The sequence below is a fragment of the Chryseobacterium soli genome (genome assembly GCF_000737705.1).
GTDB classification, from domain to species: domain Bacteria; phylum Bacteroidota; class Bacteroidia; order Flavobacteriales; family Weeksellaceae; genus Chryseobacterium; species Chryseobacterium soli.
The window spans coordinates 346,027-461,369 of sequence record NZ_JPRH01000001.1 but is presented as its reverse complement, the minus strand read 5'-3'; the positions used below and the strand labels follow the sequence as shown (position 1 = coordinate 461,369).

The following is a 115,343-nucleotide window of genomic DNA, read 5'->3' as shown; positions in this document are numbered from 1 at the left end:
TGGGATGGATGAGTTTGGGATGAAGAAAATCTCTGCCATTACTTCAAAGGATAATTTTTCCTCTCAAAATTTAATTGAAAAACTGGGCTTACAGTTCAAAAAATATGTTACAATTCCGAATGATGAGGAAGAGCTTATGTATTATGAATTAGGCTAGCTAATATACTATTTGTCATTCTGAACTTAAAGAATCATTTAAACATTCAGAATGACAAATGATTTTTTTTACCCCTCTAAAATCTGTTCTGCCGCTGTTTTAGAAGTCACTTTTTCTATCACTCTGGTGCAGATTCCGTTTTCGTCAAAAATAAAGGTTGTCCTTACAATTCCCATATAGGTTTTTCCAAACGTTTTTTTCTCCTGCCAAACCCCGAACTTTTCAATGATATCATGGTTCTCATCTGCAATCAAATCATACGGAAAAGCAAATTTGTTGTGAAAATTTTTCTGTTTTTTTACAGAATCCCCGCTGATCCCCAATAACTGAAATCCCGCTTTCTCCAATTGAGAATAATTATCACTCAGATTACAAGCCTCTACTGTACACGTAGGAGTATTTGCTTGTGGATAAAAGAATATAATTAATTTTTTTCCTGCTAATGTTGATGAGGTTATAGTCTCACCATCCTGATTAACTCCTTCAAAATTTGGTAATTTGTCTCCTGCTTGCAGCATAATGTTTATTTTTGTTCAAATTTAGTGGTTAAATGACAAAAAAACAAAGAGCAGAACTCGTTCAGCTTGAATTAGAAAAATTATATCCGGAAGTTCCCATTCCGTTGGCTCATACCGATAATTTCACCCTTATGGTTGCGGTAGCACTTTCTGCACAGACAACTGATAAAAAAGTGAATGAAGTTACCCCCAATCTTTTCAGAGTGGCCGGGACGCCGGAAAAAATGGCTAAACTAGAGGTTTCTGAAATTAAAGAATTGATTAAAGAAATCGGACTCTCTAATACCAAAGCTAAAAACCTTAAGAGAATGGCTGAGCTTTTATTGGAAAAACATAATGGAGTAGTGCCGCAAACGTATGAAGAACTAGAGGCGCTTCCTGGAGTTGGCCACAAAACAGCATCTGTGGTGATGAGTCAGGGCTTCGGTTTTCCTGCTTTTCCGGTCGATACACACATCCAAAGACTGATGACGCAATGGAAGCTTACTTCAGGAAAAAGCGTCGTAGAAACGGAAAGAGATGCAAAAAACATTTGGAAGGAAGAAGTATGGAATAAGCTCCATCTTCAGATTATTTTCTACGGCAGAGAATATTCTCCTGCAAGAGGAAAAGGGGAGAAGGACTTCATTACGAAAATGATGTTTGAAAAATAAAAAACAACCTCGGAAAGGTTGTTTTTACTATTGAAAATTTGTTTTTAGTTGTCCAGCAGTCTTCTGTGATAATTGATCTGCCCTAAGTGATAACTCAAATGCCCAAACAGATGAATCAGAAAATATTCAGTTGTCATTTTGTATCCTAAAGCTTCAAGAGGGTATTCTTTTTCCAGATCATTTGCATTAAGCTGCCCGAGTGTTTTGATAACAATATCTAATGTTCCTTCAATTTTTTCAATGAGCTCAGTACGTGGAATATTTTTTAATGAAAACTCCAGTTCTCTGTTTCTCACATAACCCGAGTTTCCCAATATTGCTCCGACAAAATGATTAAGATTTCCAACCAAATGGAGACAAAGATTTCCTGCAGAATTAGTGATGCTTTTATCTATTTTCCACATTGAATCTTCGTTCTGGTAAGATTCGATTTCGATTTTTAATTTATGTAAATCTCTTTCGTAAAGTGATTGTAGACTTTCTGTGATCATTGTTTGTTATTTTAAAAGATCTTATTGTAAAATTAGGAGAACATTTCTGGTGAATTAAAAACGGGATATTCTAATAAATTATAATAGAAAAATCCCGTTATATGTATAGTTATTGCCTTTAAAGACGAATATTGCTAAGTGTTACTTCTGCTTTTTCGCCCAAAGATCCATTTTTCTGTTTAAAACATCCAATGGTAAACATCCCTGGCTTAATACTTCATCGTGGAAGCTTGCCAGACTGAATTTTTTGCCCAGTTCTTTTTGGTATTTATCTCTTAGCTCACGGATTCTCAATGACCCTATTTTGTACCCTAATGCTTGGCCCGGCATTGCCATATAGCGTTCCACTTCCGCAGTTGCTCCAGCTTCATCATATGAGATGTTGCTTAAAAAGTATTTGATAGCTTCTTCTCTTGTCATTCTTCCGGTGTGAAGACCAGTATCTACTACCAATCTCACAGCTCTCAGCATTTGATCGCTTAAATATCCCATTTTTTGATAAGGATCAGTGTATAATCCGAATTCAGGGCCTAGCGTTTCACAATAATGTGCCCAGCCTTCTCCATAAGCTCCGAACCATCCGAATCTCATAAACTTAGGAAGTTTGGTGTTTTCCTGCTGTAAAGAAACCTGATAATGGTGCCCTGGAATTGCTTCATGCAGGAATAAAGATTCCATGCCGGAAGTAACGTTGAATTTTGCAGGATCAGGAAGCGGAACATAGAAAATACCAGGTCTCTTGCCGTCAGGAGTTCCCTGAATATACTCAGCACTCGCACTGGCTTCCCTGAATTTTTCAGTCTGTCTGATCTCAAATTTTGTTTTTGGAGTCACGCTGAACATCGTTTTCAGCTTCGGAGTAATTTTAGCTAAAATTCCGTTAAATCCGGCCAAAACTTCTTTTGAGGTTTTGTAAGGCATGGCTTTAGGATCTGTTTTCACAAAATTGATAAACTCTTCCAGGGTTCCTGTGAAACCAACCTGTTGTTTTACTTTTTCCATTTCTGCACGGAGCATAGCCACCTGCTGTAGTCCTATTTTGTTGATCTCTTCAGGGGATTTGTTGGTCGTAGTCCAGCTTTTTGCATAATATCTGTAGATTTCATTACCATTAGGCAGGCTGTTGTATCCATCGGTTTCTCTTGCCTTTGGAAGGTATTCTTTTTCTAGGAAGCTTCCCATTTTGACATAAGCAGGAATGATTTTTTTAGAGATAGCCTCTTTATAAAGCGCTGAAAATTTATCCTTTTGAGCCTGTGTAAAATCTTTCGGGAAATTTTTTATCGGTCCGTAGAATATATTTTTATCAAAATCAGCAGTGGTGATTTCCTCAGCTTTCATTTGAGGAATCATCTTAATAACCAGTTTCTTAGGTAGAACAATTTTATTATTGATTCCCTGTCTGAAATTTTCTGTTGCGGCATCCATCCATTCCGGGAATTTATCCATTCTCATTAACCAGTCGCTGTAGTCTTTTTCAGTTTTAAAAGGTTGGCTTCCCTGTCCGCTTCCATATAATGGGAAACTTAACGGAAGTCCGCCAAACTGTGTAAAAGGAATGTATTCCGGATGGTAAGCATAGCCTTCAATTCTGTCTTTTAATGTATAATCCAGTACATCATATACCACTTTGTCGTCATCAGTAAGGGCTTTATAATCTACCTGGTCCAATTGTTTTTGGACGGAGTTGTAAAAAGCAACTTCTCCGGAAATAAAGTCTTTATCAATATTTATCGGAAGCTGGTCGTTATATCGTAAATCTCCCTGAGAAGTTGCCTCCAAAGGATAAATCTTTAAGTACTGCTCATAATAATTGGAAGCAATGGAATCTAAATTGGTAGGAGTAACTTTCGTTAAAGGTGAATCGGATTTTTTACAGGAAGCAAGACCAATAAGCAAGCCTATCCCCAAAATACTTTTCGAAACAATGTTTTTCATTTTCAGAATCTTTATTAACACAAAAGTAAGTAATATTGATCAACGAACTTATCAAACAGGAGGATTTTAAAAAAATAGTTTTCAAAATATTTTTACCTTTCAATCTATTTTTTATCTTTGCTGAAAACGTTTAACAATCATATTATTACAGCTCTTTTTTAAGAAATAATGAAAGGGATTTTAAAAATTTACCATCCGGACGAAACGCTAAAATACAATATTAGAAATACTTATTGTAAAGCAGTTTACAGCAATGAACAACATTTTCTAGAAGTAGAAATCATTACGGATGACAGTTTGGATCACGTTGACGATGATTCTTTACAGTATAATTTTCCACAACTTTCGCTTGAAGTCGTCGACTTTCCTATTGAAACAGCGGAAATAGAAGGAAAAACTATTCAGATCGATGATTCTGATGAGGAAACATATACAGAAGTCGATTTATTCGATGATGAAGATGCCTTTGTCTATGATAATGAGCTTCAGTTCGAGAATAATGAAGAAGGAATACTTCAGTTGATCTGGAAAGGAACCATTGATGATTTCTATACGGGATCAGAAACACCTATTCCTTTTAGGCTGAAATGCGAATTCAAACAAGATGAGATTGTAATAGACGAAGACTTATAGTCGTCTCTCCCGATATTTTTGAAGCAGATTTCTTTTCAGATTTTTTTTGGAAAGAAATTTGCTGTTGGTATTTAATAACAAACTTTAAGTTGTTTTTAAGCAATTTTTAAGAGAGCTATTCATAATATTCCACTACATTTGTCGTTAAAATTTTATAAAAAAATTCATATTAAATGCTGTTAACGGAACTTACTCAGATTTTATTTGCACAAATTGCTGCCCCTGCAGTTGCTACAGACGATTTAGAATTTTCATTTTGGAAGATTATGTTCCATGGAGGAGCTTTCGCTAAAATAGTGATGGGAGTGGTATTGCTGCTAGGTATCTTTTCTGTATATCTGTTTTTTGAAAGGTTTTTCTTTATCAGAAGAGTGACTTCAAAAACAGATGCTAACTTTATGAATAATATTGAAGATTTTATCAAAGAAGGGAAAATAGAATCTGCTGCTGATTACTGCAAGAGACAAAACTCTCCTGAAGGAAGGATTTTAGAAAAAGGAATTTCAAGATTAGGACGCCCGGTTTCAGATATTGTAAGTGCCATGGAGTCCCAGGCTCAGATAGAAGTGGCGAATATGGAAAAAAACCTGAACCTGTTAGCAGTTGTTCCAAGTATAGCTCCAATGCTGGGGCTTTTGGGTACGGTAATCGGGATGATCATTGCTTTCTTTAATTTATCACATGCAACGGGATCTTTCTCTCCAAAAACGCTTTCCGAGGGTATTTATACAGCCCTAGGACAAACGGCGGTAGGTTTGGCAGTAGCGATTCCGGCTAACTTCTTCTATAATATTCTTTTAACCAGAATTGATAAATTTGTATTGAAAGCTCAGGATCTTTCCGGAGAATTTTTAGACCTTATCAATAAACCTTTATAAATCTTTCTTATGAAACCGAAAGGTTCCATCTGACCATTAGCAAAACAATAAAAGTAAACAGATGAAAATTCAGAGAAGAAATAAAGCGAACCCCGAGTTCAGTTTGGCAGCGATGACCGATGTTATCTTGCTGATGCTGATATTCTTTATGATTACTTCTTCAGCGGCCAACCAGAGTGCAATTGATGTAAAATTGCCTAAAGCAGGAGCCGTAGACGATAATATTCCAAATCCATTAACGGTAAGCATTAAGCCGGATGGTTCTTATTTCGTGGACGATAATCCTGTGACGAGAGAACAACTTGAGCAGACGATTGTCAGTAAACTTGCCAACCAGGCGAATAAGTCTTTCACGATCAGAGCAGACGAAAATACAATGCATAAAGATGTTGTGTTTGCCATGGAAATTGCTGAGAAAAATAAATTCAACATTGCCATTGCAACAGTTAAAGATAAATAACAAATCCGGAGCACCGGGAAGGAAGTTAAAATGAAAACGAATACGGTAGACAAGAGTGGAGAAAACAGAGATAAGATAAAAAGTGCTATACTTTCTATCCTTATTTGGTCTGCCATTCTGCTTTTTGTTTTTATATATAAATTAAAACCTGAGATTGACCAGCAACCGGAAGTTATTACTACAATGCTTGTCAACTTTGGGGACAACAGAAACGGAAACGGGGTGGAAGAACCAGCTGATCAGGAAGGAAGCCTTGCTGCAAAAGCAGAGGAAGTTACTCCTGAACCTGTTGAGGCAGTTGTTCCCGAAACAAAAACCGTTGTAAAACCGGATCCTCAGCCTGAAACTAAAAAGACTGAGGCCAAAGAAAAAGTGATTACAGGAACCAATTCAAAAACAACCGTTCCTAAAAAGGAGGAATCTAAGTCAAATAAAAAAGAAACATCAAGCACCACCGCTACTAAAAATAATAAAAAGACATCTGCCGCAGCCGGAAACTCCAAAACAGGATCCGGAGACGGAAAAGGAAATGCCGCTATCGGAAACCTGATCAAAGGAAGAGGAACTAAGGCCGGAAGCCAGGGAACCGGTGAAGGAATAGGAAATGCAGGTGATCCTCTGGGCGGTGACGGAAATGGAGACAGCAAAGTAGGAATTGACAGGAAACTGATAGGCTACATCCCCGGAACAATGGGAAGAGGAGGTGCACAACCAGCAAACAGCTGTACTGCGAGCGGTACCATTACCATCGCTTACACGGTTGATAAAGCAGGAAATGTAGTTTCCGCAAGAAGATCAGGCGGAACATCTGATCCCTGTATCAGTTCAAATGCTATTTCATGGGTGAAAAAGTATGTAAAAGCCGAGAAGGCAAGTACATCTTCCACCGGATCGTATAAAATTACTTTCTAAAATACAAAAGCACTTTATTCAAGTGCTTTTTTTATTTCATTGATTCTGTTGATGATCGGTAGGGCGAAAATCCCGCTGGTTTGAAGATAGAGTTCGTAGAACGTTTTTGCTTTATCTAAAGACTCATTGTTCTTTTCTCCTCTGCCTGTAAAATAGAAAAGATTCCCCAGCATTTCGTAATAATCTTTGTGGTCTCTTTCCTGTCTTTCGTTGACGATGTCTATAATTTCTTCTTTTGATTTTGCTGAAAGGGTAGTAAAGTCAAACTTAAAAATATCTTGCATTAAAGTCTCAAAATCTAATTCTTTCTGCATTAAACTTTCCTCGGGTTTGTCTAAGATCAGTTTTTCCAAAGCCTGTGTCAGCTGTCGGATTAGCCGTAATGTGAATTCTTTATCTGTAATCATATGTAGAGTTGTTGATTGATTGTTGTTCGTTGATGGTTTTTAGTGTAAATAAAGGTTTTATTTATGCAAAAAACAGATATGCCAACGCAATAGAGGTGATGACGCCTACCAGATCCGCCAAAAGCATGGCAATAACCGCATATCTTGTATTCTTTACAGCTACGGCTCCAAAGTAAACTGCGATCACGTAAAATGTCGTATCCGAGCTTCCCTGAAGTACGGCTGCCAATTTACCCTGAAAACTGTCTGCTCCAAAAGTCGACATCGTGTCCACCATCATTCCACGGGCCCCGGAACCGGAAAGCGGTTTGATTAAAGCAGTAGGAAGACCATCAACAAAGCGGGTGTCCATATTGGTCATCATTGCAACCCATTTCATACCGTCGATAATGACGTCAAAAACTCCTGAAGTCCTTAAAAGTGAAATGGCAATCAGCATTCCTACCAGATAGGGGATGATTTTCACACAGGTGGTAAAACCTTCTTTAGCTCCATCAATAAAAGCATCAAATACATTGATCTTTTTATACACTGCACCAAGAATAATGGACAGGAAAATAAAGAGAATCAGTCCGTTACTTAAAACTTTACTGAACGTATCCAGCTCATCTTTGCTCAATTGTACCAAATAAAGCACCAACAGAGCAATCACCGCCGAAATTCCTCCTACGTAGGCAATTACCACCGGACGCAACAGGTTGATCTTCTGATATAAAGAAACAATAATCATGGCGGCAAGCGTTGCTGTAAAAGTAGCAATCATACAAGGAAGAAATATGTCCGTTGGGGTTTTAGATCCCATAGATGCTCTTATTGCAATAATAGAAACTGGGATCAGTGTCATTCCTCCTGCATGAAGGCAGAGAAACATAATCTGAGAATTACTTGCGGTATCTTTATTGGGATTTAAAGTCTGTAAACTTTCCATGGCTTTCAATCCAAATGGAGTGGCTGCATTATCAAGCCCAAGAAGGTTGGCGCTGAAATTCATCAGCATATGTCCAAATGCGGGATGGTTTTTAGGAATATCAGGGAACAGCTTGGAAAAGAAAGGCTGGATCAGCCGGCTGAGGAGATTGATTCCTCCGGCTTTTTCTGCAATACTCATAAATCCCATAAACAAGGTCATGATCCCTATCAATCCGATACAGATTTTGACCGCTGTTTCAGAAGTACCGATCACACCGTCTGATTCCTGAACGCGGTACACTTTCACATTCTGCTGTAAAGCATCTGCTTTATAATGAATTCTGCTTTCTGCAAAATCAGACTTTTTCATCAGGCTGTCTCTTACCACAGGAGAGAGTGTGTTCATTTTCTGAGTGGCAATCTGTACCGTATCACCGCCTTTTCCAACGACCATATCGTTAAAAATAGTTTGGTAATGGCTTGATGAAATGTATTTTATACTTGCAATAGCAATGGCAACGATGATAAAAGCTGACCAAATTCTGCTGAGAACCATTTGTTTAAATTAAAATTTGAGAAAAGATAATAAATTTAATGTAAAACTATTACACTTTTATTTTTTTTGGACGATTAAGATGATTCTAGAATATTCCTGAACACTTATTTTTCATCAAGATATACTAAATATCCTTCAAAATCATCATCCAGATTCCTCAGAATTTTTGCCTCCTCCATTTTTTTTATTAAGGCGTCTATAAAGAATCCTTTTTCAAAAAACTGACGGTGGATTCCCGGAAGAAGTTCCAGGAAATAATCCATCCCGATTTTATTGTTGTGGAGGTCCATTTTGGTTTCCAGAGGTTGATTGGGAAACAGTTCTTCATGTAAATCAGTGATTTTTTTACAGAAGTCAACGGCTTTCTCCGGGGAAGATATTTTACTGCAGTACATGATGATGAAACAGCACCAAAGAGCGTGTCTGAATGCATTTCCTATACCATTTGTAGAAGCCGTTTTAGGAAAGCGTTTCTGTGCGATAGTGAAAGCCTGAATGGTGGCATAAAAGCTTAACAATGAAAAAAGAGGATGGGGAAGCACTAAGGATAAAAGACGCATAATCTTTTTAAAACTCATGCTCCGAATGGTATTGAAAAATATTTTAAAAGTCCTCATAAATAAAAATCTCTCCCTAATTAGAGAGAGATTGTATCGTTTTTGTTACAAATGTTATGCTTTTACTGCTAATAAATTTACTGTTTTAGCCACAGTATCTCTAATTTCAGTTCTTTTAACGATGAAATCCACGAATCCTTTTTCCTGTAGGAATTCTGAGGTCTGGAATCCTTCCGGTAGATCTCTACCAATGGTTTCACGGATAACTCTTGGGCCTGCAAAACCGATTAAGGCTTTAGGTTCAGCCATGATGATATCAGCTGTCATGGCGAAAGAAGCAGTAATGCCTCCAAAAGTAGGGTCGCATAAGTAAGCAATATATAAAAGACCCGCTTCTGAAAGCTGAGCTAATTTTGCCTGTACTTTTGCCAGCTGCATCAAAGAATAGGTTGCTTCCTGCATTCTTGCTCCTCCGGACTGACAGATGATCATGTACGGAAGTTTTTTCGCAATACAGTAATCAACTGCTCTTCTTATTTTTTCGCCCATTACAGAGCCTAAAGATCCACCGATAAAAGCAAAATCCATACAAGACACTACCATTTCGGTTCCTTTTACGGTTCCTACTGCATTTCTGATAGAATCTGTCAGTTTTGTTTTTGCTTTTACTTCTTTTAAACGGTCAGCATAAGGCTTTGTATCTTTGAAGTTGAGGATGTCTATACTTTCAACATTAGCATCCAGTTCAGTGAACTTGCCTTCATCAAAAAGGATATCAAAAAACTCTGCACTTCCTATTCTTACATGAAATCCATCTTCAGGAGAAACATAGTTGTTTTTCTTCAGTTCTTCATGCTCCACAACCTTTCCTGAAGGAGTTTGGTGCCAAAGACCTTTGGGAACATCCTTTTTTTCATCAGTAGAAGTGGTAATGTTTTTTGCTTTTCTTTTAAACCAGTCGAATGCCATTTTGTATGTATTATTGTATAGTGTAGAATGTAAAATGTATAAAGATTAAAGCGTTGGAATTACTTTTTACTTTATACATTTTACTTTTTACAAATTTTATTTTAAAGTATTTACGTTATTTAAATCTTCAAACGCTTTAACCAATCTCGTAGAGAAAGTTTCTTCACCTTTTCTTACCCAGTTTCTTGGGTCATAGAATTTTTTGTTAGGTTTTTCTTCACCTTCAGGGTTTCCGATTTGAGATCTTAAATAATCGATATTGTTCACCATATAGTCTCTGATTCCTTCTGTATAAGCGAACTGAAGGTCTGTATCGATGTTCATTTTGATAACACCGTAATCAATCGCCTCTCTGATTTCTTCCAGGGTAGAACCAGAACCTCCGTGGAATACGAAGTTGATAGGTTTTGCAGCCGTTCCGAATTTCTCCTGAACAAATTTCTGAGAGTTATCTAATATTTTTGGAGTAAGAACTACGTTTCCTGGCTTGTAAACACCGTGTACATTACCGAAAGCTGCTGCAATCGTAAAGTTATCAGAAATAGCTTTTAACTTTTCGTAAGTATACGCTACATCTTCAGGTTGTGTATATAATTTAGAATTGTCAACATCAGAATTGTCAACACCATCTTCTTCACCTCCTGTTACACCGATCTCAACTTCCAAAGTCATTTGCATTTTAGCCATTCTTTCGAAATATTCAGCAGAAACCTCAAGGTTTTCTTCTAAAGATTCCTCAGAAAGGTCAAGCATATGAGAAGAATAAAGAGATTTTCCTGTCTGCTTGAAGAATTCTTCGTTAGCATCCATCAATCCGTCGATCCAAGGCAATAATTTCTTTGCACAGTGGTCTGTATGTAAAATTACAGTTGCTCCGTAAGCTTCTGCAAGAGTATGAATATGTTTTGCACCTGCAATTGCTCCTAAAATAGCAGATTTCTGACCGTCGTTACTCAGTCCTTTTCCTGCGTTGAAAGAAGCTCCACCGTTAGAAAACTGGATAATAACAGGAGAATTCAATTTCGCTGCAGTTTCCATAACAGCATTTACATTGCTTGAACCAATTACGTTTACTGCAGGCAATGCAAATTTATTTTCTTTAGCATATTGGAAAATATCCGTAACTAACTGACCTGTGGCAACTCCTGCCGGAAAAATTCTGCTCATGTTTTACTTTTTAGTATATATTATTAGGCGTTTTTAAAATTCGTGTAAAGGTATGAAATTTTGCTCAATTGCTAATTTCTTTTGTCTCTCCCCCAAAGTAGTTTCTGGCGGATGGTTTCATAGAAACTCAGGTGGTTGGGCTGTACCAGAAGAATCTGGAAACTGGCTTTTTTAACGATGATCTCTTTGTCTGTTTCTATATGTATTAACCTTGAATCTAAAGAAAGGGAATATTGTGGTACTCTGCTTTCTACTTTAAATTTTATTTCCACTCTGTCGTTCACCACCAAAGGTCTTACGTTCAAATTGTGAGGAGCAATTGGAGTGATGACAAAATTTTCGTTGTTCGGAGAAATGATAGGTCCGCCGCAGCTTAAAGAATATGCTGTAGATCCTGTAGGGGTAGAGACGATAACACCATCTCCCCAGAATACATTAAGGAATTCATCATTAATATAAGAGTCTACCGTGATCATCGAGGTGGTTTCCTTTCTTGAAACGGTCACATCATTTAAGGCATAAGGGAAAAACTCATCCGATCTAGGGGATACGACTTCAATAACAGCACGGCGACTGGTTTTTACATCTCCCTTTAAAATAGCATCCAGTTCTTTAAATGCTTCTTCTTTGGTGAAACTCGCCAAAAATCCTAATCTCCCGGTATTAACACCAACAATAGGAATTTCAAGATCTTCGATGAAGGTTAAAGAGTTCACAATCGTTCCGTCTCCTCCAAAAGTGAAGAAAAGATCCACTTCTTTATCTATAAGATCCTGTTTACAATTGAAAGTCTCAAAAATTTTTGAAAACTGCAGGGCTTCAGCCATCTCATCATACAAAACAGATTTTACGCCCCGGCTTTCCAGCTCTGAAACAAATTTGCTTAAATATAAAAAAGTATCGAGATCTTTTTTCTGAGAATATATAGCTGCCTTCATTGTTTATATTTCTATGAATTTTTGGAAAAAACCGAACCGGTCCTTAAAGAGATCCGTTTTCTCATCAGAATAGTATTTTTCAACAATTCTATAATCGTATCTGTCAAATGTTTCATCAATAGAACCCAGATTTTCATTGCTTATTTTTATCGTCACATGAATGACTTCATCAGACATAAAACTGATAAAAGCGCCATAAAATTTAGAATTATTACTCTCCACAATATTGGCAATTTCGGTCATTGAATATTTTTTCACCGGAGTTTCCACCGTAAGCATAGCACCTGTTTCGGAAAACAGGGGATAGCGGGACAGGTCCTGAAAAACATCTTCACATCCGATATATCCCAAATACTTTTCACTCTTGTTGATTACCGGAATAATATTGGAATTGAAGGTATAAAAAAGGCGAATGCTGTCCATGATATTATTATCTTCAAGAATAGCAAACCGCTCGATCTGGTGTTCCAGATTCTTTAAAGTTCCTTCAGCTTCATCCAGAAATTCCTTGGCAATAGCTCCGTAAAAGTGGTGGGATTTTTTAATGAAAATATGAGAATATCCAAAGTCTTCTAAGGTATCCCTTGCTGATTCTATTGAGTCAGTCAAGCTAAAACACGGGAAATCTTTTGAGATATAGTCCTTGATAAACATTGTGCTAATTTATAAAAAATTAAATGAAACTTTTTCTGAAAACATACTTTTTTTTTGGAAAAAAAGAAAAAAATGATTTTAAAATTTGTTCGTGACAAAAAATAAAGTATCTTTGTCGCCTTTCATTTTTACTTTTTATTAGATTTATTTCAAACTGCACTGTCTATTAGACATATGCAGTTTTTTTATTTTAGGGCTTTCGCAAATTCCCACATCACAATTCCACCGCATACACTCACATTTAAAGAATGCTTGGTTCCTAACTGTGGAATTTCCAGAAATACATCGATGTTTGGCAGTGCCTCATCACTGATTCCTTCCACTTCATTTCCTAAAATCAAAGCATATTTTTTCTCTTTGTCAATCGTAAAATCAGTAATCAATTGGCTGTTGGTCGTCTGTTCTACGCCTACAATTTCATAGCCCTGACTTTTTAAATCGCTGATGGCTGTGTTAATGTCACTTTCATGCACCCAGTCTACACTTTCTGTAGCTCCAAGTGCTGCTTTGTGGATTTCTCTGTGCGGAGGTACCGGGGTAATTCCGCAGAGGATTATTTTTTCAATCAGAAAAGCGTCTGCTGTTCTGAAAGTAGCACCCACATTGTGCATGCTTCTTATATTGTCTAAAATGATGACTAACGGAACCTTCTCAGTTTTCTTAAATGTTTCTACATCTATTCTGTTCAGTTCTTCCAATTTTAGTTTGTGTACCAATGTATTATTTTGTTGAGATTAATTTTCCGTCTTTATAAACTTCTGTCTTTTCAATGCTTCCATCTTCGCGGTAGTGTACACGGGTTCCGTCTCTTTTATCATTTACGAATTCCGTTTCTCTCTGGATTTTCCCTGATGGATAAAGGACTTTCCATTTCCCTGTGGCAAGGCCATTTTGATAATATCCAACCTGTTTTACCGATTTTCCGTCTTCATGAAAAAGTTTACTTTCGCCCTCCAATTTACCGAATTTATAATTAGAAACCTCGGTTATTGCACCGGAAGGTGTGTAAAATGTTGCCGTAGAACTGTTATCGTAGATGTCTTTCTGCCCATTTCTATAGACTTCTTTAGACTGTAATACTCCGTTATTATCGTAATAAGCCCATTCCTTTAATTTATATCCATTTTTGTATTCTCCTTTCGCCTGAACTTTTCCATTTTCATAATAAAAAATGGCATCGCCCTCCAGCTTGCCTTTTTTCCAGTCGGCAATTTCTTTTACCTGTCCGTTGTCAAAGAAGTGTTTACAGTTTCCCTCTTGTAGCCCGTCTTTAAAACCACAGGGTTTTTGTGCGGATGCCCATGCTGATGCTGAGAAGAGCATCAAAAAAATGTATTTCATAGGTTTTTTTTATTCAAAAATAGCAAAATACTTATATTTGGCTAAAATATATACCATGAAAAAAATATCCATTGTCATGATGTTGGTATTTGCCTTTATTTTTTCAAAGGCCCAGAATACATACTATCCACAAGCTTTTTTCGATAAAAAGTTGGCCCAGCAGATGATCGGTTTTGGAAACTCTACGATTGAAGGAGTCGCTTCTACAAAACAGAAAAACAATTGGGGGGTGAAACCTCTTCTTGGCGAAAAACATTATGCACCGAAAGGAACCGTAGTGATGCTTTTTCCGGTAACGCCTTATTTTGAAGAGTTTTATGATATGAGAAGAAAGTATGAAAATAAAAAAACAACTGTTTATATGTCTGAAGAGGCTTTTAAATACAGAATAGAAGCATTAACAGATGATCATGGACGGTTCAAGTTTGAAAAACTGAAGCCCGGAAGATATTATCTGGAAACTATTGTGAATTTTACAGCGACAGCCAGTTATCAAAAACAAACGGGACAGTCGGATGCCTACAATGCCTATGGAGGGTATCTGTATTCTACCCCGATATACCAGACTTTCTTCTACGGATATTCTTCCGGAAACAGAGAGAGTAAATTTGTCGAAATAAAACAGGACGGCGAACTCAAAGAAATCAAGCTTTAAGCTTGATTTTTATTTTTTAAGCCCATGATCTGGTGTACATTTTTTTCAATATTTTGAGCCAGAGCCTCCATCGGAATATCATTTTCATCGTTGTTAAAGGGATCTTCAATCTCTTCAGCGATCAGCTCCAGACTCATTAAAACATAATAAACAAAAACCGTCAGGGGAATCATAAAAAGCCCGATGTTGATGACGTAGGCAATAGGAAGGGCAAAAACATACAGGATAATAAACTTCTTGATGAACGAGGAATAAGAATAGGGGATAGGCGTGTTTTTAATCCTCTCGCAGCCTCCGCATACATCCAGAAAACCGGAAAGCTGGGTGTCTAAATACACCATTTCAATATCTGAAATCTTACCTTCTTTCTTTAATTGATTCAGTTTGTGGGTTAAAAGAATAATAATTTCAGTAGGACCATGATGTTTCAGCGATTTTTCAATTTCAGAATAATCTTCATCTAATGCCAGTCTGGTGGATTCTTTCGATAAATGCTTTGCCAAAAAGTGAGGATAGAACTTCAGATATCTTGCAATCTGCTCAGCATGCTGGCGGTCGTCGATTAATATATTATTGATTTTTACTGCAAAATTTCGGGTATCATTCACCAGTTTACCCCAAAGCTTTCTTCCTTCCCACCACCGGTCGTACGCTGTATTGGTTCTGAAAACCAATAACAAAGAAAGCACAAACCCCAATAAAGAGTGAATCATTCCTACATTGCTTATTCCTGATTTTGACGTGAGGTGAAGATATTCTACTTCTAGATACTGGATGCCCCAGGAATATAGCCCCACAAGAATCATGCTTGGAAAAAGGATTTTCAAAGTATCACTTTTATGTAAGCTGAAAAGGATTTTTAGGAAATGTTTGGTGTTATAGGCTCTCATAAATTTTGTTCGTCCTACAAAGATAATTTTTTCGTTTTATCCCTGCTTTATGGGAACCCGTAAAATTTTTACCCATGATACTATTTATTTTGCCATAAAATTGATACAATGGGTTATTATAGAAAAGGACATTTTAAGAAAAACGGAACCTGGGTGAGCGGGCATTATGTAAGTACTTTTGGAGGAAGGAAAAATTCTAAAAAGAGCCCGCCGGGATGTATGGTTATTATGTTGGGAGGAATGATTTCACTGTTATTTTATTTTTTGCATTAAAATAAGGTAATGTACTGATGTGTAATTTTAAATTAATTTTCCAAGTCTATATCAACGGTGGAAAATAATTTGATGTTGAAATTTTTATAACTTTTGAAAAAAAGCTATTTTTATTTCGCATTAAATCAAAAAAGATGATTCTCAAAAAGGTAGATGTTGTCAGTGATATCAGTAAAGAAGACTTTCAGAAAAATTATTTTAAGAAAAAGAGACCCCTGCTGATCAAGAATTTTGCGGCCCGCTGGGATGCTTTTGACAAATGGAATCTTGCCTATATCCGTGAAAAAGCTGGCGAACAGGAAGTGCCTTTATACGATAATAAACCGGCCAGCGCGTCAAAAAGTTCAGATGAGCCCGTGACGCGTATGAAGATGAAAGAGTATATAGACACCATTAAGAGCAAGCCGTCCGATCTTCGTATTTTCTTTTACATCATTACAGACCGTCTTCCCGAGCTGCTGAAAAACTTTACCTATCCTGATCTGGGCATCCGATTTTTTAAACGTCTTCCTACCTTGTTTTTCGGAGGAAGTGAGGCGCATGTTTTGATGCATTATGATGTGGATCTGGGTGATTTTCTTCATATTCATTTCGAAGGGAAGAAGAGGATTTTGCTGTTTGATCAGAAACAGTCAGCATTTTTATATAAAGTACCGCTTTCAGTTCATACCGTTTACGATGTGGATTATGAAAATCCTGATTACGAAAAGTTCCCGGCGTTACAATACGCTGAAGGCTATGAAATTTTCATGGAACATGGAGATGCTCTTTTTATTCCGGGAGCATTTTGGCATTTCAACCGGTACCTGGAGCCGGGTTTTTCTCTTTCTCTCCGTGCACTGCCCAATAAGCCGAAAGTTTTCGTCAATATGCTGTACCATGTTTTCATTATGAGATATACCGATAAAATTTTACGTAAACTGGGTAAAGAGAGCTGGGTGAACTATAAACAGAAATGGGCTTACGAAAAAAGCAACGAAGCTTTAGAAAAACACCTACAGACTAAAAAGTGATCCTATTTTATTCATTAATAAGTCCGAAAATTTTAGCGTCTACGAATTTCCCTTTTTCAAAAAAATAATCACGCATAGTCCCTTCTTCTTTAAAGTGTAGTGATTGCAATAATTTTTCTGAGGAAATATTGGCGGGATCGATAAATGCTTCCACACGGTGCAGGCCCATTCTTTCAAAACCGAAGGTTAAAATAGGAAGAACGGCCTCTTTCATGTATGATTGATGCCAGAATGCAGGATTAAGCTCATAACCGATCTCTGCTTTAAAGTGCTCCTGATGCCAGTTATGATATCCGCAGGTTCCAATTACTTTCTTTTCAGATTTTAGCTCCAGTGCCCAACGGAATCCTTTTCCTTTTTCAAATTCATTATTAAAGTGAAGAATGATATTGTTAGCATCTTCCAGGGTTTTAAAAGTTTCCAGATCATAATATTGCATTACCTGATCCTGAGAAAAATATTCAAACAGATCTTCAGCATCATGATGGGTAAGCTGTCTTAAAATAAGCCTTTCGGTTTCTAAGATGGGATAAGTCATCGTTTCTATTTTACTGAAAAGTACGATAATTATTTTGTCGGTGAAATAAAAAGGGCTGGAAAATCCTGATTTGCAGCGAGAAGATAAATTTCTAAACAATTTTTTAACCCTGATTTTATTTTCTAAATTTGGGGTTCATTTTTTATTATGGCAAAAGCAGCGAAGAAAGAAACCCCGTTAATGACACAGTACAATACCATCAAGGCGAAATATCCTGATGCGCTGCTATTATTCAGGGTTGGGGATTTTTATGAAACTTTTGGGCAGGATGCCGTCAGAACTTCTCAGATTCTGGGTATTGTGCTTACCAAAAGAGCCAATGGTGACGGGCATATAGAGCTTGCTGGATTTCCGCATCACTCCGTAGATTCTTACCTTCCAAAATTGGTAAGGGCAGGGATGAGGGTGGCGATCTGTGATCAGCTGGAAGATCCAAAAACGGTGAAAGGAATTGTGAAAAGGGGAGTTACGGAATTGGTAACACCTGGAGTAACATTCAATGACCAGGTATTAAATTCCAAAAAGAACAACTTCCTGCTTTCTCTGCACAAAGAAAAAGAGAAATTCGGAATGGCTCTGGTGGATATTTCCACCGGAGAATTTTTAGTAAGTGAAGGAAATCTGGATAAACTATTGCATATTGTCCATACGTTTGATCCCAGTGAGATCATTTATCAGAGAAGTGTTCAGATTCCGGAGCAACTTAAGAACAAAAGTGCTTTTAAGCTTGAAGACTGGGCGTTTCAGTACAATTTTGCCTATGAAAAACTGACGGGACATTTCAAGACAAATTCTTTAAAAGGCTTTGGAATTGAAAATCTTTCGCAGGCGATAACCGCAGCAGGGGCTATTTTTGCTTATCTGGTGGAAGATACCCATCATAATCTACTGGCACACATTACCAAACTTCAGATTATTCCGCAGGAAGATTACCTGATGATGGATAATTTCACGTTACGCAATTTAGAGATTGTGTACCCAAGCAATCCACAGGGAAAATCGCTGCTTGATATTATCGATAAAACCTCGACTCCGATGGGAGGAAGGTTATTGAGAAGGAGAATTATTCTTCCCTTAAAATCTGTTACCGAAATTGGCAGAAGACTCTCATTAATTGATTTCCTGAATGAAAATGACAGCCTGAAATATGAAATTTCCCAGCTGTTAAAATCTATTTCCGACCTGGATCGTTTAATGGGAAAACTGGCTGCAGAAAAGATCTCACCTAAAGAATTGGGGTATTTACGCCAAAGTTTGATTAATATCAGTAAAATTAAGGCTTTACTGCATCCGCATGCCGATGTGCTGGCTTGGCTCGAACCTTTATATGATCTGGAAGAACTGATCAAACAGTTAGAGACTTGTCTTAATGATGAGCTTCCCGTAAATATTTCAAAAGGGAATGTCATTAAAGAAGGGATTTCCGAAGAACTAGACAGGCTCAGAGGTCTTCAAAGCAAAGGGCGCGGCTTCCTGGATGAGATGTGCCAGAGAGAAATAGAAAGAACGGGGATTTCCAGCCTTAAAATTGATTTTAACAATGTTTTTGGGTATTATATCGAAGTCCGGAATACCCATAAAGATAAAGTTCCGAGTGACTGGCTGAGAAAGCAAACCCTTGTGAATGCCGAACGCTACATTACCGAAGAATTAAAAGAATACGAAAGTCAGATTCTGGGTGCCGAAGAGAAAATTGGAGTACTGGAAAACCAGCTTTACAGAAATGTATGTGCTGAAACGCTGGTGTACATGGATCAGATCCAGGAAAACTCCAGTATCATCGCACAGCTTGATGTGGCGGCGGGATTCTCTGATCTGGCGGTTTCTGAAAGCTATACCAGACCGGTTTTAAATGACGGCTATGCAATTGATCTGAAAGAAGCCAGACACCCGATCATTGAAAATGCACTTCCGTTAGGAGAAAAATATATTCCGAATGATATCTTTTTAGATAAAGATACCCAGCAGATCATCATGGTTACGGGACCCAACATGGCCGGTAAATCGGCAATTCTGCGTCAGACGGCTATTGTATGTCTCTTAGCGCAGATCGGAAGTTTCGTGCCTGCAAAACATGCTGAAATAGGCATGCTTGATAAGATCTTTACCAGAGTAGGAGCTACCGATAATATTTCTGCAGGAGAATCTACTTTTATGGTGGAAATGAATGAGGCCGCGAATATTTTGAACAATATTTCAGGGCGAAGCTTAATTCTGTTGGATGAAATCGGTCGTGGAACGTCAACGTATGACGGGGTTTCTATAGCATGGGCCATTGCAGAATACCTGCACCAGCATCCTACACAGTCCAAAACATTGTTTGCTACCCATTATCACGAACTGAATGAGATGACGGTAAATTTTGAGAGGGTGAAAAACTTCCATGTTTCTATTCAGGAAAATAAAGGAAATATTATTTTCATGAGAAAGCTGATTCCCGGGGGAAGTGAGCACAGTTTCGGTATTCATGTTGCGAAGCTTGCGGGAATGCCGGCGAAAGTGATCAACAGAGCGAATGAAATCCTTAAAACCCTTGAAGCAAGCCGTACACAGGGAACAAGTTCTTCAGAAACCATCAAAAGAGTGACCGAAGAAAACATGCAGCTTTCTTTCTTTCAGCTTGATGATCCTGTATTGGAGAACATCCGGGAAGAACTGACCAAAATAGATATCAATACTCTGACTCCGATAGAAGCTTTAATGAAGCTTAATTCGATTAAAAAGATGATCGGAAAATAAATAATAAAGAGAGCTGAAAAGCTCTCTTTTTGTATCGTTAAATCGTATTTAGTAGCAACAGGTACCGTCAGAAGTACAGATTCCTACATGTCCTTCACCGCCGGGAGTCATGCAGATACATTCCATAACGCAGTCGCGTGCGGAACCACCATTAATTGCTTTTAATTCTTTTTTCGTTAATTTCTTTTTCTGAATGATTAATTTTTTCATAATAAAAATATTAGTTTAGTCAGACTAAAGTATACATTTATCTCAATAATTCCAGTATTTGTGAGTAAAAATATTGCTCTATTTTATTAGGACGGATGATTTAGAAAAAACAAAAACGAAAGTGAAAAGCTTTCGTTTAGTATTGTGAAGATTGTATTTCCGGTTAGTTATTTAGCAGCAAACCCCTTTTGGATTGCACGTTCCGATATAAGGTTCACCGGGACCGGTAGAAAAACAAAGACATTCCATAAGGCAGTCTGTATCGTTTCCTCCGTTAATTTCCTTTAATTCTTTTTTGGTTAATTTTTTTCTCTGGATGTTTAACTTTTTCATAATGAATTGTTTTAATTAATTTGGAGTTAATCCGGTTTCGTTAACAGCAATACCCGTCCTGTTCACCAGGAACTCCGGATCTTTCTTCTCCTGTTTCCCGAACAAAACAGCTTACTACTCTTGGGCAAAAAGGTTTTTTACCGCCACTAATTTCTTTCAATTCGTTCTTTGTTAATTTTCTCTTTCGAAGAGTTGATGTTTTCATGATTAAAATTTTTAATTTGGTCATACTAAAGTACGTTTTTATTTCAATATTTCAACTGAATGTGATTAGTTTTGAAAATAAATCAACATAAACCGTATTAAACTAAATAAATCGACTCCGGGTAAAAGCTTTTTACTAATTTTGAGTATGAAGAATTTCTTTAATTTATTATTTGTGCTTGTGTGCTTCAGTATTGTTAAAGCGCAGCAGGCTGCAGTTGTTTCTGTAAAATACGAAGAGCTGGAAAAGCGTATTCAGCAGGAAAAAGATAAGTTTCTTGTGGTCAACTTCTGGTCGACAACCTGTGGACCCTGTGTGAAAGAACTTCCTCATTTTATGGAGGTGAATAATAAATATGCAGGCAATCCTAAATTTAAAATGATCTTAGTATCACTGGACAGACTGGCGGATATGGAAAAAGTGGTTAAATTCATTAAAAACAAGAACCTGACAGCTGAGGTTATTTTACTGGATGATATCAAAAGAATGAATACCTGGATCCCAAGGTTTAATAAAGACTGGGACGGAAATATTCCGGTAACGATCTTCTACAAAAACGGACAGAAAGTTTATTTCAACGATGGTGAGATGAGCAAGGAAGATCTTGAAAAATTAGTAGAACAAAATTTATAATAAATATCTTATGAAAAACCTGAAAATATTGCTGGCCGCTTTTATCTTCGCCTTAGGCCTGTTGAGTTTTACCACAGTAGGTCATGGTAAAAACGTTTCTCATGGCAACACCAATACAGCAAAAGGCTATGAAATAGGAGATGTGGCAACAGATTTTAAACTGAAAAATGTGGATGGAAAAATGGTTTCCCTCAGCGATTTTAAGACGGCTAAAGGTTTTATTGTGATATTCACGTGCAACCACTGTCCGTATGCTAAAAAGTATGAAGACAGGATTATGGAGCTTGATAAAAAGTATAAAGAGCAGGGCTATCCGGTGATTGCCATTAACCCGAATGATCCAAACATACAGGCAGAAGATGGCTATCAGGAGATGATCGAAAGAGCTGCACAAAGAGGATTTACTTTCCCATACTTAGTAGATGAAGGACAAAAGGTTTATCCACAATATGGAGCTACAAAAACACCGCATGTATTTGTGCTGCAGAAAGAAAATGGTAAGAATATCGTGAAGTATATTGGGGCTATCGACAACAATTATGAAAATCCGAATGATGTTTCAGAATATTACGTTCAGGATGCAGTGAATGCTTTGATAGAAGGGAAACCCGTGAAAATGACAAAAACTGTTGCAATCGGATGCACGGTGAAAGTAAAGAAATAATATCTTTGTATCATAACTTATAGATCAGCATTCATTGAATGCTGATTTTTTATGCCAGATCTATGAAATTACAATTCAGCTTACAATATCTTCTTCTAACGGTTCTGATTTTCCTTGTCGAAGTCTTAATTGCCACAGTGCTAAAGGATATTTTCTTTGTAAGGGCTTATCTTGGAGATGTCATCGTGGTAATGCTCCTGTACACTTTTGTGAAGAGCTTTGTTTCTGTAAATAATCAAAAACTTATTCTGGGAATTCTTGTTTTTTCCTGCCTGGTAGAGTTTGCACAGTATTTTAATATCGCAGAAAAATTAGGCTTCCGTCCGGGAAGCCTAATGTATATTGTGATTGGAAATTCTTTTTCCTGGATCGATATTCTGTGCTATGCAGCCGGATGTTTTATCCTTTATCTTTGGGTAAAATACAGTGAATCAATACAATTTAAAAAGCTTACTAAAGAGTAACTAGGGGTTGACACATTGCATTCTTACTTAGTTACCTTCCGAAACTGTCATACTTATCTTGCGCATATTGTATAAAACGGTTCAGCAGGACTACATTTTCCTTTTCCATGGGAGTAAGGTCTTTATCTACATTGTTAGAAACCGGAATATACCAATCCGTACGTTCAAAGAAATTTCTGAATGTTTCTTTTTTAAAGGAATATCCATGTCTTGCAAATACTGCATTTTTAATGATCTCCAGATCCAGTTTTCTTAAATTTTTCAGTTCTTTTTCGGTGAGTTTCTGTTTAGAAGCATTGATCTTAAAAATAGCATCAGACGCAAATCTGTTCTTAGAAGCTTTGTAGGTTTCTGTTTTTCCGGTTTCTTCATCAGTGTATTTTTCTGTAACGCTTTTAGGATTCGTCCAGTCTACCAAGTCTGAATTTTCATCCAGCATGAAGTTGGGATTGTATACAAATTCTTTCTTTATCAGTTTTAAAGTTTTCAAAGGTAATTTTACAGCTGATTTATTGAAGGCGTTCCAGTTTCCGGTTAGGCTGTCATTATTTAATTTAACCTCAAATCTTCCGTCAGTTTTATTATTTCCAGGCTCATCCAGGACAAAAGATTTTGAAGTTTCATTAAAAACACCTCGAAACGGACGCTGATTGCCGCTTACAATACTTTGACCGTAAACGCTGTCTTTCGTAATTCTGTTAATTTTTAAAGAAATTTTCTTGTAGATTTCGCCTTCATATTCTTCTCCATCTTCAGAGGTAACCATACCTTTTCCTGCAAAATCTCCCATGTAAATTCCATAATATTCTTTATAGATTTCAGGAACAATAACCGAATCTTTTTTTGCAGTAAGAGAATCCTTCCCGATGTTACTGATTTTTCCATCTTTTTTACAGCTGATCAAAGCAGCAGCCAATAAAGAAATGAGCGTGTAATTTAAAATTTTCATATATGTTTTTTTGTAATTAGATATTCAATGAGAAGAAGGTTAGGAATCCAGCCCAGCCATGCGATGATTTGGTAGACATCCATAGGATTGGGATGGAATAAATATACAATAATTACTTTCCACATCCTTAAAGTGATGGCAGAAAGCGTTAATGCAAAACTCCGCCACATCCAATGTTTATGTTGTATAAATTTTTTCTGCCGTGCCAGTTGGTAAGCCTTATAGGTAGAAAACCACCATAAGCAGCCTAACATGACAAATGAAATCTTTGATAAAATTCCACCATTGGCAAGAATACCCATATAAACTCCTGAAGGAGCTGCCAATATTAAAATTAAGAAAATATATAATTTGCCCAAGTTTTTATGGAAGTTTTTTAACCCAAAATCCTTTTTCAGAATGGCTAAAAATCCAAAAAGCAGAACAAAAATACTGGTATATATATGGGTGTAGAAAAAATAAAGATATTCCGGCCTGTGTTCCACTTCGGTCTGCTTGATCATCAGAAAGCTTACATTGGGATTGAAAGGAATATATTCCAGGGTAATGGAAAGCATCAGCCAAAAGAAATATCCGAATCCCAGAATAAAAAGGATTTTCAAGAAAACAGCAATATTTCTTCTGACTGAAAGCATTTTAATTATCAAAATTAACAATGAAAGGAAGGGTATACCAGGTCTCTACAGGACTTCCTTTGTATTCTCCTGGAGTCCATTTGGTTTTCATAGACTTCATCACTCTTTCTACCTCTTTATTCATGGTTTCGTTGCTCCCTGTAATAGAAATTTTTTCTATTTCACCTTGAGCATTAACAGAGAACTTTGCGTTAGCTCGTACCTGCCCAGTACCTCTGATTCGTTTGATATCTATTTTTTGAGACACTTCCCTCATAAATACATTGATCCCTCTGGGATATTCTGCTTGTTTGGGTTCTTCAGAAGGATGGGTGTCTGTAGAATGACTCTCAAAAGGTGGACTTTCTGTTTCCTTTACCTGAGAGAAGACAAGTACAGATCCAAGACATAAAATGAATGCTAATAGTTTTTTCATGGTTTTAATTTATAAGCTGTTAGGGTCCGCATTTTAAATATTTAAATTCATGGGAATGTGGTACGTTGCTTTTACTGCTTGCCCATTTTTAGTAGCAGGTTTCCATTTGGTCTTTAAAGCTTTTATAACGCGATCCATCTCTTTATTCAGGGCAGGATTATTTCCCGTTGTTGAAACAGAACTTATACTCCCATCGGGATTGATATCAAAGGTTGTTACTGATTTGAATTGTCCGGACTTCGTGAATGTAGAAGACTTTATTTCTTTACTTATATACATTCTGATGGCAGGTATTCCGCCAGGAAATTCTGCAGGAGTATATATTGTATCATTTACTTTAGATTCCGATAATAATTGAGCTGGTTTCTGCTGTTCTTCTTGTTGTACTGTTTGAGAAAAAATAAGTTGTGATCCTAAGAGAAAAATAACTAGCGATATTGTTTTCATAGCTGTTTTTTAATAATATTATAAACTATTCAGATCCTGTGCAATCAGCCAGGCTTCACTCCAGCAAGCCTGGAAATTAAACCCTCCGGTTACAGCATCAATATTCAAAACTTCACCTGCAATATAAAAATTAGGAAGAACTTTTGAAGACATGTTTTTAAAGTTAATCTCCTTTAAATCAATGCCTCCGGCGGTAACGAATTCATCTTTAAAGGTAGATTTCCCTGTTACTTTAAGCTTCTTTTTACATAAGTTTTCCAGAATGGTCTGCGTTTCTTTTCCGGAAACATTAGCGATCTGTTTGTTGAGGTCTACTTTTGAAATTTCAAGAACTTTATGCCAGAACCGGTTGGTAATGTCAAACATTTTAGATTGACCTATGGTTTTCTTGGGGTGACTTAATTTGGCATTCTGAAATAATTCTTCGGCCTCATCCATCGTTTTTACAATGAAATTGACTTCAATTTCAACCTGATATTTCAGTTGTGCTAAGCTTATCGCTTCCCAGGCCGAAATTTTCAACACTGCAGGCCCGGAAAGGCCCCAATGAGTAATCAGAAGCGGCCCACTTTCTTCCGTTTTTAATGATGGAATAGAAACTTCAGCATTTTCAAAACTTGTTCCCGGTAATTCTTTTAATAAATCATCTTTGATATTAAAAGTAAAAAGCGAGGGAACAAGAGGCACAATAGTATGGCCTAAATTTTCCGCAATTTTCAACGATTTTGGAGAACTTCCGGTTGTATAAACAACATAATCAGCTGAAAAATCACCTAAACTGGTTACAACAAGATATTTTTCATCCTGTTTTTTAATTTCTTTAACTGAACATTTCGTTTTTACCTCTACATCTTTATGCTGGATCTCTTTCTGAAAAGTATTGATAATCGTCTGTGAAGAATTGCTTTCCGGAAAAGTCCTGTTATCGCCTTCTATTTTTAGCGGAACATTGCGCTGATCAAACCATTCCATGGTATCACCAGGCTGGAATTTTGTGAAAACACTCAGGAGTTCTTTGTTGCCACGCGGATAAAACTGAACCAGTTCTTTTGGATCGAAGCAGGCGTGGGTTACATTGCATCGTCCGCCTCCGGAAATTTTCACTTTCTGCAGAACATCCGAGTTCTGTTCAAGGATGGTAATTTTATATTTCTTTTCGTCAAGGTTTGATGCACAGAAAAATCCTGCCGCACCGCCTCCAATAATGATAATTTGCTTCATACGTACGGTAATCTTATGCTGAAGATTATTTTTCCAAAAGTACAATTTTTATAAACCATCTTATTTGAGTATTTTTGAAGAATATAATTTAATTATTCTAAAAACGATTTTTAAATGACTTTCTACCATACCTTCGAAGTGCGTTGGAGCGATCTTGACGCCAACAAACACCTAGCCAATTCATCATATGTCCAGTACTGCGCTCAGGCCAGGATGGCGTTCATGACTAAAGAAAAAATGGGCGTTACCCAGCTCAGCAGATGGGGAATCGGGCCGGTGATGCTGCACGAAAGATATTCTTTTTTCAAAGAAATCTATGCCGACCAGACCGTTATTGTAAGTGTAGAAATAGACGGATGTTCAGAAGATTCTTCGATCTACCGTTTCCTGCATAAATTTTACACTCCGGATGGCGTACACTGTGCAACATCAGAAGCAACAGGAGTGTGGATCGATATGATGCTGAGAAAAATGACAACTCCGCCGGATGATGTTGTGGAAGCGATGAATAAGTATAAAACTCCTGAAACTGTAGTTTTATCTAGAGAGGATTTCAAGAAATTCCCTTTCCATCCTCATAATATCGATCCCGAAGCGTTCACAAAATAGTTAAAGACTTAAAGTTCAGTATATAATGTTATGAGTACATTTTACGCTGGGCATTTTACCCAAAAAGAAATTATATGTTTGAAGATAAATCTCAGGAATTAACACCCATCTCTAAATTAGGAGAATTTGGACTGATTAAACATTTAACAGAACATTTTCCTCTCTCTAATGAATCTTCGGAGCTTGGAGTGGGAGATGATGCGGCGGTTATTAATCCGGGAAATAAAAAAGTAGTCCTTACCACCGATATGCTGGCAGAAGGAGTTCACTTTAATCTGGGCTATGTTCCGTTAAAACATTTAGGCTATAAAGCCGTTGTTGTCAACCTAAGTGATATTGCCGCAATGAATGCTACACCAACGCAGATATTGGTTTCATTGGCTGTTTCAAACCGTTTTCCGGTAGAAGCGCTGGAAGAAATTTATGCAGGAATTCAGGCGGCCTGTACCCGTTATAAAGTGGATTTGATAGGTGGAGACACCACAAGTTCCAATGCAGGATTGGTAATGAGTATTACCGCAATAGGAATTGAAAATGAAGAAAATATCGTCAAAAGAAGCAGCGCCAGATCTAATGATCTTTTAGTGGTTTCCGGAGATCTTGGCGGAGCTTATATGGGACTTCAGATCCTGGAAAGAGAACATGCCGTGTACCTTGCTGATCCTAATATGCAGCCTGAAATGGAAGGCTATGATTACATTTTAGAAAGACAGCTTAAACCGGAAGCCAGAACGGATGTGAAGGCAACTCTGGAGCAGCTGGATATTAAACCGACTTCCATGATTGATATTTCTGACGGTCTTGCCTCGGAAATCCTTCATCTTTCTGATCAGTCGGAAGTAGGCTTCAGATTATATGAAGATAAAGTTCCAATGGATAATCTTACCATTACAACCGCTGATGAATTTAATTTAAATCCTGTGATGGCTGCTTTAAGTGGTGGTGAAGATTATGAACTGCTGTTCACAATTGCTCCGGAAGATTTTGAAAAAATTAGAAACCATCCGGATTTTACTATTATCGGGCACGCTGTAGAAAAAGAAGAAGGAAACTTTATGGTAGCAAGAGGTTCCAACCAGTTAGTTGCTCTTACGGCACAAGGGTGGGATGCTTTCTTGGGTAACCAACAAAACGGATAAATTATTTTAATTTTGAATATTGTAAAAAACCGGCGCATATAATGCGGCGGTTTTTGTTTTTTGTATTTAACGTTATTAACATAATAAAATTTCAGGAGCAATTTATTATGTGTTGAATATTAATTTTTCAAATAATTTTTCATTGGTATGGGAAGTTTTATATATTTGCAAATCTAAAAAACACAAACACACAACAAAAACGATGAAAAAAAATATACTATCTATTTAGAAACCATTCTCCTCTTTTTCCTATTCTGGAATTACATCAATAACTATTATTCGACAATCATCAGCTTTTAGTATTGCTAAAAAGTTATGGCCTGTTATTTATAATATTCAAAAATGCCAATCTGCCTCAGAATGAGTGTGTATTGTTATGGGTATTTTCAATGAATTTGGAATGTATAATTAGGAAATAACATAGAACAGGCAAAATAATATTGCTGGTTTTAGGCTACAAAGAGGCTTCTTTTTAATAAATCTTTATTCGATTAAATAATAAACACATACATACTTATGAAAAAAACTCTACTACTTACTCTAGTATCGCTTTCTCATTTTTATTTTTCTCAATCTTGGAATACAACGGGTAATTCAGGGACCAATCCTGCTACAGACTTTGTTGGGACAAGGGATAATCAACCCTTAATTTTTAAAATTAATGGATCTGAAAAGATGAGGTTATCACCTAGTGGAAGACTCGCATTTTATAATATAAATTCACAAACTTGGGCTTACAACTTATATATAGGAGGGGGAAATGAAGTTCCATCAGATAATCCGACAGGTAACTACGCCAATGTTGCAGTAGGATTAGGTTCTATGAGCTCTAATACAACCGGAAGCTCGAATACGGCATTAGGGTATAATACAATGACTAACAGTACTATCGGAATTGGAAATTTAGCTCTAGGAATTAATGCAATGCAATTTTCAGTCGATGCTAGCAATAATGTAGCAGTCGGGCTCAATAACCTAAGCGGTATGGTTAGTGGTGAGTTTAACACTGCAGTAGGCTTTCAGGCATTACGGGCCACGGGAAGTACAGCTTCAATTCCTCTGATAGGAAATACGGCTGTGGGGAAAACAGCTTTGCTCAGGTTGATTGATGGAAACTATAATACAGTACTGGGTCAAAATTCATTTATACAAAAAAAGGTAACTATAATATTGCTATAGGATCAAATAATGTTCCAGATGCAGAAAATGCGGCCGGGAATATTTATATAGGGAACAATCTTCTTCCGGTAAACCCCCAGCCTTCTAATGAATTGAATATTGGAAACTGGATTATAGGTAACAATGGAACCATTGGTATTGGTCAATTTACCACTCCGCTTACTGCTGATGGGAGTACTCCAGATGGAACAAAATATAAACTTTTTGTAAAAGATGGAATAAGAACCGAAAAGGTTAAAGTAGATGTTGCTTCTGCAAACGGTTGGGCAGATTATGTTTTCAATAAAAACTATAAGCTTCTTACCCTGTCTGATGTTGAAAAGCATATTGACGAAAAAGGGCATTTGCCTAATATTCCATCAGCAGAAGATGTTGTGAAAAATGGGGTCAATCTGGGTGAGATGGATGCAAAACTTCTTGAGAAAATAGAAGAGCTGACTCTATATGTTATCCAGCTTAATAAAGATGTAAAACATTTAGGAGAAGAGAATAAAGAACTCAAGAAAAAAATAGAATTACTTAAAAAATAGGATTTTAGGAATTTAACGGCCTTAGCTTTTAAGAGCAAGGTCGATTTCTTTATGTTCTATATTCTCATACAAAACACAAATTAAATTTATCCGGATGCAGAAAATTTACCATAAATCTATATTAGGGATTGCCGTTTTTTTCTTTTTTTCATCATATGGACAAACCAAAGGTGAGTTAAAAGAAAATCCAGAGGAGAGAGAAATTCAGGCTTTTCAAAGTAAAATAAAAGACTATGGCCAAAAGCAAAAAAATGAAGTTCAAAGGCTTAAAGGCTTGGGTCATAAAGAATTTATTTCTGAAAAAGGAAATGAAAAACAACTTATAGGATCAGACGAGAACGGGAAACCGATGTATTATACAACCCTTAATGCCGGAGCTGCAAAAATGACAAAAGCCGATAATTTATATACCGGAGGAGGGCTTGGGCTTAACATCACCGGAAATAATATGGTGATCGGGCAATGGGATTACTCGAAACCAAGAACGACGCATGAATTATTGAGTGGTAAAATAACTTATAACAGCGCACAGAACCAAACGATTTCACGCCATAGCACCAATATAGCCGGAACATTGGCGGGTAATAATGGAGAAGCAGAAGCGAGAGGAATTGCATATGAAGCAAAAATCAATGCATATGACTGGGTGGATGATGTTAGTGAAATGCTTTCAGAGGCATATAATGGGACAAACGGAATACTGGTGGCTAATAACAGCTATGGTTTTGATCCTATGTATCTTCAGCCCTACCAATTTGGGAAATATAATGTAACGGCGCAGTCGTGGGATAATCTGATGTATCTGAAGCCGTACCTACAGATCGTAAAAGCGGCAGGAAATGCAAGGGAAATAGATCCTTCTATTGTTCCTCAAGTCACTGCTAAAAATGGATATGACCTTCTTGAAGGAGCCGGAATGTCCAAAAATGTTTTGGTGGTAGCCTCTGCAAAGAAAAATGCTAATATGAATTCAGATGAAGCGTTTGATGTTTCAACATTCAGCAGCTACGGACCAACCGATGACGGCAGGATAAAACCGGATATTTGTGCACCGGGAGAAGATATATATTCATCCATAGAAACTTATGCTGCTGCGTATGGCACTTATCGAGGAACATCCTCTGCCGCGGCTGTTGTTTCAGGAATTGTTACTTTGCTTCAGCAGTATTACAAATCTGTAAGTCCTTCACAAAAATATATGCTTTCTTCTACGGTACGTGCCTTGCTTGCCCATACCGCAAACGATAAAGGAACAGAAGGTCCGGATTATATATATGGATGGGGATTGGCAGACACGAAAAGAGCAGCAAGTGCCATTCATGATAATATAGAAGGAATTATTGACGGAGATAAAAAATCAACATTAATAAAAGAAGTTACTTTAAATCAGGGAAATAAATACACTCTGTATGTAGTTCCTTATGAAAGTACCCAGCCTTTGTCCGCTACTATCTCATGGACGGATCCTCAGGGAAATCTGGTAAGTAATGTGGTAGACCTCAACAGTCCCAATCTTATTAATGATTTAGATTTAAAAATTGTAAAAATCAATTCTAACGGAACCGAAAGTACTTACTACCCGTGGAAATTGGGAGGTATGAGTAATGTAACCGGAGCCGCAACCAATACCTCAACAAATGATGTAGACACTATAGAAAGGGTAGACATTAAAAATCCTGAAAAAGTAACCTATAAAATCATTGTTTCTCCAAAAACCAATACAACTCCTTTATTACCAGGGGGAAATCAGGTGTTTTCAATCGTGGTTTCTAATGTTGACTTTTGTTATAAAGATGATTTAACAACATTGGTAAGTCCTGGAAACGATATTACAACAAGCCAGACCATTTTAGCGAAACAAATCGTAGCAAGCAACAAAGTGATTGCCCCTGTACAAAATGTTGAATATATCGCATCCAGAGACATCGTTCTGCTTCCTGGATTTGAAGCCCAAATGGGAACAGGATTCCATGCTTTTATAACTCCTTGTTTTGATATGATTTCTGCTTTCAAATATAAAGCGCAGGAAAGAACAAGCGAAGAATCAGGCATTTCCACTATATCTAACGGATCGGCACTTGGGCACTTTACCCTCTTCCCGAATCCTGCTAAAGAAGAAGTAAATGTAAGATTTTTCCTGCAGGCTGAGTCTGCTATAAAAATTTCGGTGTATGATGCCTCAGGTAAACTCGTATTAACAGATCAGAGTTCAAGTAAATTTCCAAAAGGTGAGTTTATAAAAACGATAGATACAAGATCTTATGCTCAGGGAATATATATGATTTCCATAGAGACTTCGGAGTATAAAGAAACAAGAAAACTCATCATAAAATAAAACGCGCATCCATGAAAAAAATATTTACAATCCTCAGCGTTTTGCTTGCCAGCATTTCTTATGCCCAGTCACCCGGAGGTGTGGGTGGTGTAAGTGTTTGGTATAAAACCAATTCGCTTCAAACACCGGCATTACTATATCAGGATTATAGTGGTAACCAACATCAGATACAGGCGTTAGCAAGTGCCAATAAACCGGCATATTCACTGCTGAACTATAATGAATGTCTGAATTTTGATGGGACAGATGATTTTCTGAAGTTTCCTTTTGTGATGGAAACGATTGATAAAATAAACTTTTTTACGGCTTACCAGAATAAAAATGCTGTACAGGAATCAGCTCTATTTACCACTGATAATACAGATGAGAAAGAATTGTTTTACAGCACTAAAAATGTTTTCAGATACAATAATGACCAGATCAATTACATTAATACAAGTTCAATTGATACACTGGCTTCTTTCAGTTTGTATTCTAAATTTGGAACTCCTTCATCCAAAATCACCAAAGTAATTGGTAAGACCGGTCTTTCCTCAATGTATGTTGGGAAAGATGGAGGGAGTCATCAGTGGAATAGTTTTAAAGGGAAGCTTCCAGAGTTTTTTGTATACAGGAAAATCCTTACCCTTAATGAAAGAAACAGGGTAAATTCTTATCTGGCTGTTAAGTATGCCATTACAATGCCTTACACCGAATACCTGAGTTCTAAAAATAAAAGGATTTGGAGACAAGAGGATTTTTCAGACTATCCGGCTAATATTACCGGTATAGCTAGGGATGGATACTCGGACTTATATCAAAAACAAGCCACCAGTTCTTCAGAGCAAAAAAGGCTTGTGATCGCTGCAAAGAATTTCGCGGTTGACAATAAATCAAATAATGCACAATTTGCAGATCAGAGCTTTCTGATCTGGGGAGATAACAAAAAACTCCTTGAGTTGGATAATGAGACTTTTGGATATAGGCTGTTAAAGAGAAAATGGAAGGCTAGATTCACGACAGAAACCTCACAGACTATTCCTACAGAAGTTGTTTTTTCTATCAAAGATATTATTCAGCAGATTCCGGCAGATAAAAAACTTTGGCTTCTTGTAGACAGAACAGGACAGGGGAATTTTAATTCTTCCAATATTGAGGCCGATGGATCATGTAGATAATGATCAGGGCGTTCATTTTAAAGATGTAGTTTTTGATCAGGATTTATCCGGAACAGATGTGTTCTCGTTTGCATTAGGAAACAAAATTTTATCTATTTATCAGATTACCCAACCTACATGTACGGTAACAAACGGAACACTGAAATTAGATATTAAAGGAGGAAAAGCACCATTTAATGTTACGCTTACAGGTAACGGAACGTCACAGAATATAACCGTTCAAACCTCACAAATCTCATTCCCGAATCTGGCAATAGGAAATTATCACCTGAATATTACGGACGCTAATAATAACGTGACGGGCTATGATTTTTCGGTTGATGATTTCAGCACGATTAGTTTAGATCTTGGTACCGATGTCGCAATTTCTTCAGGAAATGCAGCTCATTTTAATGCATCTGCGCAAATCACAGATCCGCATGCAACCTACAACTGGACTTCTGACAACGGATTTACAAGTACGTCTCCGGATATCAATGTTTATGAGCCGGGAGAATACACTGTAACGGTAACAACATCGGACGGCTGTATTAAAAAAGATACGGTAAAAGTTACCAGAAAAAGAGAAAACGGAATTGTAATTTATCCTAATCCGGTACCTAAAGGACAGCCGTTTACGATTAGAATTATTTCAGACAAGAAGGAAACGGTAGATATAAAAATACATGATGCTGCTGGAAGACTGGTAAAAACCATCCAGGACAAAGACAAGGATTACTATGAAATAAAAGATACCCTTCCGGTTGAAGGTCTGTATTTAATTATTGTAAAAACATCGTCTGAGATAAAAGTATTCAAACTTATTGTAAAAAATTAATACCCTCACTAAGGCAGTCTAAAGATAAAAACGGACTGTCTTAGAGGTAAAAAACACATATAAACGAATGAAAAGATCTTTATTAAGCGTCTTAAGAACTCACACAAAACTTCTTAATTCAATTATATTTTTCACGTGCTGGTCTCAAGTTCATGCCTATGCTAATTCATCCTATCTGAATAGGCACGAAAACGTGGCGCCGATCATGAAAATTGATTATGCTTTAAAAAATAAGACCCATAAAGAAGTGGCAGATAATGGTGTTGCTAAAGAAAATCAGGATACTTCCAATATTTCCAACGAAGATATTTCGGGCAGCCGTTTTGGTGGGAATAAAGAAACGGGAAATAACAAAATTCTTGTTTCAACTCCCATCCATCAATCGGCAGGACCTAAGCTAATGTCGTTAAACAATGTCAGATATTACATTTCTGATATCAAAGAAGGAATCATAGGAACAAATTCTGAACACCCGATTGATCAGGTGTATGATAATATTTTCAATATTTCGGTTGATGAAAAAATAAATCCTGTCTATCAATATACATTAGAATATGATTTGTATGGAGTTGACAGTTATAAAGAAGTCAGTAAAGTCATCAATGATGATCTGGCTGTTGGAGGAAAGAATGTTCAGAAGAACAATACCTGGACCCATCAGTCAGAACCCATTGCTGTAAAATCTGTTCAGCAGGGAAAAAACACAATCATTTTTACAATACCTTATCTTTCGGGATACAGCTATAAAGTAAAAAATCTGCGAATAGGGATCGCTGATAAAAAAAACAAGTTTGAAAATACTGCCGAAGCAGGATATAATGCTTTGTCTGTCTCAAAATTTGTTGCAAGTATCGGTAATTCTGAAAAACTGACTCTAAGCTCAGCTGAGTTAAATATTCCAAAAGGAACACTTAAAAGTGCAGAAAATTTTTCAATTACTGCTCTTAGAGATATTGACATGCCCGCAATTAGCCCGGAAATGATCAACGTTACCTCTGAAAATGCAGGATATCGTTTCCTTTCTCATGGAGAGCATTTTTCAGCCCCTGCAAAAGTATCTTTAGGATATGATAAAAGTAAAATCCCGACAGGATATACTGAACAGGATATCAAAACTTTTTACTTCGACAGAACAGAAAAAAAGTGGATTGCTTTAGACAAAGACAGCGTTAATCTGAAGCAAAATGTGTTGGTATCAAAAACCACTCACTTTACCGATATGGTCAATGGAGTGTTAAAAGTTCCTGAATCTCCGGAAACAGGAAGTTATGCACCAAATTCCATTAAAGATATCAAAGCAGCAAATCCATCCGAAGGAATTGTAAGCATTGCACCGCCATCTCCTAACAGCATGGGAAGTGTGACGACCAGCTTTCCTATTAAACTTCCCGCCGGTAGAGCCGGGATGCAGCCTTCTTTGAATGTAGGCTATAGCAGTGAAGGAGGAAACGGCTGGATGGGATTGGGCTGGGATATGTCTGTTCCCGCGATAACCATCGACACAAGATGGGGCGTACCTACCTATGATGGTGGAAAGGAAACCGAACTATACACATTAGGAGGTGAACAACTGACATTTGAAGTAAGTGCTGGTGTATTTGCATTGCCCAATAGAAATGAGGGTTTTGATAAAGGAAGACAGGCAGACAGACAGTTTTATCCGAGAATAGAAGGAGCCTATAACAGAATAATAAGAAAAGGCGCGGATCCTAAAAACTATGTATGGATTGTAGCTTCTAAAGATGGGACAAGATCCTATTTTGGAGGTGATGAAACAGGAATAAATGAAAATGCCGTACTTAAAGACGCTAATGGAAACATTGGTTATTGGGGATTATATAAAACCGTTGATACCAATGGAAACTATGTAAAATATCAGTATGATAGATCTGTGTACAGTTCTTCCAGTGCTCTTGGTAACGGTGGAAAAGAAATGTATCCTGCTAAAATAGAATATACGCTTAATGATTCAGGTCCTTCTTTAAAAAAATATACTGTAAATTTTGGATATGATACAGCTCAAAGAGAGGATGTTCAGGTAAATGCACGACTTGGGTTTGTACAGGTAACTTCAAAAAGGTTAGGAAATGTTCAGGTACTCTATGACGGAGCCAAAGTGAGAAGCTATGAATTTAAGTATAAAACCGGAGCCTTTTCTAAATCTCTTTTAGAAACTATTACTGAAAAAGATGCTGATGATCAGATTTTCTATACCAATAGGATAGAATATTTTAATAATATAGAAACCTCCCAGTATGCTCCTGAGACAACTATTGATGCCGTTACCAATGATGCGGGCATTAACAGCTCATCTTTATTAGGACACGGGGATTCTGAAAATACAACGGTAGGAGGAGCTCTTACATTCGGAGTTGCTCTGGCAGCAGATACAAAAGCAAATAATCCCCTAATTAAAAGCGCTACTCTCGGTGGAGACTATCAATATACTGAGGGACAAGGGGGAGGAGGGCTCTCTATGACAGATATTGATGGAGACGGCTTGCCGGATAAAATTTTAAAGAATGACTGGAATTCACCTGATACAGTTTTCAAGTATAGAAAGAAAGGACCGGATGTCAGTCCTTTTGGAGGCAGCTTAATAACCCCTGAAAACTCGAAGGCATTTTCTTATTCAAAAAACTATACGAATGCTTTTGGATTCCAGGCTACAGCAGGTGATTTGTTTACTGCATCAGCGTCATCCGGAACATCTAAAACCAAAGACTTTACCTATAATTATTTTACGGATGCCAATAGTGACGGCATACAGGATATCGTTAGTAACGGACAGGTATATTTTGGAAGGGTAGACAATGGAGTTTTAAAATATACGACAGATGTATCACTTACTCCAAATCCTATTGTTAAAGGAGCTGCTGTAAGTACTCCAAGTGTGGATTGTAATGATATCATGGAAGATTATAAAAACTCACCGCTTCATGATGTGGTGAAGGCATGGAAAGCACCTTTTGACGGAACAGTTTACTTAAGCGGGCTTATTAAATTAAAGAATCCATCATCCAGCCCGGACGGAGTGAAAATAAGTATACAGCAGTATAAATCTCAAACCAATACTTCCGCTATTCTGGTTCCGTATACAACACTTAATGGAGCAAATAGTACTTATACACTTTCCCAGCCGACAGTAGCGGTGAAGCAGGGGGATTATCTTTACTTTAGAGTAAATTCAATAGATAATGGTGTTGGAGATTTGGTAGAGCTGCCAATCAACATTAGTTATACCTATATTGATGCATTCTATCCATATCCGGGTGGCACCCAATGGTATAGAGACTCATCAGATGCGTCGTTAGGCGAATATAAGAATGTAAGCCTGGTAAGCAGCAAGGCCGGAACAGGAATTCCTGTCGGAGTAAATTCAGGGACGATTACGGGAACATTCATTAAGCCGGTAACAGTAAGAGACATTCAGGTTAATGTTGTAAGAAAACAATCAAATGGTACCATAACCACGATAGCCAGCCAGCTATATGCGGCTGCTAATACGGGAAACCTACCTGTTGTTTTTAATACAGGAGTTTTGGGCGAAGGAGATATTCTGTATTTCCGGGTAAAATCGGATGTCAATGAAAAATGGGAGAATTTAAAATTTAATAATTTAAAACTCACCATGAATTATAATGGAAGTGATATAGAACTGCCTGTCATCCCTGATTTTCAGTTTTTCAATTTAAGAACAAATACAGCCTCAACATTTAAGGGCTATTACTTTTGGGGGAATTATGGCAGTCCTTATGGCATTTATGCAAAGCTTACGGGCAAGCCGGCAGGAAAGTATACCTATGTGGTAAGGAAAAGTGTAAGACAGCAGGGGGTCTTTTTTGATATGACAATTACCACGATAAATTGGACGGGAAGTGCTAACTCTATTCAAGACCTTTCTATTTATCAGAATATGGGTTCCTACATGGATTATTATGTAGAATGCTACTCGGATCTTGCTTCTGATGAAGGATTGGATGGGCCTATCCCGGGTATGCAGGTAGAAGTTCGTGAGTCTGCAGCGTCAAATCCTTCTGCTCCTGACGTATTTAGTACTTTTGGTATCAATGTCTATGGGAGAGACAAAGATAATATATATCAGGAAGGGTCTACCGCTGATCTTTCCAAAGATGATGCTAGATTTGGAACAATGTATAGAAACTGGGGGCAGTTTGTCTATCATGGAGGATATGGAACCTTACCCACTACCTGCAGTCAGTTACAAAGTCAGTTGACAGATTATGGAAGTCTGGCAATAGACCAAAGCAAATTAGTACCTCCGAATGATCCGAATGATTCCACTCCTTTAAATGAAAGAGTGTTTATCATGATGAACGCTTACAATGGAAAAGATTTTAATGCTCAAACCAATCCTGATTACGTACAGAGATTGATTGGCATCAGTAAATCCACTTACGCGGAAGGGCAGGATGTTTCTGCTTCGCGAATGGGAATGACTGATATGGGGGTTCTTTCACAAAGTACTCCGGCAAGCAGCCCAGGAGTTTTTAATGCACCTGTTAAACAGTCAAAAACCACGAATAATAATACAGGAACTTCGGGAGGACCCTTCATTTTTTCATTGAACAAAACAACATCTACAGGTGAAACAATCAATACATTGGATTATTTTGATATGAATGGAGATGGATATCCGGATGTATTGAACGGGAACATGGTTCAGTTTACCAATATGATGGGGATGCTTTCTGGCAGTACACTCCCTGGAGCTAATGATAATCCACATAAAACGAAACATCCCGACAATTCCGGATTCGGAATGGGACAAAACTATCCATTGTCGGGTAAATCTAATAAATCAAGCAATGAAAAAGCAGAACAGGCAGCCGAGGCAGGTATCAATTTTTCTGCAGGTACGTCCGATGGCTCAGATTATTCCAATTATAGTTATATAGATATTAATGGAGATGGCTTGCTGGATAGAGTTGCAGAGAACGGACAGGTTCAGCTCAACTTAGGATATTCTTATGCTGCTCCTGAAACCCTTTCATATGGTAAATTCAGAGAAGGAAAAACTACTTCTTCTAACCTTGGAATAGGGGCTTCTATCGGAGGAACGATAACAGATAATTTACCTAAAGGACTTAGCATGTTTAATGCAAGTATATCTTTTGGGGCTGGAAAATCTGAAACCCTTTCTGATCAGAAAACATCACTGGTAGACATCAATAATGATGGATTAGCAGATTTAGTAAGCAACTCCGGAGGAAACCTGAGTGTACAGCTGAATACCGGGAACAGATTTGTTGCTACACCGTGGAATGCTTCTTCAGCAATCCAGCAGGATGTTTCCAGAGGGTACAATATGAATATGGGGGTTACGGCATCCATCCTTATCCCTATTGGAGCAACAGGAAATTCTTTTAAAATTTCCATCAATCCAAGTGCGAGTTTTGGAGAAGGAGACAGCAATGTTCAGCAGCAGATTGTAGACTTGAACGGAGATGGATTTCCGGATCTAGTAAAATCACAGGTAGACAGTAACGGAAACTTTATTAATAATACTGCATTAGTAAAATATTCTACTATAGGCACCACCAACCTTCTTAAAAAAGTAACCACACCAATGGGTGGATCATGGGAAGTTGATTATGAAAGAGTAGGAAACACTTATGATATGCCTCAAAGTAAATATGTATTAAAAAGTATTATTACCAATGATGGATTTACAGGAGATAATGCATACAGTCCGGATGTGTCTAAAGTTACAGCAGAGTATCAGAACCCTTATCACAGCCGAAGAGAAAGGACTTTTTATGGCTTTGAAAATGTAACGATCAATCAGATTGATACTAAGCAGGGAGGGGCTTCTTCAGCTGTAATTTATCGAAAAACAATTCAAAAGTTTAATAACAGTAATTATTACCTAAAAGGAGCATTGCTTACTGAGAGACTGATGGATGGTAATAATAAGGCATGGACTATTAAAGTCAATAACTATTCATTAAGAAAGATACAAAGTACGAACGATGTATTTGTATATAAAGAAAAAGAAGATGAAAAAACATATGAAAACTATGCTTGTTTTGTAGCGTTAGATAATACCGCCTCTCAGTTTACAGAAGGAGAGACTGGTTTGAAAACCACTATTACGAAGATGAAAACCTATGACCAATGGGGGAATGCTGTAGAAGTAGAAGATGCAGGAGATCCAGATATAGGATCATCAGAAATCGTAACGAGTAAAGTTACTTATACATTACTTAATCCATCTCTATACATTGTGATGCCTACATCAGTGAAAAATACTGCGCAAGGGGTTACCAGAGAGAAAAAAGCAGACTATACTGCTGAGGGGAATCTTTCAAAAATGACGATCCTTAACCAAGGGGTTAATTATTCGGTGTACGATTTTGAGTATGACATTTATGGAAATATCACAAAATCAACAGGACCTGCGAATGTGCAGAATCAAAGATTTTTCCATCAGTATACTTATGATGATAATGTAAAAACGTATCCGGTAAAAGTTCAGGATGCCTTTGGTTACAGCAGTAAAACCAAGTATGACTTCCGTTTCGGAATACCAACCTATACTGAAGATATGAACCTGCAGCCTATGAAGTATGTGTATGATGCGAAGGCAAGAACTACAGAAATTACAAGACCATATGAATTGTTCAATAGTATTCCGTGGACGATTAAATTTGAGTACAACCCAATTACCAATGCACCGCTTAATGCGACCAATGCACAGTCTTTTGCAACGACCAAACATTATGATCCGGAATATACGGATAGCACCATCAATACCATTACCGTTGCAGATGGTTTCGGAGGAGCCATTCAGGTGAAGAAAACCGGAGACATTCATAATCAGGGATTAAAATATATTGTAGCAGGTAAAGTTGAAGAAGACGCTTTCGGAAGAGCTTTAAAAACATATTATCCGACAATAGAAGATGTGAGTTCTTCTAATACCCAGTATAATGCAGCAGTAGATAATATTGAACCTACAACGAATCAGTATGATGTATTAGATAGAGTCATTTACACAAAACTTCCGGGAGAAAATCTTTTCTCAACCGTTACTTACGGTTTTGGAACAGATGTTCAGGGAAGAAATATGTTTGAAACCATTTTCAAAGATGAACTGGGAAGTATTAAGAAAACCTATACCGATAGTAAAGGAAGAATAACTTCAGTTCATGAGGTATCCAATACGGGTGATATTAAAACTCAGTTTACCCATGATGCTATTGGAGAAATCCTTCAGGTAAAAGATGTAAACAATAATATTACTACTTCTGTTTATGATGATTTGGGAAGAAGAACTTCTTATACGCATCCGGACAGTGGAGTTACTACTTACAAATATGACCCGGCAAGTAATATGACTTCCAAAACCAATGCGGCTAATGAAACGGTAGAATATAACTATGATTATTCAAGATTGAAGGAAGTTAAGTATCCTTTATATCCTGAAAACAACGTAAAATATTACTACGGAAATGCATTGGATGCTTCAGCAATGGATAACAACGCAGTAGGAAGATTATGGTATCAAACCGATGCTACAGGAACACAGTACCTGAAATACGGAAGGCTGGGTGAGCTTACTTACCAGAGACGTTCAGTGGCAGTTCCGGGAGCGGGAGTATACTGGTTCGGGACGCAATGGGAATATGACACCTGGAACCGTGTAAAGACAATTACTTATCCTGATGGAGAAAAATTAACGTACAAATACGATAAGGGTGGTAATCTGAATAATGTTGCCTCTGTAAAAGATGGAAATTCTTATCCGATGATCAATCTTATAGGGTATGATAAATTTGAACAAAGAGTTTACCTTAAAAATGGAAATGGTACAGAAACAACATACGAGTACGAGACCAACCGCAGAAGGCTGTTGAAGATGTATGCTAAGAATGCCAGCAGATCTTTCATGGAGAATGTGTATCAGTATGATGTGTTGTCTAATGTAATGCAGGTTCATAACAATGCTCCTGTTGTCAATGGCCTTTTAGGCGGCGGAACCAATTATGCCTTTGGATATGATGACCTTTACCGTCTGACTTCTGCTTCAGGAAACTGGAGAGGGATCAATACGCAGGCTCAGGAAGAGCGTCACCGCTATACCGTTGCCATGTCTTATGATAATATGCACAATGTCATGAGTAAAACTCAGAAGCACGAATGGACTACCGGAGCGACCAACAACAACTGGACAGCCATGGAACCAACATCATACAGACTGAACTATAAATATGAAAACCCGGCACATCCACACGCACCAACTACCATTGTAGATGAACCTAATTTAGTGCCGTCATCCACCTGTTGTAATCCGGCTGATCCGGGCGTGAAGTTCCAGCATTATCAATATGATGCTAAAGGAAATCCTACTTCTATTGCGCAGGAGACCTGTACCGTTACCGAAAATAAAACAGTGTATCAGTGGGATGAGGAAAACCGTCTTCGTTTTGTAGATACCAACCCTTCTACACCGGAAGTTGATGGTGCAGCCATCTATACCTATGATGCAGGAGGAGAAAGAATTATTAAAGATGTATTATCTTCCGGAGTATTATTTAGGACGGCAGGGGAACAAACGAATTCTTCGCCACAGGCTGTACAGACATCGCACTCTGCGACGATCTATCCGAATGGGTTAATAACGCTAAGCCTCTTATTTGAGAGTACTGGAGCAATTTCAATACCGCGCTATACCAAGCATTACTATGCAGGAAGCCAAAGAATTGTAACTAAAAATGGGACAAGTCCTAATATAGGAATGTTTGATTGTAATTGGCTGATTATTCCGTTTGGAGGAAGCACACCACCTATCAATCCTGTGAATGTATCGAATACTATTTTACAGGCAGCGACCCAAAGCAACCTGACAGTAATGCAGCAGTACAATATCACACCACCGCCAAATTATGGACAGAATGCAGGTTATAATGGAAACTGTGTCAATAATTATACAGGAGATAAAGAAAAGGAAATCTATTGGTTCCATCCGGATCATTTAGGCTCTAGCAGCTATATCACAGGTTTAGACGGAGAGGTAACCCAAAATATAGAATACTTCCCAAGTGGTGAGGTGTTTGTAGAAAACCATAACAAAGCAAGTAATAACAGTCCCTATAAGTTTAATGGCAAGGAACTTGATGCAGAAACAGGGTATTACTATTATGGAGCGAGATATTATAATCCAAGAGTTTCTCTTTGGTTGAATGTTGATCCACTAGCGGACTTCAATCCTTTCTATAACCCAGAGCATTATATTGATGGACAGCATAATGGTGGAGTGTACAACTCCGGTAACTTAAATCCTTATATTTATTGTTACCAGAGTCCTATCGTATATTACGATCCAAATGGAAAACAATCTAAATTCTGGACAAGAACTTGGGGAGGAGTTCAAATGGTAGGTGGTGCTGCAGAAGCAGTTATTGGAGGTGTTGGAGGTGTTGTTACTGCAGAAACAGGAGTTGGGGCGGTTGTTGGTTACGCAGTGTTAATAAACGGTATCGATAACACAGTAGCAGGAGCAACACAATTATGGACGGGTGAGTCTACTCAAACAGCATTGCATCAGGGTACAAAATATGTAGCAAAGAAAGCGGGCGTAGGCGAGAAAAATGCTGAGCTATTAGCAAGTGGTATTGATTTGTCTACAATGTTTTTGGGGAATGCTAATGCTTTCAAATCCATTAAGCTTTTTAATAGTACTACAAAAAATCTTTCTATGGAAAGTAAAATTGCAACTTTTGCACAAAAAGCGAATATTTATAGTGGACAGTTAGGATTAGATAAAAAAAATGGGAAAGCAATAATTGAAGCTTATTATCAGGAAATGAAGACCGGGAAATTTAATAAACAAGGTGCTGGTTTTGTTACTAAAGATGGAAAAATAGTTTTGACAGAAGGAAACCATAGCATGAATGCTGCTATTAGATATGCACTCGAAACAGGAGATGTTAAATACATAAAACGGATTCTGAGTGGCAACTTTACACGTAATGTTGATTTGAAAACATATAATATTAAAATAAAAGACTTTCATACAAAATAAAAAATGTAAAGATGAAAATATCAGTGATGTATGTAGATGACAATTATCAACAACTTCTTGAAAGGAAGGATATAGTAGCGGTAAATTTTCCTATAAAAAAGTCAATGAAGATTTTTTCAGACTATGATAAAATTAAGAATAAAGAAAAATTAAAACTAAAATCGGAAATAGAAGATATTGTAGGTTTTTCAGATCCAAATTTAGATTCTAAAGAGGCAATAGAAAATTTTTTAGTATTTACTTATTATTTATTGAAAATGAAAGATAAATTAATAATATTTACAGCTGGACTTTCATATAGTTCTATTGATCATTATATCGAAGTAATGGAAGTTATTTTAAATAGTTTTAGTAATAAAGCACTTTATATAGTAAAAAACTATCCCGCTACACAAAAATTATATGACTTTGAGCTATAATAAATCAAAGCCATCGCAATTGCGGTGGCTTTTTTACATTAAAAAATGTTCTCAAAAAAGTATATTCATGCTACCAGAGAGTCATAAATAAAAAGAAGACATGCCTTAATATAGGAACCTTCGATTGTAATTGGCTGATTATTCCATTTGCAGGAGGCACACCACCAATCAATCCTGTGAATGTATCGAATGCCATTCTGCAGACAGCTACACAGAGCGGTCTGACGGTAATGCAGCAGTACAATATCACACCACCGCCAAATTACGGACAGAATGCAGGGTATAACGGAAACTGTGTGAATAATTATACAGGAGATAAAGAAAAGGAAATCTATTGGTTCCATCCGGATCATTTAGGTTCCAGCAGTTATATTACAGGTTTAGACGGTGAAGTAACCCAAAATATAGAATACTTCCATATAATGAGTGTTGCAGGAGATACTTTTGGTGCATATGGGACAGGAGAAGTTTTAGGCGGAGTTAGTGAACTTTCAGTTAAAAAGCTTAGATCTGGAGAACCTGCATTTAGAACAGTTTTTAATGGCGGAGGAATGTCTGCTCAAGAAGCGGCTTCAAATATAGGCATTGCATTAGGGAGTAAGGGACTAGGAAAATTAAATGGAGCTACGGCAGCGGGGGCTAAGGGATCAGACAAAACAGTAGTTGGAGTAAATAACTTTCTTATAAGTACTGGGATGTATGGTGCAGCAGCAGCAAATGCAACAGAAATTCAAAAGAAACAAAAATGATGAAAAATTCTCTAAAAAAGGATTATATTATAATCCTTATTATTTTTATTATAGGAATGTTTTTCTACGATCATTTGTTTTTAAAAGAATTTAAGAACTCCTATAAACAAAATGGACTTTATACTACAGGTAAAATTAAAGAAATTAAAGGTTATGGTAGAGGAACAGGTTGTGATTACATCTATACATTTAATTTAAATGGGGACAAGTATAAGTCGGTTTGTGACATAGGGGATTTATCCTATTCTGATGCAAAAAAAAATATATCCAAAAATTATTTAGTTGTATATCTGAGTAACGATGTACATAATAATAGACTTTATTCAAGTATTCCTATAAATGATTCTTTAAATAATGATAGTAAATTACGAAAATGGATTAACAATAATTCTAAAATAAAATCTAAGATAGATTCTATTCCTGCCTCTGGCTTCTTTTGGGAAAATTATTTTTAGAAGATTATAAAAAAGAGAAATGATCTTTTAAGATTGCTTCTCTTTTATTTAGGGGATTGAATCAATATTGAAGGCTGTGAAAAATAAATTTAAAATAATTATTTATGTCGTTATTTGGTATAGCTGGATTATTGTTCGCAGAACTGATTATTTTATTTTTAAAATATTTTCCATTAGGAGAAAAAAGAAATATGGATTTATTTTTGATTGTATTGGCAATATTATCCATATATTATATTGTAAAGTCAGTTATAAAATTTTTTAGAAAGAAAAAATAGAGTACCATATATGAGAATTTATAAAGACATTTCGTAATTATTATTTATCTAAATTTCTTAGTGATGAATTAAATGAAAAATGTATTAATTCTTCCATAACCATTCTTTTTTTGTGTATCGATATTTCAGGACTAGACAATCCATTAATAAAAAAGAACCGCCACAATATTGTAGCGGTTCTTTTCATAAAGAAAATAAATTTTCTACATTTATAAAAAACAATAAAACAGCTAATCAGCAGACATCCCAGTATCTCTTTGCTGAGGTTTTTGTTTACCCCTAAAAAACTGGCCGATGAATCCATCAGAAAAAAATATCCCTGTCCATCACCTCACCTCTGAACAGTTTCAGCTGATGACACTTGATACTGGACATCCGGAAAATTTTAATGATGTTCATAGGCATAATTTCTTTGAGATCATTTGGTTCAGTCATGTCAGGGAAAACAGCAGTTTAGAACTGGATTTTGAACATCATACCCTCAAAAATAATCAGATCTGTATCATTGCACCAGGACAAGTGTTTAATATGAAACTCAGAGGCGAAAAAGGATATGTACTGGCCATAAGCCGGGAGATATTTAAAGAAGCTTGTGATATCGAAACAATTCTTGCCGGGGGAACGTGTCCCTTTTCTTTAGATTCTCAAAGTGCAGAAACCTGCAATACTATTATCTCGCTTATGGAACAGGAATATACTGGTGGATCAAGGATCGATTTATTAAAAACTTACCTCAGAGCATTTTGTATCATTAGTACGGAGCAGATCAATCTGCAGGATCCTTCAATCAATGACAGGCAGCGCATCCAAAAGTTGGTAAGCTTAATTGAAGAACATTATACCATTCAGAAAGAGACTCGTTTCTATGCAGATCAGATAAAAGTAAGCACTCATCACCTCAACGATATTGTCCGTTTCTCAAGAGGAACAACAGTGAAAAAGATGATCGCCCAACGGCTTTTGCTTGAAGCAAAAAGAGAACTTAGTTTCGGTGCTCTAACCGTTAAAGAAATTGCTTTTAAATTAGGATTCAGTGACGCTTCTTATTTCTCCCGTTTTTTCAAAAAACATACCGGTCAAAATCCTGATGGCTTTAAGATTGGAAAAGGCTAATCTTCAGAAAATGATTGTGTGTTCATTTTAAAATAAAGGATATTTCAAGAGAGGACAAAATATAATCCTCAGTTTGTGCTGGTGTTCCTTCACTTATTATATTGAAAGGTATTGCATTTTAAAGGAATTTTGCAGACAGAAAAACCGCTTTTGCGGATACCTTGTTTTATGAGAAATTTAAGTATTGTAGTGTTTATTCTGGCACTACTCAACACCCTGGAATCATTAAGTATAGACCTTTATCTGCCGGCTTTTCCAAGTATGGCCCAGATTTTTCAGACCGATATAGGGCATATCCAGATCTCAATTTCTGTTTTTTTTGCAGGATTTGCTTTTGGACAGTTGCTTTGGGGCCCTTTGTCAGATAAGACAGGGCGTAAGCCAATGCTGTATTGCGGACTTTTACTTTTTATTCTGGGCGCTACAGCGATATTTTTTACAGAAAATATTTATATGCTTTGGGCTATGCGTTTTCTGCAGGCCTTCGGTGGAAGTGCCGGGATTGTCATTGGGCGTGCTATTGTGATCGATCTTTATGACAAACAAAAATCCGTCACTATTTTTTCACAGCAGTCGCAGATAAGCGGCATTGCTCCGATTGTGGCTCCGTTGCTGGGAAGTGTATTTCTCAAGTTCTGGGGATGGAACAGTTCATTTGCTTTTTTGAGTATAATGGGTCTTTTAACCTTGTTAATGGTATACAAATACGTTCCCGAAACCAATTCAAGAATGAAGCTTTCTGATCATACAGAAGAGGAGAAAGGGCTAAAACATCATCTGAAAATCATACTTTCCAATAAAGAATTTATCAACAGCACGATGATAGGAAGTATTGCCTTTGCCTCTTTGATCATTTATATTTCTAATGCGCCGTTTTTATTTATGAAGATTCATGGGTTTTCCAGTGGTACTTTCAGCTTGATATTTGGTTTCAATTCACTGGCATTAATAACAGCCGCCTATCTTACTCCTAGATTAATAAAGAGAATAAGCGATACAAAACTTTTACTGACAGCTACAATTGTATTGCTGTTGGTATGCAGTCTTCACATTCTGATAGCAGCTTCAGATATTTCCGTTGTGCTGGAAATTATGATGCTGTACCTGTCATTGTTTGCGATAGGAGTTTTGTTTCCCATTACATCAGCTCATGCTTTATCACCTTTTAAAGAGGGGCGTGGGACTGCAGCGGCGGTGATGGGATTTATGCAGCTTATGGTTACTTTTTTACTTTCAGGGCTGGCTGGTTTCCTGGAGGCAGATTCTATAATGCCGATGGTTATTATACGTGCCGGGATTGCATTAATTGCAGTCTGGTTTGCGTACCGTTCATTTAAAAACAAAAAAATAATTGTATAGATAAGGAGCTACTATTGTCAATATATAACATCAATAATAAAATCTGAGGATGATGTTATCCTGCCACTATTCCTTCTCATCATAGCATTCCGGCACTTAATCAAGTAATTTTTGTAAAAAAATACTAAAGACCTCTCTTTGTGAAAATTTTTACAACATGAAGAGAAGCCTTTTGGCCGCTTTTTGCTTACTGGGAGCAGCAGGCAGCAGGTTAGATGCCCAATCCGGAATTTCCGGAGAACTGAAAACGGAATATATTCCCCATTCAAGTTATATACGTCCCGAAGACAGTGTAAAGACAGATTCTAAAAGCGATTTTAAAAGAGTTGACTTAAGTCTCAGCATTCCATTGTCAGTGAAGAAAAATGAAGCAGGTAAAGTAAAAGCGTGGTCTTTACTGCTCAATAGTTCTTATGCTAAAATGTCCCACAGAAATTATGAAACCCAGCTGTTTCCCAATCAGATGCTTAATGCGCAAGTGGGTCTTCAGCATATGAGGCCGTTGGGAGAAAAATGGAGTATGATGATGACAGCCTCCGTTGGAGTATATACCGATATGGAAAACATAGATTTTAACGATGTTCTGGGACAGGGTGGTATCCTTTTTATAAAGCATTTCAGTCCTAATCTTGCGCTCGGAGGTGGCCCTGTCCTGACAACAGCATTTGGGGTTCCCATGATTATGCCATGGATCTATTTTGACTGGAAAACGGGAAGTAAAATTAAATTTAATATTAATTTTCCTGAAGGAATGGAAGCAGGATATCAGTTCTCAGACAAATTTGCTTTAAAAGCAGCGGTAGGCTTAAACGGGATGACAGTGGAAAGAAATAAAGGCGGAAAATCTACTTTATTGGGATACCAGCAGATTACGGTGGGATTAAGACCAGAACTGAAGCTCAGTGAATCACTAAGCCTTAGGGTCACCGGTGGAACCGCACTGCTGAGAAGTTTTAATGAAAACGACCGCAAGATAAAAAGTATTTTCAAAGCCAAGAAAATGGAAGATCCCCGGTTTGCAAGTACATTTTACGTTGCAGTAGCACTGCGGTGGAATCTTCCGTAATTTATTTGCTGATGAGCTTCTTATACACCACCTGATTCAGCAATTCCTCCTTGCGGGTCCTGGAAATAGGAAGCTCAATTTTATTGATGTATAACCGTCCTCCGGAAATCATATCAATGTGCGTGATATTAATTAAAAATGATTTATGAATTCTGAAAAAATGCTCCGTCGAAAGAGATTCTTCAATTGCTTTCATCGTTTGATGAATGACGATAGATTTATCCTTAAAATGCAGTTTGGTATAATTCTGCATACTTTCAATAAATAAAATATCTACCCAGGACACCTTGATAAAGGTATCGGATTGCCGAACATATAAAAAAGGATCATCCAGCAGGGTGTTCCTTTTTATTTTTTCAGTCAGGATAAATTGTTGCTGTGCTTTATTCACCGCCTGATAAAACCGGTTGAAAGCAATCGGTTTCAGAAGATAATCTACCACTTGCAGCCTATAGCCATCCAACGCATACTCGGAATATGCCGTAGCAAGAATACATAAAGGAGGATTCTCCAGCTGCTCCAGAAACTCCAGCCCGGTCAGATAAGGCATATTGATATCCAGAAAAATAAGATCAATGTGTTGCTCCTGAACTTTAGCCTTCGCTTCCAGAGCAGTTGCACAGGTGTCTACAACCTCTAGAAAGTCGATCTGGCCGGCCATTTCTTTGAGGTGAAACCTTGCAAGCGGTTCGTCGTCTATAATGAGACACTTCATTTTTGGAAGATTATTATTGGTCATTTTCTTGAGATAAAAATAAAATTAAAGATACTTTGTAAACATTTTCATCAGATTCAATCTTTAGCGTATGTGAATCCGGATATTGAAGATTAAGGCGTTTTTTTACGTTCTGAAGTCCTATTCCATGAGCACTGTCTTTCTTTTGATAAGAAGTGATACTGGAATAAGAATTTTCCACATAAAAGGAAAGACAATGATCTTCTTCTTTACAAGAGATAGTGATATAACCCCTGTGTCCCGGTAAACGGCACACATATTTAAATGCATTCTCTATAAAAGGAACCAGGAGAAGCGGCATTATATACACTTTTTTATTGCTAATTTCCCAGGTTGCCCGTACATCCAGTTCATTTCCCCATCTTAGTTTTTCCACTTCTACCAGATCCTGCAGATATTGAATTTCTTTATTAAGGATGACGTGGCTTTGATTACAGTCATACAATTGATACCTCAGGATATCAGAAAACTTAAGCAGAAGAAAAGACGCCAGTTCCGTGTTGGTTTTCATTAAAATATGAATATGATTCAGGATATTGAATACCACATGTGGGTTAATCTGGTCCTGCAACATTTTCAGCTGGTTTTCTAAATGCGCTTGCTGTAGAAGAATATGGTCCCGCTCTATTTTTCCGTGCTCCTGGTAAAAACGAAATCCACAGGCGGTTCCGTTAATAAGAAGTGATGCCGGAACAGATAAATAGAACCCCTTCCACAATACGGCCAGATGCTCTGAAAAATTTGGAGGTAAAGGAGTTTTAGGATCAACATTAATATAGGCAAATACAAAAGAAAAGATAAAACTCAATAAGAAAATTACAATAATAGCTTCTATTAGGAATTGATTCATCTTCTTGGACGCCAGTGCTTTGGGTAGCAGCCTGTCAGTTAGGAAATGAGCTAAAATAAAAGAGCTTATCAGAATCATAGAAGTCTGAATAAAGGCATTATACATTCCCGCATCTACCTGGATTTGTATCCAGATCGTTATTCCGAAAACAAGCCAGAAAATAATAAAAAGAGTGTGTTTTTTTAGAACAAAAGGAGTTGCCATAGATGAGCTAAATTGATGATAAAAAAGTTAGAAACTACAGAAATGCAGTTTCTAACGGGTAAAGGTAATTTAAGTTTTTAAAAAAGAAAGTATCCGATTCCAAGTGAAATGCTGTGGGGTTTGGATTTAAATTCTTTACTGATGCTGGAAAGTCCTGTTTCATATCTAAGATCCATCGTGAAATTTTTATAATCCATTCCGACCCCTCCTGTAATTCCGATATTGGACTTATCGAATTTTTTAAAACCTTCCCGAAGTGCCTGTGAATTTGACAGATTATCTTTGAAGGTATAACTGTATACACCGCCGGCGAATAGTCTAACGTTGAAATCTTTGGCATTAATGAATTTATAACCCGCTACAATAGGAATATCGATGGAATTCCATTGAAGTTTTGCGGCATTTCCGTCTTTGAAATCATAAGACGTTTTTCTTTTATTAAATAGAGCCTCTCCCTGCACATACATCCTCCCAAAATCAACTCTTGTCATGATGCCAGCCTGATAGCCAAGCCCATATTTCCCTTTGAGATCTGAAGATCCTGCATCTGTCTTTGTAAAGTTGGTGCCAGCCTTGATTCCGATATGGAAAGCTGGGGTTTGCTGTGCCCTGGTCTCTACAGAACAGGTAATACATACTAATAAAGAGCTTGCTGCTAAAAATCGTTGTTTCATAAGATATTTTTAAAATCTGATGCAAAACAACACATCGGACAAACGAATTAAAATTTTATTTGATGAATGGTAAATAAGGTTTGACCAAAAACAGCGTGTATCTGAAAAAATAAACCCTGCCACAGGATGCAGCAGGGTTTATGATATATATTAATGTAGTCTCTAAGGTTTAAAGTCAACAGGGAAATTAACAACAGAAGGTACGGGCTTGCCATTGCTTTCTGCCGGTTTCCATTTACCCTGATCTTTAATACGGTAAAACGCGGCAAGGATAAAGAGATTGATGTCTTCATTTTTTCCATTAACCTTAGCTCCGTATAGATTGCCTTTGGAATCCACGACAAATGATAATACTGCCTTATAGGGCTCCGAAGCGAAATTCGCAAGGGAAAGAGCAAGGGTCTCATTAAAAAGCTTTCTGAAAGAGGCTATTCCCGTTTCATATACTGCTTCTTTAGAGATTTTGGGCATTACCGAAGTATCCTTTGTTGTCTTTTTTTGTTCTTCCTCAATTTTTTCCAGAGCGTTTCTGTACGTTGCTATTCTTTCTTCCGTAAGATGCCACTCCCGCTTAGTTCTTTCATCATTAGCCTTAGGGTATTTTGTATATAATGCCTTAATTTTTCTGTCATAGCGTACATCCGCCTTCTGAAATTCAGATACCTGTGCATAGCTGATGGAGAAAACAAGAATACCGGCTAAAGCTAATAATTTTTTCATGACTAGGCTTTTACAATATTGATGATCACTTCAACAGCTTTTTCCATACTTTCCAGTGCTACATACTCATAAGGTCCGTGGAAGTTAAGCCCGCCCGCAAAAATATTAGGACAAGGAAGGCCCATATAAGATAACTGGGCACCATCTGTTCCGCCTCTGATCGCTTTTATTTTAGGCTCAATATTGGCCTCTTTCATTGCTTTGGCAGCAAGGTCTACAATGTGCATTTTACCTTCAAACTGCTGCTTCATATTGCGGTATTGTTCCTTAATCTCAACTTCTGCGGTTCCGGCACCGTGTTTCTGATTAAACTCAGCCACTTTTTCCTCCATGAACTTCTTTCTGGCCTCGAATTTTTCTTCATTATGATCACGGATGATGTACTGAAGTTTAGCCTCAGAAATGTCAGCGGTAATATCCATTAAATGATAAAACCCGTCAAAACCTTTAGTCGTGGAAGGTGTTTCATTAGCAGGAAGTGACTGTACAAACTCAGCAGCCAAAAGACCTGCGTTGATCATTTTTCCAAATGCATATCCGGGATGTACACTTAGTCCATGGATTTTTACCACAGCTCCTGCAGCGTTAAAGTTCTCATATTCCAATTCACCAACTTCTCCGCCATCCATGGTATAGGCCCATTCAGCACCGAATTTGGCAACATCAAATTTATGAGCACCTCTTCCGATTTCTTCGTCAGGAGTAAAACCGATAGCGATTCTTCCGTGCTTGATTTCCGGATGAGCGATCAGATATTCCGCTGCAGTTACAATCTCTGCACAACCGGCTTTATCATCAGCTCCAAGAAGCGTATTCCCGTCTGTAGTGATCAGTGTCTGACCGATATATTTTTTTAAACTTTCAAATTTTAAAGGCGATAAAGTGAATCCTGTTGTTTGATTTAAAACCAGATCACTTCCATCGTAATTTTCCCATATCTGAGGGTTTACATGTTCTCCGTTGAAATCAGGAGAAGTGTCATAATGAGAAATAAATCCAATCGTTGGTGTGTTGTCATTTTCAAGATTAGAAGGTACATATCCCATAATATAACCATTATCATCAATAGAAACATTTTCTAAGCCAATTGTCCTTAATTCTTCAACAATGTATTTCGCAATGTCCCACTGTTGCGGAGTAGACGGAGTAGCTTCGCTCTCAGCATCACTGGTTGAATATATTTTTACATAGCTAAGAAAACGGTTCAGTAGCTTTTCTTTCCACAATGGGTTGAATTCTATAGTACTCATTTGATATCAAAAATTTTAACAAAGTTAGCAAATTTGGTGCTCAGAACAGGTTATTTGCGCATGAATATCAAGTATCGAAATTTTAAATCATATATAAATCATTGAAAATCAAAATAATGTTAGCTTTGTAGAACGCTGACAAGAAATTGTTTAGTTTTATTATATTTGATAAAATCAAAATGTGCCAATGTTTCTAACTGAATGCCCGAGAGATGCCATGCAGGGCTGGGGAGAATTTATCCCAACTCAAAAAAAAATAGACTATATCAACTCTCTGATGGAAGTTGGTTTTGATGTCTTAGACAGTCTGAGTTTTGTTTCTCCTAAAGCAATTCCTCAGATGGCCGATTCTGATGAGGTTGCTGAAAATATTGATAAATCATTATCCAATACAAAAATTTCTGCCATTATTGGAAATTACAGAGGAGCTGAAAAAGCGTTAAAACACCAGACTGTAGATATTCTGGGTTTTCCTTTCTCTATTTCTGAAACGTTTCAGCACAGAAATACCAATAAAAACCAGGAAGAAGCCTTTAATGAAGTACTTAGAATTCTTGAGCTCACTCAAAGCGAAAACAGAGAACTGAACATCTATTTCTCAATGGCATTTGGAAATCCTTACGGAGAAATGTGGAAATGGGAAGAAGTAGATCACTGGGCACAAAGATTTTCAGAAATCGGAATTAAAAATATCTTATTGTCTGATACAACAGGAGTTGCGACGCCGGAAACAATCTCTCTTTTATTTGATAAGATCCCTTCGAAATATCCTGATATCCATTTTGGAGGACATTTTCATAACCGATATGAAGATTCTTATTCAAAATTAAAAGCAGCGTATGATAAAGGGTGCAGAAGATTTGACAGTGCTATTAAAGGAATTGGGGGCTGTCCAATGGCTAAAGATGATTTGGTAGGAAATATGCCTACGGAACAGGTGATCAACTTTATGAGCGTAGAAAAAGTAGATCACAATCTGAATTTGTTAAATTTCGAAAGCTCATATAATCGGGCTAAGGATATTTTTCATTTTTAAATCAATAAACATCAATAGAGGCGGGCTTTAGCCCGCCTTAAAAATAGACCAAACCATAAAACAGAATACCATGTCTCCAATTATTTCAGTTTCCGAATTAAAAGAAAATTTTCATCAAGAAAATCTTGTTATTCTTGATGCAAGAGTTGGAAAAGATATTGCTCAAACTTACCTTCAAAACTATATTAAGGGAGCAAAATTCATAGACCTTGATAAAGATCTTGCAGAAATAGGAAAAGATGCTGCTTTTGGAGGAAGGCACCCGCTCCCGGATATTCAAAAGTTTGCAGAAACACTTTCAAATATTGGGATTTCTGAAAATTCTCATATCGTTATTTATGATGATAAAAATGGAGGTAACGCAGCTGCAAGAGCCTGGTGGATGCTGAAATCTTTTGGAATTGAGAATGTTCAGGTTTTAAATGGTGGAATTCAGGCTGCAGAAAAAGCAGGAGTGGAATTTTCATCCGGAAATGAACATTTTGAGAAAACTTCATTGCTTAAGAGAGATCAGTGGCTTCTTCCTGTCTCAAACTTGGAAGAGGTTGAACGTGAACTTCAAAAACGTTCTTCAACAGTGATTGACGTAAGAGATGCTTACCGTTATAAAGGAGAATCTGAGCCCATTGATTTAGTGGCAGGACATATTCCAGGGGCTATTAATATTCCTTTTTCTGAAAACCTTGATGAAGCCGGGAACTTTTTGTCACCCGAAATTTTAAAAGAAAAATACTCAAAATTGCTGGAAAATACTTCTAAGGATTTGATCATTCACTGTGGATCAGGAGTTACGGCGTGTCATACCATATTAGCCTTATATTATGCTGGATTTGAGATTCCTAAGTTATATGTAGGTTCCTGGAGTGAATGGAGCAGAAGGGAAGGTAAAGAAATTGCAAAAGAAATATAATCCATCTGTTTTGATGGTGTGAAAATAAAAAGGCTGTCATTTTTGACAGCCTTTTTGTATGGTATTCGGAAATTAAAGCATTCCCAGTTCAAACTTCGCTTCCTCACTCATCATATCCTTATTCCAGCTAGGTTCAAAAGTAAGCTCTAAATCAACGCTTTTTACACCCTCTACTTCTGCAGCCTTATCCTTAACTTCCTGAGGCAGTGTTTCAGCAACAGGGCAGTTTGGAGTGGTAAGCGTCATGATAATTTTTACATCACCCTCATCGGAGATCTGTACATCGTATATCAGTCCGAGTTCGTAAATATCCACGGGAATTTCCGGGTCGTAAACGGTTTTAAGTACACTTATAATCTCTTCTCCGATATCAGCAATTTGATCGTCTGTAAATTTCATTTTTTAATCTAGATTGATATTCCTTTTCAACAAATCTTCCTGACGCATGCGCCGGAAAACATTTGCCAAAGTTAAGACATCTTTTTCACAATAGTCAACTATTCGCTGCAAGTCTTTTTCTATGTAGTAGATTGATGAAACCATTGAGCCGTCTATATCATCTTTAGGAGTGGGAATTCCGAAAACATGGGCGAGTAATTCCAGAGAAACAAAGCTTTTATAATCCCCGAATTTCCAAAGTTCCATCGTATCAATATGAGGAATTTCCCAGGGCTTCTTTCCAAACATTTGAAAAGGAACGGGGGGTTGCATTCCATTGATCAAAAACCTCCTTGCAATCCATGGAAAGTCAAACTCCTTCCCATTATGAGCACAGAGAATGATGTCCCTAAGTCTTGGACTGTTAAAAATTTCACCGAATTCCTGAAGCATCTTTTTTTCATCATGCCCCGAAAAGCTTTTGATTTTCAATGTTTCATTTTTTTCAAGCATTCCGATGGTGATGCAGATGATTTTACCGAATTCCGCCATTATGCCGGCGCGGTCATAAAATTCTGCTGCAGAAATATCATCTTTTCGCTGGAATTTTGTCTTTTTATCCCATAATTTTTGATCCGTTTCGGGAAGCTCTTCCCATGATTCCGACTGCGGAACGGTTTCAATATCAATGAATAAAACTTTTTCTAAAGGAATATTTTGTATCATGTGTGTTTGTTTTTATTATCCGACTTGCATTCCATTAGTCACAGGTAATGAAGCTGTTAAAAGGGTGACATCACTTTTATTTTCTCCATATACGCCCAAGACTAAGCACTCACTGAAAAAATTAGCGATCTGTTTTTTAGGGAAATTCACCACTGCTAAAATTTGTTTTCCCACCAATTCTTCTTTGGTGTATAATGAAGTGATCTGTGCAGATGATTTTTTGATGCCCAGATCTCCAAAATCTATTTCCAGCTGATAAGAAGGATTTCTGGCTTTTTCAAAATCATTGACAGAGACTATGGTTCCACATCGCATATCTATTTTTTCAAAATCTGTCCAGGATATTTCTGGTTTTATCGTCATGGTAATGAGTTTGTTAAGTGTTCTATTTCTATTTTTTGTTCCACATATTTTTGCTGTAAGGCAGAACCTTCGCCCATTCTTCTGTAATATTCCAGCGCTTTGTTTCCGAAGAATTTTTTATGAAAATCTGTGACTTCAGGAATCTGAGGGAAAATTTTATGGAAAAGCATTTCAGAATACGCCTGAAATTCTCTTTCATTCTTATCTTCAATAACTTGTCCCGGCGCCTTTTGGCGTACATGGAGCATTTCGTGGGCAATCATATTCAGGACGAGGCTCAGATCAAAATCAAACAGATTTTTGGGTATCATCACTTTTTGAGGTTTTCCCAACTCTCCTTCTGCCGTCAGCAGCATTGAATTCGGGGAAAGCTCTTCCCGGAAGCCAAAGCCTCCAAAATTTTCATGCTCTAATCCAAAAGAATGAATTAAAAACTGTGCGGCATCTATAATCTGGTCATGTTCCTTGTAAGCATCAAGGTGCAGATTGATCTGTTCGAAATTCATTCAGAATATGTTTTTAACAAATGTATTAAAATATTGAAAACTAGAGTGAATTTGAAAAGAGTAAAATTGTTTTTGCTCCGTAAACTACCATTTTTAAAAATAAAATCAATTGAATTTCAAGTAGGTAAACTAAATTTTACACTCTTTAAATCAGTTATTTGCGAAATTTTTCATTTTTTTTAATCATTTCGATGCAAGATTTTTCTAAAGCCGGGTTTATATAGATGAGTACTCAAAAAATAATAATGTTTAATGTAAAAAATAATGTAATGAAGAAATTGACAGTGCTTAAGGCTTTAACAGCCATTTTAATCTTATTGGTAAGTTTTTCTATAATCTCCTGCAAAGATGATGATGTTGAAATTGTGCCCGTAAAATTAGAAGATATTAATGGCAACTACAAAGGAAGACTCATAACCACTCAGGGAATGATGAAGACTGAGAAAATAATTGATTTTAAAGTAAAAAAAGATACCATCGCATTTGCTGAATTTCCGATTGGGGAAATTGTAAAATCGGTGGTGAAAGATCCTGTAAAAGCAGAATCAGCTATAAAAGCTATAGGGAAAGTAAAATACAATCTAAAGTTTGCTTCAAAAATAAACACAGATAAAAATGTCGTAGAACTAAGTTTTGCACCAAACACGCTGGAAATTCAGATTCCTGTAGATGGGGTCAATAAAAAAACAGTAGTTACCATTGCTGCTAAGCAGAAAGGGTTTTATGTAGGGCAGGACAGATCTTTACGATATGGATTGCTGGCAGAAAAAATAACGGTTGATGGAACACCACTCAGTACATATGAGGTTATTAATTACGATTTTCCTTACTGTATTAAGAACTAAATAATAGATGCTGTGAAAATAGATTGTGTTTTTATAAGATGCAATCTATTTTTGCTTTACAATTTTAATCAGTCGTTCAAGAGGACGCGACGATAGTACATGGAAGAAAACAAGGAGCAGATTTTGGTACAACACCTTCTATTGAAGGAAGAAACCGCGTGGAAAGAGCTTTTCGGAGCATATTCCCGGAATCTTACCTATGTGTGTTCCCGTTATATCATTGGAAAGGAAGATGTACATGATGTTCTTCAAAACAGTTTTATTAAAATGTTCCGTTCGATAGAGTCTTTTGAATACCGCGGAAATGGTTCCCTGAAAGCATGGATGACCAGAATTGTTGTCAACGAATCGTTGAAATATCTTAAGCAAAATACGGAATTAAAGTATGTTAACCATGAATTTGAATTTCCTGATATTCCTAATGAAGAGGAACCCAATCTTGAAGAAATCCCGCAGACTGTGATTATGAAAATGATCCGGCTGCTTCCTGATGGATACAGAACTGTTTTCAATCTGTATGTATTTGAGGAAAAAAGTCATAAAGAAATCGCAATGCTTTTAGGAATAGCAGAAAACTCTTCCGCTTCCCAGTTTCATAGGGCTAAAGCAATGCTTGCTCAGAAAATTAAAGAATATAAAATGTCAAAAAAAGCGCAATATGAGTAATCAATGGTTAAATGATCTGCGCAAAAAAATGGAAGATCATGAACAGGATGTTCCGGATGGACTGTGGGAAGATATTGGAAATGAATTATTCTCTGATGAAGATGAAAATATGTTCCCAGGTATCATTCTGGATGATGATATTCAGGAAAGGAAGAAAATTTCAGGGATCAGGAATCCATCATTACTTTATCGTATTGGTGGTGTGGCGGCCGCTATAGTAGTGATCTTTTTTGTCAGCAAAAAAATTTGGAATTCAGACCCTGGAACAGGATCTATAAAGAAAGTTGCAACGTCTCAAACTAAGAATGAAAAAGCAGAAAATAATAATCCGTTAAATAATACACAGAATTCAAATGCAGAAGGATATTCAGGTTTAGGTATCGATTTAAAAAATAATAATTTAAGCCATCCCATAGAAAGCTCAACTTTAAATGATGTTGCTTATGAAAATATTGAAAATAAGGCCATAAACAGCAGTGCAGATATCTTTGGAGATGCAAAAAATGACGTTCAGAATACAGAAAACGTATTCAGTAAACATAATCCGATAATAGAGAACCATTCTCCTGTCAATGAGAATAAGCAGACTGATAGCGAAGAGCTTATAATTCAACTGAAAAGTAAATTACCGGAAAAATATGCTGCTGTTGAACAAATGAAATTGGGAAAAAAACATGATAAAAAAGCATGGATGCTGAGTCTGCTGACCGGAAATGCATCCTCCAACGCTGCTGAACAGCAATTTCCCGGATATGCCACCATGAGCGGAAGCCCGATGAGCGTTGATCAGGTATGGAGCAGCGCCAATTATGACGATGATCCTCTGATGGAAATATTACTGGCCAATCAAAATCAGCAGGTTGAAGCAAAGCTCAGACATAAAATTCCCATTACACTGGGAGTTTCTCTCTATTATAATTTAGGAAAAAAGTGGGGGATAGGAACAGGGATTAATTACACCAAGCTTTCATCCGAACTGCATTCTGGAAGTGCTTCCAATTATATAAAAGGTGATCAGTCTGTTCATTATCTGGGCGTACCGGTCCAGGTCAATTATACGGTCATTAAAAAAGGACCATTTACGGGATATGCTACTGCGGGGGCTCTTGTTGAAAAAGCTGTAGCAGGAACGCTTAAAACAAAATATGTTGTCAATGACGAGATAAAAGAAATTTCAGACGAAAAACTGAATATAAAACCTATACAGTTTTCCGTCAATACCGGAGTTGGGGTACAGCTTAAAGTCATCGATAAGTTTGGTATTTATGCAGAGCCTGGTATCGGCTACCATTTTAAAGACAATAGTGCCCTTAATACCATCTATAAAGAAAAACCTCTGAATTTCAATGTGAAATTCGGTATCCGACTGATGATCGACTGATGAAGCATACTGGATAAAAACATCACCCAATAAATATTTTAATATGAAAACAAAACTAATTCTTTTCGCTTTTTTATTCTTTAGTATATTGAATATTAAAGCACAATGTGTTCCCGTTATTACCAGCCCGAGGCTTGGAGCCCAGTTTGCAGATAAAATTGTGTTCTGCGGTACAGAGACTGAAACCATTTCAACCACCCAACCATTTGCCACCTATCAATGGTATAAGCAGCAATGGGCCTGGCAATTACCCAATGCCAATCCGTGGGTGGCGTTACCTTCAGCAACTTCTCAAAGCTTAACGATCAATGGAAATGATGATATGCTTTATAATTTTAAAGTGGTGGTTACCCAGAATGATTGTATGGCAGAAAGTACACCCGTTATGGCCGACGGATTTGCCTATTCTCTTCCTGCAATGCTAACCACCTTTACGCCAGGAACCTTTCAGCAGGTTGATGCTGGAGAGTATAACGTTTGTAAAGGTGCTTCTGTGACGTTTGAAAATGTATTTCCTGTTTTATATGGTACTCATACATGGTATAAGTGTACACCAGGGGCAATTCCTCCCGTTGCAGGTGATCCCTGTATTGTAAATGGAGTTTCCGGAAGTTCTTATACGGCCACAGAATCTGGAAGCTATGGATTTTATGCCTGTACCGCTTACTGTCCGGATCAGTGTGAATTTTTAGGATTAGGAGGGTTTGTACAGCTGAATTACGGCAACTGGGGCTTTTGCAGTTTAGGAATGGGAGAAACAAAACAGAAACAGAATAGTTTACAGGTATATCCCAATCCTACAGCGCAATTTATTTACATAGGGAAAGAATCCGATAAGGTGTATAAAGAAATCTCAATAATTGATGTGTCCGGAAAACTTGTTCTGCAGAAAAATGATCATCAATTCAGCCAGGCAATAGATGTTAGCAAGTTGGTGCCTGGAAACTATATCATTGTTTCTAAAGATTCCGTAGGAAATATATATAAAAATAAATTTATAAAGAAATAAGAAGATCATACTCCTTAGTAGTTAGTTTTTTAATAATTGGTGAGCCGGTGCAGTATTGTATCGGCTTATTTTTAATAAATAAATTTAAAAATATTGAAAAGAGTATTAATTTTTTCAGGTGAAACAGGAATTTTCCTAAATAAAATATGGATTATTTTTACCTAAAAACACAATCATGCTGATCAAAATTTATGGCAGTGCAATTCATGGTGTTGCTGCACAAACCATTACTATCGAAGTAAATGTAGACAATGGAATAGGCTACCACCTGGTTGGCCTTGCCGATAATGCAATCAAAGAAAGCAGTTACAGGATTTCAGCTGCTTTAAAAAATGTAGGCTATAAAATTCCGGGAAAGAAAATCACCATCAATATGGCACCTGCAGATCTGAGGAAAGAAGGAGCGGCTTATGACCTGAGCATTGCTGTTGGAATCTTAGCGGCTTCAGATCAGATTATGGCAGAAAACATTCAGGACTATGTGATTATGGGAGAGCTTTCACTGGATGGAAGTTTACAGCCTGTCAGAGGAGTTCTTCCCATCGCTATCCAGGCTAGAGAAGAAGGATTTAAAGGAATTATTCTTCCTATGCAAAATACCCGAGAAGCAGCAATAGTGAACAATATCCACGTATATGGAGCCGAAAACATCAAAGAAGTTATTGATTTTTTCAATGAAGGAAAAGCATTGCAGAAAGTAACGCTGGATACAAAAAAAGAGTTTCAGGAAAGAATAAATAACTTCCCGTTTGACTTTTCTGAAGTTAAAGGACAGGAAACAGCCAAAAGAGCAATGGAAGTCGCTGCTGCAGGTGGGCATAATATTATTCTGATTGGTCCTCCCGGAAGTGGTAAAACAATGCTAGCTAAACGGGTTCCCAGTATCCTGCCTCCTTTGACATTAAAAGAAGCGTTGGAAACCACAAAAATCCATTCCGTAGCCGGAAAGATGGGAGCAGAAACCTCTTTGATGACTGTACGCCCCTTCAGATCTCCACATCACACCATTTCAGATGTGGCTTTGGTTGGTGGTGGGAGCTATCCTCAGCCAGGAGAGATTTCCCTTGCCCATAACGGTGTTTTGTTCCTTGATGAAATGCCGGAATTTAAAAGAACCGTTCTTGAAGTGATGCGTCAGCCTCTTGAAGACCGGGAAGTTACCATTTCAAGAGCGCGTTTTACAGTAAATTATCCTGCGAGTTTTATGCTTGTAGCCTCAATGAACCCAAGCCCCAGTGGATTTTTCCCCGACGATCCCAATAATACCTCATCGATATATGAAATGCAGCGTTATATGAACAAACTTTCAGGTCCGTTGCTAGACCGCATCGATATTCATATTGAAGTTCAGAAAGTAGAGTTTGAAAAGCTGTCTGAAAAAAGAAAAGGGGAAAAGAGCACCGATATCAGAACTCGGGTACTATTGGCCCGTGATATGCAGAACGAACGCTATAAAGATCTTAATATCAGTTATAATGCCCAGATGGGTCCGAAGGAAATTGAAGCGTTTTGTGATTTGGATGACACCTCTTTCAGTCTTATCAAATTAGCCATGGAAAAATTAAACCTTTCTGCAAGAGCTTATGACAGAATTCTGAAAGTATCAAGAACGATCGCTGATCTGGAGGGATCCGATTCGATTTTATCGCATCATGTTTCAGAAGCCATACAATACCGGAGTTTAGATAGGGAGTTTTGGAATGTGTAATTATTACAGCTTCTGCTTATTTTCAGAAAGAGGATTACCGAAAATATTCTGACTTTAGAGAATTGTTTTGTGTTATTACTTGAAATTTGAATAAAATGCTGTGTAAATGTTAAATTAATTTAAATTGTAATAGGGAATTGACATTTGTGTTCTATTTATTTCTATATTTAGAGATATAAAGCGGAACCTGAAAAGCTAACAGAGTAAGGACCAAAACATTAATAACTATCTATGAAAAATCTGAAAAAATTAACAAGAGAAAACATGAAATCTGTACAGGGAGGATTTGCCTGCTACTGTAATGGAAAATACATGGGAGAATATTCTTCTGTAACTGCATGTGCGGGAGCTTGCGGGGTAAGTACTGAGCCTACTACACCAACTACTCCTGTATTGACAGCTTAGTCAAATACATTTATTTTTTTATTACGCTGTCCTTAGCTTCTTTGGGCAGCTTTTTTATAATATAGAATCACAGTAATAATTACAGACCAGATAGCCTTGCTGTCTGGTTTTCTGTTCCCCTTTTTTCAAAAAAGATATTAGCTGATTGTAATACGTCGAGTTTTGACGTAGCGCAGGGTGATATTTGTTGTAGTAATCAAATAACAAATAGTATGTGTACACAAAGTGATCAATTTTTAAACCTTGCATGTGACTGTTTTGCCCAAACTGAAGTTTGGTATGACAACAAGCCAATGGACAGTGGGAAAGTAGATGGAGTAATTTATATAGAGTTGCAAGGCAAATTTTATAGGAGAAAGCTGAATGGATTTGTCAATATTCAATGGTATGGTGATGATTTTCAAAAGGCTTTTGATTATCCTGAAAAAATTCCTGTTTATTTCCCAGCGGGAACATATAAAATTAAATCAGGTATCCGGAACAAAGGTAAGGATATCTATGGAGATGGTGCTGAGGCTACTATTTTGCAGGTATATGAAGATATGGAGTATGTTCTTAAATTATCGGGACAGAACGCGTCGTTTAGAAGTTTTTCAATTAATGGTAAGTTGTCCTTAGAACAACCCGATCCTTTACCTGAAATCATTAAACAGACTGATCATTGTATCATTGTTGAAAACGGTAATAGCAGCCGCCTGGTTTCCATAATAGCACAACAATCTAAATATGATAATATTGTTATTTCTAATCTGGGGAATAATTCAAATTTTTTAATTGTTAATTCATTACTGCGAAATTGTGGATCAGTTCTTAAAGGTAATGGCAGCGGTACCACTCTTCCTAATGGAGGAAGCTTAATTACAACGAATATTTCATCTTATGCAGATCTTAGAAAGAATATAGATTTTATTAAAGTAGGAAATGAGATTAGGAATATTTGTGACATTATCGGAAATAATCTTGTGGTGTATCCTGCATTTGAGCCATTTTCCAATGAAAATGTTGAAATTCTGATGGGAAGCAATGTTTTAATTAAGAGAAATCCGGATAATTCAAGAATTAAAATTGAAAGTTCTACTTTACAAAGTTCAGCACTGGCAGGAATTGATGATCATGCTTTATATGGAGCTATTTCTGAGAACAATATTTTTGAACTCCAGACCTGTGGACGAATTGTTGGACGAAAAGACATCAATGGAAATCACGAAATGGTTTTTGCTCCTGCGGATAGATCAAATTATTATGAAGATACTCCTTTTGGTGCAGTGAGGCTGGAACTTGCCTCAGATACTGAAATAGATTCTTCTATGTTTTATCAGGGGCTTAAAGATATAAAGCTTATTGAGGAATATAATACTAAAATTATTTATGGTAGCTATCAGTCCGGATATAAACAGGAGTTTTGTGTCAATTACAGCAATTTTAACCTTGAAATTCTGAGAAATTATATTTTTGAGCAAAGTGCCGCCACGCAAAATGTGGTACTTAACCTACCACTAGAAGCTAATTTTCCTGATATTTTTGATAAATATGGATATAGTTTCGAAATATTAACGGCAAATATTGGTGGAAAAAACATCACGATTAACGCTGAAAACGGCAGTATGATTAATGGACAGCAATCATTTGTGATCGCAGATAATTACAAAAGTTTCAGGCTAATCTGGAATAAAGAATCTAAATGGATAATAGGATAGTACTCACATCTATTTAAAAATAAACAATCATAAACCAGATAGCCTTGCTGTCTGGTTTTTAGCATTAACTAAATGTTTAATTAAAAACTAATATAAAAATGAGGGAGTTTGGATTTCTAAACTCCCTTTTTTCCGTCTAAAATCATTTCAATCATTTTCACTTTTCTCTTCTCCCGGGTTTCTGGTTTTTTTGCATCGTTAATCCAGCGGATATATTCTTTTCTGTGAGTATAGCTCATCCTGTCAAAAATTTCTTTTGCCTTTGGGTTTTCATCAAATACGACAGCAATATCTTCCGCGATTTCAACAATTCTTTCTTCCTGATCTTCAATAAGAGAGACAGAAACCTCATCACCGAACGTTTTTCCCAGTTGTTTTCTGATGTCCTGGGTAAGTCCAAGAATATGACAGTCAGATTTCATTTTTGCAAGGCTGCCGCGGTATTCAACAGCGTTATCAAAAGTAGCTTTAATTCTTACCTGACCTTTTTTACCAAATAGCTTCTCTGTGGAAAATGGAAATTCTACAAAGGCTGCATTCATTTCTCCATTTTGTTTTATAATTGCGGTAAATTGTATTTCCTGGGTTTTCATCATGAATATTTTAATAGATTAAAAATAAAAAAAACCGTGAAATAATATTTCACGGTTTTAAAAATAGATCTGAACAGATTATTTTTTCTTTAATTTTTTAGGCATTGCAGTGGTGCCTGAGTTTTTAGTTTTTGTATCAGCAGGAGTGTTTTCTCCTCTTACAAGTTTCAACTCGTCGATTAGTCTTCTTGCACCGGCGTATTTGTCGATAGTCCAAAGAACGAAACGAACATCCACGTTGATTGTTTTTTGCCATTCCTGTTCAAAAACAATGTCTCCGCTTAATGCTTCACTGTTTCCATCGAATGCAATACCGATAAGGTTTCCGTCTCCGTCAATTACAGGAGAACCAGAGTTACCACCGGTAATATCATTGTTAGAAAGGAAGTTTACCGGCATGTATCCAGCCGCATCAGCATATTGTCCGAAATCTCCAAGATTATAAAGATCGATCACTCTTTGTGGAAGATCGAATTCTTCATCTCCTTTTTTGTATTTACCGACAAGACCTGCCATATCAGTATAATAATTGTCAGTAACTCCGAAGTAGTTTCTGTCATCTCTGATAGGTAATTTATCTACTGTTCCATATGTTAATCTCATGGTAGAGTTAGCATCCGGATAGAATTTTTTCTCTGGCATTGCTTTCATTAAACCAGCTAAGAATAAACGGTTGTTTTTCGCAAAATTGTCGTCTACTTTAGAGAATTTTTCAGTGCTCATTTTCTGATCAGTTACAATACCGTTTGCAATTTTCCAAAGTGGATCTGCATCAAGCTTTAAAGCATCCGGGTTCAACACAAAGTTGGTAGCCGATGTTTTGTTCGCGAAAATTGAAGCATATGCCGTATTGGAAAGCGTCTGAGAGTTTAATCCTAAAATAGTAGGAGAAGCAATGTCTTTATTAGTTACTCTCATTTGATATAAGTTCACCATTGATGCAAGCATTTCTCCTTCTAAAGATGGGTTGAAGTTTTCATAAGCTGCTTTAATAGCTGCTTCAGTTTTAGGCTTCATTGCCAATCTTCCCTGCATATCTTGTGCAGCGTAGGCCTTAAGAACAGACCCTACCTGTAAAGCAAGGCTGATATATTTTGCATTTCTTGAGAATTGAGAAGCGTAATTTCTTTCCACATTTCTTTCAGAAACCTGCTTGTAATAAGTTTCAATGTCTTCTAAGACACCATCATAGATGTCATTTCCTGGCATTACAGACCAGGTTCTGTAGGCTTCTTCGATCTTCTTTTTGTCAGAAATCGTTCCATTTTTATCAACGGCATCAATTGTTCCTTGTCTGTTTTTCCAATAGTTCGCTACAGAAGCATATTGAGAAGCATAATTAAGCTGAGTCGCTTTGTCTTTATCCATATACTTCTTCATCACATCCATTGCCAGTTTAGAAGCCTCTACCCAAGCTGGATAGTCTTTATTTACCATCTGCTGAATACCATAAGAAGTCAGATAACGGTTCGTTCTTCCAGGATATCCCAAGATCATTGAGAAATCACCAGGTTTAACACCTTTAAGAGAAACCGGAAGGAAATGCTTAGGTTTCAAAGGAGTATTGCTAGGAGAATATTCTGCAGGATTTCCTGCTGCATCAGCATACACTCTGAAAACTGTAAAGTCAGCGGTGTGTCTTGGCCATTCCCAGTTATCCGTGTCGCCACCGAATTTACCTAATGAAGAAGGAGGTGCTCCTACCAATCTGATGTCTTTATAATCCTGGTATACAAAATAGTAGAATTCATTTCCGTTGAAGAAATCTCTTACCACTACGGTATATTTTCCATTTTCAGAATTTTCAGTCTGGATCGCTTTAGTTTCAGCATCAATAACAGCTTTTCTCTGCTCTCCGGTCATATTGTTGTTTAGCTTAGAATTGATTCGCTGGGTAGCGTCATCCATTCTCACTAAAAATCGTACATAAAGATCCTTTGCATTAAATTCATCTTTCTGCTTCATTGCCCAGAAACCATTCTTCAAATAGTCTTTTTCCGGTGTAGAAGCTGCCGCAACAGCACCATAACCACAGTGGTGATTGGTGAAAATAAGTCCCTTATCAGAAACAATCTCACCAGTACAGAAGCCACCGAAACTTACGATAGCATCCTTCATGCTGGAATTGTTAACTGAATAAATTTCTTCTGGAGTCAAATGCAAGCCTTCTTTTTGCATATCGACACCATTAAGTCTTTTGATGAGCATTAACAGCCACATCCCCTCATCCGCCCTCATTTGAGCAAAGCCCAATAAGAAAGTGAACAGTAGAAATAGTCTTTTCATTTTATATAATAATTTTTGTGTCGCTAATTTACTAATTTTTACGATATTCTGTTTTGGATTGGTACGAAAATGGGAGGATAAAAGGCATGAAAAAAATAATAGTTGCCCTTTTCTCGGTTTTGTTTTTAGGAATGATGATAAACTGCTCATCAACGCAGGTTAAAAATCCTCATATTCAAAGACAGTGGATGCTTGTTTCTCTTGAAGGGTTTTCTAAAGATGACCTCATTAAAAATAAAGCAGAAATCAACCTGACTGCCAAAAGTGAAAATGGTAAAATCCGGGGATCGGCTTATATGGGTTGCAATAGAATGTTTTTTACCTCAGAATTTAAAAATAACGGGAAAATGAAGATCTCAGGGCTTGGCAGTACCATGATGGCCTGTCAAAATATGAATCTGGAAAATTCTTTTCAGAAAAAATTTGAAAAAATGAACAACTATTCCGTGGAAGGTCATTTTTTAACAATGTCTGATGATAATGGTAATGCTATGAAGTTTGTAGCCGCAGATTGGGATTAATCGACGATTTACATTACATATATAAGATAGAGGTCCGCAATTTGCGGACTTCTTTGTGTTGAAAAATCTCGAAAGTATTTACAGCTAATTAAGGATGGGAATTAAAAAATGAGAGCAGAGGTTTTATGAGGTAACTAGCTGATTTTCATTTTTCTAATTTCTTTAAGCGGAGGCTCGATGATCGAAAGATAAGCCTGTCCAGTTCGGCATTATCTATAACCATACATCTGATATTAGGAATCATCATCTTTTCATAAAAGAATAATATGATGAACTTAAATTAATATTAAAATATAAGGTTAAGTAAAAATGATTTTGTTTTTTCTGCTGAAAATGGTAACTTGTAAAAATCACAAACATAGACAGAATTTAATGTTAGATAAGAAAGAACATAATTACGAGAAAGCCATTTTGGTGGGTGTTATAACACAAAATCAGGATGAAGATAAGCTTACGGAATATATGGATGAATTGGAGTTTTTGGCTTTCACAGCAGGAGCAACGGTACAAAAACGTTTTACACAAAAACTAACTCAGCCTGATTCCAAAACATTTATTGGAAGTGGAAAAGCTCAGGAAATAAAAGAATACGTAAAGGAAAATGAAATAGGGACCGTCATTTTTGATGATGAATTGTCTCCTTCCCAACTTAAAAATCTTGAAAAAGAAATAGAAGTTAAAATTCTGGACAGAACCAATCTTATCCTTGATATTTTTGCCCAAAGAGCACAAACCTCTTACGCGAGAACTCAGGTAGAACTGGCGCAGTATCAATATCTTTTACCCCGATTGACAAGAATGTGGACCCACTTGGAGCGTCAAAAAGGAGGAATCGGGATGAGAGGTCCCGGTGAAACGGAAATTGAGACTGACCGTCGTATCATTCGTGACCGGATTTCCCTGTTAAAAGATAAACTGAAAACGATTGATAAGCAGATGGCTACTCAACGGAATAACCGTGGGAAAGTGGTGCGCGCTGCTTTGGTAGGATATACCAACGTTGGAAAGTCTACTTTGATGAATGCACTTTCCAAATCTGATGTTTTTGCAGAAAATAAATTATTTGCAACATTGGATACCACGGTAAGAAAAGTAGTGATCGGAAACCTTCCGTTTTTGCTGACCGATACGGTAGGATTTATAAGAAAACTTCCGACACAGCTGGTAGAATCTTTTAAATCTACACTGGATGAGGTTCGTGAAGCAGATCTTTTAATCCATGTGGTGGATATTTCTCATGAAAGCTTTGAAGATCACATCGAATCTGTAAATAATACCCTGATGGAGATCAATGCCCATCAGAAACCGATGATCATGGTCTTTAACAAGATTGATGATTTCAGCTATGATAAAAAAGATGAAGATGATCTTACGCCATCTACCAAAAAGAATATATCTCTGGAGGAATGGCAGAATACCTGGATGGGAAAATCTAAATATCCAACGGTTTTCATTTCAGCATTAACGAAAGAAAATTTCCCGGAGATGAAAAGGATGATTTACGATGAGGTAATGAAAATTCATATTTCGAGATTTCCTTACAATGATTTTCTTTTCGAATATTTCGATAATGATGAAGAAGAAGCACAGGAAGAGGAAAAGAACGATTAATGAAATATCATTTTTTTCTTTTATTGATCTTTTTTTCCATTTTTGGATTCAGCCAGAAATCAAAAATTGACATAAAGGGGATTGAGAAAGACCTTACTAATTCTCGGTCCCCTTACTATTATGAAAGGCTTATTTTTAAATATAAGGCTTATCCAAAATCCTTAGACAGTATCGAATCACGCTATTTGTACTATGGGCGAAATTTCAGAAAAGACACAATTTCTACCTCAGATGAACGTTTCAAAAGTCTTGCTGAGGCTTTCAAACAGAATAATTTTGCCGACTGCATAACCCAGGGAAAAATTCTATACGAAAAAGACCCAACCAATCTGGACATTCTATTGATTTTGCTTCGGGCTTATGATGATCAAAAAGACGGAGAGAATTTAATCTATCACCTTAGCCAGTTCCGGGCACTTACAGACGGTATTAAAAGTTCCGGAGACGGACTTTCTGAGAAAACAGCTTATCAGGTTAATTCTGTAGGGGATGAATACATTCTTCTGAATATTCTCAATATAGGAGAAGAGTATACAAGAAGCTCCAAAGCTTCTAAAAAGGGGATGCTTGACATCTGGGAAAAAGACGACAAAAAAATATATATTAAAATACTTTATACAGACTTATAAATTAAAAAAAAGAAAACTTAGTGGAGTTATATTATTCATTTTCAGCGTTAATCGTATTAGCATCAATATTCGCATACCTTAATCATAGATTTCTTAAGCTTCCGAATACCATCGGGATCATGGTGATTGCCATCATCGTTTCTATTTTTCTGGTTCTATTTGGAGAAGCGGTACTGCCAAGAACTTTCGGACATCTTAATCAATTAATGAACAGCATCGACTTTACAGAAGTTCTGATGGGTGCTATGCTGAATTTCCTGTTGTTTGCAGGAGGGATTCACATTAATATTGATGATCTTAAAGAACAGTTCCGGCCTGTGCTTATATTTTCCACTGCAGGAGTAGTGATCTCTACCTTTATCGTGGGATTTGGAATGTTTTATTTATTACCGCTGGTGGGAGTTCACCTTCCTTTCATTTACTGTTTGGTTTTTGGAGCCTTAATTTCACCTACGGATCCTGTGGCTGTTTTAAGTATCCTGAAGCAGGCAAAAGTATCCAAATCACTAGAAACAAAAGTAGCCGGAGAATCTCTTTTTAATGACGGTATGGCGGTAGTGGTTTTCACCGTAGTATTGCAGCTAGCAGTCGGAAAAGAAGTGGATCTGGGCGTTGAAAGTATTGGACTGTTATTAATGAAAGAAGCCGGAGGCGGTTTGCTGTTAGGTGTTTTATTAGGATGGGTTACTTCAAGGTTGATGCGTGAGGTAGATGATTATATTATTTCGGTATTGGTAACACTCTCTGTCGTAATGGGAGGATATCTTATTGCAAGGCAGATGCATATTTCAGGACCTTTAACGATGGTCGCTGCCGGATTATTTATGGGTAATTTCAATGTAAGATTTAAAATGAAATCTATCACACAGGATTATCTGATTAAATTCTGGGAACTGATTGATGAAATTCTGAATGCCGTATTATTCCTGTTCATCGGTTTTGAATTGTTGATGATCAAAGATTTAAACCATTTCATCATTCCTGGGCTTATAGCGATTCTTGTCGTGCTGGCTGCCCGTTTTATTTCCATTTGGGGGCCTTCAAAATTCATGTCATTCAGGACGAGGTTCAGCCCTCAGACGATAAAAGTTCTTTTCTGGGGCGGTATCAGGGGAGGAGTTTCCATCGCTTTGGCCATGTCTATCCCTAAAAGCGAATACAGCAATATCATTTTAAGTATTACCTACTGTGTGGTTGTTTTCTCTATTATTGTTCAGGGACTTACGATTGCCAAAGTAGCCAATCCGAATAAAATTGCTGAGGAAGAAGGGGAGTTGGAAAGTGTTGCTTTAGAAGATCATAAATAATTAATTGAAAATTAGACAGTCAGTATTTTGAAAAGTCTGAGTTTTTCAACGTATACTGAATCTATGCTATAGTAAAAACCATTGATCATAAAAACTTGTATCCGTATGACAAATACCATCGTAAAAGAAATACAAGAATCGCTCGCTGTTTTATCAATTCCTGAAAAAGCAGCATTCTTTCCCAGGTTCTTCAAAACCGGTAAAGGTGAATATGGTGAAGGCGACCTGTTTTTAGGGGTGAAAGTCCCGGATCAGCGTGCTGTTGCTAAAGAATATTATGCAAAAATCTCTTTATCCGATCTGGGTATCCTCCTTTCTTCAAAATACCATGAACATCGGTTAACGGCTTTATTTATGCTGATATCAAAGTTTGAAAAAACTAAAGAGAAATCGGTAAAAGAAAAAATCATTGAATTCTATCTTAATCATCTTCCATATGTCAACAATTGGGATCTTGTAGATTCCAGCTGTTATAAAATTCTTGGCAGGTACGCATATGAGAACAAGAAAGAAGAGCTTTTGAGAAACCTTTCTGCCTCTGAAGAAATGTGGCATAAAAGAATTGCCGTCGTAGGGACCATGCATTACATAAAAAAAGGATCTTTTGAGCTGACGAAGGAATTTGTGACCGCCAATTTAAAACACACCCATGATCTGATGCATAAGGCTAACGGCTGGCTATTGCGTGAAATGGGAAATAAAAATGAAACCGAACTGATTACTTATCTCAATCAATACTATAAAGAGATGCCCAGAACCTGTCTGAGGTATGCCATTGAAAAATTAGATGAAGACCTAAGACAAGATTATCTTAAAGGAAGAGTGTAGTTCTCCTTATGCTGGATGCAATTCAAAAAATAATTCATGACTCAGGCATTTTAAAGCTGGAATTAAGTAATTTTGTCATTTTAAAACCCAAATTATGAAAACTTTTCTCAGGCAGTTTGCAATGCTTTTTCTCTTACTGCTATTAACGAGTTGTTTTGATATTGTAGACAAAGTAAGTGTTAAAGCTGACGGAACCGGCGAATATACCGTAATTCTGAACGCCAGCAAAAGCAAAACAAGACTCGCTTCAATCTCTAAAATGGAGACCGTTAACGGAAAAAAAGTTCCCAAGAAATCAGAAATTGAAAGTAAGATTAATGAAGCAGCCAGGATTTTCAAAGCAACTCCCGGAATCAGTAATGTGAAAACAACGATGGATTTTGACAATTACATCATCAAACTAAGCTGCAACTTCAAAAAAATTGAAAACATCAACGCCGGATTAGAGCAGCTGAAAGCTAAAAACATTGTTGGGAAAATGATTCCTACGCAGATTTACAGTCAAAATATTGCAAAAAAATCATTCACCAGAAACAAAATAAATACTTTCAAAAGCGATTACGATAAGATGAGTACGGCCGACCGGGAAATCTTTACGAACGCCAAATATACTTCTATCCTTCAGTTTGAAAATATGATAAGCTCTCAAAGCAACAGTTCCTATTCACTTTCGCCCAATAAAAAAGCGCTGAAGCTGGATGCCAATGTTTTAGACCTTATCCTTCAGAAAAAACAAATACAAAATAATATCCTATTCCAATAATCCTACACCATGAAATCTGTTATATTAAAAACACAACAAATTGCATTTCTGCTTTTAGGTTTTGTGCTTATTTCTGCACAGCAAAAGATGAAAATTCCTGCCGATGCTCCTTTCTATATGGAAATCAACGGCAAGCAGCTCAATAAAAAAGTTAATTGGGAAAAACTGAATCCTTTTATACAGGAGATCACCAAAAAAGACAAAAAAAGCAAAGAAAAATTTTCATGGAATGACTATTCCAAAACGGGAATTAAATATGACGCGACTCAATATCATTATGCGACCTTTAATGATTCCATACAAACGTATACCACCCATTTTATTTTAGATAATAAAGAAAAATTTCTGGAATTCATTAATTCTACCAAGAAGAAAGGACTGGAAATTTCAAAGAAAAGCAAATATTCCTACGTAGACATAGGAGATAATACTTTTGTGGCATGGAATGATAACCGTGCCGTTTTAAGTGTAGTAAACTATAGCAAACCATACAAAGATCTTTGGAAGGATGATGTAGTGGTAGACAGTGTTGCTGCGGTTGTAGACAGTGCTGCTGCTGTAGTGGATACCGCATATGCCGATGAGCCGGAATTGCCTTTTAATTACAAAGATGAGATCAAAAATCTGAAAGACGATATTAAATATTTAAAAGACAATATCAAAGATAATAACACTGAAATTGCCAGAATCCAGAAAGACATCAAGTACCTGGAAAAGCACCATGAGTATCCAAAAGAGGAGAAAGAAACAACCGATAAGGAATATTCTGAAAATGATGCCGAGGTTGCGCCTCCTGCTGTTAAAGAAGGAGAGCCGGAAAATGAAGATTTTCCTGTAGACACCGCGTACCAGAAAGAAATGGATTCTTTGCGGATAGAAGAGTTTAAAATCGTGAAAAAATTTGCAGAAGACTGCTTTGAAACGTATTTCAATTCAAATTTAGAACTGGATGTTCCTCAGGGAATGCTCAATTTCCGGGATCCCAATTCAGATGTTTTCGTATACACCGATTACGGTAAAATCGTTAAAGACGGAATTTACGGAAGAATGATGAAGCGTTACGATTTCAATCAGTTTTTCGACAAAGTATACAATTCAAACACATCATACAATTTATATTTTGACAAAGACAAAGTAAAATTGGTCAACACCTATCAGCATAAAAACACGGAAATTCAGAAAAATATTTCTTCCATATACAAAGGAAAGAAAAACAAAAAACTGATGGCACTTATTAATGATAAGAGCATTGGATATTATGCAATGAATGTGAATGGCAGCAAGTGTTTTGATATGATGTACAGCCTGTTGGATAACACCGGAGAAGGAGAATATGAAAAAGAAATGCAGCTGATGATGGAGACGATGAAGATTGTGCTGGATGAAGAAGCCATTGCTAAAATAGCACCGGGAAATGGAATTTTTGTTTTAAACGAGTTGAAATCCAAAAAAGTAGAATATACAGATTATGATTACGACGCTGATTATAATGAAAAAGAAGTGAAGAAAACCAAGGACGTTATGGTGCCTAATTTCACTTTTGCTTTTGCTACAGAAAATGAAAAATACTGGAATCGTATTTTCAATGTATTGGCTACCAATAAAAAATTAGCAAAAACATTCTCAAAAAGAGGAGATTTTTACATTTTTAAAGAGGAAAAAAGCGCAGGATATATTGATGAGCTGTTTTTTACGGTAAAAGACGGAATTGTATACTTTACTACCTCAACGGATAACATTCTTCCTAAACCTCAGTCTGCAATCTCTAAAGAATGGGCTAAAGATTCAGGGAAATATCCGTTAACCGGAAGATTTGATATTCAGAAACTTTTAATCGGTTTGGAAAAAGAATTCAAAAGTACCTCAGAAAGAAAGACATTGGATGTTCTGAGAAAACATATCGGTGAAGTATATTATAAAACAGAGGCAAAAGGAGACCGGATAGAGACCGAAATCGACTATAATATCAAAGACTCTTCAGAAAACAGTTTGATGTATTTCTTTGATGTGTTTGACGAGATCTATAAAATTATGGAAGACCCTAAAAAAGAGCTGAAAACATTGTAAAAAATGAACAGAAAAAAAATTATTGTCCCGTTAGTTCTTCTAGTTGCAATTGCCTGCTACTTTGTATTTTTTCATAAAGATAAAACGTTACAATTTATCCCTGAAAATGCAGATGCAGTGGCTTTGGTAGATGTGAAAAAGCTAACGAGACAATATATTTCCAGCTTTATCAACCATCCTTCCCAATGGTTTGATGGAAAAAAAACAGATAAAGAGGGGAGTTCTGTATGGGATGCCGGGGTGAAAATACCGGATTTTCTGCAGATTTTCCACCTCAAAAATACCGGTTTCTACCATTGGTATACGGTCATAGAACTTGATGATCATCAGAAATTCTTATCATTTTTAAAGAAACAGAAATTCATAAACAAAGGCGAAAACCTGTTTCAAAAAGATCATATTTCTCTTAGCATACAAGGTGATCATTGCATTGTAGGAACTTCTGAGCAGGATCTAGCTAGCGTACATCATCTGCTTTTACAGTCTTCTGCAAAAAAGAAGTATAATGCCGATCAGTTTATCGAAGGGACCACAGGAAGTATTTCCTTCATTTCGGGACAAAAGATTCAGAATTTTTCAGTTGAGCTAAAAGATGATGAAGTTGAAATAAAAAACATCTCAAAAACAGAAACTTTCAATGCTCTTCTTACTAAAGTACAGCAGAAAGCCCGGTTTTTAGAAATAGAACTGGATGCTGAAAATGTGAAAAAATTGACTTTCTTTTTCAATAAAAGTACGGGTGATATACCTGAAGTTGCTCATTATAAAGCAAGTGCTGAACTGGAGCAGGTGAATGATACCATTGTAACCTACGGATACGATGATAATTTCAATGAAATTGAAAAAAAGACTTTTCAGAAAATTACCCAGCCTAAATATATGATCAGCCTTCAGAGTCCAAACCTTGAAAAGACCTGGGAATATTTCCAAAATAAAAAGTGGATCAATTCACAGAATCAGTTCACTATCATTCCTTTCCAGCCCAATTCGATCTATAAAAATAAAGAGGGAATTGTCATAGAATCTACAGAAAATCCGATACAACTATCTCCAGACTTACGGGAGAACTATATTTTCATTAAAAATGATGCTTTGCTGTCATCATCTGCCAGCTTTATCAATAAAGGAATTCTCTCTACTATTGACTATATTTTTTATGGTAATAAAGCAGAAGATTATTATATCAGATTACAAGGAAAGAAAGGAAAATTACCCTTAATTTTACGGTGGTAAATAAAGTATTTTATTCCTAAATAATTAATTATTGATGAGCTTTTCAGAAATCGCATTACTCAGACAATGCACTCATTACTTCCTGCATTTGGTATTTCCTGTTTTTATTGCATTGGTTTTTTATCGTAAAAACTGGGTAAAAGTATATCTTATGTTGCTGGCAACGATGCTGGTAGATCTTGATCATTTATGGGCAAATCCTGTTTTCGATCCGAACAGAGCAAGTGTGGGTTTTCATTTTTTACATTCATATTATGCCATTGCGGTGTATTTTTTGATGTTGTTTTTTAAAGGAAATAGTAGAATTATTGGCATCGGACTTTTACTTCATATGCTGACCGATTTTCAAGACTATAATTTCTGGTACCATTAAAATATTATTAATATTTTCTTTTGATATTTCAAAACCCATAGATTTTTTGTATTTTACAGTCACTTATGAGATTAAAAGAATTTTTGCATTATACGTATATTTTCCCCGTTCTGGCAGTAGTGTATTACTTTTCCGGATTAATAGGAAATGGAGTTGTTTATGATATTATTGCAGGCCTTTTGCTCACAGGGAGTGTTTTATCCGCAGTGCACCATGCAGAGGTGGTGGCACACAAAGTAGGAGAGCCTTTCGGAACAATTATTCTGGCCCTGTGTATTACCATCATTGAAGTGGCATTAATTATCTCACTCATGGTTGCTGGAGGCGATCAGGCCATTACGCTGGCCAGAGACACTGTTTTTGCTGCGGTAATGATCATTCTTAACGGAATTATAGGAATCTGTATTTTAATTGGAGGAGTGAAATATTATGAGCAATTCTTCGCAAGAACTTCCGCAACAACCTATCTCGTAAGTATCGTTTCTATTTTAATACTCACTCTGGTACTTCCCAATTTTACCTCAAGTGTTAACGGACCTTTTTATAATACAGCACAGCTTATTTTTGTTTCCATCGCGTGCCTTGTCATTTACGGAGTCTTTCTGATGGTTCAGACGGTAAGGCACAGAAACTACTTTATCATTACAGACGAGGATTCTGATTCCCATTATATTCCTACAAAGATGGCGACGATTATCAGTTTTATTTTTCTGGTCATCTGTCTTGTTATTGTAGTATTAATGGCAAAAGGGCTTTCCGGCACGATTGAAGATATGGTACGAAGCGTTGGTGCTCCAAAATCTTTGGTAGGAGTTATTATTGCAGCGGTGGTGCTGCTTCCGGAAGGGGTAGCGGCGATAAGAGCAGCAAGAAGCAATCAGATACAATCGAGTTTAAATCTGGCCTTGGGATCTGCTTTAGCAAGTATTGGACTTACGATTCCGGCGGTATCTATCGTTTGTATTATGTATGATATTCCTTTTGTGCTTGGATTGGATAAAAAAGATATCATCCTTCTTTCTTTATCTGTATTTATCGTAATGCTTTCCTTAAGCCGTGGCAAGACCAATATTCTTTACGGAACAGTGCTTCTGGTGAATCTCGCAGCGTATATTTTTACAGTAATTGTTCCTTAGGATTTTCTAGCCATTTCCATTTTGAAAGCCATTAATTTGGCGATATTTTCGGATTTATAAATTGCGGTGTCTGCATTTTCACCTGTGAAATGCTCTTCTATTGTTTTTCGCCACAGCTCAAGCCATTTGTCAAAGTGTCTTTTTTCCATAGCCTGAATTTCATTGATGGGAAAGTGGACGGCCATAGGATTTCCCTTGTAGCTCATCTGCCCAAAAAGAATAGACTCCCAAAACGAATACATTTTCGGAAGATGTTTATCCCAGTCAACCTTGGCGATATCACTGAAGAAAAAGCCAATAGTTTCATCCTGAGTTACTTTTGTATAAAATGAATTAACGAGATGTTCAATATCTTCTCTTGATTCCAGTTTTTTCATATTTCAAATGTAGTGTAAAATCAATTTATAAATTCAATCGCAGAGTTGATAAATTTCATGAATACAATATTTTATCTTTGCAGGATTGAAGACGAATAAAAAGGCAGTTCCTCCATTCGTTTTTTTTCAAAGCAATACCAACAAATGATTTAAAAATGGCAAAAGGATTCAGACAAAAAATTCGTCTAAAAAATACAGAAAACAGCGGTTTTGGCAGCAATGCATCCGGCAGATTTATCAATAAAGACGGTCTTCCCAACGTTCAGAGAAGGGGTGTGAATGTTTTTAACAGATTAAGCTGGTACCATACGATGCTGAACCTCTCTACATTCCGTTTTCTTTCCTATCTGGTGATTGCTTATATTCTCATCAATATTGTTTTTGCCATGATCTATTACCTGATCGGGGTAGAGCACCTTACCGGAATAGATAAAAGTGATCCTTTAAATGAATTTATTGATGTTTTTTTCTTCAGCTCACAAACCTTTACGACGGTAGGATACGGACGAATTGCTCCGGTAGGTTTTACGGCAAGTCTTGTCGCTACTTTTGAGGCTTTTTTAGGATTGCTTACCTTTGCCATTGCAACCGGACTTTTCTATGGAAGATTTTCCAGACCGAGAGCGTATTTAAGGTTTTCGGATATTGCAGTGGTAGCTCCTTTTCAGGAGGGGACCGCTTTAATGTTCAGGCTGGCTCCTTATAAGAATAATGCACTTACAGATGCTGATGTGATTCTTTCAACCGCTATTGAAGTAGTTGAAGATGGGGTTGCCAAGAATAATTTTTACAGGCTGGAGACTCATCTCAGTAAGATCAATACACTGGCGCTCAACTGGACGGTAGTTCATAAAATAGACGAGAATTCACCCTTTTACGGCTTTTCTGAAGATGATTTTAAAAATATAAATATTGAGATGATTGTTCAGATACGGGCATTTGATGAAGTTTTTTCGAATACGGTGGTGCAGCGATCTTCCTATGTTTCCCGTGAAATTATCTATGGAGCAAAATTTACTCCGATGTATTATCCAGCTAAAGAGCACCTTACAACCGTCCTGGATTTAGATAAAATAAATGAATATCAAAAAGCAGATCTTCCCGTCAGAGAGGAAGAACAAATATAAATGGATTTAAACTTTTACAAAAAACAGGCTTTATTAAAACAGAAAGAGTACAAAAAATTTCTGGACGGATTAAAGAAAAAACCGCCTAAAAATCTCGATTATATAGTACAGGAAACCCATGACGAGGTTTTTGAGAAAATAGACTGTCTGCAGTGTGCCAATTGCTGTAAAACAACCGGTCCTCTTTGTACAGAGAAAGATATAGAGCGTATTTCCAAGCATCTTCGCATGAAACCTGCCGATTTTGAAGCGAAGTTCCTGCGGGTAGATGAAGATGATGATAAAGTATTACAGAATCTTCCGTGTTTTTTCCTGCTTGACGACAATACCTGCTCCATCTATGAGGTCAGACCGAAAGCCTGCCGCGAATATCCTCATACCGACCGTAAAAAGATCTACCAGATCAACGATCTGATGATGAAGAATACGGTGATATGTCCTGCCGCTTTTGAATTTGTTGAAAAAATGATGAAAAATATAGCAAAATAGAAGATTCTCTAAAATCCTCTTAAATGATTATAAAGTAAGTTAAAGTGCTGATTTCAAGATACTATTTATAAATGATGGGCGTTTAAATTAAACAACCATTTAAAATAGTATAATATGAAAAAGTTAATCTTAACAGCTGCTTTTACATTCGTAGGAATCATTGCGGTATCAGCACAGGCACAGACTCAAAAACCGGCCGAAGGTTCTAAAACAGAAACAATACCAGCCCAGCCAGCAAGCACACCGGCAACGGCAGGTTCAGCAACGCCCGCCACGACAACGACGACTCAAGTTGAACCCGTAACAGCAGAACCTGTTGCAACTCCAGTGACTACTGCGGAAGAAACTAAGACAAAAACAAAATCTAAAGATGTTCCAAAAGAAGAACGGAAGTCAAAACGTAAAGAAAAGTCGAAATAAATAGAGTACAAAGTAGAAAGGAAATCCTGAGACATATGTTTCGGGATTTTTATTTCTATGAAAATCCATGAGCTATATTAGTTCTTTTAGCTCCTGTTATGCTGTATTTACAACCAAAAAAAAGCATTGAATATATCAATGCTTTCTCCTTTCACTTTTTACTTTTTCCCATTTATAATCCCGGGAACAGGCTGTATCAAAAAAGGTCGGGAAAATTCCCGACCTGTATTTATTTTTTAGACAACTCCCTGAGCTAACATTGCTTCAGCAACTTTCACGAAGCCGGCGATATTTGCGCCTTTTACGTAGTTTACATAGCCGTCTTCCTCTTTTCCGTAGTCTCTGCAAGCTTTGTGGATCCCAATCATGATCTCTTTCAGTCTTGCTTCCACCTCTTCAGAAGTCCAGTTCAAACGAATTGAGTTTTGAGTCATTTCTAATCCTGAAGTGGCTACACCACCGGCATTAGAAGCCTTACCAGGAGAGAATAATACTTTGCTGTCTAGGAAATAGTTGATCGCATCTAAAGTTGAAGGCATGTTGGCCGCTTCAGTTACACATAAACATCCGTTTTCAACAAGTAATTTAGCATCCTGTAAGTCAAGTTCATTTTGAGTAGCAGATGGAATCGCTACGTCACACTTTACTTCCCAAGGACGTTTTCCAGCATGGAATACTGCAGATGGATACTTTTTAGCATAATCTTCAGCTCTGTTGTTTCCTGAAGATCTAAGTTCTAATAAGTAATCTACTTTATCACCATCGATACCGTCTTTATCATACACGTATCCGTCTGGTCCGGAAATGGTAACTACTTTGCCTCCCAGTTCAGTTATTTTTTTGATAACTCCCCAGGCTACGTTACCGAAACCTGAAACCGTTACCGTTTTATCTTTGAATGTCTGTCCGATTGTTTTAAGCATTTGCTCAGCAAAGTAAACAACACCATATCCTGTAGCTTCAGGACGGATTAATGAACCTCCGTAAGCAAGACCTTTACCGGTAAGAACTCCTGTAAATTCGTTTCTGATTTTTTTGTACTGTCCGAAAAGGTACCCGATCTCTCTTGCACCTACACCGATATCCCCAGCAGGAACATCCGTTTCAGGACCAATGTGCTTGCACAGTTCTGTCATGAAAGCCTGGCAGAAACGCATTACTTCCATATCAGATTTTCCTTGCGGATCAAAATCTGAACCTCCTTTACCACCACCCATTGGAAGAGTCGTCAGAGAGTTTTTAAACACTTGCTCAAAAGCCAAAAACTTAAGAACAGAAAGGTTTACCGTAGGATGGAAACGAATTCCTCCTTTGTAAGGTCCGATCGCAGAGTTCATCTGAATTCTGAAACCTCTATTTACCTGGATCTCTCCTTTGTCATCAACCCATGGAACTCTGAAGATAATGATTCTTTCAGCTTCAGCCATTCTTTCAAGCAGCTTCATTCCTGTATATTCCTTTTTGGTCATAATAAACGGAATTACAGTGACAGCAACTTCTTTTACAGCTTGTAAAAATTCTGGCTCATTAGGATTTTTTGCTTCAATCTTTGCAATAAACTCCTGGATCTTCTGGTCAATATTATATTGTTCCATATAGTAAGGTTGAATATTATTGTCAACAAATTTAATTTTTTTTTCAAGATTCACAATACCTTATTTAAAGATTGTTAAAAATTTAATAATAATGTTTCGAATTTTTATTAAATTGATAATTTGTGTGTAATTTTTGTTAAAAATTAAATGTTATGTCTGAAATAATGTAATATTAAGAAATCGTTAAATATCAAATTGCCAAAAATTGTCTCCCGGAAAGCGATTTCACTTTCCCCAAAAGCTCCAATTCTAAAATTACAGGTAAAATTTTATATGAAGCGAGTGAAATTTTTTCCGCCAAATCGTCTAAAGAAATTTGTGGATTGTCTCTTATGGATTGATGTATTAGTTTTTGATTTTCAGAGAGTTGTATGGTTGTTTCGTGATAAGGAAACAGCTCTTCTATTTTCTCTTTAGGTTTATGAAATCCCAAAGAATCGATTAGGTTTTTTACAGACGAAATGGCCGCCGCTTTGTTCTGAAAAATCAGGTGATTACATCCCTGGCTGTAAGAATCTGTTATCTTTCCAGGGAGGGCAAAAACGTCCCGGTTGTAGTGATTGGCAAAAGCTGCCGTGCTTATTGATCCACCTCCAAAAGCTGTTTCTACAACAATCGTCGCAGGAGAAATTCCCGCCACAATTCTATTTCTTTGAATGAAATTTTCTCTGTCCGGTTTTCTTGCTGAATTGAATTCCGTGAGTAAAGCACCTCCTTCCTGTAGTATTTTTTCAGATAATTTTCTGTTTTTTGCCGGGTACAGCGTATGAAAGCCGTGGGCTAAAACAGCAACTGTAGGAACTTTATAATGAAGAGATTGTTCATGGGCTTCTTTGTCAATGCCTAAAGCTAGTCCGCTGACTGATAAATAATTAAAGGATTGAGTTTCCTCAAAGAAATCATGGATAAACTGTTTACCGTAAGGCGTTATATTCCTGGTTCCTACAATACTTATTTTTTGACGATGGTCATCAAAGGAACCTTTTTGATACAGAATAGCGGGAGCATCATCGCATTCATTAAGCAGTTGAGGAATTTCGCCAAGATGTCTGAGTTTAATTTGGATGCTATTCTTTTCACAGAACTGAAGTTCTTTTTCTGCAAATTTCAGGTGTTCTGTATTACCAATCTCAGAAACGGTTTTTCTACCTATTCCATCCAGTCTGCTGTATTCTTTTTTTGCTTTTTCCCAGGTTTCTTTTGCGCTTCCAAAAGTCTGCACAAGTTTATGGAAATTGATGTCGCCGATAAAGCTGCATTCGCGCAGTGCAATTGCATAGAGATATTCTTCGGAAATCATGTGTGTTTTTTTCAAATGTAGTAAAATAAGTTTATTTCCGCCTTAATTCTTCCAAATGATCCCAGATATCGTCACGCTTTTTATAAGGCAGCTCCAGGAAGTCATCGGGATGATTTTCTTTGTATTCCTGCCACAGCTTGTCATCTTTTTCGTTATAATAATTAGGAAATTCCCAGATGTATTTTTTCTTTTTCTCTCCTACATTTTTAAACGCAAAAGCTATAATACTCCCTACTACAGCACCTGAAAGATGCGCTTGCCATGAGATTTTGCTGGGCTCCTGAAGATTGTAAAACAATTCTTCCGGGAACATTCCCCAGATCAAACTTCCATAATAGAGGACGACAAGCAGAGATATCGTTAAAAGTTTTGTATTCCACTTGAATACGCCACTGAAAAAAAGGAAAAACGCCAGAACATAAACAACTCCACTTGCACCGATTGTGCAGGTGTACATGTATTCGCCAGTAACAATGTCTATAGGTGGCAAAAGCCAAACTAGTAAACCTGTAGCCAGCCAGCCACTGATAAATACCTTATTGGCCACTAAAGGATAAAATTGGTAGAGGAGGAACATCAATACAGCGATCGGAATTGAATTCCCTATAATATGGTCCAGATTTCCATGTAAAAGGGGAGAAGTTATAATTCCAAGCAGGCCTTCCGGAAGTAAGGGAATGATGGCGCCAAAACAGCTGATGAAAAATCCCTGCGTTTGCAAAAAGTAGCCAAACCACATGGCGGCAAGCATTACCAGTGGGTATATAATAGCTCTGTTGGAAATTACATTTTTAAACATGAAGGTTTTACGTCAAATCAAAAGCCAATGATAAATTTCGGAAATTTTGGCGATGATTTATACAATTCGGATGGATTTTAAGACAAAAGGTAAGGTTTTAGGCCATTGGCTATGCAATATAATCTGTTCAAAGTGACTGTTTATAAATGGTTTATTATCAGTTTTTTATAATGGTAGCCATGCTTTTTTAAAGTTCTTTATCTGTGAAATTTTCGCTCAACAAAAAATATATTAATACTTTTGTAGTGAAAATCATTTAAAATAATGAAAAAGTTTTTATTGATTCTTTCCTTTTCTATAGGAATTTATGCAAATGCTCAAGAAGAAGTTAAGAATGATTCTGTAAAAATAGATACGATCAGGTACTGGTCAGTTTTAGGCAAAAATACGTTAATGATCAATCAGGCTGCTTTCTCCAATTGGGTAGGAGGCGGAGCCAATAATATAGGTTGGCTTGCAGGAGCAAACTATAATATTACCTATGAAAAAGATAAAGATCTTTGGGAAAATATTATTATTTTAAATTACGGACAAAACAATACACAAGGTATTGGAACTAGGAAAACTCAGGATGTTCTTAATGTTTCTACCAATTATGGAAGGCAGTTTTCAAAAAGCTGGTATTTATCTGGAGGCGCAAGTTTACTGACCCAGTTTGCTGCAGGATATGAGGATGGAAACAATCCGGGGGCAAAGAAAATTTCTAACTTTATGGCACCTGGTTATCTTAACTTTGGTTTGGGTATTACTTACAGGCCCAATGATGATCTTACAGTTACTTTACGTCCTGCCAATGCCAGATGGACTCTGGTTCTTGACCCGGATCTTCAGTTTGCAGGAAGTTATGGTTTAAAACAGGATGGTGATTCTTCGTTATTGCAATTCGGTTTTCTCGGCACAGCATTGTATAAGGTGAAGCTGATGCAAGATATTTATTTAACCAATACCGCTTCTGTATTTTCAAATTATCTGGATCATCCGGACAGGCTTGTATTAGCCTACGGTGCACTTTTGAATATGAAAGTAAATAAATTTATTTCTACCAATATTACTTTAGATGTGCTGTATGATCACAACCAGATTCAAAAAACTCAGCTGAAGCAAACTTTAGGAGTTGGTTTTGCCTACACCCTTAGTAATGGGGTAAAACGTTCCGAGAGAAAAGACAGTCAATGGTGGATTAAAAAATAAAAAAATACACTTTACAAATGGGCGGGCTTTCAAATTTGAAAGCCCGCCCATTTTATTGCTTTAGATAATGTGCAGAGATAAGTTGTTTACGTTTCTATATTTAATTTTTATAATCTTAATGCATTAAATAATAGTTTCATATTTCAGTTTTGTGTGATTTGTTTTTCGTGAGGAATTATATTTATACATTTGTAATGAAAATCGTTAAATATGAAAAAACTTTTATTAGCCGCTTCCTTTTCTCTAGGGGTAAGTGCTGTTGCTCAAGAAGCTAAAACCGATGCCCCTGTGGCGGATACCGTAAAGGCATGGTCGATCCAGGGACAAAACACATTAATGCTTAATCAGGCTGCTTTTTCAAACTGGGTTGGCGGGGGAGCCAATAATGTTGGGTGGCTCGCAGGAGTCAATTACAATATGACGTACGAGAAAGGTAAAGATCTCTGGGAAAACATCGTTATTCTGGGCTACGGACAAAATAATACAAAAGGTACAGGAACAAGAAAAACACAGGATGTAATTAATCTTTCTACAAACTATGGAAGAGAATTTGCACAGCACTGGTATCTTTCCGGAGGTGCAAGCCTGCAGACTCAGTTTGCAGCCGGATATGAAGACGGGAATAATCCTGATGCCCGTAAAATTTCAAATTTTATGGCTCCCGGGTACGTTAATGTTGGGGTAGGGGTGACTTACCGTCCCAATGACAATTTTACAATGACCCTGCGTCCTGCTAACGCAAGAATAACTTTTGTATCAGATAAAGACCTGCAATATGCCGGAAGCTACGGGCTGAAGAAAGATGGCGATACTTCATTGTTTCAGTTTGGTTTCTTAGGAACGGCAATGTATAAAGTGAAGCTTATGGAGAATATTAACTTGACGAATACGGGTTCTGTATTTTCAAATTATTTGGATCATCCTGACAGATTAGTACTTGCTTATGGTGCTGTTTTAAATATGAAGATCAATAAATATATTTCTTCCAATATTACTTTGGATCTGATGTATGATCATAATCAAATTCAGAAAACACAGCTTAAACAGACTTTAGGAGTGGGATTTGGATATAATTTTGATAACGGAAGAAAACGTTCCGACAAAAAAGACAATCAATCCTGGATGAAATAATCCAACAGGTATAAAAGTAAAAAAGCACCTCCGTCGAGGTGCTTTTTATGTATCAATTTATTGTTAGAACTCTATGTCTACTTCCAGTTTTTCTGCTAAAAGCTTTGATATTTTCTCTTTCAAAGGTTCAATGTCGATATTCTGCATGGCATCATTCGCAAATGCATATAACAGTAAAGCCTGAGCTTCTTTTTTAGAAATACCTCTTGCTCTTAAATAGAACAGGGCGTCTTTATTCAACTGACCTACCGTACAGCCGTGAGAACACTTCACATCATCTGCAAAGATCTCTAACTGAGGTTTGGTATCAATCGTTGCTCCTTCGCTTAATAAAACGTTGTTATTTTGCTGATACGCATTTGTTTTCTGTGCGATTCTGTCAACGAAGACTTTTCCGTTGAATACACCATGTGCATTATCTTTAAAGATCCCTTTATAATTCTGGTAACTTTCACAGTGAGGCTGGTTGTGGTGAACCGCCGTATGATGGTCTACCAGCTGGTCTTTTCCAATAATGGTAATTCCATTCATGAATGAATTGATATTCTGTCCATTATGAATAAAATCCAGATTATTTCTTACCAGCTTACCTCCGAAGGTGAACGTATTCACAGTGGTTAAACTGTCTTTTTCCTGTCTTGCAAAAGTACTGTCTATCAGATAAGAAGTGTCATTATCATTCTGAACTTTATGCCAGTCTGCTTTAGCATTAGGATATGTGAAGATCTCTGTTACTGAATTGGTCAGTACAAAAGTATCATCAAAATTATGATGACTTTCAATGATTTCCACTTTTGCTCCTTCTTCTACGATCAATAAGTTTCTAGTGTTGTAGAACGTATTTTCCTCCTGATTTTGAGAAATATAAAAAACGTGGATTGGTTTTTCAATCACTACATTTTTTGGGACTTTCAAAAAGAACCCATACTTGCAGTACGCAAGGTTTAGATTAGTAAAAGCAGTGTCTTTGGAAGCAATTGTATTAAAATACTTATCAAAAACCTCTTTGTGCTTCTCATCATTCAACGCATAATTGAAAGAAAGAAACTCTACATTTTCAATAGAAACTTTTGATAATTCTTTATGAAGCTTACCATTTACAAAAACGATCCAGTCAAAATTCTCTTCTCCCAAATGAAGAAGATCCAATTGCTCTTTCGTAATATTATGACTTTCTTTCGGGAAAAAGTTGTAGCTTTTTTCCGTGATTTCCTTTAGGTTGGTATATTTATATTCTTCGTCTTTTTTTGTAGGAAAACCAAGGTTTTCAAATGTATGAAGAGCAGCCTGTCTGTCCTCGTCTAAAAATCTGTGACGAAGGCTCTCCAGAAATTTACTATGGTTGTCTGTAATTTGTTCGTATAACGCCATTACTGATATTTCGGCCATCACCTTTTTTAATATATTTAAAATAAAACTGTTGTCAATATGTTACGGTTTTCCCGTTTCATTCGTTGTCATCCCGGAAAACATACAATAGGTTGTTCCCAAAATGCTCTAGCGTTCAATATTAGTTAAGAAGCCAGTCGTAGCCTTTGCTTTCCAATTCCAAAGCAAGCGATTTGTCACCAGTTTTAATTATTTTACCGTTGGCTAAAACGTGAACAAAATCCGGCTGGATATAATTAAGAAGTCTTTGATAGTGAGTAATCAAAAGAACTGCATTTCCTTCATTCTTAAATTGGTTTACCCCGTCAGCCACAATTCTTAAAGCATCGATATCTAATCCTGAATCTGTTTCATCAAGAATCGCCAATTTAGGATTAAGCATCATCATCTGGAAAATTTCATTTCTCTTCTTTTCACCTCCGGAAAATCCCTCGTTTAGAGATCTTGAAAGGAAATCTTTCTTGATGCCAAGCTTTTCAGACTTTTCACGGATCATAGCAAGCATTTCTTTTGCCGGCATTTCAGAAAGTCCGTTTGCTTTTCTGTTTTCGTTTAAAGCAGCTTTTATAAAGTTCGTTACAGAAACACCGGGAATTTCTACCGGATATTGGAAAGAAAGGAAAATTCCTTTGTGTGCTCTATCTTCAGGAGCATCTTCAATGATGTTTTCTCCCTGGAAAATAATTTCTCCGTCTGTAACTTCGTAGTCTTCCTTTCCTGCAATTACAGAAGAAAGAGTAGATTTACCAGCACCGTTAGGTCCCATGATCGCATGAACTTCACCTGGCTTTATTTCTAGATTAATACCTTTTAATATTTCTGCGCCGTCTTCAATTTTGGCGTGTAGATTTTTTATATTTAACATAAGTTTTAATATGACATTTGGTAATAGGTAATTGAATAATCACTTCTTACCGCTTATTCTTGATTTATTTTTATTATCCAACAGAACCTTCCAGAGAAATTTCCAGTAATTTTTGGGCTTCAATTGCGAATTCCATTGGTAGTTTGTTCAGAACTTCTTTGCTGAAACCATTCACAATCAGTGCAATTGCTCTTTCCGTATCAATTCCTCTCTGGTTACAGTAGAAGATTTGATCTTCTCCGATTTTTGAAGTGGTTGCTTCGTGTTCTAATTGCGCTGTTGGATCTTTAATTTCAATATAAGGGAATGTATGGGCACCACACTCATTACCCATCAGTAAAGAGTCACATTGAGAAAAGTTTCTGGCTCCTTTTGCTGAAGGCATTACTTTTACCAATCCTCTGTATGAGTTTTGTGATTTTCCTGCTGAAATACCTTTTGAAATAATGGTTGATCTCGTATTTTTTCCAATATGGATCATTTTCGTTCCGGTATCTGCATATTGGTGATTATTCGTCACAGCAATAGAGTAGAACTCTCCGATAGAATTGTCCCCTTTCAATATACAAGACGGATATTTCCAGGTTACTGCAGAACCGGTTTCAACCTGGGTCCAGGATATTTTTGCATTTCTTTCGCAAATTCCTCTTTTGGTTACAAAGTTGAAAACACCTCCTTTTCCTTCTTCATTTCCGGGATACCAGTTTTGAACGGTAGAATATTTGATTTCAGCATCATCTAAAGCAATAAGCTCTACAACAGCAGCATGAAGCTGGTTTTCATCTCTTGATGGAGCTGTACAGCCCTCAAGATAAGATACGTAACTTCCCTCATCAGCAATAACCAGAGTTCTTTCAAACTGACCTGTTCCGGCTTGGTTAATACGGAAATAAGTAGATAATTCCATTGGGCATCTTACTCCTTTAGGAATATAGCAGAAACTTCCGTCAGAAAATACTGCGGAATTTAGTGCGGCGTAAAAATTATCACCTCTTGGAACTACTTTTCCAAGATATTTCTTCACCAGGTCAGGGTGATTTTTAATGGCTTCTGAAATGGAACAGAAAATAATTCCTTTTTCCATCAAAGTATCCTGGAACGTTGTTTTCACAGAAACAGAATCGATAACGATATCTACTGCTACCCCTGAAAGTCTTTTTTGTTCCTCGATATTGATACCAAGTTTTGCAAACGTTTTTAGTAATTCCGGATCTACCTCATCCAGACTTGCCAGTTCAGGATTTGATTTCGGTGCTGCATAATAACGGATTCCCTGAAAATTCGGTTTTTCATACTTGATATTTGCCCAAGTAGGTTCTTCCATTTTCAGCCAGATCTTGAAAGATTCCAAACGCCAGTCTGTCATCCATTGCGGCTCTTCTTTTTTAGCAGAAATAGCACGAATAACATCTTCATTTAATCCAATGGGGAAATCTTCATAATCGATCTTCGTTTCCCAACCGAATTCGTATTTTTTATTTTCTAGATCAACTCTTAAGTCGTCTTCAGTATATTTACTCATTGTTTTTTTTTAGATTTCAGAACATAGTCTGAGTCTGATATTATCTACTGTCTTTCCTTATAAAGAAAAACTCTCTCCACAACCACATGTTCTGGATGCATTAGGATTGTTGAATACAAATCCTTTTCCGTTTAAACCTCCTGAATATTCAAGAGTGGTACCCGCTAAATAGAGGATCGACTTTTTATCTATAATAATTTTGATATTATTGTCTTCAAAAACTTGATCTGTATCTGTTTTCTGGTTGTCAAACTTTAAAACATATTCTAATCCAGAACATCCTCCGCTTTTTACCCCAACTCTTATATAATCTTCAGTAGGGTTGAAGCCATCCTCTGTCATCAATTGGATCGCTTTTTCCTTTGCGTAATCTGAAACTTTTATCATTGTATTTATTTAGAATGATTTAATCATGCAAAAATACGAACTAATTTCCGCAATCTCAAATTGAAGATATCTATTTTAATGATTCCGTTCTTATTAAGATCATTATAAATATGATTGGTACTGTTAAAATTATATAAATTTTCTATTGTCAATCTGAAGAATCTGTTTTTGATTTAACTTTGAACCGGATTTTATATCTATAAAAGAAATAATTATGAAAAAGAAACTCCTCGTTTTTTTTGGGTTGTTTTTATTAACGATGTCCTATGGACAGACGGTAAGATACATTTATGAAACTTTAGTCAATCCGGATTCAATCAATCTGGTAAGCATGAAAAGTGAAAGAACATTTTTGGATGTTAAAGAAAACCGCTCTTTATTTATCAGTGAACACAAGCTGATTAAAGATTCTTTATTCACCACAATGAAAATGGATGAAAAAGAAGAGAACAAAAAAGAAAAAAAAGATTTTTCCAAGCTTGGCATAGGAAAACATGCTGAGCCTACTTTTTTTGACTATTACATTACCAAAAATATTCCTGATCATAAGGTATATTATTATGATAGAGTAGCCGGGAAGCAAATTTATTATCAGGAAGACAGGCCTATACAATGGGATATTCTGAATGATACGGGGCAGCAAAACGGATATCCTGCTCAGAAAGCGGTTGCCAATTTTGGAGGAAGAGTCTGGACGGCATGGTTTACCAAACAGATTGCTGTTTCGGACGGACCCTATAAATTTTCCGGATTACCGGGTCTGATCGTGAAATTAGAAGACGATAAAGGAGATTATAAATTCGATCTTGTTAAAAAAGTGATGTTGAAAAATGCTTTTGAAGAGCCTGTTTCTTCTGATGCAAGACAAAGTACAAGAGTTAATTTCCACAGTGATAAAGCTGCAATGGAACTGGAATTTTTGAAAAATAAAAGACTTCAGGCAGGAGGTGGTGATGGACGGACGCAGAACTTTGCAGGCGGAGGTGGAAAACATGGCGGCGGAATGGGCGGCATGAGAGGTGGCGGAATGGGCGGCGGCGGCCATTCAGGCGGTGGCGGAATGTCACACAGAGGAATGGAAGATAATTCTGCTTCCATTTCAAATACCGGTACAGAAAATCTTCCTTTTAAAAGCGGCATAAGCCAAAACCCAATTGAATTAAAATAAATTAAAAATGAAAAAAATAGGCATCATTGCTTTAGCGCTGTTTATACAGAATGTTTTTGCGCAGACCAACCGGTTTGTGTATCAAGTTACGATGAAACCAGACGCTGAAAATAAAAATGATATTAAAACAGAACATGCATATTTAGATATTTCAGCAGAAAAATCCCTGTTTTATTCTGAAAACAGAGCGAAAAGAGATTCTACTTTACAGAAAGCCTTTCAGGGCGGAGGCGGAAGAGGCTCAATTAATAGAGAGCAGCTGGAAGGATTTAGGACCAATATCAACTATTCTGTTGAAAAAGATAAATCCAGTCAGAAAGTATATTATAAAGACAGAATAGGAAGAGATATTTACGTTTACGAAGAGGATCGCCCTTTGAATTGGAAGATGTCTTCCGAAACTTCTAAGATAGGAGAATATAAGGTTCAAAAAGCAACCACCGATTTTGGAGGAAGAAAATGGACAGCTTGGTTTACAACAGATCTGCCTTATCAGGACGGACCTTATAAGTTTAGTGGACTTCCCGGGCTTATTGTTAAAGTTGAAGATGATAAAGGTGAATATTCTTTCGACCTGATGAAGAATTATAAAATTGCTGAAATTCCTACTTTAAATCAGTTTGGAAACACCCTGAAAGTTAAGAGAACAGATTACCTGAAGCAACAACAAAAATATAAGACCGATCCGATATCATTTATGCAAAATGGAGGTGGTGGCTTTCCTGCTCCACCGAGAGCAGGTGGCGGTGGCGGCAACCAAAATCCTGCGGATATGAGAAAAAGAATGGAAGAGAGGGTAAAAGAAGAAGCTAAGAAAAACAGCAACCCGATAGAACTGCAATAAAACAAAATCCCTGAAGAATAACTTCAGGGATTTTTATTTTTAAAAAGAGATTATTTTAAAAGCTGGTTGAAGGTATCACCCTGCTTAATGTCTCCGGTATTATAGCCTTTCATAAACCATTCTTTACGTTGTGCAGAAGATCCATGCGTAAAGCTTTCCTGATTTACATATCCCTGAGATTTTTTCTGGATATTGTCATCCCCAACGGCCTGTGCGGCATCAATGGCAGACTGCAAATCCCCGGGCTGTAAAATATGTTCCTTATCATCTGTGTTTTTTGCCCAGACACCGGCATAAAAATCAGCCTGTAATTCTGTAGCGACAGATACTCTGTTTAGGTCGGCTTCAGAATAGCGTCCGCTTCTTCTCAGCGCATCTACTTTTTGAGTGGTTCCTAATAAGGTCTGTACGTGATGACCCATTTCATGTGCTAAAACATAAGCCACTGTAAATTCCGTCACTTTGGCTCCAAACTTTTCCTGAAGTTCATTAAAAAAGCTCATATCCATATACACCTTTTGGTCTGCCGGGCAGTAGAAAGGTCCCATTGCCGACTCGGCAGGTCCACATTCTGAAGTGGTATTATTTTCAAATAACACGACTGTAGCCGGAGTATATTGCATTCCGTTAGCTGTAAAAATAGATGTCCATGTCTGTTCATTTTCAGCGGTGAGCATTTTTATAAATTCCCGGATATGAAGTTCTTCAGGGGTTAATGTTCTCTGTTCAGTCTTTGCAGGTGCATTTCCACCGCCAGAAGAAAGTAAAGAAGAAGGATCGCCGCCTAAAAAGAAAACTATAGCAGCAATAATTAATGTTCCCAATCCGCCTCCTACAATCATACCTCCACCTCCTCCGGTGCCTCGGCGGTCATCAACATTATCACTTCTGTCGTCTGTCCATCTCATAGTATTTTTTTTGTGTAGGTAAATTTATAAAATAAATGTTTACCACCACTAAAATGTTATGACTGGAATATCTTTATCCGGATAATTATTAAAATCCTGAAGAACTTTTTGTATGATTTCATTTGTTTTGTTATAGCTTGTATCCCTTGCTCCGCCGAATTCATAGGTAAAACTGTCTCCAAAATCATTTTTGAAATTAATGCGATGAGAAGCAGGATCTTTAATAAAATCACCAATATTTTTCATCAGTTTATCTTTTTTTATATTTTCTTTATTTTCTGTTAATAGCAGTGAATCAGTTAATTTTTTGATTTCAATAGCTTCGAAACTGTAATCTCCATCTATAGATTCCGCTTTTATCACTAAACCTGGAAGTCCTGAAAAAATATAAGGCCCATCATTGATTGGGATATCAGGGGTATATAAAATATGCCACTTTCTCTGCCCAAAGTCGGTGAAGGCTTCATTGGCGGTATATTCCTTAAAGGGGCCATACTTTTTAAGGTCATAATATCTTGGATTTTTTTCTTTGTACCAATACTTGAACTGGTTAAAAGTAACTCCTATTGTACTGTAATCTTTAGATAGACTTTTAGACACCTGTAATCTTAATAAAGAGCTGTTAATCGTATAAACTGCTTTAAAGTTATTTATTCTTACCAGAGAATCTATTTTTTCTTTATTTACATTATAGAAAATACTTTGCCCTTTAATAATTTTTAAGACCATATATTCTTTGACCAGCGAATCACTTTCTTTTTTTGGCTTAAACTTTACTTCGTAGGTAACCTGATAGTTTTGTGTAAAAAAACTTGATGACCAAAAGGCGAAGGATAGAATGACAGTTTTTAATAAAATCTCTTTACTGATCATTAAATTTTTCATTTAAAATTTTTTTATAGTATTCTTTTTCAGGACTATTGATGTGATTGAGATATCCGTATTTGTTAGAAAAATAATATTTCTGACATGTCTTAGGGAGAAACTGATTGATGTTATCTCTTTCTGTTGTTGTATGTTCGATGATAGGATAAGTGGGCAGCTTTTTCTCTAATAGGTTATTATATCGGGCTAAATTTTCAAGAACGCTGTATTGGTAAAAAGTAACACATCTGTATTGGGGAAGATCAACTTCAATATATTTTTTGAAATAATTAAGAGCCTGTCCGGAAAAATTTTTATCATTCTGGCTGTCAATGGCAGAGAAAACGGTCATTAGCCAATTGTATTTGATGTAGTTTTTCATTTTTTTGGTGGCATAAGAATCATTTTCAGTGGGTAAAATACTAGTTTGCTTGATATTTCTTAGAATATTTATCAATAGCAACTCTGAATATTTAGCTAATTCTCCAAGATTTTTATTTTTTATCGCTTTTACATAATCATTGGATTTTCCATAGGTATCAGCGTTTAAATTTCCATTGATGTACTCATAGACTGAGGCCCGGTTACCAGCGTAATGTAGTTTATAGGCCTTTTCTAAAGTTATGGTGAGCTTTTCTGTTGGTTCCAGGAATAAATAAATGGATCTGTCTATTTCTTTAAGCATTAAGATGTCTGTTACATCTGCCAGTTCTTTTTTTTCATGATCCTGAATATTAATCTCCTTATCACCATTTTTAATGGTAACAGAGGTATTCGTATTGTTGATAAAGGTAACTTTCTGAGCACTTACCGCTGAGAAATAAAATAAGAGGATACAGAATATCCTCTTATTAGAAAATGAATACTTCATATGGTAAAGTATAATATTTTAAAGTGTTTACTTAACATCCTCCTTTTCTATAACATACACATGTTTTGAAACATGTCTCTGCATCAGGTGAGATTGTATCTATTGGAGGTAATCCAGAATCACCAGGACTACAATGACAATTTAACTCTGCTCCTCCTTTCACTGATTTTAATTCACTTCTTGAAATTTTTCTAAGATTTTTCATAATAATTTTGGTTAAAGTTTTATCTTTTCAAAAGTAATAAAAAAAATCATACAATGGTGACTTTTATAAAGCCTTTATTATCAGATAAAAACTATCGGTTCAGCTGCTTTGTTTTCAGCCAATAAGAAGTCGATTGATAGGCAGAAATAGTTTCATTAATTAACTGTTCGTTATTGTTTTTCAGCAATTTCTCATCGTATTTGTATTTGAATTCAGGAGCCAGATCGCTTTGTTCTGCGGTTAATGAGTATTGTTTTACTTTTTTTACCGGAGAAATGATGGTCATGTAGCCGTCTTTTACAAATCCCAAATCCTGGTAAGTAGCAATATAGGCTTTAGGCTGGAATTCTTTTTTGAAAACGTCCTGGCCTAAAAATTTAGACTGATAACTGAAATTAAGCAATCCAAACAAAGTCGGCATAAGATCAATCTGCGACATCAGTTTGTCAAATTTTTGAGGTTGGATGTACCCTTCAGAGAATATCATAGCCGGAATTCTGTATTTCTCCATCGGAAGTTCTGTTTTTCCGGCACTTGATGCACAGTGGTCAGCAATAATCACGAAAACGGTATTCTTGTACCAGTCTTGTTTTTTAGCCATTTCAAAAAACAGTCGCAGAGAATAATCGGTGTATTTTACGCCTCCTTCACGGGATTTTGCAGTCCCAGGGATATCAATTCTTCCGTCAGGATACGTAAAAGGTCGGTGGTTGGAAACTGTCATCCAGTGATTAAAGAACGGTTTCCCGGATTTCGCCTCCGAATTCATCACCTGAATGGCTTTTCTCGCCATATCTTCATCCGCCACTCCCCAAACATTGGCGAATGTGATTTCTTCAGGTTTGAAGTTATTTCGGTCTACAATATCATAGCCGTTTCCTCCAAAAAAATCTGACATATTATCGAAATAGCTATACCCGCCGTATAAAAATTTCACATCGTAACCTTTGGATTTAAAAACGCTGCCTGTTGTGAATTTATTTTTATTATCATCTCTTTTAATAATACTTTCTCCGGCAGTCGGAGGGATACAAAGTGTCAAAGCTTCCAGTCCTCTTACCGTTCTGTTTCCGGTTGCATAAAGGTTTGTAAACATCAATGACTGATTCGCCAGACTGTCTAAGAAAGGAGTGATCTTTTGTGTGTTCCCGTAATGTTCCATGAAGTCTGCAGAAAGGCTCTCAATAGAGATTAGCACTACATTCTTCTTAAGTTCTGGCTGTTCAGCAGTAATTGTTCTTTTTAACGTATGTTCCGGAAACTGGCTTAAAAAATTCTTTTCCGCCTCTCTTTGGTCGATTTGGGAATAAAACTGGAAATAATCCAATTCATTATGGGTAAATGCCCAGTAGAATTTTGGAAGACCATTATTTTCAATTTCGTCTGCAAAAACATTTTCAGATTTGATCTTCATTAAAGATGATACCGCCCATACACTGATCAATGAAAGCACAATAAAAGATCCCAGTAAGACCATTTTTTGTTTAAAATTGGGTAATTCCAGTAATTCGTTTTTCGTCTTTTTAAATATAAACCATGTAATCGCCAGGGTAACGATCAATATTGCTGAAAATAACGGAATTACAGGATAGCTTTCCATTACATTTCCAATGACTTCATTGGTGTAAATAAGATAATCTACCGCAATGAAATTATAACGTACTCCGAATTCATTGTAAAAGAAATATTCACTCACCGCATTGAAGATAATCAGCAAAACATAGAGCAGTAATGTGATGAAATATAATACGTTCCGTATTTTGATCCTTTGGTTGGGAAGAAACAGCATAAGAGCAAAGAAAAGTGCCTTGATTCCTACAAAGGTAAGGGCTACTTCTGATATAGATCCGCCATACTGCTTGAAAATATTGTTGGGAACCAGCCAGATATACAGGAAAAAGAGGACAAGAATCCCCAGAATGATATATCCATACGGCTTTTTGTATTTTGAGTTGGAGAGAAATAAAAAGTATATCGCCAAAATTGAACTGGCAAGGACGAATACAAAAGCATCATTCAGAAAGCCTATTGAAAGAACTTTAATGACTTCGAAAACGCTGAAACTTGCTGTAGTAATGGGATGAAAAAAGAATATTACTCTTATGACTAAAGAAATAATAAGGTAAAAAATCCCTAAATACAGGAATGGTTTTATTTTTTGAGGATACATCTGGATGGTATATTAACTTTCACAAAGATAGTTTTTGTGTGCTATTTTTTAACAAAAAAAATGTAAACCTGCTGCCTGAAGGAAATTTTATGACAGAATTAATATTCGTTTAGGGTTTTTAATAGGGTTGAAAGAATTCCAATATATAAAGTATAGAGGGTATACAAAATAAAAAAGGACTATTTAAAAATAGTCCTGTATGGTATCAATAAATAAATTATTAAGAATGTCCGAAGCCGATATTGCCTTTCTTCTCGGATAAATTCTTTTTAAAATTAATCATATGTAAAGCCGTTACGGCAGCTTCTACTCCTTTATTTCCTAAATCGCCGCCACTTCTCGCTATAGACTGTTCTTTAGTATCATCTGTTAAAACACAGAAAATGGTAGGAGTATCGGTCAGAATATTGCAATCTTTGATTCCCTGTGCTACTGCAGAACATACGAAATCAAAATGTGGAGTTTCCCCTCTGATAACACATCCTATTGCAATGACAGCGTCATATTTTCTTTCCTTGCAAAGCTGCATACTCGCATAGTTGAGTTCAAAAGCTCCCGGCACCGGAAAAAGTTTTATATTTTCAGATTTTACGCCTTCTTTCTCAAGGATTTCCAAGGCTGCATCACGAAGATTGTACGTTACAAAATCATTCCACTCAGAAAAAACAATGCCGATAGAAAAATCTTCGGCATTGGTTATATGAAGTGGCTTGTAATCGGAAAGATTAACTGTTGCCATTTTTTAGTAATATTTAGTCATTTCAATATAAGAATCAGACATTCCGTTGTCGTAGTCCTGATATTTCTCGTCAATTACAGAGAAGTATTTTTTAGCGTCAGCATTCTTTTTTAATCCTAAAGCTACAATACCTGCTTTTCTTGTAAAATAGTAAGTGGTGTAAGGATCATCAGATGCAGAAGATGCTTTGTCTAACAATGATAAGGCTTCATCATTTTTGTTAAGACCTGACTGAGCATCTGCCATTGCGCCATATTTCATTGCCATCAATGTTTTGTTGTCAGACGAAAACTTATCAAGAAGATCATACGCTTCCTGGTATTTTCCTTCTTTAAATTTCAGTATACCCGCATTATAAGCAGACAGTTTACCTACATTGGTATTAGAGTATTCGTTATAGGTTCCTATAAAACCTGGATTTGCAGCAGATTTTCCTCCCAATGCTTCTTTATCTTTCCCTTCGGCAAGATTTTTTTGTGCAGCAAGGAAACTTTTTACAGCTTCAATGTTTTTAGGCGCTACAACGAATTGTTTGTAAGCAAAGAAACCTAAAACACCCAACACCAAAACTCCAAATGCAATACTTAGAGGTTTTGAATATTTTTCAAGAAATCTCTCAGTGTTTAAAGCCTCTCTATCAAGGTCTTTAAAGAACTCAACCGTTTCTTTACCTTCTTGCTCGTTTTGAGCATTCTTTCCCAATTTTGCCATAAATTCTTAAAAATTGAATTGCAAATTTAATTGTTTCTGAATGATTTACAAAATACTTTGCGAGTATTATTGCGTAAATCTTGTGAATTATAAATTGTTTATCCGTGAAAATACTTTGACAGGACCTGCATGTATTGTTAATAATTCAGGATATGGTAGATTTCAGCATCGAATTTTTTAAGCTTTTCATCTCCTTTGAGATCTGTTAAGCCAATCAGGAAGCTGAACTGAGCCACTTTTGCACCTTGTTTTTCGACAAGTTTTGCGGCTGCTTCTGTCGTTCCTCCTGTTGCCAGCAGATCGTCATGAATTAATACCCGCTGTCCTTTTTTGATCTGTCCTTCGCGTGTCTCTATTTCTGCACTTCCATATTCCAGGTCATATTTTTCTGAAACGGTAGCTGGTGGAAGTTTTCCTTTTTTCCTGATTAAGATGAAAGGAACTTCTAATGCAACTGCAATGGCAATACCAAAAAGGTACCCGCGGCTTTCTATACCACAGACAGCATCTACTTTTCCTTTACTGAAAGCGACCAGGTCTTCGATCACAGCTTCGTAAAGTTTAGGATTCAAAAAAATAGGAGAGATATCTTTGAACTGTATCCCCGGGATTGGAAAATCCGGAACATTTTCAATGGTTTCCTCTAATTTTCTGATGAGTTCTTGTGACGCCATTATGGGTTTATTTTATAACTGGAAATTTTCCAGTCTCCGTTTACATTTTTAAGTCCGAAAGTTACTTTCAGAGAAGTTGTTTTTCCGCTTTTATCGGTAACATCGTAGGTAGCATTAACGCTTGCGCTTGTGTTATTGGATGCGTTGGATGAAATGTTTTTTACACTTACATTTTTTACAGAGCCAAAACCGGAAGTTGCGCTTGCAAAAGATTCATAGCTTCCCCAGCTTGGGTTGCTTGATGCATCAAATGCTGCTTTAAGATTTTGAGAACCTACATTACTTAAAAACTTGTTTACTGTATTTTTTGGGTCTGCTACAGGCTGTTTTGGTGCAGCTGGAGGAGGAGTTGCGGCATTAGGATCTGTTGGAGTAGTAGGCGTAACTGTAGGATTATTAGGGTCTACAACTGCACTTGGATCCTGGTTTATTGCAGTTGAATCCGTTTTTGGAGGAGCTGGAACTTTCAATGCAGAAGGATTTACATCCAATCCGATTTTAGACATTTTGAATGTTTTTGCCGTTGTTTTTACAGAAACGGTGATGTCAATTTTATTATCCACTACTTTTGAAGCAAGGATAGACGAGAATTTTAGATTAAAACCTTTAAAGTTATTATCCTGCATCAGGTTTTTAGCGGTAGATATTCTTACTCCGTTACTGAAAACCTCCAATGTTGCTTCCAGTCCGGCACCGGTAAATGAAATAGGATTTCCTGCATTGTCTACTAATCTAGGAATAATCTGGATGGCAGTAGCTCCGTTTCCGTCATCGGCAGTAGGTCTTGTGATAATGCTTAAAGAAGCAGCTTTTACATCATTGGGATCACTTTCTTTGGCTTTATCATCTCCAAAGATGTTCATTTCTCCTAATGACGGTGGCGATGTGCTTGCCCATTCTATTCCGTTTTTTTGAGCCACTTCGTCTGCGAGTGCTAAAATTTCGGGAACCTTTTTTCCGTCGATGAGTTTGCCAAGAGCTTTCAGTTCATTAACATCGCCGTCTGCTTCCACTCCAAATGTTTTAAGGATATAGAGTGCTTCATTAAACTTAATCTGTTTAATGGTCGTAAGACTGGAAGTCATGTCGTTGATACTTGACTGTAACGTTTTAGTAGTTGTCGCATCTACATGGTCTTTTTTGCATGCAGTAAAAAGCAACAAACTGAAAACTAGTAGAAAAGAAAACTTTTTCATTTTTATCTGTTTGCTACAAATTTAGTAAAACCTTTATTAATGAAGAGTTTTTATTTTTACTTTGTCTGTTTTAGTTAAAATTAGGCAGGTTTTTAAGGTCTATTTCTGAACGCTTATTGGAAAAGATGAATTTTAATTTTGGGGTTTATTTTCCTGTTCTTTTAAATCATCTTTAAAGAATGAGCTGAAAACGAGCTGCATATTGGGAAATGAAGGGTTTTCCCAGAATTTTGAAGTGTAGCTGCTGCTTTCTTTTTTGAATTTTACCTTTTCAAGGTCATTTTCATTGATAAAACCTAACTCAGTAGAGTAGAAGTTACTGTACGCCATTAACTGATTGTAATTTTCTTCAGATTTGTGTTTCAGTTTGAGGAAATCAATCTCGTTATATTCCATCAGGTCTTTCAGTGTTTTCTTGGAGTCTTTTTCAAATGCTATATTGATGATTCCTTTCAGATCAAAAAACCGGAATCCCAGAAATGCAAATTCTTTTTGCTGAAGAAATTCCCCTGTAATTTCTATTTCGTCCTTTCGTTCCCCTTTTAATTCCTTCACTTTGGTGTTTTTCTTTTTGTATTCTTCCAAATTTCCCACGTTTTTCATTTCAGGAACGGATAAGGAAGACGCATAATCCCATGAAGCGGTCTGTTTTTTTTCGCTTTTTGGATCATCCAGACGATAGACTCTGTACTGCTCAACGTTGGTGCTTTTCAGCTTCTTCGTTTTATTATCGAAAATATAAGTTACAATTCCGTCTGCATAGCAGTTTAACCTTTTATTTACGGTTACGTAAGAATTGAAATTTCCTTTAATAAAGATGTATTTTGCCGGTTTGGTATTTTTAATGACAATCGTTTCAATTTCGTTTACCTGATCATTCAGTCGGATGATATCCTTATCAAAGTCAGAATAGGATAAGGTAGCTACCGGAAAGTTATCATAGACAATTTTAAATTTTTCCTGCTCCGGGCTCAAGGATTTTTTATCAATTTTTCCATCGATATCAGAATACGCCAGAATATTTCCATCTTTTCCGAAAACAGAAACCTTGGGTAATGGGTTGGAACTTTTATCTGAAATAAAAGTAATGGTTTGCGCGCCAGCAAGATTGAACAGCAAAATAAACAGAAGATAAAACAGATGATTCTTTTTCATGGTATATGGTAAGAGGTATTAAAAATCAGGTTTATTTATAAGACGCATGAAATTTGAAATGGTTGCCTGAAAGTTTTTTCAATATTCAATTCTACCCATAAAAAAACGGGTTATTTAATCCTTAAACGAGACAAATATAGATGTTTTCTCCTTTTTTTCATGCACTTAGAAAAATATTGTATTTTTACCCGTTCCTAATTTAGGGGTATATTTTAAAGGAAAAGCTTAAGTCTTTTGCTTTTTTCTTAATTTTTAGATTCTGATGAATAGCTTAACAAAAAGATACCATTATTACCGTTTTTTTTTCAACACAAGAAAGTTGAGAAAAAATTTTCCATTCTATAAAGTGGAAACGCTGGCAGAAACGCTGGATGAAATTATAACTCATAAAAAAAATATCAGCAGGTTTGGAGATGGAGAGTTTCGTTTAGTACTGAATACTTCTGGTATTGGCTTTCAAAATGGGAGTATTGAATTAACGGAGAGGCTTAGAGAAGTTTTGGCCTCCAATTTACCCAATCATCTTATTGCCATTCCCGAAACTTTCTCTTTGAAAAATAATCTCAATTGGCGGGTAAAATTTTGGTGGCTGAATTACATCAACACGGTAGGAGTTCAGATCTCGCAGCATCTTAAACCTGAAAAAAAATATTCCAATGCTTTTATCACCCGTTTTTATTTAGATTACGAAACAAAAAAGCATATTCCGAATATCCTGAAGAAGTTTAAAAAAATTTGGGAAGATCAGGATGTTCTAATTGTGGAAGGAGCATATTCTCGTTTAGGCGTTGGAAATGATCTTTTTGATGGAGTAAAATCATTGAAAAGAATACTTTGCCCCACGAAAGATGCTTTTTCTGCCTATCATGAAATTCTTTCTGAAATTAAAACCCATGGAAGAAATAAATTGGTTCTTCTTGCATTAGGTCCTACAGCGACAGTAATGGCTTTTGATCTGGCAAAAGAAAATATCTGGACAATAGATACTGGGCACGTAGATTTGGAATATATGTGGTACCTGCAAAATGCACAGGAAAAAATACCGGTTGAAGGAAGGCTGGTGAATGAAGCCACAGAACAGCTCAACCTTGAAATACCAACAAACGAGAGATTGAAATATGAAAAATCCATCATAAAGACAATGTAACTCGTGATCTGAAAATTCTTGTGACCGAAAAGTTCAATCTTATATTTTTGAGCGTCTTTCATTATGAATGTTGGATGATTTGAAAGGCTAGTATATCCCTGTAATACACGTTTCTGAAATAAATGTTATATTTGTTTTAAATGTACACACACAATGATTAAGAAAAGATTTGATCAGGTAAACCGACTTATAAAAGATAGATTGGCTTTTGAGAAAATTAAAAAGAACACCCCTGAAAATACTCCCAAAGCGGTATTAGTGAGTATTAAGCATCACACCGTTTATCACCGTTTTTTTTACCTGCTCCTGAAATTTTATAAACTTTCTGGTTATAATGTTTATTACCCAATGGACTTTGCCACATTTAGGAACATCCGTAATAAAGAAAAATATCTTAGTTTAATTATAAGGGAAGATAATTTCTTAATCGTTAATAAAAAATATAAGCCTGAAAGCTATATTGAAATAACAGATGAGATGTTCAGCCCGGACTATTTTTCCAGTTATTTTGAAAAGGGAAATAATACAACAGGGGTTTATCATGTTCCGATGAGCTTTCATCCCCTTATGTATCATCATGGAATCTGGAATTATAAAGTTGATCTCAACAAAAAAAGAATCAATTCAATTTTTTGCTATGGTAATTTTGATTCTCAGGCTTACCTTGACATCAAGAGAACAGAATTTTCGGTGGTGCCAAGAACTGAACTTCTAAGTTATTTTGAAAGTAAACCGGAATTTTTAGCATTTGCCGGAAAGCCCGATATGCTGAAAAAAATAGAAGAGGGGAGCTTAGAGAGAAAATATGCTTTTGCTATTAAAGAACATTTTGAACTTCCGATGGAAGACGTAAGAGAAACTTTATCTCATTTTAATTTTTACTTGTGCTGTCCGGGAGTGGTAATGCCTTTGTGCCATAATGTAATTGAAGCAATGTCTGTAGGAACAATTCCATTGATTCAGAAAGAATATTCGGATGTAATGTATCCGAATCTTACGGATAGGGTTAATTCGATCATTTTTGATGATTTGGAACATTTGAATGTTATATTACAAGATATTTTTGAAATGCCCGAACTGGAAATTGCCGAATTGAGAAGAAATGTGTTACAATATTTTCAGGATAACCTTACACCGGAAAGTGTCATAGAACATCTGAATAACAGCATTAAAAATAAAGAAATGGTTTATTTACAGGCTGAACACCGCAGTGTGAAATTCCTGCGTTAAATAGCTTTATTTGATGCTCTCTATAACAATAAAAGATCCGGAGAAGAAAATATTTTCTCCGGATCTTTTTTATTAGCTCCCGAAGTAAAACTTGCAATACCGATCAGTTTACAAGTTTTATATTTGGGAATATGAATTTCAATTATTTTAAAGAGGAATGTCTTAAAACAAAAAAGACCAGTCGTAAAGACCGGTCTTTTTATTTATTTCTGTTAGGAGTCCTTCTTAGAAAGGATACTCATAAATTTCAGATTCATGTAGGTAAGGGTTTCCTGTAGGGATCAACTTTAATTTAGATAAAGCTGTTAATACAGTAAACATAAACAATCCTGCTACGAATAAAACAGCACCTAAAATTAATAAGAATACTTCAGGAGTGTTCCAGTAAGGTCCTACCGTTCCCGGCATTACCATGTTGAAGTAATCTAAAAGGTGACCTAAGATAACCACTACTGCCATTGTTGTTACCACTTTGTAGTTTCTCTTGATGCTGCTGCTTACCAATACCAATAATGGTAATAGGAAGTTGATGATCAACATGGGTAAGAAAGTAGTACCATAATGCTGGAATCTTCCAAAGAAGTAGTTTACCTCTTCCGGTACGTTAGCATACCAGTATAACATAAACTGTGCAAACCATGTATATGTCCAAAGCATACTTGTAGCGAAAAGGAATACTCCTAAATCGTGTAAGTGGTTATCATTGAACTGAGGAAGGAATCCGTTTTTCTTAAGGTATACACTCAATAGGATGATTACTGCAATACCACTTGATAAACAACTTACCATTGAATACCAGATATACATTGTAGAATACCAGTGAGGGTCAATAGACATCAACCAGTCCCACGCCCAAGCTGCAGATGCAAATCCGAAGAATGCAATATATCCAACAGCCCATCTGTAAAGCATTTGATAGTCTATTCTTGATTTTGTTTCGTCTACTTTTTTAGACTGAGCTTTTAATTTCCAGGCAAAGAAAGAAGCACCTACTACGTAGATAATCGTTCTAATTGCATAGAAAGGAATGTTCAGGAATCTTTTCTTTTCAAATAAGATCACATCGAAATGTGCAGATTCAGGATTGGTCAATTCGGGATCCATCCAGTGGAATAAGTGGCCATTATGAGTGATATTCAATATCATCATGATAACCAGGATTGCTCCTCCGTATGGAATGTAAGAAGCGATAGCTTCCATTACTCTTGTAATAATGATTGGCCAACCTGCGTGAGCTGCGTGCTGAATACAGTAAAAAAACAGTACAGCACAACTTACTCCAAAGAAAAAGACAGCCACAAAGTGCAATGATGCTAAAGGCTGATTATGAATCTGAAGTTCAGCATGCTCTAAATGAGCTGCATGATCCTGAGGTCCTATCATTTCACTTGAATGTGTAGGCGCTGTATGACCTGAAGCATGAACAGCTTCCATCATCTGTTCTATTTTCTCAGTACTGATTCCTTTATTTAAAAAGAAGCCGATACCAAATAGAACTAAACCTACAACAAGAAGTATTATAGAAGTTGATTTTAATTTTGGTGAAAAACTATACATTTCTTTTCTTATTTTTTAGTTGCGGTAGAATCTGTTTTAGCTGCTGGAGCCGCTGCTGCTGGAGCTGCATTCTTTTTGAATGCACTCATCACATACATAGCAACTCTCCATCTGTCTCCTGCGTTTAATTGTCCTGCATAAGAACCCATCGCATTTCTACCGTTTGTTAATACATAATGAACAGATCCTACAGTAATTTCTCTATCAGCATAGTTAGGTACACCAGAGAAAGCACCAGATTGTACAATTGGACCTTGTCCATCACCTCCTGTTCCGTGGCATGCCGCACAAGTATGATCGAATAACATCTTTCCTCTTTCAATATCCTTAGCTGCATTAGCCGGATTAAGAGGAGATACCGTCATCTTCTTAGAAGCGTCATATCCTGCATTATATTGATCTGCATTTTTAGGAAGTAAACCTTCTTCAAAAATACCATCTTTATTTTGAGCCACTGAACCTTCTACTGGAGCAAGACCTGTTGCAAAACTGTTTTTAACAAACGCCGGGATTTCATTCTCATGATCTGAGTAGGCATCCTGAGCTTTCATTAATGGATCATAAGCTACCGGAAAGTACATATCTGGAAAATATACCAATGGTGTATTTTCTTTTGGTCCGCAAGAATTAAGTAAAACTGTAGTTAAACCTAAAATTGCTGTAATTTTTAATACATTCTTTTTCATTTTAAGCGTCTTTAACAGTTATTTCTTCCACTCCAGTCTCAATCAGTAACTGTTTTACAGATTCTACATCTTCAGTTACAAATTCCATCATGAATTTATCATCTGTCGTTCTCGGGTCAGGGTTTTGTGCGGGAGCTCCTGGATACATTTTATTTCTTACTAAGAAAGTCAAAGACATCATGTGAGCGGCACAGAAAACCATTAATTCGAACATTGGAACTACGAATGCAGGCATGTTGTGTCCCCAGTCAAAAGCAGGTTTACCACCAATGTTTTGAGGCCAGTCATGATTCATTACGTACCAGGTAACTGTTGCACCGATCGTAACACCGTAAAGCGCGTAGATAAATGCAGCATCAGAAATTCTTGTTTTCTTTAACCCTAAAGCCTTATCTAGTCCGTGAACAGGGAATGGAGTATAAACTTCGTTTATTGATATTCCTTTATCGTTGAATGCTTTAACGCCGTTCATTAAATCGTCGTCATCAGCATAAAGTCCGTATACAATTTTAGTGGTGCTCATCTCCTTCTTTTGCTTTATAAGTTTCACCTGAAATTTTCAGAATCGATTTTAATTCAGCCTGTGCAATTACAGGGAATGTTCTTGCATATAATAAGAATAATACAGAGAAGAATCCGATTGTTCCTAAGTATACACCCACATCAATGATCGTTGGTTTAAACATAGTCCAAGATCCTGGTAAGTAATCTCTAGAAAGGTTGATAACGATGATATCAAAACGTTCAAACCACATACCGATGTTGATGATCAATGCAACGATGAAAGTCCAGATAATATTCGTTCTCAATTTCTTGAACCAGAATGAAGCAGGAACTACAAGGTTACAGATAATCAATGACCAGAAAGCCCACCAGTAAGGTCCTACTGCCGCACCTGGCGAAAGATAGGTAAAGTCTTCAAATCTTGATCCAGAGTACCATCCGATAAAATATTCAGTTGCATATGCTACTGTTACCATACCACCGGTTAGAACGATTACGATGTTCATAATTTCAATATGATACATTGTAATATATTCTTCTAAGTGACACACTTTTCTAGCGATCAACAATAGTGTTTGTACCATTGCAAATCCTGAGAAGATTGCTCCTGCAACGAAGTAAGGTGGATAGATCGTAGAGTGCCATCCTTTAATTACTGAAGTTGCGAAGTCAAAAGATACGGTAGTGTGTACTGAGAATACAAGTGGAGTTGCTAATCCTGCAAGAACCAAAGATAATTCTTCGAATCTCTGCCAGTGTTTTGCTTTACCACCCCAACCGAATGCTAGGAATGTATAAATTTTCTTTGTCCAAGGAGTTTTTGCTCTATCTCTGATCATTGCAAAGTCAGGAATTAATCCCATGAACCAGAATACCGTAGATACTGAGAAATACGTAGAGATCGCAAATACGTCCCAAAGTAGAGGAGAGTTGAAGTTCCCCCAAAGAGAACCAAACTGGTTAGGAAGAGGGAATACCCAATATCCTACCCAAACTCTACCCATGTGGATTACAGGGAAGATTGCCGCCTGTACAACTGCGAAGATCGTCATCGCTTCCGCTGAACGGTTTACCGACATTCTCCATCGCTGTCTAAATAATAATAATACTGCGGAGATAAGAGTTCCGGCGTGACCGATACCTACCCACCATACGAAGTTGGTAATATCCCAACCCCAGTTAATAGTTCTGTTAAGCCCCCATGCTCCAATACCTGTCCCGATAGTATAAGCGATACATCCAAATCCGTAGATGAATAGAATCAAGGCTGCATATAGTGAGATCCACCATAATTTACCTGCTCTTTCTTCTATAGGTCTTGCAATATCTTCTGTGATATCGTGATAAGTTTTGTGACCAATAATCAGAGGTTCCCTTATCGGAGCTTCGTAATGTCCTGACATTTTTTACCTATTTATTATTTAAACGTTATTTTTCTACTCTGTTTCTTACTTTAGTGTGATAGAACACGTTTGGTTTTGTTCCGATCTCCTCAAGTAAATAATATCTTCTGTTGCTAGAATATAAATCTCTAACTTCAGACTCTTTATCATTCATATCTCCAAACGTCATTGATCTTGTAGAACAAGCAGATGCACAAGCAACAGAATCCTTAAATTCATTGTCAGTTACTTTTCTGTTTTCCTTCTTAGCATTTAAGATGGTTGCCTGAGTCTTTTGGATACACAATGAACATTTCTCCATTACCCCTCTTGTTCTTACAACAACATCAGGGTTAAGTACCATTCTTCCTAAATCGTTATTTTGATTGAAATCAAATTTATCGTTTAAGTTATAAGTAAACCAGTTGAAACGTCTTACTTTATATGGACAGTTGTTTGCACAATATCTTGTACCGATACATCTGTTATACGCCATGTGGTTCTGACCTTGCTTACCGTGTGATGTTGCCGCAACCGGACAAACAGTTTCACAAGGAGCGTGGTTACAGTGCTGACACATTACCGGCTGGAAGATTACATCAGGATTGTCTGCAGGATTTTCTAGAGCTCCTTCAATACCTAGAACTTTACTTCCGTATAGTTCAGGAACAGCCATTCCTTCTTTTAATCCTTCATATACTTCCACTTTCTGTCTTGAAGAATAGTAACGGTCAATTCTTAACCAATACATATCTCTTGACATTCTGATTTCTTGTTTACCTACAACAGGAACGTTGTTTTCTGCCTGACAAGCGATAATACATGCTCCACAACCCGTACAAGAGTTCAAGTCGATAGACAAGTTAAAGTGAGGTCCGTCTGTATCATCAAAAGCGTCCCAAAGGTCGATTTTTCTTGCAGGAAGAGCTCCACTGATGGTGTGATATTCCAAAGGCTTGTTCCATCCTTTGTGCTCATCATCAAAAGGTACTCCTATAAAGTCTGCTAAAGGAACTTCTTTAGCGATTTCATAACGACCCATTAGGGTGTTTTGAAGCTGGATACCGGCAAACTCATGATCTTCTCCCGTTTTCTCGATTTTCACACCAGACATTGTCAGGTTAGAACCATCAAATAAAGGATAAGCGTTTACTCCTGTATCAGCAGTTGCTCCTGAGTTCTTTTTACCATATCCAAGCGCTAGACCTACTGATCCTTCTGCTTGTCCCGGCTGAATAAATACAGGAACATCTTTTATTGTTACTCCGTTTATCGTAAGATTTACAATAGAACCGTCTAACTGCATTCTTGCATTAAGATCATTTTCTATTTCAAATTTTTCCGCATCTTTCGGAGAAATAGTCAAATAATTATCCCAAGACATTCTGGTAAGAGGATCAGGTAATTCTTGCAACCAAGGATTGTTTGCCTGAGTACCATCTCCCATTGAAGTCTTAGTATATAATACCAATTCCAGTTCAGAAGCTTTAAAGTTTCCTAATTCAGCAACTGCCTGTGCAGCATTTCCTCCTGCATAAGACAACGTTGTTGCATTGTTGGAAGTAACGATACCGTTATATAAAGCTTTATTGAAAGAAGTTGCTCCCAAAATAGAAGCAGCACTGCCTTTTAAATAATCGTAGTAGTTATTAGATGCGCTGTTTTTACCGTTTTTCCAAACCAATAAAGATTCTTCAATCTGTCTTGATTTGTAAATTTTTTGGATAGTAGGCTGCATTAATGTATAAATTCCAGTCTGAGGTTCCATATCTCCCCAAGACTCTAGCCAGTTAGCTACAGGAATTACAGCTTTCGCGGCTTTATACATTTCATTTTTCTTGTCAGCAACAGCAACTACGCAGGCAACTTTAGATAAAGATTTTTTGAAATCTTCTCCTTTTGGATGAGAGTAAATTGGATCTACGTTGTTTGTAATTAATACTCCAACCTGACCTGCATTTACCCATCCTAAGAATTCCTGGTATCTTGCTTTATCAAATTCTTTTAGGAAGTTCGCTTTACCTGTGAAAGCTACAGAGCCTAATTTTTGGTTGATTAAGTGTGCCAGAACCTGAGCTCCTTTAGATCCGTCTGCCAACACAACAGCTTTACTGTTCTTAGCTTTCAGCTCTTTTACGATCTCAGATGCCGTTACGTCTGCAGGAGTTGTTCCTGTAACGATAGCGTTATAAACTTCAACTAATGTTTTGTTTATCGCACTTGGCTTTAATCTGTATCTTGAGTCAGCATTTGCACCAGTGATAGACATGTTGGCTTCTACCTGAATGTGTCTCAACATGTTTGGTCCCGGCTTTCTTGCTGCTGCATAAGATGTTTCTAAGCTTGAAGCATTGTAATCTCCTAAGAAATCTGCCTGGAAAGAAACAACTAGCTCTGTACCTTTAAGATCATAAACCGGTAATGCTCTTTGTCCGAAAACTTCCTGTGCTGCATCCAGAGAAGCAGAGTAAGGAATCGCATCATAGGTTACTAATTCAGCAGTAGGATATTTTGCTTTAAATTCAGCGAATAACTTTTTGAAAGTAGGTGAAGGGAAAGAGTGCGATAAAAGCACAATTTTCTTACCTGCTGACTGAGCTTCTGCCAAACCTTTAAGAACGAAATCATCTACTTTATCGAAAGTTTCGTCTTTACCGTCAAGTTTAGGCTGCTTTACTTTGTCATTATCATAAAGAGAAAGTACACTTGCCTGAGCTCTTGCGTTAGTTTTACCTAAATCTCCAGCTGACGGGTTTGGATCTATTTTGATAGGTCGTCCTTCACGGGTTTTTACTAAAACACTAGCAAAGTCAAAACCATCAAAATAGGTTGAAGCGTAATAATTTGGAACCCCTGGAATAATATCGTGTGGTTTTACCACGTAAGGGATCGTTTTAATTACCGGAGCCTCACACGCTGCTAACGTAACAGCAGCTGTTGAGAATCCTAGTAATTTTAAGAAATCTCTTCTTGAAGTACTAGATCCGTTTTGTTCAGCATCTCCAAGGAAATCTTCTACCGGAATTTCTTCCTGAAACTCTTTCTGAGCCAGCTTATTATTTAAAGCTGGATCTTTAAGTTCATGAATACTTCTAAATTGTATTTTATTTGAAGCCATTTATACTTCTAATTTTTAGTTATTAATAATGACATTTACCACACTCAAGACCTCCAATTGCATCTACAGTGATCTTACCGCCATCCTTAGGATATTGTTTTTTCAACTTTTCATGTAGATTTTTGAAGTACTCTTTATTATAACCGTTGTTCATATCAACTTCTGTAGTTCTATGACACTCGATACACCATCCCATAGTGAAGTCATTAGCCATCTGAACAACATTCATTGTGTCAATTTTTCCGTGACAAGCTTTACAAACAACATCAATTTTGTTATTTGGATTCTTCTTGTTGAAAGAGTTGATGATTGCCTGTTCTCCTGCTACTACGTGCTGAGAGTGATTAAAGTAAACGAAATCCGGCATGTTATGGATTCTTGTCCATTCTACTGGCTGCGTTTTACCTGTGTACTGCTGTTTTTCAGCATTCCAACCCGTCGCGGCATAAATCTTCTGGATTTCTCCGTCATAGAATGCTTTGTCTTTTCCTGGCTCAATGTATTTACCGTTGTATTCGGAGATGGTTCTGTGACAGTTCATACAAACGTTCATAGAAGGGATCTCAGATACTTTACCGTATTTAGCACTGGAGTGACATAACTGACAATCGATTTTGTTTTCTCCAGCGTGGATTTTGTGAGAGAAGTAGATAGGCTGTTCAGGTTTGTACCCTTTGTAAACCCCGATCCACATGATCCAGTTCCAAACACCATAAGCGGCTAAAATTGCAAGAATAGTAAGCAATCCTTTCCCAATGTAGTGGTATTTTTCATAAATCTCGCTGAATGAACGAACTCGCGTTTCGTTAAGACCCACTAGTTCCTCAGATTGGCCTAATTTCACTAATTGTCTTAGTTTAATTAAGATCCAAACTAATAAACCTGCAATAGCAATTAATGAAATAATCACAATGCTTGTAGTGGTTTTGTCTGCCGGTGCAGCTGTAGCCTCACCAGCCGGAGCTGTTGTTGCCGTAGGTTCTGGTTCTGGTGCCGGAGGATTAGTTGTAAATGCTAAAATGTCGTCAATGTCCTTATCGGTAAGATTAGGAAACTGCAACATCTCAGTCTTATTAAATTTTTCGAAAATCTCATTGGCGTATTTATCCCCAGAAGCTCTTAGAGCTTTATTGTCTTTGATCCACTTGTGAAGCCAATCTTTGTCTACCCCGCCTTCTGTCTTCACTCGTTCTACAACCCCTTTCAAAGGTGGTCCTATTACTTGTTTGTCCAGCGCGTGACATGCAGTACAATTCGCTTTGAAAAGTTTCTCGCCGTTTTTAGGATCGCCGTCTTGCCCGTAAATTGAAGCACTGGTTGATAGCAATAATCCTATTGCAATCAACGTTTGTTTATAATGCTTTCTCCAACTAATCATTTAAATTATCTTATGTTAGTAAAATATTGAACATTCAATCAATCCCGCAAAAATAATATTTTTAACAGGAATTTAACGGTATATACAAAGGGGAAAATATCATTTACGTTTAATTTGTATTGATTCTAAATAACTCTGTTTGGTATAATTTTTTAATTTGTATAAATTTGCGGAAACAAGTTTAAATGAGAAATTTCATAAAAATATTTTCGATCGTATCATTATTTGGATTTTATAGTATTGAAGCACAGCAGGTTGTTAAGAAAGATACACTTGCCGGAACCGAGCTTATTATGACTATGGATTCCAAAGTGAGCTCGGCGTTGGAGAGCATTGAAGACAAATGTTCAAGGGTAGCAGTGAATAATAATTCCACTCGGGACAGTGCAATTGATAATCCATATACTCCTTCCAAGCCCACTAAGATTTATGTTCCGAGCAGGGAACTCACCAATGCGGAGATTTGTAGAAAAAATCCTAGAATTTTAGGATACAAAATACAGATCACCACGGTGAAAAGTAATGAGGAGGCGAATGAAGTAAAATCTTATTTCAGAAAGAGATTTCCTAATTTAAAGGTTGAAACTGACGCATCGCTAAGACCTAATTACAAAATTTTAGCAGGAAGCTATTTTACCAAACAAAGTGCGGCATCAGACATTTCGAAAATAAAGGAATATTTTAAATCTGCGATCCCTGTACAGTACAGAATTTTCTGTGCAGAAGCAAAGTAAATAACCCCATAAAATAAAAAAGGCTGAGAATTTTCTCAGCCTTTTTCTATTGGTAGTAAGTGTCTAAAAACCAGAAAAATTCAGACATTCTTATGAGGTTGTTTATCAGTAGGTAAACAAACAATATGCTTATACTAAGAGCTAGGAATGACAATGTTTTTGGTGCTGACCGGTAGGAGTGAAAAAGCCATCCCAACAGGAGTGGGTACACAAAAATAAAATGTCCTCCATAGATATATGAAGTGTGGAGCCCGAATCTCATAAAACAATGAATGAGGATATCCACAAAGAACGAAATAACAATTACCTGCACCAGTTTATTCTTGAAATTTCTCATATAACTCCAACATAAAAGGATCAATATAATTCCAACAAAGATATAAGGTACCCATGAAGAATAGGTGTCCATAAAAAGTCCTTTATA

At 36.8% G+C, this 115,343-nt stretch carries 114 protein-coding genes (2 of these 114 only partly in view); 56 read left to right on the top strand and 58 right to left on the bottom strand.

The window, feature by feature from the left end; translation table 11 throughout:
- Positions 1 to 157, top strand: the 3' end of a protein-coding gene (locus tag IW15_RS02085) for a GNAT family N-acetyltransferase (RefSeq protein WP_034708918.1). 377 nt of this gene lie to the left of the window's left edge; 157 of the gene's 534 nt are visible here — the last part of the coding sequence; the start codon falls outside the window, past its left edge; it ends in the stop codon at positions 155 to 157.
- Positions 158 to 225: 68 nt separating this feature from the next.
- On the opposite strand, the gene bcp is transcribed toward IW15_RS02085, so the two are convergent.
- Complete coding sequence (gene bcp, locus IW15_RS02080) at positions 226 to 675, bottom strand: thioredoxin-dependent thiol peroxidase (RefSeq protein WP_034708916.1); 450 nt, start codon at positions 673 to 675, stop codon at positions 226 to 228.
- 32 nt (positions 676 to 707) lie between these two features.
- Here bcp and IW15_RS02075 point away from each other — a divergent pair, with 32 nt between their 5' ends.
- Positions 708 to 1,328 (top strand): endonuclease III domain-containing protein, encoded by a 621-nt coding sequence (locus tag IW15_RS02075; protein ID WP_034708913.1) that lies wholly within the window; start codon positions 708 to 710, stop codon positions 1,326 to 1,328.
- A 44-nt stretch (positions 1,329 to 1,372) separates the two neighbouring features.
- Here IW15_RS02075 and IW15_RS02070 read toward each other — a convergent pair whose 3' ends face one another.
- Together IW15_RS02070 and IW15_RS02065 are read right to left on the bottom strand one after the other, a co-directional pair.
- Positions 1,373 to 1,819, bottom strand: a complete 447-nt coding sequence (locus IW15_RS02070) for a DinB family protein (protein ID WP_034708911.1) — start codon at positions 1,817 to 1,819, stop codon at positions 1,373 to 1,375.
- 141 nt (positions 1,820 to 1,960) lie between these two features.
- A complete protein-coding gene (locus tag IW15_RS02065; RefSeq protein WP_034708909.1) occupies positions 1,961 to 3,757 on the bottom strand; it encodes a DUF885 domain-containing protein in 1,797 nt (598 codons plus the stop codon).
- A 168-nt stretch (positions 3,758 to 3,925) separates the two neighbouring features.
- Between IW15_RS02065 and IW15_RS02060 the strand changes: the two genes are divergently transcribed.
- The 4 genes from IW15_RS02060 to IW15_RS02045 all read left to right on the top strand — a co-directional run bounded on the left by IW15_RS02060 (position 3,926) and on the right by IW15_RS02045 (position 6,640).
- Entirely contained in the window at positions 3,926 to 4,390 is a 465-nt protein-coding gene (locus IW15_RS02060) for a hypothetical protein (RefSeq protein WP_034708907.1), read from the top strand.
- Between the two features lie 173 nt (positions 4,391 to 4,563).
- Positions 4,564 to 5,268: a MotA/TolQ/ExbB proton channel family protein gene (locus IW15_RS02055; protein WP_034708904.1), complete on the top strand. Its 705-nt coding sequence runs from the start codon at positions 4,564 to 4,566 to the stop codon at positions 5,266 to 5,268.
- A gap of 61 nt (positions 5,269 to 5,329) precedes the next feature.
- Positions 5,330 to 5,728 (top strand): ExbD/TolR family protein, encoded by a 399-nt coding sequence (locus IW15_RS02050; protein WP_034708901.1) that lies wholly within the window; start codon positions 5,330 to 5,332, stop codon positions 5,726 to 5,728.
- Positions 5,729 to 5,758: 30 nt separating this feature from the next.
- Complete coding sequence (locus tag IW15_RS02045; protein ID WP_034708899.1) at positions 5,759 to 6,640, top strand: hypothetical protein; 882 nt, start codon at positions 5,759 to 5,761, stop codon at positions 6,638 to 6,640.
- A gap of 14 nt (positions 6,641 to 6,654) precedes the next feature.
- Here IW15_RS02045 and IW15_RS02040 read toward each other — a convergent pair whose 3' ends face one another.
- From IW15_RS02040 to IW15_RS02000, 9 genes are all read right to left on the bottom strand, one after another.
- Positions 6,655 to 7,047 (bottom strand): hypothetical protein, encoded by a 393-nt coding sequence (locus IW15_RS02040; protein WP_034708896.1) that lies wholly within the window; start codon positions 7,045 to 7,047, stop codon positions 6,655 to 6,657.
- 61 nt (positions 7,048 to 7,108) lie between these two features.
- Positions 7,109 to 8,512: a nucleoside recognition domain-containing protein gene (locus IW15_RS02035; RefSeq protein ID WP_034708892.1), complete on the bottom strand. Its 1,404-nt coding sequence runs from the start codon at positions 8,510 to 8,512 to the stop codon at positions 7,109 to 7,111.
- 104 nt (positions 8,513 to 8,616) lie between these two features.
- Positions 8,617 to 9,129, bottom strand: a complete 513-nt coding sequence (locus tag IW15_RS02030) for a DUF6973 domain-containing protein (protein WP_034708890.1) — start codon at positions 9,127 to 9,129, stop codon at positions 8,617 to 8,619.
- Positions 9,130 to 9,183: 54 nt separating this feature from the next.
- A complete protein-coding gene (gene accD, locus IW15_RS02025) occupies positions 9,184 to 10,038 on the bottom strand; it encodes an acetyl-CoA carboxylase, carboxyltransferase subunit beta (RefSeq protein ID WP_034708888.1) in 855 nt (284 codons plus the stop codon).
- A 96-nt stretch (positions 10,039 to 10,134) separates the two neighbouring features.
- On the bottom strand, positions 10,135 to 11,205 hold the full coding sequence (fbaA, locus tag IW15_RS02020; protein WP_034708886.1) for a class II fructose-bisphosphate aldolase: 1,071 nt from the start codon (positions 11,203 to 11,205) through the stop codon (positions 10,135 to 10,137).
- A 71-nt stretch (positions 11,206 to 11,276) separates the two neighbouring features.
- On the bottom strand, positions 11,277 to 12,143 hold the full coding sequence (locus tag IW15_RS02015; RefSeq protein WP_034708883.1) for an NAD kinase: 867 nt from the start codon (positions 12,141 to 12,143) through the stop codon (positions 11,277 to 11,279).
- A gap of 3 nt (positions 12,144 to 12,146) precedes the next feature.
- The gene (locus IW15_RS02010; RefSeq protein ID WP_034708882.1) at positions 12,147 to 12,797 is read right to left on the bottom strand and encodes a CBS domain-containing protein; all 651 of its coding nucleotides are present in this window, start codon (positions 12,795 to 12,797) and stop codon (positions 12,147 to 12,149) included.
- 185 nt (positions 12,798 to 12,982) lie between these two features.
- A complete protein-coding gene (locus tag IW15_RS02005) occupies positions 12,983 to 13,513 on the bottom strand; it encodes an RNA methyltransferase (RefSeq protein WP_034708880.1) in 531 nt (176 codons plus the stop codon).
- Between the two features lie 4 nt (positions 13,514 to 13,517).
- On the bottom strand, positions 13,518 to 14,138 hold the full coding sequence (locus tag IW15_RS02000) for a toxin-antitoxin system YwqK family antitoxin (protein ID WP_034708879.1): 621 nt from the start codon (positions 14,136 to 14,138) through the stop codon (positions 13,518 to 13,520).
- A gap of 55 nt (positions 14,139 to 14,193) precedes the next feature.
- On the opposite strand from IW15_RS02000, the gene IW15_RS01995 reads away from it, so the two are divergent.
- Positions 14,194 to 14,793: a hypothetical protein gene (locus IW15_RS01995; RefSeq protein WP_034709811.1), complete on the top strand. Its 600-nt coding sequence runs from the start codon at positions 14,194 to 14,196 to the stop codon at positions 14,791 to 14,793.
- Here the strand turns inward: IW15_RS01995 and IW15_RS01990 are convergent.
- Positions 14,790 to 15,683: a bestrophin family protein gene (locus IW15_RS01990; RefSeq protein WP_034708876.1), complete on the bottom strand. Its 894-nt coding sequence runs from the start codon at positions 15,681 to 15,683 to the stop codon at positions 14,790 to 14,792. The two genes, IW15_RS01995 and IW15_RS01990, sit on opposite strands and share 4 nt — an antisense overlap.
- Before the next feature lie 108 nt (positions 15,684 to 15,791).
- Here IW15_RS01990 and IW15_RS22675 point away from each other — a divergent pair, with 108 nt between their 5' ends.
- A complete protein-coding gene (locus tag IW15_RS22675) occupies positions 15,792 to 15,956 on the top strand; it encodes a hypothetical protein (RefSeq protein WP_165585152.1) in 165 nt (54 codons plus the stop codon).
- 134 nt (positions 15,957 to 16,090) lie between these two features.
- Positions 16,091 to 16,969: a cupin-like domain-containing protein gene (locus IW15_RS01985; protein ID WP_034708874.1), complete on the top strand. Its 879-nt coding sequence runs from the start codon at positions 16,091 to 16,093 to the stop codon at positions 16,967 to 16,969.
- 7 nt (positions 16,970 to 16,976) lie between these two features.
- Here IW15_RS01985 and IW15_RS01980 read toward each other — a convergent pair whose 3' ends face one another.
- Positions 16,977 to 17,507 (bottom strand): GNAT family N-acetyltransferase, encoded by a 531-nt coding sequence (locus tag IW15_RS01980; RefSeq protein WP_034708872.1) that lies wholly within the window; start codon positions 17,505 to 17,507, stop codon positions 16,977 to 16,979.
- Between the two features lie 147 nt (positions 17,508 to 17,654).
- Here IW15_RS01980 and mutS point away from each other — a divergent pair, with 147 nt between their 5' ends.
- Complete coding sequence (gene mutS, locus IW15_RS01975; RefSeq protein WP_034708870.1) at positions 17,655 to 20,246, top strand: DNA mismatch repair protein MutS; 2,592 nt, start codon at positions 17,655 to 17,657, stop codon at positions 20,244 to 20,246.
- Between the two features lie 48 nt (positions 20,247 to 20,294).
- On the opposite strand, the gene IW15_RS22450 is transcribed toward mutS, so the two are convergent.
- From IW15_RS22450 to IW15_RS01970, 3 genes are all read right to left on the bottom strand, one after another.
- Positions 20,295 to 20,456, bottom strand: coding sequence for a bacteriocin (locus tag IW15_RS22450; protein ID WP_117584537.1), 162 nt, complete (start codon positions 20,454 to 20,456; stop codon positions 20,295 to 20,297).
- A 171-nt stretch (positions 20,457 to 20,627) separates the two neighbouring features.
- Positions 20,628 to 20,789, bottom strand: a complete 162-nt coding sequence (locus IW15_RS22445) for a bacteriocin (protein WP_117584536.1) — start codon at positions 20,787 to 20,789, stop codon at positions 20,628 to 20,630.
- A 40-nt stretch (positions 20,790 to 20,829) separates the two neighbouring features.
- Complete coding sequence (locus IW15_RS01970; protein WP_165585151.1) at positions 20,830 to 20,994, bottom strand: bacteriocin; 165 nt, start codon at positions 20,992 to 20,994, stop codon at positions 20,830 to 20,832.
- A gap of 147 nt (positions 20,995 to 21,141) precedes the next feature.
- Here IW15_RS01970 and IW15_RS01965 point away from each other — a divergent pair, with 147 nt between their 5' ends.
- The 3 genes from IW15_RS01965 to IW15_RS01955 all read left to right on the top strand — a co-directional run bounded on the left by IW15_RS01965 (position 21,142) and on the right by IW15_RS01955 (position 22,755).
- On the top strand, positions 21,142 to 21,627 hold the full coding sequence (locus IW15_RS01965) for a TlpA family protein disulfide reductase (RefSeq protein WP_034708865.1): 486 nt from the start codon (positions 21,142 to 21,144) through the stop codon (positions 21,625 to 21,627).
- Between the two features lie 10 nt (positions 21,628 to 21,637).
- Positions 21,638 to 22,291: a thioredoxin family protein gene (locus IW15_RS01960; protein WP_034708863.1), complete on the top strand. Its 654-nt coding sequence runs from the start codon at positions 21,638 to 21,640 to the stop codon at positions 22,289 to 22,291.
- A gap of 62 nt (positions 22,292 to 22,353) precedes the next feature.
- Positions 22,354 to 22,755, top strand: a complete 402-nt coding sequence (locus IW15_RS01955; protein WP_034709810.1) for a ribosomal maturation YjgA family protein — start codon at positions 22,354 to 22,356, stop codon at positions 22,753 to 22,755.
- Between the two features lie 31 nt (positions 22,756 to 22,786).
- Here IW15_RS01955 and IW15_RS01950 read toward each other — a convergent pair whose 3' ends face one another.
- The 5 genes from IW15_RS01950 to IW15_RS01930 are packed head-to-tail and all read right to left on the bottom strand — an operon-like array spanning position 22,787 to position 26,422.
- Entirely contained in the window at positions 22,787 to 23,704 is a 918-nt protein-coding gene (locus IW15_RS01950) for a YARHG domain-containing protein (protein WP_034708860.1), read from the bottom strand.
- On the bottom strand, positions 23,701 to 24,339 hold the full coding sequence (locus IW15_RS01945; protein ID WP_034708858.1) for a DUF2306 domain-containing protein: 639 nt from the start codon (positions 24,337 to 24,339) through the stop codon (positions 23,701 to 23,703). Before IW15_RS01945 ends, IW15_RS01950 begins: the two co-directional genes overlap by 4 nt.
- 1 nt (position 24,340) lies before the next feature.
- On the bottom strand, positions 24,341 to 24,754 hold the full coding sequence (locus IW15_RS01940; RefSeq protein ID WP_034708855.1) for an energy transducer TonB: 414 nt from the start codon (positions 24,752 to 24,754) through the stop codon (positions 24,341 to 24,343).
- A 33-nt stretch (positions 24,755 to 24,787) separates the two neighbouring features.
- Entirely contained in the window at positions 24,788 to 25,201 is a 414-nt protein-coding gene (locus tag IW15_RS01935; RefSeq protein WP_034708853.1) for an energy transducer TonB, read from the bottom strand.
- Positions 25,202 to 25,219: 18 nt separating this feature from the next.
- Positions 25,220 to 26,422: a BaiN/RdsA family NAD(P)/FAD-dependent oxidoreductase gene (locus tag IW15_RS01930; protein WP_034708851.1), complete on the bottom strand. Its 1,203-nt coding sequence runs from the start codon at positions 26,420 to 26,422 to the stop codon at positions 25,220 to 25,222.
- 114 nt (positions 26,423 to 26,536) lie between these two features.
- Between IW15_RS01930 and IW15_RS01925 the strand changes: the two genes are divergently transcribed.
- The 14 genes from IW15_RS01925 (at position 26,537) to IW15_RS01860 (ending at position 49,675) form a co-directional block, all read left to right on the top strand.
- A complete protein-coding gene (locus tag IW15_RS01925) occupies positions 26,537 to 27,031 on the top strand; it encodes an acyl-CoA thioesterase (RefSeq protein ID WP_034708849.1) in 495 nt (164 codons plus the stop codon).
- A gap of 74 nt (positions 27,032 to 27,105) precedes the next feature.
- Positions 27,106 to 28,170: a thiamine-phosphate kinase gene (gene thiL, locus IW15_RS01920; RefSeq protein WP_034708847.1), complete on the top strand. Its 1,065-nt coding sequence runs from the start codon at positions 27,106 to 27,108 to the stop codon at positions 28,168 to 28,170.
- Between the two features lie 675 nt (positions 28,171 to 28,845).
- Positions 28,846 to 29,349, top strand: a complete 504-nt coding sequence (locus IW15_RS01915; RefSeq protein WP_131368453.1) for a P-loop NTPase family protein — start codon at positions 28,846 to 28,848, stop codon at positions 29,347 to 29,349.
- Between the two features lie 92 nt (positions 29,350 to 29,441).
- The gene (locus IW15_RS01910) at positions 29,442 to 29,879 is read left to right on the top strand and encodes a hypothetical protein (protein WP_051881704.1); all 438 of its coding nucleotides are present in this window, start codon (positions 29,442 to 29,444) and stop codon (positions 29,877 to 29,879) included.
- A 94-nt stretch (positions 29,880 to 29,973) separates the two neighbouring features.
- Complete coding sequence (locus IW15_RS01905; protein WP_034708842.1) at positions 29,974 to 32,214, top strand: S8 family serine peptidase; 2,241 nt, start codon at positions 29,974 to 29,976, stop codon at positions 32,212 to 32,214.
- An 11-nt stretch (positions 32,215 to 32,225) separates the two neighbouring features.
- On the top strand, positions 32,226 to 33,371 hold the full coding sequence (locus tag IW15_RS01900; protein WP_034708840.1) for a hypothetical protein: 1,146 nt from the start codon (positions 32,226 to 32,228) through the stop codon (positions 33,369 to 33,371).
- Positions 33,355 to 34,188, top strand: coding sequence for a T9SS type A sorting domain-containing protein (locus tag IW15_RS01895; protein ID WP_034708839.1), 834 nt, complete (start codon positions 33,355 to 33,357; stop codon positions 34,186 to 34,188). The genes IW15_RS01900 and IW15_RS01895 overlap by 17 nt, the downstream gene beginning before the upstream one ends.
- A gap of 67 nt (positions 34,189 to 34,255) precedes the next feature.
- Positions 34,256 to 44,236: a SpvB/TcaC N-terminal domain-containing protein gene (locus tag IW15_RS01890; RefSeq protein WP_084681350.1), complete on the top strand. Its 9,981-nt coding sequence runs from the start codon at positions 34,256 to 34,258 to the stop codon at positions 44,234 to 44,236.
- 11 nt (positions 44,237 to 44,247) lie between these two features.
- Positions 44,248 to 44,655, top strand: a complete 408-nt coding sequence (locus tag IW15_RS01885; RefSeq protein ID WP_034708835.1) for a hypothetical protein — start codon at positions 44,248 to 44,250, stop codon at positions 44,653 to 44,655.
- A 176-nt stretch (positions 44,656 to 44,831) separates the two neighbouring features.
- Positions 44,832 to 45,404 (top strand): hypothetical protein, encoded by a 573-nt coding sequence (locus IW15_RS01880; protein WP_034708833.1) that lies wholly within the window; start codon positions 44,832 to 44,834, stop codon positions 45,402 to 45,404.
- Positions 45,401 to 45,859, top strand: a complete 459-nt coding sequence (locus tag IW15_RS01875; RefSeq protein WP_034708831.1) for a hypothetical protein — start codon at positions 45,401 to 45,403, stop codon at positions 45,857 to 45,859. Before IW15_RS01880 ends, IW15_RS01875 begins: the two co-directional genes overlap by 4 nt.
- 572 nt (positions 45,860 to 46,431) lie before the next feature.
- Positions 46,432 to 47,250, top strand: a complete 819-nt coding sequence (locus tag IW15_RS21860) for a helix-turn-helix domain-containing protein (protein WP_051881702.1) — start codon at positions 46,432 to 46,434, stop codon at positions 47,248 to 47,250.
- 168 nt (positions 47,251 to 47,418) lie between these two features.
- Positions 47,419 to 48,609 (top strand): multidrug effflux MFS transporter, encoded by a 1,191-nt coding sequence (locus IW15_RS01865; RefSeq protein ID WP_051881700.1) that lies wholly within the window; start codon positions 47,419 to 47,421, stop codon positions 48,607 to 48,609.
- A gap of 157 nt (positions 48,610 to 48,766) precedes the next feature.
- Positions 48,767 to 49,675, top strand: a complete 909-nt coding sequence (locus tag IW15_RS01860; protein WP_034708829.1) for a DUF6268 family outer membrane beta-barrel protein — start codon at positions 48,767 to 48,769, stop codon at positions 49,673 to 49,675.
- Position 49,676: 1 nt separating this feature from the next.
- Here the strand turns inward: IW15_RS01860 and IW15_RS01855 are convergent, their stop codons facing one another.
- The 5 genes from IW15_RS01855 to pepT form a co-directional block, all read right to left on the bottom strand.
- Positions 49,677 to 50,414, bottom strand: coding sequence for a LytR/AlgR family response regulator transcription factor (locus IW15_RS01855; protein ID WP_034708827.1), 738 nt, complete (start codon positions 50,412 to 50,414; stop codon positions 49,677 to 49,679).
- Entirely contained in the window at positions 50,404 to 51,465 is a 1,062-nt protein-coding gene (locus IW15_RS01850; protein ID WP_034708825.1) for a sensor histidine kinase, read from the bottom strand. Before IW15_RS01850 ends, IW15_RS01855 begins: the two co-directional genes overlap by 11 nt.
- Before the next feature lie 77 nt (positions 51,466 to 51,542).
- Positions 51,543 to 52,139 carry a porin family protein gene (locus IW15_RS01845; protein ID WP_034708823.1) on the bottom strand — a complete coding sequence of 199 codons (597 nt, stop codon included), beginning with the start codon at positions 52,137 to 52,139 and terminating at the stop codon, positions 51,543 to 51,545.
- 162 nt (positions 52,140 to 52,301) lie between these two features.
- On the bottom strand, positions 52,302 to 52,859 hold the full coding sequence (locus tag IW15_RS01840) for an energy transducer TonB (protein ID WP_034708821.1): 558 nt from the start codon (positions 52,857 to 52,859) through the stop codon (positions 52,302 to 52,304).
- Between the two features lie 2 nt (positions 52,860 to 52,861).
- Entirely contained in the window at positions 52,862 to 54,109 is a 1,248-nt protein-coding gene (pepT, locus tag IW15_RS01835) for a peptidase T (protein ID WP_034708819.1), read from the bottom strand.
- A 187-nt stretch (positions 54,110 to 54,296) separates the two neighbouring features.
- Here pepT and IW15_RS01830 point away from each other — a divergent pair, with 187 nt between their 5' ends.
- Complete coding sequence (locus IW15_RS01830; RefSeq protein ID WP_034708817.1) at positions 54,297 to 55,145, top strand: hydroxymethylglutaryl-CoA lyase; 849 nt, start codon at positions 54,297 to 54,299, stop codon at positions 55,143 to 55,145.
- A gap of 70 nt (positions 55,146 to 55,215) precedes the next feature.
- The gene (locus tag IW15_RS01825) at positions 55,216 to 56,055 is read left to right on the top strand and encodes a sulfurtransferase (protein ID WP_034708816.1); all 840 of its coding nucleotides are present in this window, start codon (positions 55,216 to 55,218) and stop codon (positions 56,053 to 56,055) included.
- Positions 56,056 to 56,127: 72 nt separating this feature from the next.
- Here the strand turns inward: IW15_RS01825 and IW15_RS01820 are convergent, their stop codons facing one another.
- Genes IW15_RS01820 through IW15_RS01805 form a run of 4 tightly spaced genes read right to left on the bottom strand, consistent with a single transcriptional unit; the run spans position 56,128 to position 58,028 of the window.
- A complete protein-coding gene (locus tag IW15_RS01820) occupies positions 56,128 to 56,454 on the bottom strand; it encodes an SUF system Fe-S cluster assembly protein (RefSeq protein ID WP_034708813.1) in 327 nt (108 codons plus the stop codon).
- 3 nt (positions 56,455 to 56,457) lie between these two features.
- Positions 56,458 to 57,159, bottom strand: coding sequence for a 3'-5' exonuclease (locus IW15_RS01815; RefSeq protein WP_034708812.1), 702 nt, complete (start codon positions 57,157 to 57,159; stop codon positions 56,458 to 56,460).
- Between the two features lie 15 nt (positions 57,160 to 57,174).
- Positions 57,175 to 57,522, bottom strand: coding sequence for a tRNA-binding protein (locus IW15_RS01810; RefSeq protein WP_034708811.1), 348 nt, complete (start codon positions 57,520 to 57,522; stop codon positions 57,175 to 57,177).
- Positions 57,519 to 58,028 carry a hypothetical protein gene (locus tag IW15_RS01805; protein WP_034708810.1) on the bottom strand — a complete coding sequence of 170 codons (510 nt, stop codon included), beginning with the start codon at positions 58,026 to 58,028 and terminating at the stop codon, positions 57,519 to 57,521. Before IW15_RS01805 ends, IW15_RS01810 begins: the two co-directional genes overlap by 4 nt.
- 269 nt (positions 58,029 to 58,297) lie before the next feature.
- On the opposite strand from IW15_RS01805, the gene IW15_RS01800 reads away from it, so the two are divergent.
- The 7 genes from IW15_RS01800 (at position 58,298) to IW15_RS01775 (ending at position 65,739) form a co-directional block, all read left to right on the top strand.
- Entirely contained in the window at positions 58,298 to 58,873 is a 576-nt protein-coding gene (locus IW15_RS01800) for a DUF4840 domain-containing protein (protein ID WP_034709806.1), read from the top strand.
- 99 nt (positions 58,874 to 58,972) lie between these two features.
- Positions 58,973 to 59,539, top strand: coding sequence for an RNA polymerase sigma factor (locus IW15_RS01795; RefSeq protein WP_034708809.1), 567 nt, complete (start codon positions 58,973 to 58,975; stop codon positions 59,537 to 59,539).
- Positions 59,532 to 60,920, top strand: a complete 1,389-nt coding sequence (locus tag IW15_RS01790; RefSeq protein ID WP_034708808.1) for an outer membrane beta-barrel protein — start codon at positions 59,532 to 59,534, stop codon at positions 60,918 to 60,920. The genes IW15_RS01795 and IW15_RS01790 overlap by 8 nt, the downstream gene beginning before the upstream one ends.
- 43 nt (positions 60,921 to 60,963) lie before the next feature.
- Positions 60,964 to 61,929 carry a T9SS type A sorting domain-containing protein gene (locus tag IW15_RS01785; RefSeq protein WP_034708807.1) on the top strand — a complete coding sequence of 322 codons (966 nt, stop codon included), beginning with the start codon at positions 60,964 to 60,966 and terminating at the stop codon, positions 61,927 to 61,929.
- A gap of 175 nt (positions 61,930 to 62,104) precedes the next feature.
- Positions 62,105 to 63,637: a YifB family Mg chelatase-like AAA ATPase gene (locus tag IW15_RS01780; RefSeq protein WP_034708806.1), complete on the top strand. Its 1,533-nt coding sequence runs from the start codon at positions 62,105 to 62,107 to the stop codon at positions 63,635 to 63,637.
- Positions 63,638 to 63,868: 231 nt separating this feature from the next.
- Entirely contained in the window at positions 63,869 to 64,042 is a 174-nt protein-coding gene (locus IW15_RS22670; RefSeq protein WP_165585150.1) for a bacteriocin-like protein, read from the top strand.
- 212 nt (positions 64,043 to 64,254) lie between these two features.
- Positions 64,255 to 65,739 (top strand): hypothetical protein, encoded by a 1,485-nt coding sequence (locus IW15_RS01775; protein ID WP_034708805.1) that lies wholly within the window; start codon positions 64,255 to 64,257, stop codon positions 65,737 to 65,739.
- Between the two features lie 116 nt (positions 65,740 to 65,855).
- On the opposite strand, the gene IW15_RS01770 is transcribed toward IW15_RS01775, so the two are convergent.
- Both IW15_RS01770 and IW15_RS01765 read right to left on the bottom strand, forming a co-directional pair.
- Complete coding sequence (locus tag IW15_RS01770; protein WP_034709805.1) at positions 65,856 to 66,332, bottom strand: YdeI/OmpD-associated family protein; 477 nt, start codon at positions 66,330 to 66,332, stop codon at positions 65,856 to 65,858.
- A 78-nt stretch (positions 66,333 to 66,410) separates the two neighbouring features.
- Positions 66,411 to 68,618 (bottom strand): S46 family peptidase, encoded by a 2,208-nt coding sequence (locus IW15_RS01765; RefSeq protein WP_034708804.1) that lies wholly within the window; start codon positions 68,616 to 68,618, stop codon positions 66,411 to 66,413.
- 86 nt (positions 68,619 to 68,704) lie between these two features.
- Here IW15_RS01765 and IW15_RS01760 point away from each other — a divergent pair, with 86 nt between their 5' ends.
- The 10 genes from IW15_RS01760 to IW15_RS01715 all read left to right on the top strand — a co-directional run bounded on the left by IW15_RS01760 (position 68,705) and on the right by IW15_RS01715 (position 79,086).
- On the top strand, positions 68,705 to 69,139 hold the full coding sequence (locus IW15_RS01760) for an META domain-containing protein (protein WP_034708803.1): 435 nt from the start codon (positions 68,705 to 68,707) through the stop codon (positions 69,137 to 69,139).
- 372 nt (positions 69,140 to 69,511) lie between these two features.
- Complete coding sequence (hflX, locus tag IW15_RS01755; protein WP_034709804.1) at positions 69,512 to 70,750, top strand: GTPase HflX; 1,239 nt, start codon at positions 69,512 to 69,514, stop codon at positions 70,748 to 70,750.
- Entirely contained in the window at positions 70,750 to 71,379 is a 630-nt protein-coding gene (locus IW15_RS01750) for a DUF4919 domain-containing protein (RefSeq protein ID WP_034708802.1), read from the top strand. Before hflX ends, IW15_RS01750 begins: the two co-directional genes overlap by 1 nt.
- Before the next feature lie 20 nt (positions 71,380 to 71,399).
- Positions 71,400 to 72,686: a cation:proton antiporter gene (locus tag IW15_RS01745; RefSeq protein ID WP_034708800.1), complete on the top strand. Its 1,287-nt coding sequence runs from the start codon at positions 71,400 to 71,402 to the stop codon at positions 72,684 to 72,686.
- A 105-nt stretch (positions 72,687 to 72,791) separates the two neighbouring features.
- A complete protein-coding gene (locus IW15_RS01740) occupies positions 72,792 to 73,514 on the top strand; it encodes a DNA alkylation repair protein (protein ID WP_034708799.1) in 723 nt (240 codons plus the stop codon).
- Positions 73,515 to 73,608: 94 nt separating this feature from the next.
- On the top strand, positions 73,609 to 74,277 hold the full coding sequence (locus IW15_RS01735) for a hypothetical protein (RefSeq protein WP_034708798.1): 669 nt from the start codon (positions 73,609 to 73,611) through the stop codon (positions 74,275 to 74,277).
- A gap of 9 nt (positions 74,278 to 74,286) precedes the next feature.
- Entirely contained in the window at positions 74,287 to 76,344 is a 2,058-nt protein-coding gene (locus IW15_RS01730) for a hypothetical protein (RefSeq protein WP_034708797.1), read from the top strand.
- A gap of 3 nt (positions 76,345 to 76,347) precedes the next feature.
- A complete protein-coding gene (locus IW15_RS01725) occupies positions 76,348 to 77,577 on the top strand; it encodes a hypothetical protein (RefSeq protein ID WP_034708795.1) in 1,230 nt (409 codons plus the stop codon).
- A 34-nt stretch (positions 77,578 to 77,611) separates the two neighbouring features.
- A complete protein-coding gene (locus tag IW15_RS01720; RefSeq protein WP_034708793.1) occupies positions 77,612 to 77,950 on the top strand; it encodes a DUF6122 family protein in 339 nt (112 codons plus the stop codon).
- Positions 77,951 to 78,015: 65 nt separating this feature from the next.
- Positions 78,016 to 79,086 carry a calcium:proton antiporter gene (locus IW15_RS01715; RefSeq protein WP_034708792.1) on the top strand — a complete coding sequence of 357 codons (1,071 nt, stop codon included), beginning with the start codon at positions 78,016 to 78,018 and terminating at the stop codon, positions 79,084 to 79,086.
- On the opposite strand, the gene IW15_RS01710 is transcribed toward IW15_RS01715, so the two are convergent.
- Positions 79,083 to 79,463 carry a group III truncated hemoglobin gene (locus tag IW15_RS01710; protein WP_034708791.1) on the bottom strand — a complete coding sequence of 127 codons (381 nt, stop codon included), beginning with the start codon at positions 79,461 to 79,463 and terminating at the stop codon, positions 79,083 to 79,085. The two genes, IW15_RS01715 and IW15_RS01710, sit on opposite strands and share 4 nt — an antisense overlap.
- A 155-nt stretch (positions 79,464 to 79,618) precedes the next feature.
- Here IW15_RS01710 and IW15_RS01705 point away from each other — a divergent pair, with 155 nt between their 5' ends.
- The 3 genes from IW15_RS01705 (at position 79,619) to IW15_RS01695 (ending at position 81,499) form a co-directional block, all read left to right on the top strand.
- Positions 79,619 to 80,590, top strand: a complete 972-nt coding sequence (locus IW15_RS01705; protein ID WP_034708789.1) for an ion channel — start codon at positions 79,619 to 79,621, stop codon at positions 80,588 to 80,590.
- Positions 80,591 to 81,079: a YkgJ family cysteine cluster protein gene (locus IW15_RS01700; RefSeq protein WP_034708787.1), complete on the top strand. Its 489-nt coding sequence runs from the start codon at positions 80,591 to 80,593 to the stop codon at positions 81,077 to 81,079.
- 114 nt (positions 81,080 to 81,193) lie between these two features.
- Positions 81,194 to 81,499 carry a hypothetical protein gene (locus IW15_RS01695; RefSeq protein WP_034708785.1) on the top strand — a complete coding sequence of 102 codons (306 nt, stop codon included), beginning with the start codon at positions 81,194 to 81,196 and terminating at the stop codon, positions 81,497 to 81,499.
- A gap of 236 nt (positions 81,500 to 81,735) precedes the next feature.
- On the opposite strand, the gene gdhA is transcribed toward IW15_RS01695, so the two are convergent.
- From gdhA to IW15_RS01680, 3 genes are all read right to left on the bottom strand, one after another.
- Positions 81,736 to 83,094 (bottom strand): NADP-specific glutamate dehydrogenase, encoded by a 1,359-nt coding sequence (gene gdhA / locus IW15_RS01690; protein ID WP_034709803.1) that lies wholly within the window; start codon positions 83,092 to 83,094, stop codon positions 81,736 to 81,738.
- Positions 83,095 to 83,284: 190 nt separating this feature from the next.
- Positions 83,285 to 84,394, bottom strand: a complete 1,110-nt coding sequence (gene dprA / locus IW15_RS01685; RefSeq protein WP_034708784.1) for a DNA-processing protein DprA — start codon at positions 84,392 to 84,394, stop codon at positions 83,285 to 83,287.
- 31 nt (positions 84,395 to 84,425) lie between these two features.
- Positions 84,426 to 85,193, bottom strand: coding sequence for a rhomboid family intramembrane serine protease (locus tag IW15_RS01680; protein ID WP_034708783.1), 768 nt, complete (start codon positions 85,191 to 85,193; stop codon positions 84,426 to 84,428).
- A gap of 264 nt (positions 85,194 to 85,457) precedes the next feature.
- Between IW15_RS01680 and IW15_RS01675 the strand changes: the two genes are divergently transcribed.
- A complete protein-coding gene (locus IW15_RS01675) occupies positions 85,458 to 86,384 on the top strand; it encodes a DUF3078 domain-containing protein (RefSeq protein WP_034708782.1) in 927 nt (308 codons plus the stop codon).
- 210 nt (positions 86,385 to 86,594) lie between these two features.
- On the top strand, positions 86,595 to 87,515 hold the full coding sequence (locus IW15_RS01670) for a DUF3078 domain-containing protein (protein ID WP_034708781.1): 921 nt from the start codon (positions 86,595 to 86,597) through the stop codon (positions 87,513 to 87,515).
- A 63-nt stretch (positions 87,516 to 87,578) separates the two neighbouring features.
- Here IW15_RS01670 and sufD read toward each other — a convergent pair whose 3' ends face one another.
- The 4 genes from sufD to IW15_RS01650 all read right to left on the bottom strand — a co-directional run bounded on the left by sufD (position 87,579) and on the right by IW15_RS01650 (position 91,678).
- Entirely contained in the window at positions 87,579 to 88,886 is a 1,308-nt protein-coding gene (gene sufD / locus IW15_RS01665; protein ID WP_034709802.1) for a Fe-S cluster assembly protein SufD, read from the bottom strand.
- A gap of 139 nt (positions 88,887 to 89,025) precedes the next feature.
- A complete protein-coding gene (sufC, locus tag IW15_RS01660; protein ID WP_034708780.1) occupies positions 89,026 to 89,769 on the bottom strand; it encodes a Fe-S cluster assembly ATPase SufC in 744 nt (247 codons plus the stop codon).
- 73 nt (positions 89,770 to 89,842) lie between these two features.
- Positions 89,843 to 91,291, bottom strand: coding sequence for a Fe-S cluster assembly protein SufB (gene sufB / locus IW15_RS01655; protein ID WP_034708779.1), 1,449 nt, complete (start codon positions 91,289 to 91,291; stop codon positions 89,843 to 89,845).
- Between the two features lie 57 nt (positions 91,292 to 91,348).
- Positions 91,349 to 91,678, bottom strand: coding sequence for a HesB/IscA family protein (locus tag IW15_RS01650; RefSeq protein ID WP_034708778.1), 330 nt, complete (start codon positions 91,676 to 91,678; stop codon positions 91,349 to 91,351).
- Positions 91,679 to 91,892: 214 nt separating this feature from the next.
- Here IW15_RS01650 and IW15_RS21855 point away from each other — a divergent pair, with 214 nt between their 5' ends.
- On the top strand, positions 91,893 to 92,846 hold the full coding sequence (locus tag IW15_RS21855) for a GLPGLI family protein (protein ID WP_084681349.1): 954 nt from the start codon (positions 91,893 to 91,895) through the stop codon (positions 92,844 to 92,846).
- 7 nt (positions 92,847 to 92,853) lie between these two features.
- Positions 92,854 to 93,690, top strand: a complete 837-nt coding sequence (locus IW15_RS01640; RefSeq protein ID WP_034708776.1) for a GLPGLI family protein — start codon at positions 92,854 to 92,856, stop codon at positions 93,688 to 93,690.
- 50 nt (positions 93,691 to 93,740) lie between these two features.
- Here IW15_RS01640 and ypfJ read toward each other — a convergent pair whose 3' ends face one another.
- The 10 genes from ypfJ to IW15_RS01595 form a co-directional block, all read right to left on the bottom strand.
- Complete coding sequence (gene ypfJ, locus IW15_RS01635; RefSeq protein WP_034708775.1) at positions 93,741 to 94,598, bottom strand: KPN_02809 family neutral zinc metallopeptidase; 858 nt, start codon at positions 94,596 to 94,598, stop codon at positions 93,741 to 93,743.
- A gap of 48 nt (positions 94,599 to 94,646) precedes the next feature.
- Positions 94,647 to 95,483, bottom strand: a complete 837-nt coding sequence (locus tag IW15_RS01630; protein WP_034708774.1) for a GLPGLI family protein — start codon at positions 95,481 to 95,483, stop codon at positions 94,647 to 94,649.
- Entirely contained in the window at positions 95,461 to 96,333 is an 873-nt protein-coding gene (locus IW15_RS01625; protein WP_034708773.1) for a hypothetical protein, read from the bottom strand. Before IW15_RS01625 ends, IW15_RS01630 begins: the two co-directional genes overlap by 23 nt.
- Before the next feature lie 31 nt (positions 96,334 to 96,364).
- Complete coding sequence (locus tag IW15_RS23245) at positions 96,365 to 96,538, bottom strand: bacteriocin-like protein (protein WP_449389513.1); 174 nt, start codon at positions 96,536 to 96,538, stop codon at positions 96,365 to 96,367.
- A 91-nt stretch (positions 96,539 to 96,629) separates the two neighbouring features.
- A complete protein-coding gene (locus IW15_RS01620) occupies positions 96,630 to 98,708 on the bottom strand; it encodes an LTA synthase family protein (RefSeq protein ID WP_084681348.1) in 2,079 nt (692 codons plus the stop codon).
- Between the two features lie 220 nt (positions 98,709 to 98,928).
- Positions 98,929 to 99,447: a 6,7-dimethyl-8-ribityllumazine synthase gene (gene ribH / locus IW15_RS01615; RefSeq protein ID WP_034708771.1), complete on the bottom strand. Its 519-nt coding sequence runs from the start codon at positions 99,445 to 99,447 to the stop codon at positions 98,929 to 98,931.
- A 3-nt stretch (positions 99,448 to 99,450) separates the two neighbouring features.
- Positions 99,451 to 100,158, bottom strand: coding sequence for a YfgM family protein (locus IW15_RS01610; RefSeq protein WP_034708769.1), 708 nt, complete (start codon positions 100,156 to 100,158; stop codon positions 99,451 to 99,453).
- Between the two features lie 137 nt (positions 100,159 to 100,295).
- Positions 100,296 to 100,832: an adenine phosphoribosyltransferase gene (locus IW15_RS01605; RefSeq protein WP_034708768.1), complete on the bottom strand. Its 537-nt coding sequence runs from the start codon at positions 100,830 to 100,832 to the stop codon at positions 100,296 to 100,298.
- Positions 100,832 to 102,028: an NTF2-like transpeptidase gene (locus IW15_RS01600; protein WP_034708767.1), complete on the bottom strand. Its 1,197-nt coding sequence runs from the start codon at positions 102,026 to 102,028 to the stop codon at positions 100,832 to 100,834. Before IW15_RS01600 ends, IW15_RS01605 begins: the two co-directional genes overlap by 1 nt.
- Positions 102,029 to 102,160: 132 nt before the next feature.
- The gene (locus IW15_RS01595; protein ID WP_034708766.1) at positions 102,161 to 103,183 is read right to left on the bottom strand and encodes a hypothetical protein; all 1,023 of its coding nucleotides are present in this window, start codon (positions 103,181 to 103,183) and stop codon (positions 102,161 to 102,163) included.
- A 319-nt stretch (positions 103,184 to 103,502) separates the two neighbouring features.
- On the opposite strand from IW15_RS01595, the gene IW15_RS01590 reads away from it, so the two are divergent.
- Both IW15_RS01590 and IW15_RS01585 read left to right on the top strand, forming a co-directional pair.
- Positions 103,503 to 104,330: a GT-D fold domain-containing glycosyltransferase gene (locus tag IW15_RS01590; protein ID WP_165585149.1), complete on the top strand. Its 828-nt coding sequence runs from the start codon at positions 103,503 to 103,505 to the stop codon at positions 104,328 to 104,330.
- Between the two features lie 153 nt (positions 104,331 to 104,483).
- Complete coding sequence (locus tag IW15_RS01585; RefSeq protein ID WP_034708764.1) at positions 104,484 to 105,560, top strand: hypothetical protein; 1,077 nt, start codon at positions 104,484 to 104,486, stop codon at positions 105,558 to 105,560.
- 225 nt (positions 105,561 to 105,785) lie between these two features.
- Here IW15_RS01585 and IW15_RS01580 read toward each other — a convergent pair whose 3' ends face one another.
- Genes IW15_RS01580 through IW15_RS01555 form a run of 6 tightly spaced genes read right to left on the bottom strand, consistent with a single transcriptional unit; the run spans position 105,786 to position 114,185 of the window.
- Positions 105,786 to 107,117 carry a hypothetical protein gene (locus tag IW15_RS01580; RefSeq protein WP_034708761.1) on the bottom strand — a complete coding sequence of 444 codons (1,332 nt, stop codon included), beginning with the start codon at positions 107,115 to 107,117 and terminating at the stop codon, positions 105,786 to 105,788.
- An 8-nt stretch (positions 107,118 to 107,125) separates the two neighbouring features.
- Positions 107,126 to 107,803 (bottom strand): c-type cytochrome, encoded by a 678-nt coding sequence (locus IW15_RS01575; protein ID WP_034708760.1) that lies wholly within the window; start codon positions 107,801 to 107,803, stop codon positions 107,126 to 107,128.
- A gap of 1 nt (position 107,804) precedes the next feature.
- Positions 107,805 to 108,326, bottom strand: coding sequence for a DUF3341 domain-containing protein (locus IW15_RS01570; RefSeq protein ID WP_034708759.1), 522 nt, complete (start codon positions 108,324 to 108,326; stop codon positions 107,805 to 107,807).
- Complete coding sequence (gene nrfD / locus IW15_RS01565; protein ID WP_034708758.1) at positions 108,313 to 109,710, bottom strand: NrfD/PsrC family molybdoenzyme membrane anchor subunit; 1,398 nt, start codon at positions 109,708 to 109,710, stop codon at positions 108,313 to 108,315. Before nrfD ends, IW15_RS01570 begins: the two co-directional genes overlap by 14 nt.
- A gap of 25 nt (positions 109,711 to 109,735) precedes the next feature.
- The gene (locus IW15_RS01560) at positions 109,736 to 112,807 is read right to left on the bottom strand and encodes a TAT-variant-translocated molybdopterin oxidoreductase (RefSeq protein ID WP_034708757.1); all 3,072 of its coding nucleotides are present in this window, start codon (positions 112,805 to 112,807) and stop codon (positions 109,736 to 109,738) included.
- Between the two features lie 22 nt (positions 112,808 to 112,829).
- Positions 112,830 to 114,185, bottom strand: coding sequence for a c-type cytochrome (locus IW15_RS01555; protein ID WP_034708756.1), 1,356 nt, complete (start codon positions 114,183 to 114,185; stop codon positions 112,830 to 112,832).
- Positions 114,186 to 114,370: 185 nt separating this feature from the next.
- Between IW15_RS01555 and IW15_RS01550 the strand changes: the two genes are divergently transcribed.
- Complete coding sequence (locus IW15_RS01550) at positions 114,371 to 114,919, top strand: SPOR domain-containing protein (protein ID WP_034708755.1); 549 nt, start codon at positions 114,371 to 114,373, stop codon at positions 114,917 to 114,919.
- A 46-nt stretch (positions 114,920 to 114,965) separates the two neighbouring features.
- Here IW15_RS01550 and IW15_RS01545 read toward each other — a convergent pair whose 3' ends face one another.
- Positions 114,966 to 115,343, bottom strand: the final stretch of a protein-coding gene (locus tag IW15_RS01545) for a DUF6080 domain-containing protein (protein WP_228384294.1). It continues 900 nt past the right edge of the window; 378 of the gene's 1,278 nt are visible here — the last part of the coding sequence; its start codon lies beyond the right edge, outside the window — the gene reads right to left on this strand; its stop codon occupies positions 114,966 to 114,968.

What these genes read in the sequence shown, in the direction of transcription:
- IW15_RS01585 (WP_034708764.1), top strand. Translation starts at nt 104,484, where the DNA reads ATGATTAAGAAAAGATTTGATCAGGTAAACCGACTTATAAAAGATAGA.
- IW15_RS02065 (WP_034708909.1), bottom strand. Translation starts at nt 3,757, where the DNA reads ATGAAAAACATTGTTTCGAAAAGTATTTTGGGGATAGGCTTGCTTATT.
- accD (WP_034708888.1), bottom strand. Translation starts at nt 10,038, where the DNA reads ATGGCATTCGACTGGTTTAAAAGAAAAGCAAAAAACATTACCACTTCT.
- IW15_RS01550 (WP_034708755.1), top strand. Translation starts at nt 114,371, where the DNA reads ATGAGAAATTTCATAAAAATATTTTCGATCGTATCATTATTTGGATTT.
- IW15_RS01845 (WP_034708823.1), bottom strand. Translation starts at nt 52,139, where the DNA reads ATGAAACAACGATTTTTAGCAGCAAGCTCTTTATTAGTATGTATTACC.
- IW15_RS01800 (WP_034709806.1), top strand. Translation starts at nt 58,298, where the DNA reads ATGAAGAAATTGACAGTGCTTAAGGCTTTAACAGCCATTTTAATCTTA.
- IW15_RS01810 (WP_034708811.1), bottom strand. Translation starts at nt 57,522, where the DNA reads ATGACGATAAAACCAGAAATATCCTGGACAGATTTTGAAAAAATAGAT.
- ribH (WP_034708771.1), bottom strand. Translation starts at nt 99,447, where the DNA reads ATGGCAACAGTTAATCTTTCCGATTACAAGCCACTTCATATAACCAAT.
- IW15_RS02015 (WP_034708883.1), bottom strand. Translation starts at nt 12,143, where the DNA reads ATGAAGGCAGCTATATATTCTCAGAAAAAAGATCTCGATACTTTTTTA.
- ypfJ (WP_034708775.1), bottom strand. Translation starts at nt 94,598, where the DNA reads ATGAGATGGACAGACGACAGAAGTGATAATGTTGATGACCGCCGAGGC.
- IW15_RS02055 (WP_034708904.1), top strand. Translation starts at nt 4,564, where the DNA reads ATGCTGTTAACGGAACTTACTCAGATTTTATTTGCACAAATTGCTGCC.
- IW15_RS01705 (WP_034708789.1), top strand. Translation starts at nt 79,619, where the DNA reads ATGGCAAAAGGATTCAGACAAAAAATTCGTCTAAAAAATACAGAAAAC.
- fbaA (WP_034708886.1), bottom strand. Translation starts at nt 11,205, where the DNA reads ATGAGCAGAATTTTTCCGGCAGGAGTTGCCACAGGTCAGTTAGTTACG.
- IW15_RS01990 (WP_034708876.1), bottom strand. Translation starts at nt 15,683, where the DNA reads ATGAGAGCCTATAACACCAAACATTTCCTAAAAATCCTTTTCAGCTTA.
- thiL (WP_034708847.1), top strand. Translation starts at nt 27,106, where the DNA reads ATGTTTGAAGATAAATCTCAGGAATTAACACCCATCTCTAAATTAGGA.
- IW15_RS02050 (WP_034708901.1), top strand. Translation starts at nt 5,330, where the DNA reads ATGAAAATTCAGAGAAGAAATAAAGCGAACCCCGAGTTCAGTTTGGCA.
- IW15_RS01630 (WP_034708774.1), bottom strand. Translation starts at nt 95,483, where the DNA reads ATGAAAAATTTAATGATCAGTAAAGAGATTTTATTAAAAACTGTCATT.
- IW15_RS01865 (WP_051881700.1), top strand. Translation starts at nt 47,419, where the DNA reads ATGAGAAATTTAAGTATTGTAGTGTTTATTCTGGCACTACTCAACACC.
- IW15_RS01795 (WP_034708809.1), top strand. Translation starts at nt 58,973, where the DNA reads ATGGAAGAAAACAAGGAGCAGATTTTGGTACAACACCTTCTATTGAAG.
- IW15_RS01560 (WP_034708757.1), bottom strand. Translation starts at nt 112,807, where the DNA reads ATGGCTTCAAATAAAATACAATTTAGAAGTATTCATGAACTTAAAGAT.
- IW15_RS01820 (WP_034708813.1), bottom strand. Translation starts at nt 56,454, where the DNA reads ATGAAATTTACAGACGATCAAATTGCTGATATCGGAGAAGAGATTATA.
- IW15_RS01785 (WP_034708807.1), top strand. Translation starts at nt 60,964, where the DNA reads ATGAAAACAAAACTAATTCTTTTCGCTTTTTTATTCTTTAGTATATTG.
- IW15_RS02035 (WP_034708892.1), bottom strand. Translation starts at nt 8,512, where the DNA reads ATGGTTCTCAGCAGAATTTGGTCAGCTTTTATCATCGTTGCCATTGCT.
- IW15_RS01580 (WP_034708761.1), bottom strand. Translation starts at nt 107,117, where the DNA reads ATGTATAGTTTTTCACCAAAATTAAAATCAACTTCTATAATACTTCTT.
- IW15_RS01875 (WP_034708831.1), top strand. Translation starts at nt 45,401, where the DNA reads ATGATGAAAAATTCTCTAAAAAAGGATTATATTATAATCCTTATTATT.
- IW15_RS01670 (WP_034708781.1), top strand. Translation starts at nt 86,595, where the DNA reads ATGAAAAAACTTTTATTAGCCGCTTCCTTTTCTCTAGGGGTAAGTGCT.
- IW15_RS02045 (WP_034708899.1), top strand. Translation starts at nt 5,759, where the DNA reads ATGAAAACGAATACGGTAGACAAGAGTGGAGAAAACAGAGATAAGATA.
- IW15_RS01575 (WP_034708760.1), bottom strand. Translation starts at nt 107,803, where the DNA reads ATGAAAAAGAATGTATTAAAAATTACAGCAATTTTAGGTTTAACTACA.
- IW15_RS01850 (WP_034708825.1), bottom strand. Translation starts at nt 51,465, where the DNA reads ATGGCAACTCCTTTTGTTCTAAAAAAACACACTCTTTTTATTATTTTC.
- IW15_RS02010 (WP_034708882.1), bottom strand. Translation starts at nt 12,797, where the DNA reads ATGTTTATCAAGGACTATATCTCAAAAGATTTCCCGTGTTTTAGCTTG.
- bcp (WP_034708916.1), bottom strand. Translation starts at nt 675, where the DNA reads ATGCTGCAAGCAGGAGACAAATTACCAAATTTTGAAGGAGTTAATCAG.
- IW15_RS01790 (WP_034708808.1), top strand. Translation starts at nt 59,532, where the DNA reads ATGAGTAATCAATGGTTAAATGATCTGCGCAAAAAAATGGAAGATCAT.
- IW15_RS01960 (WP_034708863.1), top strand. Translation starts at nt 21,638, where the DNA reads ATGAAAAACCTGAAAATATTGCTGGCCGCTTTTATCTTCGCCTTAGGC.
- IW15_RS23245 (WP_449389513.1), bottom strand. Translation starts at nt 96,538, where the DNA reads ATGAAAAATCTTAGAAAAATTTCAAGAAGTGAATTAAAATCAGTGAAA.
- IW15_RS01720 (WP_034708793.1), top strand. Translation starts at nt 77,612, where the DNA reads ATGAGCTTTTCAGAAATCGCATTACTCAGACAATGCACTCATTACTTC.
- IW15_RS01555 (WP_034708756.1), bottom strand. Translation starts at nt 114,185, where the DNA reads ATGATTAGTTGGAGAAAGCATTATAAACAAACGTTGATTGCAATAGGA.
- IW15_RS01860 (WP_034708829.1), top strand. Translation starts at nt 48,767, where the DNA reads ATGAAGAGAAGCCTTTTGGCCGCTTTTTGCTTACTGGGAGCAGCAGGC.
- IW15_RS01625 (WP_034708773.1), bottom strand. Translation starts at nt 96,333, where the DNA reads ATGAAGTATTCATTTTCTAATAAGAGGATATTCTGTATCCTCTTATTT.
- IW15_RS01725 (WP_034708795.1), top strand. Translation starts at nt 76,348, where the DNA reads ATGAACAGAAAAAAAATTATTGTCCCGTTAGTTCTTCTAGTTGCAATT.
- IW15_RS01955 (WP_034709810.1), top strand. Translation starts at nt 22,354, where the DNA reads ATGAAATTACAATTCAGCTTACAATATCTTCTTCTAACGGTTCTGATT.
- sufB (WP_034708779.1), bottom strand. Translation starts at nt 91,291, where the DNA reads ATGAGTAAATATACTGAAGACGACTTAAGAGTTGATCTAGAAAATAAA.
- IW15_RS21860 (WP_051881702.1), top strand. Translation starts at nt 46,432, where the DNA reads ATGAATCCATCAGAAAAAAATATCCCTGTCCATCACCTCACCTCTGAA.
- IW15_RS01715 (WP_034708792.1), top strand. Translation starts at nt 78,016, where the DNA reads ATGAGATTAAAAGAATTTTTGCATTATACGTATATTTTCCCCGTTCTG.
- IW15_RS01570 (WP_034708759.1), bottom strand. Translation starts at nt 108,326, where the DNA reads ATGAGCACCACTAAAATTGTATACGGACTTTATGCTGATGACGACGAT.
- IW15_RS01940 (WP_034708855.1), bottom strand. Translation starts at nt 24,754, where the DNA reads ATGAAAAAACTATTAGCATTCATTTTATGTCTTGGATCTGTACTTGTC.
- IW15_RS21855 (WP_084681349.1), top strand. Translation starts at nt 91,893, where the DNA reads ATGAAAAAGAAACTCCTCGTTTTTTTTGGGTTGTTTTTATTAACGATG.
- IW15_RS01840 (WP_034708821.1), bottom strand. Translation starts at nt 52,859, where the DNA reads ATGAAAAAATTATTAGCTTTAGCCGGTATTCTTGTTTTCTCCATCAGC.
- IW15_RS01855 (WP_034708827.1), bottom strand. Translation starts at nt 50,414, where the DNA reads ATGACCAATAATAATCTTCCAAAAATGAAGTGTCTCATTATAGACGAC.
- IW15_RS02075 (WP_034708913.1), top strand. Translation starts at nt 708, where the DNA reads ATGACAAAAAAACAAAGAGCAGAACTCGTTCAGCTTGAATTAGAAAAA.
- IW15_RS01815 (WP_034708812.1), bottom strand. Translation starts at nt 57,159, where the DNA reads ATGATACAAAATATTCCTTTAGAAAAAGTTTTATTCATTGATATTGAA.
- IW15_RS01770 (WP_034709805.1), bottom strand. Translation starts at nt 66,332, where the DNA reads ATGAAAACCCAGGAAATACAATTTACCGCAATTATAAAACAAAATGGA.
- gdhA (WP_034709803.1), bottom strand. Translation starts at nt 83,094, where the DNA reads ATGGAACAATATAATATTGACCAGAAGATCCAGGAGTTTATTGCAAAG.
- IW15_RS02040 (WP_034708896.1), bottom strand. Translation starts at nt 7,047, where the DNA reads ATGATTACAGATAAAGAATTCACATTACGGCTAATCCGACAGCTGACA.
- IW15_RS01905 (WP_034708842.1), top strand. Translation starts at nt 29,974, where the DNA reads ATGCAGAAAATTTACCATAAATCTATATTAGGGATTGCCGTTTTTTTC.
- IW15_RS01970 (WP_165585151.1), bottom strand. Translation starts at nt 20,994, where the DNA reads ATGAAAACATCAACTCTTCGAAAGAGAAAATTAACAAAGAACGAATTG.
- IW15_RS01895 (WP_034708839.1), top strand. Translation starts at nt 33,355, where the DNA reads ATGGATCATGTAGATAATGATCAGGGCGTTCATTTTAAAGATGTAGTT.
- hflX (WP_034709804.1), top strand. Translation starts at nt 69,512, where the DNA reads ATGTTAGATAAGAAAGAACATAATTACGAGAAAGCCATTTTGGTGGGT.
- IW15_RS01605 (WP_034708768.1), bottom strand. Translation starts at nt 100,832, where the DNA reads ATGGCGTCACAAGAACTCATCAGAAAATTAGAGGAAACCATTGAAAAT.
- sufD (WP_034709802.1), bottom strand. Translation starts at nt 88,886, where the DNA reads ATGGCGTTATACGAACAAATTACAGACAACCATAGTAAATTTCTGGAG.
- IW15_RS01600 (WP_034708767.1), bottom strand. Translation starts at nt 102,028, where the DNA reads ATGAAAAAGTTTTCTTTTCTACTAGTTTTCAGTTTGTTGCTTTTTACT.
- IW15_RS02070 (WP_034708911.1), bottom strand. Translation starts at nt 1,819, where the DNA reads ATGATCACAGAAAGTCTACAATCACTTTACGAAAGAGATTTACATAAA.
- IW15_RS01985 (WP_034708874.1), top strand. Translation starts at nt 16,091, where the DNA reads ATGATTCTCAAAAAGGTAGATGTTGTCAGTGATATCAGTAAAGAAGAC.
- IW15_RS01735 (WP_034708798.1), top strand. Translation starts at nt 73,609, where the DNA reads ATGAAAACTTTTCTCAGGCAGTTTGCAATGCTTTTTCTCTTACTGCTA.
- IW15_RS01695 (WP_034708785.1), top strand. Translation starts at nt 81,194, where the DNA reads ATGAAAAAGTTAATCTTAACAGCTGCTTTTACATTCGTAGGAATCATT.
- IW15_RS02000 (WP_034708879.1), bottom strand. Translation starts at nt 14,138, where the DNA reads ATGAAATACATTTTTTTGATGCTCTTCTCAGCATCAGCATGGGCATCC.
- IW15_RS01780 (WP_034708806.1), top strand. Translation starts at nt 62,105, where the DNA reads ATGCTGATCAAAATTTATGGCAGTGCAATTCATGGTGTTGCTGCACAA.
- nrfD (WP_034708758.1), bottom strand. Translation starts at nt 109,710, where the DNA reads ATGTCAGGACATTACGAAGCTCCGATAAGGGAACCTCTGATTATTGGT.
- IW15_RS01700 (WP_034708787.1), top strand. Translation starts at nt 80,591, where the DNA reads ATGGATTTAAACTTTTACAAAAAACAGGCTTTATTAAAACAGAAAGAG.
- IW15_RS01680 (WP_034708783.1), bottom strand. Translation starts at nt 85,193, where the DNA reads ATGTTTAAAAATGTAATTTCCAACAGAGCTATTATATACCCACTGGTA.
- IW15_RS01775 (WP_034708805.1), top strand. Translation starts at nt 64,255, where the DNA reads ATGTGTACACAAAGTGATCAATTTTTAAACCTTGCATGTGACTGTTTT.
- IW15_RS01710 (WP_034708791.1), bottom strand. Translation starts at nt 79,463, where the DNA reads ATGAAAAAACTGGAATCAAGAGAAGATATTGAACATCTCGTTAATTCA.
- IW15_RS01950 (WP_034708860.1), bottom strand. Translation starts at nt 23,704, where the DNA reads ATGAAAATTTTAAATTACACGCTCATTTCTTTATTGGCTGCTGCTTTG.
- IW15_RS01925 (WP_034708849.1), top strand. Translation starts at nt 26,537, where the DNA reads ATGACTTTCTACCATACCTTCGAAGTGCGTTGGAGCGATCTTGACGCC.
- IW15_RS01595 (WP_034708766.1), bottom strand. Translation starts at nt 103,183, where the DNA reads ATGAAAAAGAATCATCTGTTTTATCTTCTGTTTATTTTGCTGTTCAAT.
- IW15_RS01930 (WP_034708851.1), bottom strand. Translation starts at nt 26,422, where the DNA reads ATGAAGCAAATTATCATTATTGGAGGCGGTGCGGCAGGATTTTTCTGT.
- IW15_RS01740 (WP_034708799.1), top strand. Translation starts at nt 72,792, where the DNA reads ATGACAAATACCATCGTAAAAGAAATACAAGAATCGCTCGCTGTTTTA.
- pepT (WP_034708819.1), bottom strand. Translation starts at nt 54,109, where the DNA reads ATGAGTACTATAGAATTCAACCCATTGTGGAAAGAAAAGCTACTGAAC.
- IW15_RS01760 (WP_034708803.1), top strand. Translation starts at nt 68,705, where the DNA reads ATGAAAAAAATAATAGTTGCCCTTTTCTCGGTTTTGTTTTTAGGAATG.
- IW15_RS01640 (WP_034708776.1), top strand. Translation starts at nt 92,854, where the DNA reads ATGAAAAAAATAGGCATCATTGCTTTAGCGCTGTTTATACAGAATGTT.
- IW15_RS01915 (WP_131368453.1), top strand. Translation starts at nt 28,846, where the DNA reads ATGAGGTTATCACCTAGTGGAAGACTCGCATTTTATAATATAAATTCA.
- IW15_RS01980 (WP_034708872.1), bottom strand. Translation starts at nt 17,507, where the DNA reads ATGACTTATCCCATCTTAGAAACCGAAAGGCTTATTTTAAGACAGCTT.
- IW15_RS01620 (WP_084681348.1), bottom strand. Translation starts at nt 98,708, where the DNA reads ATGTATCCTCAAAAAATAAAACCATTCCTGTATTTAGGGATTTTTTAC.
- IW15_RS01885 (WP_034708835.1), top strand. Translation starts at nt 44,248, where the DNA reads ATGAAAATATCAGTGATGTATGTAGATGACAATTATCAACAACTTCTT.
- IW15_RS01750 (WP_034708802.1), top strand. Translation starts at nt 70,750, where the DNA reads ATGAAATATCATTTTTTTCTTTTATTGATCTTTTTTTCCATTTTTGGA.
- IW15_RS01675 (WP_034708782.1), top strand. Translation starts at nt 85,458, where the DNA reads ATGAAAAAGTTTTTATTGATTCTTTCCTTTTCTATAGGAATTTATGCA.
- IW15_RS01765 (WP_034708804.1), bottom strand. Translation starts at nt 68,618, where the DNA reads ATGAAAAGACTATTTCTACTGTTCACTTTCTTATTGGGCTTTGCTCAA.
- IW15_RS01825 (WP_034708816.1), top strand. Translation starts at nt 55,216, where the DNA reads ATGTCTCCAATTATTTCAGTTTCCGAATTAAAAGAAAATTTTCATCAA.
- IW15_RS02060 (WP_034708907.1), top strand. Translation starts at nt 3,926, where the DNA reads ATGAAAGGGATTTTAAAAATTTACCATCCGGACGAAACGCTAAAATAC.
- IW15_RS01935 (WP_034708853.1), bottom strand. Translation starts at nt 25,201, where the DNA reads ATGAAAACAATATCGCTAGTTATTTTTCTCTTAGGATCACAACTTATT.
- IW15_RS01890 (WP_084681350.1), top strand. Translation starts at nt 34,256, where the DNA reads ATGAAAAGATCTTTATTAAGCGTCTTAAGAACTCACACAAAACTTCTT.
- sufC (WP_034708780.1), bottom strand. Translation starts at nt 89,769, where the DNA reads ATGTTAAATATAAAAAATCTACACGCCAAAATTGAAGACGGCGCAGAA.
- IW15_RS01900 (WP_034708840.1), top strand. Translation starts at nt 32,226, where the DNA reads ATGAAAAAAATATTTACAATCCTCAGCGTTTTGCTTGCCAGCATTTCT.
- IW15_RS22450 (WP_117584537.1), bottom strand. Translation starts at nt 20,456, where the DNA reads ATGAAAAAATTAATCATTCAGAAAAAGAAATTAACGAAAAAAGAATTA.
- IW15_RS01945 (WP_034708858.1), bottom strand. Translation starts at nt 24,339, where the DNA reads ATGCTTTCAGTCAGAAGAAATATTGCTGTTTTCTTGAAAATCCTTTTT.
- IW15_RS01650 (WP_034708778.1), bottom strand. Translation starts at nt 91,678, where the DNA reads ATGATAAAAGTTTCAGATTACGCAAAGGAAAAAGCGATCCAATTGATG.
- IW15_RS22445 (WP_117584536.1), bottom strand. Translation starts at nt 20,789, where the DNA reads ATGAAAAAGTTAAACATCCAGAGAAAAAAATTAACCAAAAAAGAATTA.
- mutS (WP_034708870.1), top strand. Translation starts at nt 17,655, where the DNA reads ATGGCAAAAGCAGCGAAGAAAGAAACCCCGTTAATGACACAGTACAAT.
- IW15_RS02030 (WP_034708890.1), bottom strand. Translation starts at nt 9,129, where the DNA reads ATGAGGACTTTTAAAATATTTTTCAATACCATTCGGAGCATGAGTTTT.
- IW15_RS22675 (WP_165585152.1), top strand. Translation starts at nt 15,792, where the DNA reads ATGGGTTATTATAGAAAAGGACATTTTAAGAAAAACGGAACCTGGGTG.
- IW15_RS22670 (WP_165585150.1), top strand. Translation starts at nt 63,869, where the DNA reads ATGAAAAATCTGAAAAAATTAACAAGAGAAAACATGAAATCTGTACAG.
- IW15_RS01830 (WP_034708817.1), top strand. Translation starts at nt 54,297, where the DNA reads ATGTTTCTAACTGAATGCCCGAGAGATGCCATGCAGGGCTGGGGAGAA.
- IW15_RS01610 (WP_034708769.1), bottom strand. Translation starts at nt 100,158, where the DNA reads ATGGCAAAATTGGGAAAGAATGCTCAAAACGAGCAAGAAGGTAAAGAA.
- IW15_RS01995 (WP_034709811.1), top strand. Translation starts at nt 14,194, where the DNA reads ATGAAAAAAATATCCATTGTCATGATGTTGGTATTTGCCTTTATTTTT.
- IW15_RS01730 (WP_034708797.1), top strand. Translation starts at nt 74,287, where the DNA reads ATGAAATCTGTTATATTAAAAACACAACAAATTGCATTTCTGCTTTTA.
- IW15_RS01965 (WP_034708865.1), top strand. Translation starts at nt 21,142, where the DNA reads ATGAAGAATTTCTTTAATTTATTATTTGTGCTTGTGTGCTTCAGTATT.
- dprA (WP_034708784.1), bottom strand. Translation starts at nt 84,394, where the DNA reads ATGATTTCCGAAGAATATCTCTATGCAATTGCACTGCGCGAATGCAGC.
- IW15_RS01805 (WP_034708810.1), bottom strand. Translation starts at nt 58,028, where the DNA reads ATGAATTTCGAACAGATCAATCTGCACCTTGATGCTTACAAGGAACAT.